The sequence below is a fragment of the Streptomyces sp. JLBJ103 genome (assembly GCF_058215575.1).
The window spans coordinates 2,511,950-2,624,331 of the sequence record NZ_CM177089.1 but is presented as its reverse complement, the minus strand read 5'-3'; the positions used below and the strand labels follow the sequence as shown (position 1 = coordinate 2,624,331).

101 protein-coding genes, 2 tRNA genes, 1 pseudogene and 2 riboswitches (2 of these 106 running past the window's edge) are annotated in these 112,382 nt (G+C 71.7%); of the genes and pseudogenes, 62 read left to right on the top strand and 42 right to left on the bottom strand.

Annotated features, from left to right (window positions below; all coding sequences use genetic code 11):
- From AC4BEG_RS11290 to moeZ, 5 genes are all read left to right on the top strand, one after another.
- A protein-coding gene (locus AC4BEG_RS11290; protein WP_490705749.1) for a DUF3492 domain-containing protein crosses the window boundary here: on the top strand, positions 1-1,227 show its 3' portion. Its footprint begins 612 nt before the window's first position; the window shows 1,227 of its 1,839 coding nt (coding positions 613-1,839); its start codon lies beyond the left edge, outside the window; the stop codon is at positions 1,225-1,227.
- Positions 1,224-2,768, top strand: coding sequence for a hypothetical protein (locus AC4BEG_RS11285; RefSeq protein ID WP_490705748.1), 1,545 nt, complete (start codon positions 1,224-1,226; stop codon positions 2,766-2,768). The genes AC4BEG_RS11290 and AC4BEG_RS11285 overlap by 4 nt, the downstream gene beginning before the upstream one ends.
- Before the next feature lie 108 nt (positions 2,769-2,876).
- Positions 2,877-3,908 (top strand): SDR family oxidoreductase, encoded by a 1,032-nt coding sequence (locus tag AC4BEG_RS11280; RefSeq protein ID WP_490705747.1) that lies wholly within the window; start codon positions 2,877-2,879, stop codon positions 3,906-3,908.
- A complete protein-coding gene (locus AC4BEG_RS11275; RefSeq protein ID WP_490705746.1) occupies positions 3,896-4,663 on the top strand; it encodes a spherulation-specific family 4 protein in 768 nt (255 codons plus the stop codon). Before AC4BEG_RS11280 ends, AC4BEG_RS11275 begins: the two co-directional genes overlap by 13 nt.
- 88 nt (positions 4,664-4,751) lie before the next feature.
- Complete coding sequence (gene moeZ / locus AC4BEG_RS11270) at positions 4,752-5,930, top strand: adenylyltransferase/sulfurtransferase MoeZ (RefSeq protein ID WP_490705745.1); 1,179 nt, start codon at positions 4,752-4,754, stop codon at positions 5,928-5,930.
- A 106-nt stretch (positions 5,931-6,036) separates the two neighbouring features.
- Here the strand turns inward: moeZ and AC4BEG_RS11265 are convergent, their stop codons facing one another.
- From AC4BEG_RS11265 to AC4BEG_RS11255, 3 genes are all read right to left on the bottom strand, one after another.
- Entirely contained in the window at positions 6,037-7,638 is a 1,602-nt protein-coding gene (locus tag AC4BEG_RS11265) for an alpha/beta hydrolase (RefSeq protein ID WP_490705744.1), read from the bottom strand.
- A gap of 94 nt (positions 7,639-7,732) precedes the next feature.
- Positions 7,733-9,259 (bottom strand): alpha/beta hydrolase, encoded by a 1,527-nt coding sequence (locus tag AC4BEG_RS11260; RefSeq protein WP_490705743.1) that lies wholly within the window; start codon positions 9,257-9,259, stop codon positions 7,733-7,735.
- Positions 9,260-9,515: 256 nt separating this feature from the next.
- Positions 9,516-12,275: a flippase-like domain-containing protein gene (locus AC4BEG_RS11255; RefSeq protein WP_490705742.1), complete on the bottom strand. Its 2,760-nt coding sequence runs from the start codon at positions 12,273-12,275 to the stop codon at positions 9,516-9,518.
- Positions 12,276-12,478: 203 nt separating this feature from the next.
- On the opposite strand from AC4BEG_RS11255, the gene AC4BEG_RS11250 reads away from it, so the two are divergent.
- From AC4BEG_RS11250 to nudC, 5 genes are all read left to right on the top strand, one after another.
- Positions 12,479-12,865, top strand: coding sequence for an MGMT family protein (locus AC4BEG_RS11250; RefSeq protein WP_490705741.1), 387 nt, complete (start codon positions 12,479-12,481; stop codon positions 12,863-12,865).
- A gap of 583 nt (positions 12,866-13,448) precedes the next feature.
- Entirely contained in the window at positions 13,449-16,802 is a 3,354-nt protein-coding gene (locus AC4BEG_RS11245) for an ATP-dependent helicase (RefSeq protein WP_490705740.1), read from the top strand.
- Positions 16,803-16,969: 167 nt separating this feature from the next.
- Complete coding sequence (locus tag AC4BEG_RS11240) at positions 16,970-20,707, top strand: ATP-dependent helicase (RefSeq protein ID WP_490705739.1); 3,738 nt, start codon at positions 16,970-16,972, stop codon at positions 20,705-20,707.
- Positions 20,708-20,761: 54 nt separating this feature from the next.
- Positions 20,762-22,165: a dipeptidase gene (locus AC4BEG_RS11235; protein ID WP_490705738.1), complete on the top strand. Its 1,404-nt coding sequence runs from the start codon at positions 20,762-20,764 to the stop codon at positions 22,163-22,165.
- Between the two features lie 51 nt (positions 22,166-22,216).
- A complete protein-coding gene (gene nudC, locus AC4BEG_RS11230; RefSeq protein WP_490705737.1) occupies positions 22,217-23,161 on the top strand; it encodes an NAD(+) diphosphatase in 945 nt (314 codons plus the stop codon).
- Between the two features lie 253 nt (positions 23,162-23,414).
- On the opposite strand, the gene AC4BEG_RS11225 is transcribed toward nudC, so the two are convergent.
- Positions 23,415-23,657 (bottom strand): mycoredoxin, encoded by a 243-nt coding sequence (locus AC4BEG_RS11225; protein ID WP_014054756.1) that lies wholly within the window; start codon positions 23,655-23,657, stop codon positions 23,415-23,417.
- A 263-nt stretch (positions 23,658-23,920) separates the two neighbouring features.
- Between AC4BEG_RS11225 and AC4BEG_RS11220 the strand changes: the two genes are divergently transcribed.
- The 5 genes from AC4BEG_RS11220 (at position 23,921) to AC4BEG_RS11200 (ending at position 27,742) form a co-directional block, all read left to right on the top strand.
- A complete protein-coding gene (locus AC4BEG_RS11220) occupies positions 23,921-26,188 on the top strand; it encodes an ATP-dependent DNA helicase UvrD2 (RefSeq protein WP_490705736.1) in 2,268 nt (755 codons plus the stop codon).
- A 170-nt stretch (positions 26,189-26,358) separates the two neighbouring features.
- Entirely contained in the window at positions 26,359-26,631 is a 273-nt protein-coding gene (locus AC4BEG_RS11215) for a hypothetical protein (RefSeq protein WP_490705735.1), read from the top strand.
- Between the two features lie 115 nt (positions 26,632-26,746).
- A complete protein-coding gene (locus tag AC4BEG_RS11210; protein ID WP_201871441.1) occupies positions 26,747-27,109 on the top strand; it encodes a WhiB family transcriptional regulator in 363 nt (120 codons plus the stop codon).
- Positions 27,106-27,417 (top strand): putative WhiB-interacting protein, encoded by a 312-nt coding sequence (locus AC4BEG_RS11205; RefSeq protein WP_490705734.1) that lies wholly within the window; start codon positions 27,106-27,108, stop codon positions 27,415-27,417. Before AC4BEG_RS11210 ends, AC4BEG_RS11205 begins: the two co-directional genes overlap by 4 nt.
- A gap of 127 nt (positions 27,418-27,544) precedes the next feature.
- A complete protein-coding gene (locus AC4BEG_RS11200; RefSeq protein WP_490705733.1) occupies positions 27,545-27,742 on the top strand; it encodes a hypothetical protein in 198 nt (65 codons plus the stop codon).
- Between the two features lie 18 nt (positions 27,743-27,760).
- Here the strand turns inward: AC4BEG_RS11200 and AC4BEG_RS11195 are convergent, their stop codons facing one another.
- Positions 27,761-29,248, bottom strand: coding sequence for an ABC1 kinase family protein (locus AC4BEG_RS11195; protein WP_490705732.1), 1,488 nt, complete (start codon positions 29,246-29,248; stop codon positions 27,761-27,763).
- Positions 29,249-29,322: 74 nt separating this feature from the next.
- Positions 29,323-30,426 (bottom strand): TOMM precursor leader peptide-binding protein, encoded by a 1,104-nt coding sequence (locus tag AC4BEG_RS11190; protein ID WP_490705731.1) that lies wholly within the window; start codon positions 30,424-30,426, stop codon positions 29,323-29,325.
- Positions 30,427-30,672: 246 nt separating this feature from the next.
- On the opposite strand from AC4BEG_RS11190, the gene AC4BEG_RS11185 reads away from it, so the two are divergent.
- From AC4BEG_RS11185 to AC4BEG_RS11170, 4 genes are all read left to right on the top strand, one after another.
- Positions 30,673-31,302, top strand: a complete 630-nt coding sequence (locus tag AC4BEG_RS11185; protein WP_490705730.1) for a M48 metallopeptidase family protein — start codon at positions 30,673-30,675, stop codon at positions 31,300-31,302.
- Between the two features lie 171 nt (positions 31,303-31,473).
- Positions 31,474-33,246, top strand: coding sequence for a TerD family protein (locus AC4BEG_RS11180; protein WP_490705729.1), 1,773 nt, complete (start codon positions 31,474-31,476; stop codon positions 33,244-33,246).
- Between the two features lie 11 nt (positions 33,247-33,257).
- The gene (locus AC4BEG_RS11175) at positions 33,258-33,941 is read left to right on the top strand and encodes an AIM24 family protein (RefSeq protein ID WP_490705728.1); all 684 of its coding nucleotides are present in this window, start codon (positions 33,258-33,260) and stop codon (positions 33,939-33,941) included.
- A gap of 16 nt (positions 33,942-33,957) precedes the next feature.
- Positions 33,958-34,713, top strand: a complete 756-nt coding sequence (locus tag AC4BEG_RS11170; RefSeq protein WP_490705727.1) for an AIM24 family protein — start codon at positions 33,958-33,960, stop codon at positions 34,711-34,713.
- A 100-nt stretch (positions 34,714-34,813) separates the two neighbouring features.
- Here the strand turns inward: AC4BEG_RS11170 and AC4BEG_RS11165 are convergent, their stop codons facing one another.
- The gene (locus AC4BEG_RS11165) at positions 34,814-35,341 is read right to left on the bottom strand and encodes an NUDIX hydrolase (protein WP_490705726.1); all 528 of its coding nucleotides are present in this window, start codon (positions 35,339-35,341) and stop codon (positions 34,814-34,816) included.
- On the bottom strand, positions 35,338-36,795 hold the full coding sequence (locus AC4BEG_RS11160) for a zinc-dependent metalloprotease (protein WP_490705725.1): 1,458 nt from the start codon (positions 36,793-36,795) through the stop codon (positions 35,338-35,340). The genes AC4BEG_RS11165 and AC4BEG_RS11160 overlap by 4 nt, the downstream gene beginning before the upstream one ends.
- 191 nt (positions 36,796-36,986) lie before the next feature.
- Here AC4BEG_RS11160 and AC4BEG_RS11155 point away from each other — a divergent pair, with 191 nt between their 5' ends.
- From AC4BEG_RS11155 to AC4BEG_RS11140, 4 genes are all read left to right on the top strand, one after another.
- Positions 36,987-38,096, top strand: a complete 1,110-nt coding sequence (locus tag AC4BEG_RS11155) for an SDR family oxidoreductase (protein ID WP_490705724.1) — start codon at positions 36,987-36,989, stop codon at positions 38,094-38,096.
- Between the two features lie 115 nt (positions 38,097-38,211).
- On the top strand, positions 38,212-38,673 hold the full coding sequence (locus AC4BEG_RS11150; RefSeq protein WP_490705723.1) for a molybdenum cofactor biosynthesis protein MoaE: 462 nt from the start codon (positions 38,212-38,214) through the stop codon (positions 38,671-38,673).
- Positions 38,674-38,892: 219 nt separating this feature from the next.
- Positions 38,893-39,072: a hypothetical protein gene (locus tag AC4BEG_RS11145; protein WP_490705722.1), complete on the top strand. Its 180-nt coding sequence runs from the start codon at positions 38,893-38,895 to the stop codon at positions 39,070-39,072.
- A 62-nt stretch (positions 39,073-39,134) separates the two neighbouring features.
- Positions 39,135-40,223: a YlbL family protein gene (locus AC4BEG_RS11140; RefSeq protein ID WP_490705721.1), complete on the top strand. Its 1,089-nt coding sequence runs from the start codon at positions 39,135-39,137 to the stop codon at positions 40,221-40,223.
- 84 nt (positions 40,224-40,307) lie between these two features.
- On the opposite strand, the gene AC4BEG_RS11135 is transcribed toward AC4BEG_RS11140, so the two are convergent.
- The gene (locus AC4BEG_RS11135) at positions 40,308-40,871 is read right to left on the bottom strand and encodes a PPA1309 family protein (protein ID WP_490705720.1); all 564 of its coding nucleotides are present in this window, start codon (positions 40,869-40,871) and stop codon (positions 40,308-40,310) included.
- A gap of 137 nt (positions 40,872-41,008) precedes the next feature.
- Here AC4BEG_RS11135 and AC4BEG_RS11130 point away from each other — a divergent pair, with 137 nt between their 5' ends.
- The 4 genes from AC4BEG_RS11130 to AC4BEG_RS11115 all read left to right on the top strand — a co-directional run bounded on the left by AC4BEG_RS11130 (position 41,009) and on the right by AC4BEG_RS11115 (position 46,319).
- On the top strand, positions 41,009-43,966 hold the full coding sequence (locus tag AC4BEG_RS11130; protein ID WP_490707057.1) for a UPF0182 family membrane protein: 2,958 nt from the start codon (positions 41,009-41,011) through the stop codon (positions 43,964-43,966).
- Positions 43,967-44,034: 68 nt separating this feature from the next.
- Positions 44,035-44,108, top strand: a tRNA-Met gene (locus AC4BEG_RS11125).
- Between the two features lie 181 nt (positions 44,109-44,289).
- Positions 44,290-46,128, top strand: a complete 1,839-nt coding sequence (locus AC4BEG_RS11120; RefSeq protein ID WP_490705719.1) for a tetratricopeptide repeat protein — start codon at positions 44,290-44,292, stop codon at positions 46,126-46,128.
- A 117-nt stretch (positions 46,129-46,245) separates the two neighbouring features.
- Positions 46,246-46,319, top strand: a tRNA-Met gene (locus AC4BEG_RS11115).
- 96 nt (positions 46,320-46,415) lie between these two features.
- Here the strand turns inward: AC4BEG_RS11115 and AC4BEG_RS11110 are convergent.
- Positions 46,416-46,832, bottom strand: a complete 417-nt coding sequence (locus tag AC4BEG_RS11110; RefSeq protein ID WP_490705718.1) for a Fur family transcriptional regulator — start codon at positions 46,830-46,832, stop codon at positions 46,416-46,418.
- A 161-nt stretch (positions 46,833-46,993) separates the two neighbouring features.
- On the opposite strand from AC4BEG_RS11110, the gene AC4BEG_RS11105 reads away from it, so the two are divergent.
- Positions 46,994-48,460, top strand: coding sequence for a catalase (locus AC4BEG_RS11105; protein WP_490705717.1), 1,467 nt, complete (start codon positions 46,994-46,996; stop codon positions 48,458-48,460).
- A gap of 92 nt (positions 48,461-48,552) precedes the next feature.
- Here AC4BEG_RS11105 and AC4BEG_RS11100 read toward each other — a convergent pair whose 3' ends face one another.
- Both AC4BEG_RS11100 and hisN read right to left on the bottom strand, forming a co-directional pair.
- A complete protein-coding gene (locus AC4BEG_RS11100; protein WP_490707056.1) occupies positions 48,553-48,945 on the bottom strand; it encodes a CBS domain-containing protein in 393 nt (130 codons plus the stop codon).
- A gap of 197 nt (positions 48,946-49,142) precedes the next feature.
- A complete protein-coding gene (hisN, locus tag AC4BEG_RS11095) occupies positions 49,143-49,937 on the bottom strand; it encodes a histidinol-phosphatase (RefSeq protein WP_490705716.1) in 795 nt (264 codons plus the stop codon).
- A gap of 136 nt (positions 49,938-50,073) precedes the next feature.
- On the opposite strand from hisN, the gene AC4BEG_RS11090 reads away from it, so the two are divergent.
- Positions 50,074-50,757, top strand: a complete 684-nt coding sequence (locus tag AC4BEG_RS11090) for a TetR/AcrR family transcriptional regulator (RefSeq protein WP_490705715.1) — start codon at positions 50,074-50,076, stop codon at positions 50,755-50,757.
- Here AC4BEG_RS11090 and AC4BEG_RS11085 read toward each other — a convergent pair.
- From AC4BEG_RS11085 to AC4BEG_RS11070, 4 genes are all read right to left on the bottom strand, one after another.
- On the bottom strand, positions 50,702-51,025 hold the full coding sequence (locus tag AC4BEG_RS11085) for a DMT family transporter (RefSeq protein ID WP_490705714.1): 324 nt from the start codon (positions 51,023-51,025) through the stop codon (positions 50,702-50,704). The two genes, AC4BEG_RS11090 and AC4BEG_RS11085, sit on opposite strands and share 56 nt — an antisense overlap.
- Positions 51,026-51,135: 110 nt before the next feature.
- Positions 51,136-52,143, bottom strand: coding sequence for a ribosome small subunit-dependent GTPase A (gene rsgA, locus AC4BEG_RS11080; protein WP_490705713.1), 1,008 nt, complete (start codon positions 52,141-52,143; stop codon positions 51,136-51,138).
- Positions 52,144-52,155: 12 nt separating this feature from the next.
- On the bottom strand, positions 52,156-53,508 hold the full coding sequence (aroA, locus tag AC4BEG_RS11075) for a 3-phosphoshikimate 1-carboxyvinyltransferase (RefSeq protein ID WP_490705712.1): 1,353 nt from the start codon (positions 53,506-53,508) through the stop codon (positions 52,156-52,158).
- A 116-nt stretch (positions 53,509-53,624) separates the two neighbouring features.
- Positions 53,625-54,338: a M50 family metallopeptidase gene (locus AC4BEG_RS11070; RefSeq protein ID WP_490705711.1), complete on the bottom strand. Its 714-nt coding sequence runs from the start codon at positions 54,336-54,338 to the stop codon at positions 53,625-53,627.
- Between the two features lie 110 nt (positions 54,339-54,448).
- On the opposite strand from AC4BEG_RS11070, the gene AC4BEG_RS11065 reads away from it, so the two are divergent.
- The 8 genes from AC4BEG_RS11065 (at position 54,449) to def (ending at position 62,482) form a co-directional block, all read left to right on the top strand.
- Entirely contained in the window at positions 54,449-55,279 is an 831-nt protein-coding gene (locus AC4BEG_RS11065) for an SOS response-associated peptidase (RefSeq protein WP_490705710.1), read from the top strand.
- A gap of 86 nt (positions 55,280-55,365) precedes the next feature.
- Positions 55,366-56,013, top strand: coding sequence for an alpha/beta hydrolase family protein (locus AC4BEG_RS11060; RefSeq protein WP_490705709.1), 648 nt, complete (start codon positions 55,366-55,368; stop codon positions 56,011-56,013).
- A 293-nt stretch (positions 56,014-56,306) separates the two neighbouring features.
- Entirely contained in the window at positions 56,307-56,996 is a 690-nt protein-coding gene (locus AC4BEG_RS11055; protein ID WP_490705708.1) for a sigma-70 family RNA polymerase sigma factor, read from the top strand.
- The gene (gene rsrA / locus AC4BEG_RS11050; protein WP_490705707.1) at positions 56,993-57,322 is read left to right on the top strand and encodes a mycothiol system anti-sigma-R factor; all 330 of its coding nucleotides are present in this window, start codon (positions 56,993-56,995) and stop codon (positions 57,320-57,322) included. The genes AC4BEG_RS11055 and rsrA overlap by 4 nt, the downstream gene beginning before the upstream one ends.
- Positions 57,323-57,499: 177 nt before the next feature.
- On the top strand, positions 57,500-58,897 hold the full coding sequence (locus AC4BEG_RS11045) for an HD-GYP domain-containing protein (protein WP_490705706.1): 1,398 nt from the start codon (positions 57,500-57,502) through the stop codon (positions 58,895-58,897).
- A gap of 305 nt (positions 58,898-59,202) precedes the next feature.
- Positions 59,203-60,516 (top strand): HD-GYP domain-containing protein, encoded by a 1,314-nt coding sequence (locus tag AC4BEG_RS11040; protein WP_490707055.1) that lies wholly within the window; start codon positions 59,203-59,205, stop codon positions 60,514-60,516.
- Between the two features lie 218 nt (positions 60,517-60,734).
- Positions 60,735-61,721, top strand: coding sequence for a tetratricopeptide repeat protein (locus AC4BEG_RS11035; protein WP_201871384.1), 987 nt, complete (start codon positions 60,735-60,737; stop codon positions 61,719-61,721).
- A 131-nt stretch (positions 61,722-61,852) separates the two neighbouring features.
- Complete coding sequence (gene def, locus AC4BEG_RS11030; protein WP_490705705.1) at positions 61,853-62,482, top strand: peptide deformylase; 630 nt, start codon at positions 61,853-61,855, stop codon at positions 62,480-62,482.
- Positions 62,483-62,730: 248 nt separating this feature from the next.
- On the opposite strand, the gene AC4BEG_RS11025 is transcribed toward def, so the two are convergent.
- A complete protein-coding gene (locus AC4BEG_RS11025; protein WP_490705704.1) occupies positions 62,731-63,759 on the bottom strand; it encodes a ribonucleotide-diphosphate reductase subunit beta in 1,029 nt (342 codons plus the stop codon).
- Complete coding sequence (locus AC4BEG_RS11020) at positions 63,750-66,149, bottom strand: ribonucleoside-diphosphate reductase subunit alpha (protein ID WP_490705703.1); 2,400 nt, start codon at positions 66,147-66,149, stop codon at positions 63,750-63,752. The genes AC4BEG_RS11025 and AC4BEG_RS11020 overlap by 10 nt, the downstream gene beginning before the upstream one ends.
- A gap of 142 nt (positions 66,150-66,291) precedes the next feature.
- A riboswitch (cobalamin riboswitch) is annotated at positions 66,292-66,429 on the bottom strand.
- 427 nt (positions 66,430-66,856) lie between these two features.
- Between AC4BEG_RS11020 and AC4BEG_RS11015 the strand changes: the two genes are divergently transcribed.
- Genes AC4BEG_RS11015 through AC4BEG_RS11005 form a run of 3 tightly spaced genes read left to right on the top strand, consistent with a single transcriptional unit; the run spans position 66,857 to position 69,794 of the window.
- A complete protein-coding gene (locus AC4BEG_RS11015) occupies positions 66,857-67,501 on the top strand; it encodes a histidine phosphatase family protein (RefSeq protein WP_490705702.1) in 645 nt (214 codons plus the stop codon).
- Complete coding sequence (locus AC4BEG_RS11010) at positions 67,498-68,298, top strand: DeoR/GlpR family DNA-binding transcription regulator (RefSeq protein WP_490705701.1); 801 nt, start codon at positions 67,498-67,500, stop codon at positions 68,296-68,298. Before AC4BEG_RS11015 ends, AC4BEG_RS11010 begins: the two co-directional genes overlap by 4 nt.
- A 38-nt stretch (positions 68,299-68,336) precedes the next feature.
- The gene (locus AC4BEG_RS11005; protein WP_490705700.1) at positions 68,337-69,794 is read left to right on the top strand and encodes an FGGY-family carbohydrate kinase; all 1,458 of its coding nucleotides are present in this window, start codon (positions 68,337-68,339) and stop codon (positions 69,792-69,794) included.
- Positions 69,795-69,821: 27 nt separating this feature from the next.
- Here AC4BEG_RS11005 and AC4BEG_RS11000 read toward each other — a convergent pair whose 3' ends face one another.
- A complete protein-coding gene (locus tag AC4BEG_RS11000) occupies positions 69,822-70,322 on the bottom strand; it encodes a GNAT family N-acetyltransferase (protein ID WP_490705699.1) in 501 nt (166 codons plus the stop codon).
- 56 nt (positions 70,323-70,378) lie between these two features.
- A riboswitch (guanidine-III (ykkC-III) riboswitch) is annotated at positions 70,379-70,443 on the top strand.
- Between the two features lie 31 nt (positions 70,444-70,474).
- On the opposite strand from AC4BEG_RS11000, the gene AC4BEG_RS10995 reads away from it, so the two are divergent.
- The gene (locus tag AC4BEG_RS10995) at positions 70,475-70,789 is read left to right on the top strand and encodes a DMT family transporter (RefSeq protein ID WP_490705698.1); all 315 of its coding nucleotides are present in this window, start codon (positions 70,475-70,477) and stop codon (positions 70,787-70,789) included.
- Between the two features lie 92 nt (positions 70,790-70,881).
- Here the strand turns inward: AC4BEG_RS10995 and mctP are convergent, their stop codons facing one another.
- The 3 genes from mctP to AC4BEG_RS10980 form a co-directional block, all read right to left on the bottom strand.
- Positions 70,882-72,525 carry a monocarboxylate uptake permease MctP gene (gene mctP / locus AC4BEG_RS10990; RefSeq protein WP_490705697.1) on the bottom strand — a complete coding sequence of 548 codons (1,644 nt, stop codon included), beginning with the start codon at positions 72,523-72,525 and terminating at the stop codon, positions 70,882-70,884.
- A complete protein-coding gene (locus AC4BEG_RS10985; protein WP_490705696.1) occupies positions 72,522-72,782 on the bottom strand; it encodes a DUF3311 domain-containing protein in 261 nt (86 codons plus the stop codon). The genes mctP and AC4BEG_RS10985 overlap by 4 nt, the downstream gene beginning before the upstream one ends.
- 254 nt (positions 72,783-73,036) lie before the next feature.
- Positions 73,037-73,825 (bottom strand): GntR family transcriptional regulator, encoded by a 789-nt coding sequence (locus tag AC4BEG_RS10980; RefSeq protein ID WP_490707054.1) that lies wholly within the window; start codon positions 73,823-73,825, stop codon positions 73,037-73,039.
- Between the two features lie 237 nt (positions 73,826-74,062).
- Between AC4BEG_RS10980 and AC4BEG_RS10975 the strand changes: the two genes are divergently transcribed.
- From AC4BEG_RS10975 to AC4BEG_RS10950, 6 genes are all read left to right on the top strand, one after another.
- The gene (locus AC4BEG_RS10975; RefSeq protein ID WP_490705695.1) at positions 74,063-75,331 is read left to right on the top strand and encodes an extracellular solute-binding protein; all 1,269 of its coding nucleotides are present in this window, start codon (positions 74,063-74,065) and stop codon (positions 75,329-75,331) included.
- Positions 75,332-75,335: 4 nt separating this feature from the next.
- The gene (locus AC4BEG_RS10970; protein WP_490705694.1) at positions 75,336-76,337 is read left to right on the top strand and encodes a carbohydrate ABC transporter permease; all 1,002 of its coding nucleotides are present in this window, start codon (positions 75,336-75,338) and stop codon (positions 76,335-76,337) included.
- A complete protein-coding gene (locus tag AC4BEG_RS10965) occupies positions 76,334-77,164 on the top strand; it encodes a carbohydrate ABC transporter permease (protein WP_490705693.1) in 831 nt (276 codons plus the stop codon). The genes AC4BEG_RS10970 and AC4BEG_RS10965 overlap by 4 nt, the downstream gene beginning before the upstream one ends.
- Before the next feature lie 9 nt (positions 77,165-77,173).
- Positions 77,174-78,721, top strand: coding sequence for a glycoside hydrolase family 3 protein (locus AC4BEG_RS10960; RefSeq protein ID WP_490705692.1), 1,548 nt, complete (start codon positions 77,174-77,176; stop codon positions 78,719-78,721).
- Between the two features lie 43 nt (positions 78,722-78,764).
- Positions 78,765-79,835, top strand: a complete 1,071-nt coding sequence (locus AC4BEG_RS10955) for an SIS domain-containing protein (protein ID WP_490705691.1) — start codon at positions 78,765-78,767, stop codon at positions 79,833-79,835.
- 339 nt (positions 79,836-80,174) lie between these two features.
- On the top strand, positions 80,175-81,644 hold the full coding sequence (locus AC4BEG_RS10950) for a sensor histidine kinase (RefSeq protein ID WP_490705690.1): 1,470 nt from the start codon (positions 80,175-80,177) through the stop codon (positions 81,642-81,644).
- A 146-nt stretch (positions 81,645-81,790) separates the two neighbouring features.
- Here AC4BEG_RS10950 and AC4BEG_RS10945 read toward each other — a convergent pair whose 3' ends face one another.
- Together AC4BEG_RS10945 and AC4BEG_RS10940 are read right to left on the bottom strand one after the other, a co-directional pair.
- On the bottom strand, positions 81,791-82,048 hold the full coding sequence (locus AC4BEG_RS10945) for a WhiB family transcriptional regulator (protein ID WP_003953983.1): 258 nt from the start codon (positions 82,046-82,048) through the stop codon (positions 81,791-81,793).
- A gap of 318 nt (positions 82,049-82,366) precedes the next feature.
- On the bottom strand, positions 82,367-83,335 hold the full coding sequence (locus AC4BEG_RS10940; RefSeq protein WP_490705689.1) for a diacylglycerol/lipid kinase family protein: 969 nt from the start codon (positions 83,333-83,335) through the stop codon (positions 82,367-82,369).
- Between the two features lie 83 nt (positions 83,336-83,418).
- Between AC4BEG_RS10940 and AC4BEG_RS10935 the strand changes: the two genes are divergently transcribed.
- On the top strand, positions 83,419-83,946 hold the full coding sequence (locus AC4BEG_RS10935; protein ID WP_490705688.1) for a hypothetical protein: 528 nt from the start codon (positions 83,419-83,421) through the stop codon (positions 83,944-83,946).
- Positions 83,947-83,983: 37 nt separating this feature from the next.
- Here AC4BEG_RS10935 and AC4BEG_RS10930 read toward each other — a convergent pair whose 3' ends face one another.
- The 4 genes from AC4BEG_RS10930 to AC4BEG_RS10915 form a co-directional block, all read right to left on the bottom strand.
- Positions 83,984-84,892 carry an RNA polymerase sigma factor SigF gene (locus tag AC4BEG_RS10930; protein WP_372444706.1) on the bottom strand — a complete coding sequence of 303 codons (909 nt, stop codon included), beginning with the start codon at positions 84,890-84,892 and terminating at the stop codon, positions 83,984-83,986.
- Between the two features lie 17 nt (positions 84,893-84,909).
- Positions 84,910-85,323, bottom strand: a complete 414-nt coding sequence (locus AC4BEG_RS10925) for an ATP-binding protein (RefSeq protein WP_201871347.1) — start codon at positions 85,321-85,323, stop codon at positions 84,910-84,912.
- A gap of 243 nt (positions 85,324-85,566) precedes the next feature.
- Positions 85,567-86,106: a GNAT family N-acetyltransferase gene (locus AC4BEG_RS10920; RefSeq protein WP_490705687.1), complete on the bottom strand. Its 540-nt coding sequence runs from the start codon at positions 86,104-86,106 to the stop codon at positions 85,567-85,569.
- A 47-nt stretch (positions 86,107-86,153) separates the two neighbouring features.
- Positions 86,154-86,414, bottom strand: a complete 261-nt coding sequence (locus tag AC4BEG_RS10915; RefSeq protein ID WP_490705686.1) for a UBP-type zinc finger domain-containing protein — start codon at positions 86,412-86,414, stop codon at positions 86,154-86,156.
- A gap of 44 nt (positions 86,415-86,458) precedes the next feature.
- Here AC4BEG_RS10915 and AC4BEG_RS10910 point away from each other — a divergent pair, with 44 nt between their 5' ends.
- On the top strand, positions 86,459-88,069 hold the full coding sequence (locus AC4BEG_RS10910; protein ID WP_490705685.1) for a Na+/H+ antiporter: 1,611 nt from the start codon (positions 86,459-86,461) through the stop codon (positions 88,067-88,069).
- Positions 88,070-88,109: 40 nt separating this feature from the next.
- Here the strand turns inward: AC4BEG_RS10910 and AC4BEG_RS10905 are convergent, their stop codons facing one another.
- Entirely contained in the window at positions 88,110-88,700 is a 591-nt protein-coding gene (locus tag AC4BEG_RS10905; RefSeq protein ID WP_490705684.1) for an N-acetylmuramoyl-L-alanine amidase, read from the bottom strand.
- Between the two features lie 165 nt (positions 88,701-88,865).
- On the opposite strand from AC4BEG_RS10905, the gene AC4BEG_RS10900 reads away from it, so the two are divergent.
- The 3 genes from AC4BEG_RS10900 to AC4BEG_RS10890 all read left to right on the top strand — a co-directional run bounded on the left by AC4BEG_RS10900 (position 88,866) and on the right by AC4BEG_RS10890 (position 90,840).
- Complete coding sequence (locus tag AC4BEG_RS10900) at positions 88,866-89,777, top strand: glutaminase (protein ID WP_490707053.1); 912 nt, start codon at positions 88,866-88,868, stop codon at positions 89,775-89,777.
- A gap of 86 nt (positions 89,778-89,863) precedes the next feature.
- Complete coding sequence (locus AC4BEG_RS10895) at positions 89,864-90,088, top strand: hypothetical protein (protein ID WP_201871342.1); 225 nt, start codon at positions 89,864-89,866, stop codon at positions 90,086-90,088.
- On the top strand, positions 90,085-90,840 hold the full coding sequence (locus tag AC4BEG_RS10890) for a helix-turn-helix domain-containing protein (protein WP_490705683.1): 756 nt from the start codon (positions 90,085-90,087) through the stop codon (positions 90,838-90,840). Before AC4BEG_RS10895 ends, AC4BEG_RS10890 begins: the two co-directional genes overlap by 4 nt.
- A gap of 73 nt (positions 90,841-90,913) precedes the next feature.
- On the opposite strand, the gene AC4BEG_RS10885 is transcribed toward AC4BEG_RS10890, so the two are convergent.
- Entirely contained in the window at positions 90,914-91,309 is a 396-nt protein-coding gene (locus AC4BEG_RS10885) for a VOC family protein (RefSeq protein ID WP_490705682.1), read from the bottom strand.
- A gap of 60 nt (positions 91,310-91,369) precedes the next feature.
- Complete coding sequence (locus AC4BEG_RS10880) at positions 91,370-92,332, bottom strand: beta-ketoacyl-ACP synthase III (RefSeq protein WP_490705681.1); 963 nt, start codon at positions 92,330-92,332, stop codon at positions 91,370-91,372.
- Positions 92,333-92,583: 251 nt separating this feature from the next.
- Between AC4BEG_RS10880 and AC4BEG_RS10875 the strand changes: the two genes are divergently transcribed.
- Positions 92,584-93,288: a DUF2330 domain-containing protein gene (locus AC4BEG_RS10875; RefSeq protein ID WP_490705680.1), complete on the top strand. Its 705-nt coding sequence runs from the start codon at positions 92,584-92,586 to the stop codon at positions 93,286-93,288.
- Here AC4BEG_RS10875 and AC4BEG_RS10870 read toward each other — a convergent pair.
- Together AC4BEG_RS10870 and AC4BEG_RS10865 are read right to left on the bottom strand one after the other, a co-directional pair.
- The gene (locus AC4BEG_RS10870) at positions 93,267-93,920 is read right to left on the bottom strand and encodes an HAD family acid phosphatase (protein ID WP_490705679.1); all 654 of its coding nucleotides are present in this window, start codon (positions 93,918-93,920) and stop codon (positions 93,267-93,269) included. The two genes, AC4BEG_RS10875 and AC4BEG_RS10870, sit on opposite strands and share 22 nt — an antisense overlap.
- Before the next feature lie 82 nt (positions 93,921-94,002).
- Positions 94,003-94,992, bottom strand: a complete 990-nt coding sequence (locus tag AC4BEG_RS10865; RefSeq protein WP_490705678.1) for a helix-turn-helix transcriptional regulator — start codon at positions 94,990-94,992, stop codon at positions 94,003-94,005.
- Between the two features lie 208 nt (positions 94,993-95,200).
- Here AC4BEG_RS10865 and AC4BEG_RS10860 point away from each other — a divergent pair, with 208 nt between their 5' ends.
- Positions 95,201-95,578 (top strand): STAS domain-containing protein, encoded by a 378-nt coding sequence (locus AC4BEG_RS10860; RefSeq protein WP_490705677.1) that lies wholly within the window; start codon positions 95,201-95,203, stop codon positions 95,576-95,578.
- A gap of 260 nt (positions 95,579-95,838) precedes the next feature.
- Entirely contained in the window at positions 95,839-96,420 is a 582-nt protein-coding gene (locus tag AC4BEG_RS10855) for an STAS domain-containing protein (protein ID WP_490705676.1), read from the top strand.
- Here AC4BEG_RS10855 and AC4BEG_RS10850 read toward each other — a convergent pair.
- Positions 96,392-96,610, bottom strand: a complete 219-nt coding sequence (locus AC4BEG_RS10850; protein ID WP_201871330.1) for a hypothetical protein — start codon at positions 96,608-96,610, stop codon at positions 96,392-96,394. The two genes, AC4BEG_RS10855 and AC4BEG_RS10850, sit on opposite strands and share 29 nt — an antisense overlap.
- 300 nt (positions 96,611-96,910) lie before the next feature.
- Positions 96,911-97,573 carry a snapalysin gene (gene snpA / locus AC4BEG_RS10845; protein WP_490705675.1) on the bottom strand — a complete coding sequence of 221 codons (663 nt, stop codon included), beginning with the start codon at positions 97,571-97,573 and terminating at the stop codon, positions 96,911-96,913.
- A 290-nt stretch (positions 97,574-97,863) separates the two neighbouring features.
- Here snpA and AC4BEG_RS10840 point away from each other — a divergent pair, with 290 nt between their 5' ends.
- Positions 97,864-98,967: a LysR family transcriptional regulator gene (locus AC4BEG_RS10840; RefSeq protein ID WP_490705674.1), complete on the top strand. Its 1,104-nt coding sequence runs from the start codon at positions 97,864-97,866 to the stop codon at positions 98,965-98,967.
- A 31-nt stretch (positions 98,968-98,998) separates the two neighbouring features.
- Here the strand turns inward: AC4BEG_RS10840 and AC4BEG_RS10835 are convergent, their stop codons facing one another.
- Positions 98,999-100,207: a serine hydrolase domain-containing protein gene (locus tag AC4BEG_RS10835; protein WP_490705673.1), complete on the bottom strand. Its 1,209-nt coding sequence runs from the start codon at positions 100,205-100,207 to the stop codon at positions 98,999-99,001.
- 166 nt (positions 100,208-100,373) lie between these two features.
- Here AC4BEG_RS10835 and AC4BEG_RS10830 point away from each other — a divergent pair, with 166 nt between their 5' ends.
- Positions 100,374-100,880 (top strand): pyridoxamine 5'-phosphate oxidase family protein, encoded by a 507-nt coding sequence (locus AC4BEG_RS10830; RefSeq protein ID WP_490705672.1) that lies wholly within the window; start codon positions 100,374-100,376, stop codon positions 100,878-100,880.
- 51 nt (positions 100,881-100,931) lie between these two features.
- Positions 100,932-101,789 carry an ATP-grasp domain-containing protein gene (locus AC4BEG_RS10825; RefSeq protein ID WP_490705671.1) on the top strand — a complete coding sequence of 286 codons (858 nt, stop codon included), beginning with the start codon at positions 100,932-100,934 and terminating at the stop codon, positions 101,787-101,789.
- Here the strand turns inward: AC4BEG_RS10825 and AC4BEG_RS10820 are convergent.
- Together AC4BEG_RS10820 and sodN are read right to left on the bottom strand one after the other, a co-directional pair.
- A complete protein-coding gene (locus AC4BEG_RS10820) occupies positions 101,773-102,699 on the bottom strand; it encodes a phosphotransferase (protein ID WP_490705670.1) in 927 nt (308 codons plus the stop codon). The two genes, AC4BEG_RS10825 and AC4BEG_RS10820, sit on opposite strands and share 17 nt — an antisense overlap.
- A gap of 242 nt (positions 102,700-102,941) precedes the next feature.
- Positions 102,942-103,337: a superoxide dismutase, Ni gene (gene sodN, locus AC4BEG_RS10815; protein WP_201871310.1), complete on the bottom strand. Its 396-nt coding sequence runs from the start codon at positions 103,335-103,337 to the stop codon at positions 102,942-102,944.
- A 113-nt stretch (positions 103,338-103,450) separates the two neighbouring features.
- Between sodN and AC4BEG_RS10810 the strand changes: the two are divergent.
- Positions 103,451-103,756 (top strand): annotated as a pseudogene (locus AC4BEG_RS10810) (S24 family peptidase); the annotation flags it as partial.
- 104 nt (positions 103,757-103,860) lie between these two features.
- Here the strand turns inward: AC4BEG_RS10810 and AC4BEG_RS10805 are convergent.
- The 4 genes from AC4BEG_RS10805 to AC4BEG_RS10790 form a co-directional block, all read right to left on the bottom strand.
- Positions 103,861-104,550: a CGNR zinc finger domain-containing protein gene (locus AC4BEG_RS10805; RefSeq protein ID WP_490705669.1), complete on the bottom strand. Its 690-nt coding sequence runs from the start codon at positions 104,548-104,550 to the stop codon at positions 103,861-103,863.
- 307 nt (positions 104,551-104,857) lie between these two features.
- On the bottom strand, positions 104,858-105,610 hold the full coding sequence (locus tag AC4BEG_RS10800; protein ID WP_201871674.1) for an amino acid ABC transporter ATP-binding protein: 753 nt from the start codon (positions 105,608-105,610) through the stop codon (positions 104,858-104,860).
- A 5-nt stretch (positions 105,611-105,615) separates the two neighbouring features.
- The gene (locus AC4BEG_RS10795) at positions 105,616-106,554 is read right to left on the bottom strand and encodes an amino acid ABC transporter permease (protein ID WP_490702801.1); all 939 of its coding nucleotides are present in this window, start codon (positions 106,552-106,554) and stop codon (positions 105,616-105,618) included.
- 47 nt (positions 106,555-106,601) lie between these two features.
- The gene (locus tag AC4BEG_RS10790; protein WP_490702802.1) at positions 106,602-107,555 is read right to left on the bottom strand and encodes an ABC transporter substrate-binding protein; all 954 of its coding nucleotides are present in this window, start codon (positions 107,553-107,555) and stop codon (positions 106,602-106,604) included.
- A gap of 517 nt (positions 107,556-108,072) precedes the next feature.
- On the opposite strand from AC4BEG_RS10790, the gene AC4BEG_RS10785 reads away from it, so the two are divergent.
- The 3 genes from AC4BEG_RS10785 to AC4BEG_RS10775 form a co-directional block, all read left to right on the top strand.
- Positions 108,073-109,299, top strand: coding sequence for an NAD(P)-dependent malic enzyme (locus AC4BEG_RS10785; protein ID WP_490705668.1), 1,227 nt, complete (start codon positions 108,073-108,075; stop codon positions 109,297-109,299).
- A 180-nt stretch (positions 109,300-109,479) separates the two neighbouring features.
- The gene (locus AC4BEG_RS10780; RefSeq protein ID WP_490705667.1) at positions 109,480-110,442 is read left to right on the top strand and encodes a zinc-binding dehydrogenase; all 963 of its coding nucleotides are present in this window, start codon (positions 109,480-109,482) and stop codon (positions 110,440-110,442) included.
- 136 nt (positions 110,443-110,578) lie between these two features.
- On the top strand, positions 110,579-112,382 hold the 5' portion of the coding sequence (locus tag AC4BEG_RS10775; protein ID WP_490705666.1) for a type 1 periplasmic-binding domain-containing protein. 980 nt of this gene lie beyond the right edge of the window; 1,804 of the gene's 2,784 nt are visible here — the first part of the coding sequence; its start codon is at positions 110,579-110,581; its stop codon lies off the right edge, out of view.

The following is a 112,382-nucleotide window of genomic DNA, read 5'->3' as shown; positions in this document are numbered from 1 at the left end:
GTGGCCAAGCGCTTCTTCGGCACCCCACTGCTGGTCACGGAGTACGGCGTACGGGTGCGCGAGCACTACCTCGAGGGCTGCCCGGCGGACCCGGCGCGGCCCGCCGCCGTCCGCTCCGCGCCCGTCCGCACCCTGCTCTCCGCGTTCCAGGGGTGCCTGGCCGCGGAGGTGTACACCCGGGCCGCGCTGATCACCCCCGGCAACACCCACGCCCGCCGCTGGCAGGAGCGGTGCGGCGCCGACCCGGAGCGGCTGCGCACCGTCTACCCCGGTATGGACGCCGCCCGCTTCGCGGAGGTCGGCGAAGGCGGCCAGGGCGGCCAGGGCGTCTCCGGCGGCGACGGCGGCACGGTCTCCGGTGGCGACGACCGGACGCTGGTGTGGGTGGGCCGTATCGAGCCGCCCAAGGACGTCGTCGCCCTGCTGCACGCGTTCGCGGAGGTGCGGCGCCGGAGACCGGACGCGCGGCTGCGCGTCATCGAGACCCGGCGCGCGGACGCTTCCACGGAACCGGTGGGAGGTGCGCCGGGCGAGGACTACCCGGCCCACTGCCGCGCCCTCGCTGCGCATCTCTTCCCCGACGAGGCCGTGGACGCCCACACCGTGGGCGACAACCCGGTCTCCTTCGAACGGCTCGGCGAGCCCGGTGTGCCGTCTCTCCCTCAGGCGTACGCGGCAGGCGGGGTCGTGGTGCTCTCCAGCGTGGTCGAGGGCTTCCCGGTGGGGCTGGTCGAGGCGATGTTCTGCGGGCGGGCCACGGTGTCGACGGATGTGGGCGCGGTGTGCGAGGCCATCGGCGGCACCGGGTTGGTGGTGCCCCCGCGCAACCCCCGGGCGCTCGCGGACGCCTGTCTCGCGCTGTTGGGCGACCCCGCCCGTCGCGCGCGCCTGGGCGCCGCGGCACGCGCCCGTGCGCTGGAGCTGTTCACGATCGAGCAGAACGTGGCGGCGTTCCGCGGTATCTACCTGGAGTTGATGTCGCACTGCCCGGTGCGGCGCGAGGAGGTCGGCGAGGGCGGTGCGCCGCTGCCGTTCGCCCTCCCGGCGGAGGCCCATATCCCGGGCCGCTGGACCGCGGGCCGGGACGGCGACCGCTTCGGCCACTGGCCCGCGGCGCCCGCGCCGTCCCGCGGCCCGCAGGACCACACCCCCACCTGGGCCGCCCCGCCGCCCCGTGAACCGCTGAGCGTGGGCCCGCAGGGCAGCGCCACCGAGGAGGGCGCATGACCACGCCCCACGAGCCGACCCCGGACGCCCTCACCCCGGACGCCCCCAGCACCCCCACCTCCCCCGGCGGCTGGAACCGCCCCTCCCGCGCCCTGATCGCCCCCGGGAGGGCCACACCGGGGGCCGCGGCCCGGACGCCGTACATGGGGGAGTCGGGCAGGGGCGGCGAACCGCCGTGGCCGGATGCCGTGGACCGTACGGGCGCGGGGCAGCCGGAGACGGCGCGTACCCCGGGAGCCCACGCCCCCGCGGGAGATCCGGCCGCGCCCGAGGACGGGGCCGCCGCGCCCGAGGACGACCACAGGGCCCGGCCGACCGGCGCGGCGGGGCGGCGGGGTCCCGCCGATCCGGTGCGCGAGCTGATGCACCGGCATCACGATCTCTGCGCTCGCGCCGTCGATCCGCTGGAGATCGCCGCCGGTCTTGAGGCCCACGGGGTGACGGACCGTACCGCCGCCCGCTTCCGGCACCGTGATGTCTTCGCCCTCGCCGAGGAGCTGTACGCCCGGGTGCCCCGTGCCGAGTACCGGGCCGACGAACCCGCCGACGAACCCGCCGACGAACCCGCCGACGCTCCCGTCCCGAGCCCCGAGCGCGGCTCCTGGGCGCTGTGGCCGCTGCCCGGGGCACTCTGCGCGATGACCGCCTGGGCGGTCCTCAGGCCGGACATCGCGCCGCCCGTCGTCCGGGCCGCCCTCGGCGTGACCGGCGCCGTCCTGGTGGGTGTCGCGCTGTGGCTCTGTCTGAGCCGGGGCCCGCTGCGGATCGCCGGACGCGGGCGCGCCGGGCGGTTCGCGGACCTCGCGGGACCGCTCTGCCTCGGCTGGCTCCTGGGCTACGCCGCCTGCGGGGACTGGCTGCTCACCGGGCTGGTGACCGGGGAGCGCGGCGCGTACGACACGGCGCGCGGCGCCGAGACCGCCGTGGTCCTCGCGCTGGCCACCGCGCCCGCGGCCGGGTGCGCCCGCTGGTTCGCGGTACGGGCGCGCCGGAGGCTGACCGGCAGCCGCGGGCTCGAGGAGTTCGCGGCCGGGGTCCGGCCGCTGTTCGTGCTCACCGCCCTCGGCTTCCTGGCCGCGTCGGCGCCCTTGGTGCTCGCGGCCCGGCTCGTCCTCCCCCTGTCGCCGTCCGGCACCGGCTCGGTCACCGCCACCGAGGCGGCCGCCGTCGCGCTGGCCGCGCTGCTGTTCGCGGCCCGGCTGCTCGCCGTCCATGGCTTCCGCGCGGCGGCGATCAGCGGGCTGGCCGCGGCCGGTGCGGCCGAGGCGGCGGTGGAGGTCACCGCGCTGGCCGCGCGGCTGCCCGGCGGAGCGCCGCTCGGCGAACCCGTGGCCCGGCTGATCGCCGCTCACGGCGCGGCCGTTGTGCCCGCGGCGGCCTGCGCCGCCGCCGCGCTCGGACTGCTCGGGTACGCCTGCGCCGTCCTCTCCCGCGCCTCGGCCCACGGCACCACCCCGGGCGCCTCCGACAGCCGCACCACCCGCCGTGGCCCGCACCGCGGCGACAGCACCCACCCCGCGCCCTGCGAGGCGCCCCAGTGAACCCGCCACCCCCCGCACGACCGCGTACCACCCTGCCACCCTTACGAGGAGCGACCACATGAGCGACGACCTGTCCCGTCCACGCGCCCGCGCGGGGAGGCGTGACCGATGAGAGTCCTGCTGCTCGGCTCCGGCGGATACCTCGGCCGCTATGTCGCGGAGCATCTGCTCGCCGACCCGGCCGTCCAGCTCACCGCGCTCGGCCGCGGCGACGACGCCGATGTGCGCTTCGACCTCTCCAGCGGCAGCCCCGGCGCGCTCACCCGCTTCCTCAACGCCGTCCACCCCGGTGTGGTGATCAACTGCGCGGGGGCCACCCGCGGCGGGGCCCGGGAGCTCACCCGGCACAACACGGTGGCCGTGGCGACGGTCTGCGAATCGCTGCGGCGCAGCGGCTGCGGCGCCCGGCTGGTGCAGATCGGCTGCTCCTCGGAGTACGGGCCCTCGCAGCCTGGTTCCTCGACCGCCGAGGACGCCGTGCCGCGCCCCGGAGGCCCGTACGGGGTGAGCAAGCTGGCCGCCACCGAGCTGGTGCTCGGCTCGGGCCTGGACGCGGTGGTGCTGCGGGTGTTCTCCCCGGTGGGGCCCGGCACCCCGGCCGGTTCGCCGCTGGGCCGGCTCGCCGAGGCGATGCGCCGGGCGATGCAGTCGGGGGAGAGTGAGCTGAAGCTGAGCGGGCTCGGCGTCCAGCGGGACTTCGTGGACGTCCGGGATGTGGCGCGCGCGGTGCACGCCGCCTCGTTGTCGGCGGCGCAGGGGGTGGTCAACATCGGCACCGGGCGCTCGGTGCGGCTGCGCGAGGCGGCCGCCGTGCTGGCCCGGGTGGCGGGCTACGGCGGCTCCCTGCACGAGATCGACGCCCCACCGGGGCGCGGGATGGTGCACTACGGGCCCGGCGCCGGGGCCCATGTCCCGGCTCCCGGCCACGGCCCGGGGCACGGCCTTGGCCATCACCCCCACCCGGCGGCGGAGGGGCACCCCACCGGTGGCGGCGCGGCCACCTTCCCCTACCCGGACGGCTGCGGCAGCTGGCAGCAGGCGGATGTGCGCACCGCCCGCGACCGGCTCGGCTGGCGCTCCAGGATCCCTCTGGAGGAGTCGCTCGCCGACATCTGGATGGAGGCGGCATGTCGCATCTGACCTCCCCGGGTCCGCTGCGCGACATCCCCGCCACCGATCATGCGCTCGGCCTGGGCGTCCCGGGGTACGCGCATCCGCTGGTGGCGCCCACCGAGTGGGCGGAGCTGGCCCGGCCGGGCACCCCGGTGGACTGGACGGTGCTCTCGGTGGGGCGCGGCCCCGGCGCGCGCCGGGATCCGCACTGGCTCACCGCGGTGGCCCGGCTGCGCGCCGCGGGCGTGCGGGTGCTGGGGCATCTGGACGCCCGCTGCGGCACTCGCCCGTTCGGGGAGCTGGTCTCCGACGCCGACCACTTCCTGGACTGGTACCGGGTCGACGGCTTCCTCCTGGACCGCTGCCCCGCCGACCGCCCCGGCCTCGCGGAGGTCCGCCGTACGGTCACCACGCTGCGCGCGCTGCTCGGCGGGGGACATATGGTGCTCGGCCAGGGCACCCATCCGTACCCGGAGTACATGGAGATCGCCGAGCAACTGGTGACCTTCCGCGGCGCCTGGCCGGACTACCGTTGGTCCCAGGTCGCGGAGTGGACGGCGGGATATCCGCCCGAACGCTTCTGCCATCTGGTGCACGGCGTCCCCCGGCCGCATCTGGAGGAGGCGCTGCGGATCGCCCGCTGGCAGGGCGCGGGGACGATTTATTTCACCGACCGTACGCACCATCCGGGGCAGCGGGTCTCCGCCTCCGCCCCCTGGGAAGCCCTGCCCGGCTACTGGGACGACATCGTCTCGCGCATCGGACCGCGTGTCATGGAATGAGATGGGGCGTGGCAGTGTTACGAGAAGAAAACCACCCCGCTCACGCGGGGGTGCATGTCCGTCTGCTCCCTCCCCTTACGGAGTCCCCGTGTCGCTGCCACCCCTGGTCGAGCCGGCTGCCGAGCTCACCGTCGACGAGGTCCGCAGGTACTCGCGCCATCTGATCATCCCCGATGTCGGGATGGACGGGCAGAAGCGGCTGAAGAACGCCAAGGTCCTCTGTGTGGGCGCGGGCGGCCTCGGCTCCCCGGCCCTGATGTACCTCGCGGCGGCCGGTGTCGGCACCCTCGGCATCGTGGAGTTCGACGAGGTCGACGAGTCCAACCTGCAGCGCCAGATCATCCACAGCCAGTCGGACATCGGCCGCTCCAAGGCCGCGTCGGCGCGTGACTCGGTGCTGGGCATCAACCCGTATGTGAACGTTGTCCTCCACGAGGAGCGCCTCGAGGCGGACAACGTCATGGAGATGTTCTCCCAGTACGACCTGATCGTGGACGGCACGGACAACTTCGCCACCCGCTATCTGGTCAACGACGCGTGCGTGCTGCTGAACAAGCCGTACGTCTGGGGTTCGATCTACCGCTTCGACGGCCAGGCGTCGGTCTTCTGGTCCGAGCACGGCCCGTGCTACCGCTGCCTGTACCCGGAGCCCCCGCCGCCCGGCATGGTGCCGTCCTGCGCCGAGGGCGGTGTGCTCGGCGTGCTGTGCGCCTCCATCGGCTCGATCCAGGTCACCGAGGCGATCAAGGTCCTCACCGGCACCGGCGATCCGCTGGTCGGCCGGTTGATGATCTACGACGCCCTGGAGATGACCTACCGCCAGGTCAAGGTCCGCAAGGACCCGGACTGCGCGGTCTGCGGTCCGAACGCGACGGTCACCGAGCTGATCGACTACGAGGCGTTCTGCGGTGTGGTCTCGGAGGAGGCCCAGGAGGCCGCCGCCGGGTCCACCATCACGCCCAAGCAGCTCAAGGAGTGGATCGACGACGGCGAGAACATCGACATCATCGATGTCCGCGAGCCGAACGAGTACGAGATCGTCTCCATCCCCGGCGCCCGGCTGATCCCGAAGAACGAGTTCCTGATGGGCGGCGCCCTCCAGGAGCTTCCGCAGGACAAGAAGATCGTCTTGCATTGCAAGACGGGCGTCCGGTCCGCGGAAGTCCTGGCCGTGCTGAAGTCCGCGGGCTTCGCGGACGCCGTGCACGTGGGCGGCGGTGTGATCGGCTGGGTCAACCAGATCGAGCCCGAGAAGCCCATCTACTGAGGCGCGCGTCCGCTGTCGGGACGCCCAACGCCCGCGGGGCCCGGACCGGTGACGGTCCGGGCCCCGCGGGCGTATCCGGTCAGGAAGGTCAGGAAGGCCAGGAAGGCTACGAACAGGTGGTGCCGCTCGAGGGCACCTTCCCGTTCAGCAGATAGGCGTTCACCGTCTTGGTCATACAGGTGTTGCCGCTGTTGTACGCGCCGTGGCCCTGGCCCTTGTAGGTGACCTCGACCCCCACGCGCGGGCCGAGTTCCCCGACCATCTTGCGCGCCCCGGCGTACGGGGTGGCCGGGTCGCCGGTGTTGCCGACCACGAGGATCGGCGCCGAGCCCTTGGCGCTCACCTCCGGGCCGTCCGCCATGCCGTCCACGGGCCAGTTGGTGCAGCCGAGCATGCCCCAGGCCAGGTACTCACCGAAGACCGGAGAAGCCTTGCGGAACCGGGGCAGCTGGGTCTTCACGTCGTCGACCGTGTAACGCTGTTTGTCGTCCACGCAGTTGATGGCCGTATTGGCGGCATTGATATTGCTGTAGCGGCCGTTTTCATCACGCCCGGCCATGGAATCCGACATCGCCAGCAGCATGTTGCCCTTGCCGAAGTGCATCGCTTCCTGAAGGGCGGTCGTCAGGATGTTCCAGCTTTCCTGGTCGTACAGGGCGGCGGCGATTCCGCTCAGCGCGCCGTCCTGGGTGAGCTTGCGGCCGCTCGCGGTGGCCAGCGGCTTTTTGTCCAGCTCTTTCAGAAACGCGGCGATCTTGGCGTCGCCCGCTTCGGCATCGCCACCGGTCGGGCAGAGGGCGCCCTTCTTGGCGCAGTCCTTCAGATAGTTGTCGAGGGCCAGTTGAAATCCCTTGGCCTGGCCGTAGGCGCTCCCTTCGGGGTCCTCGGTCGGGTCGACGACGGCGTCGAGCACCGCGCGTCCCACACGCCGGGGGAAGAGATGGGCGTAGACGCCGCCGAGTTCGGTGCCGTACGAGATACCGAAATACGAGAGTTTCTTGTCGCCGAGCACCTGGCGCATGAGATCCATGTCCCGGGCGGCGCTGACGGTATCCACATGAGGCAGCACCCGGCCGGACTTCTTCTTGCACGCGGCGCTGAATTTCCGGGCGTCCGCCAGTGCGGCCTTGAGCTCGTCCTCGTCGTCCGGTGTGCCGTCGACGGCGTCGGTCGCGTCCATCTCCTTGTCGCTCAGGCAGGTCACCCCCGCGCTCTCGCCGACCCCGCGGGGATCGAAGCTCACCAGGTCATAGCGGGTGCGCAGCTGCGCGTAGTCGTCGGCGAAGCTGGGCAGCGAGGAGACACCGGAACCGCCGGGGCCGCCGAAATTGAACACCAGGGAGCCGATCCGCCGGTCCTTGTCGGTGGCCTTGGCCCGGATCATGGCGAGATCGATCGTTTCGCCGTCCGGCTTTCCGTAGTCCAGCGGGGCCTTGAGCGTGGCGCATTCCCACTCGCTCCCCGGCGCCGTACCGGCGCCCTGGACCGGCGACGGCGGAGGGCAGGATTCCCACTTCGGCTTCTGGCCGGTGAGCGAATCCGGCAGGGCGCTGTCCGATGCGGCCGGAGCCTGGGCGGACGGACTGGACTGCCCGTTGCCCTGGTCGTTTCCGCCGTCGCCATCGCAGCCGGCGACAGCGGTGAGAGTGACCACGACGGCCGCGGAGACCAGTGCCCTGGTCCGTATGGTGCGTAGGGAGCTCGACATAACCGGTGATCCTAGGAGGTGGTGGAAGCGTGCGTGTTCGCGCCTGTTCTCAATACGTTCACGGTTGGTGCCGTGGTTGGTGCCACCGCATTCCCTACGTACAGACCTTGCCCTTTTCCGGCACTTTGCCCTGGAGGAGATAGGCGTTGGCGATCCGGCGGACACAGCCGCTGCCGCTGTCGTACGCGCCGTGGCCCTGTCCCTTGTAGGTGAGTTCGACGCCGACGCCGGGGCCGAGTTCCTGTGCCATCTTCCGCGCCCCGGAGTAGGGCGTGGCCGGGTCGCCGGTGTTTCCGACGACCAGGATGGGCGCGGAGCCGGGGGCGCTGACGTCCGGTGTCGTCCAGGTGCCGGGCACCGGCCAACCGGTGCACTGGGTGAGGCTCCAGGCCAGGAAGTCGCCGAAGACCGGAGACGCCTTGCGGAAGGCGGGCAGTTTCCGTGCGATGTCGCCGACCGTGTAGCGCTGTTTGTAGTCGGCGCAGGTGATGGCGGTCAGGGATGCCTGGAGGGTGCTGTAGTCGCCGTCCTGGTCCCGTCCGTTCATGGCGTCGCCCAGGGCGAGCAGGATCCTGCCGTCGCCCTGCCGGGCGGCGGCGAGCCCCTGGGTGAGGTACTGCCAGAACTGCTCCGAGTACAGGGACTGCGCGACACCGCCCGAGGCCAGCGACTCGGTCAGCTTCCGGCCCTGGCCGGTGGGCAGCGGACGGGTGTCGAGACGCTTGAGGAAGGCGCGGATCTGCGCCGCGGTGGGGCAGCTCGTGACGCCGCCCATCCCGCCGCTCCGGTCGCAGTCCTTCGCATAGTTGTTCAGTGCGAGCTGGAACCCCTTGGCCTGGCCGAGCGCCCCCTGTTCCGGCGTCTGCGTGGGGTCCACGACCCCGTCGAAGAGCGCGCGGCCCACCGTGCGTGGGTACAGGTGGGCGTAGACGCCGCCGAGTTCGGTGCCGTACGAGATGCCGAAGTAGTGCAGCTTGCGGTCGCCGAGAACACGGCGCATCAGGTCCATGTCGCGGGCGGCGTTGGCGGTGCCGACATAGGGCAGCACCTTTCCGGAGTTCTTCTCGCACGCGGCCGCGTACCCCTTGACCCGCCGGACCAGACCCTTGACCTCGGCGGGGGTGTCCGGGGTCGCGTCGGCGGCGTAGTAGGCGTCGAGCTGTTTCCCGTCCAGACAGCGCACCCCGCTGCTGCGACCGACTCCGCGCGGGTCGAAGCTCACCAGGTCGTAGCGGGCGCGCAGTTGGCGGTAGCTGTCGGCGAGGGCCGGGAGGGTGGCGACGCCGGAGCCGCCGGGGCCGCCGAAGTTGAAGATGAGCGAACCGATCCGGTGGCGGCGGTCGGTGGCCTTGGCGCGGATCATGGCGATGCCGATGGTGTCGCCGTCCGGCTTCCGGTAGTCCAGCGGCACATGGAGCGTCGCGCACTCCCACTCCTTGCCCGGGGCTTTGGCGGTGCTGCCGTCCTGGCTGTCCGAGGGGGCCGGGCAGGGCGCCCAGTCCAGCTTCTGCCCCGCGGAGGTGTCCGGCCGCTCCCCGCCGCCACCGCCGCATCCGGCCGTGAGGGCGGTCAGCAGCAGGACGGCGGCGGACAGCGCACCGGTGCGCAGGGGTCGGGACACGGCGGCTCTCCCGGGGTGGGCGGCGTACCGCCATCCTCGGGGGCCCGGCGCCGGGCCGCGCGCACTGGTCGGACGTACGGGTGAGGAGGGCCCGCCGGAGGGGCCGTACGGCGGCGTCCCGGGGCGCGGACCGCGGGCGTCGGTGGTACGGGCTGGAACAGCCCCCGGGGCATGAGCCGAGGGGCCTACGGGGGTATGGGCCGAGCGGCTCCCCGGGGGTATGGGCCGAACGACCCCCGGGGGTGCCCCTGCGCCCCTAGAGCGCCTCTTTGCGGGTGAGGTGGGTGAAGGCCAGCCAGCCGGGCAGCACCGGCAGCCAGAAGACCATCAGCCGGAAGAGCAGCACCGCGGGCGCGGCGGTCTCGTACGGCAGCCCGGCGAAGGTCAGACCGGCGATCAGCGCGGCCTCGACCGCACCGACACCGCCCGGGGTGGGGGCCGCCGACCCCAGGGCGTTGCCCGCGAGGAAGACGACCGCGATGCTCGCGTAGCTCAGCTCACCGCCGAACGCACGGATCGAGGCGTCGAGGCACAGCACGTTCGCGAGGGTCAGCAGCAGCATCCCGCCGATGCCCGCGACCAGCTTCCTGGGCCGCTGGAGGACGTCCAGCATGCGCGGCACGACACCCGCGAACAGGGAACGCACCCGAGTGGAAACGAACTTCCGCAGGACGGGAATCGCGGTCACTACCAGGACCAGCACCGCGGCCGTCAGCAGCCCGGCGATCACGGTCCGGGACGGTGAGAGGGTCGGGGTGCGCTCGGTCCCGGTGATGTAGCCGAAGGTCAGCAGCAGCACGATATGGCTGGCGAGGCCGAACAGCTGGGAGGCCCCGACACTGGCCACCGCGAGCCCCGGCCGCACCCCCGCACGCTGGAGGAAGCGGGTGTTGAGGGCGACGCCGCCGACCGCCGCGGGCGCCACCAGCTTCACGAACGAGGCGGCCACCTGCGCCAGCACCGTCCGCCCGAAGGGCACCTTCTCGGGGACGAAGCCCAGCAGGCTCATGGCCGCGGCCACATAGGTCAGCGCGGAGAACAGGACCGCGAAGACCACCCAGATCCAGTTGGCCTCGCCGACCACCGCGCCCAGCTTGATGTGGGTGAACTGGGAGAGCAGGAAGTACGCGGCGAAGGCGCCCGCGCAGAAGCTGACCAGGGTGCGCGGTTTGATGCGCTCCAGCCGGACCGGCTCTATGGGCGCCTGCGGTCGCACCAGCAGCACCTGCTGACGGATCTGGGCGAGCAGATCCTCCTCGCGCGCGCCCTCGAGGGCCTCCTCCATCGCCCGCTTCTCCGCCTGCTTCTCGGCCTTCTGCGCCTTGCGGTCGCTGATGGCCGTCTTGTCCTCACGGGCCTCCCGCGCCTCCTTGGCCTCCTTGGCCGCGCGCGACGCTTCCAGCACCGCTTCCCGCTGCCGCTGGGCCCGCTCCCGCGCCAGCTGGCGCAGGGTCGCGCGGGTGCCGCGGCCCAGCGCCAGCGGCTGGAGCAGCGGGAGACTGTCGGCGACCGCGTCCGGGCCGAGGACCTCGACCGCCGCCGCCACCGACCGCTCGGCGCCGACCCGCAGCCCGAGGGTGGTGAGCAGCTGGGCGATGTCCATCCGCAACACCACATCACCTGCCGCGATCTCGCCGCCCCGCAGATCGGTGAGGATCACCCGGCCGTCGCGGTCGACCAGCAGGGCGTCGCTGTCCAGCCGCCGGTGGGCGATCCGCCGCGACTGGAGCGCCTGCAACTGATGCCAGGCCCCGGCCAGCAGCTCATCGGTGAGCTCCTCGTCCGGCAGGGCGTGCAGCGGACGGCCGCCGATGTGCTCGTAGACCAGCATCACCGCGTCCGGGCCCAGCTCGGAGGTGGCGATCAGCTTGGGCGCGTTGGCCCCCGCGGCGATGGCCGCGTACGCGAGCAGCGCCTCCTGCTCCAGGGCCTGGCGCAGCGACTGGAGGCTGCGGGGCGGGGTGATGGTGCGCAGGGTCAGCCGCTGCCAGACGCTGTAGAAGAACCCCTGGGCCTGCTGTTCGCGGTCGACGACGGTGACGTCCAGGGGCGGGCCGTCCTCCAGGGTGACCAGATAACGGCGGCCCCGGTCCCCGTGGTTGGCCTGGTCGCCCTCCGCGGGCTCCTCCGCGCGCATCGCGCTGACCGGGTGGAAACCCACGCGGCGCAGCCCGGCGAGCAGGTTCTGCCCGGTGGGGCGGACGTTGGGGGAGCCGACGGCGTAGAGCGTGCCGTAGGCGACCGTCCAGCCGATCAGCACGGTGATGATGATCGAGAACGGGGTGGTGTAGCCCCCCACGAGCACCGCGAAGGCGTCGAGCAGCAGCACGCACCACATGGCGACCCGCCAGCGCGGGCGGCGGGCCATGCCGACGGCCGTCATATAGGCGATGACGGGGGCGAGATAGCCGTGGACGGGGTCGCTGAAGGTGCCGCCGGGGGCGGGCTGGGTGAGCGCCTCGCGGATCGACGCCGGGGCGCCGTCCGCGACCCACAGATCCGTGGTGAGCGACACCCCATGGGCGAGCACCGCCGCCAGGACGCCGTCGGCGATCCGCAGCCCGTCCCGTTTGATCAGCCGCTCGATGGCGAAGGCCACCGGGAGGACGAGGACGGCGACGCTGGCCGTCAGCCCGGCGAAGTCGATCAGCAGCGGGGGCGCCTGTTTGGTGCCGTGGCCGATGTCCTTCTCCAGGCCCGCGGTGGTGCCGTGCGCGAAGGCCGCGATGGCGAGCACGATGGCGATGCCCAGCACGCCGAGCAGCAGCCGCATGAGGTCGGAGGGGCGGTGGACCCGGGCGGGCAGCAGCGGCTCGTCCCCGGAGACCCGGTCGACATGCGGCTCGGGGCAGTCGTCGCCCTGGGGGTCGTCGGGGCCGGGGTCGGGGTGGCCGCCGTCGTGGCTGTCGGAGACGCCGGGCCGGGGGTCGGGACGCGACAACGCCTCAGAGGTGCGGGCCTCCTCCTCAGGAGGCTGCGCACCCTGCTTCGCTGTCTCTTCTTGATCTCGTATCACCAGTCACCGCCCGGAAGATGGTGGCATGCCCGGGAGGCGGATGAGGGCATCAGGGTGCATTTCGGGGGCGTGAACCTCGGATCGTACGCCGTGTAAAGGATTCCCGCACGCTGAGTGATCACACCGCGACGGGGGAGGTTCGGCCGGAAATGGGGGTGTGCGCGCCCCGGGGGCTGTCGGTGGTGTGCGGCAGGATGGGCCCGATGAGCCGGGAGAACGAGGGACCGGGGGCCGACGAGCTGCCCGAGTACGCGGAGCGGGTGCTGGAGGTCGCCGAGCTGATCCCGCCGGGCCGGGTGATGACCTACGGGGACATCGCCGAGTGGCTCGGGGAGGGCGGGCCCCGCCAGGTCGGCCGGGTGATGGCGCTCTACGGGGGCGCCGTGCCGTGGTGGCGGGTGGTCCGCGCGGACGGTGCGCTGCTGCCCGGCCACGAGCTGCGCGCGCTCGGCCACTACCGCGAGGAGGGCACCCCGCTGCGCCAGGCCCCGCGGTCGGCCGAGGACCACCTGCCCCGGCTCGACATGACCAGGGCCCGCTGGGAGGGCGATCACCCCGGGAGCGGAAGCGGGCCGCCGCGCCCGGCGTAGCGCGGGTGCGGTGAGCGCGGTGCCCGGGAGCCGGGCCCGGCCGGGTACGGGCCGTACGGGCGCGGTGCGCGAGGTTCCGGACGGCGCGGGGTGGCTCGGCGCGGTTCCGGGGTGCGTGCGTTCGCCCGCGGTGTCCCGGCCCGGAGCGGGCCATGGGCGCGCGGGCCGCGTTCGGGGCGGCGCCGAGTGGCCCGGCACGGCCCCGGCGGGTCCATGGCCGGGCCGTGCGCCTTCCGGTGCCGCGGACCGGCTCACCGCCCGGCCCTCGGCCGCCGTGTCCCGGCCCGGAGCGGGCCAAAGCTGTGCCCGTCCGCTCCGCTCGTGACCGGACCGTCCAGCTCCGGTACGCCGGGTTCCAGGAAGCCTGGGCCGGCCCACCGCGCGCCCGGACCGTACGCACCTCCGCGGCGCGCGCCCGGGTCCCGTAAACCCCCGCGCACACCCCCGCGCACCCCCCCGCACAGTGGCCGCCGCCGGTGTCGCGGCGGGGGCCGTGGAGATATCCACAGCCCTCCCGGTGACCTTCCGCGTCACATGAGAGGCTTTCCCGCACCCAGCCAACCCACCAGGACCGGCGATCCACGTGAGCTCCTCCTCCTCGTCCCTTCCGCGGCAGCGGCAGGCACGGCGGCCTTCCTCGCGGCCGCCGTCCCCGGGCAGGTACCGCCTGGTCCGTCCCCGGCCGGATCCTGTTGCCCCGCCTGTCCTGGACGCACGGCAGCGCGCTGTGGTTCGGCATCCCGGCGGCCCTTTGCTCGTGCTCGCCGGACCGGGCACCGGCAAGACCACGACACTCGTGGAAGCCGTCGCCCGCCGGACGCGGGACGGCGGGGACCCGGAGCGGATCCTCGTCCTCACCTTCAGCCGCAAGGCCGCCGTCGAGCTGCGCGACCGGATGGCCGCGCGCATGGGCGGTGCCACCGCTCCGCAGGCCACCACCTTCCACTCCTTCTGCTACGCCCTGGTCCGCGCCCATCAGGACGCCGATCTGTTCGCGGATCCGCTGCGGCTGCTCTCCGGACCCGAACAGGACGTCGCCGTCAGGGAGCTGCTCGCGGGCCAGGCCGAGCTGGCGCGGGAGGGGCGGGCGTTCGCCCGCTGGCCCGACGAGCTGCGCGCCTGCCTGACCACCCGCGGCTTCGCCGACGAGGTGCGCGCCGTGCTCGCCCGCAGCCGGGAGCTGGGCCTGGGGCCGCGCGCCCTGGGGGACTTCGCGGAGCGCACCGGCCGCCCCGACTGGGGCGCCGCGGCGGACTTCCTCGCCGAGTACCTGGACGTCCTGGACGCCCAGGGGGTGCTGGACTACGCGGAGCTGGTGCACCGCGCGGTGCTGCTGGCCGAACGGCCGGGCGTCGCGGCCGAACTGGCCGCGCGCTACGACGCGGTGTTCGTCGACGAGTACCAGGACACCGACGCCGCCCAGGGGCGGCTGCTGCGCGCGCTCGCGGGCGTCCACGGAGACGGGCGCACCGCGGCGTCCCGCGGCGGGCGCCGGATGGCGGCGGGGCGCACCCTGGTCGCCTTCGGCGACCCCGACCAGTCCATCTACGCCTTCCGGGGCGCCGATGTGGGCGGCATCCTCGGCTTCCCGGACGCCTTCCGGCGTTCCGACGGCAGACCCGCGGATGTGGCGGTACTCACCACCTCCCGCCGCTCCGGCGCCGCGCTCCTTGAAGCCACCCGGCGGATCACCCGCCGGATGCCGCTCACCCGGCTGCCCGCCGAGGCGGTGCGCGCCCACCGCGAGCTGACCGCCGCCCGCGACGGCGGCCGGGTCGAGGCGTTCACGTATCCCACCGCGGGCGCCGAGCTCGACAACGTGGCCGACATCCTGCGCCGCGCCCATCTCGAGGACGGTGTGCCCTGGAGCGAGATGGCCGTCCTGGTGCGCGCCGGGGGGCGCTCGATCCCCGGGGTGCGCCGTGCGCTCACCTCCGCCGGGGTCCCGGTCGAGGTGGACGGCGACGACATCCCGCTGCGCCACGAACCCGCGGTGACCCCGCTGCTGACGGCGCTGCGGGCCGCCGCCACGGCCGCGCTGCCGGACGCGGGCGGACTCACCGCGGCCCTCGACGTGGAGACCGCCCTCACCTTGCTGGCCTCGCCGCTCGGCGGCATGGACGCGGCGGACCTCCGCCGTCTGGGCCGGGCGCTGCGCGAGGAGGAGCGGGCGGCGGGCAAGGCCGTACCGCGCCCTTCGGACACCCTGCTGGCCGAGGCGCTCGCCGAGCCCGAGCGGCTGGCCGTCCACGACCCGGCGTATGCCCGCGGCGCCCAGCAGCTCGGGCGGCTGCTGCACACCGCGCGGGAGACGCTGGCCCGGGGCGGCACCGCCGAAGAGGCGCTGTGGCGGCTGTGGGACGGCACCTCCTGGCCCGGACGGCTCGAGCGTGCCGCCCAGCGCGGCGGGGCCGCCGGGCGCAACGCGGACCGCGATCTGGACGCGGTGTGCGCGCTGTTCGAGACCGCCGCGCGCGCGGAGGAGCGCACCGGCGGCCGCGGCGCGCTCAACTTCCTGGAAGAGATCGACGCCCAGGACATCGCCGCCGACACCCTCTCGCGCCGGATGGCCCGCCCCGACGCCGTACGGCTGATGACCGCCCATCGCTCCAAGGGCCTGGAATGGCGGCTGGTGGTCGTGGCGGGCGTGCAGGAGGGGCTGTGGCCCGATCTGCGGCGCCGCGGCTCGCTCCTGGAGGCGGACCGGATCGGCCGCGACGGGCTGGCCGAGCCGCTGCCGCCCGGCGCGCTGCTGACCGAGGAGCGGCGGCTGTTCTACGTGGCGGCCACCCGCGCCCGGGACCGGCTGGTGGTCACCGCCGTCAAGGCCGCCTCCGACGACGGCGACCAGCCCTCCCGCTTCCTGGCCGAGCTGGGCGTCACCCCGGTGGACATCACCCAGCGCCCGCGCCGTCCGCTGTCGGTGGCCGCGCTCGTCGCCGAGCTGCGCGCCGTCACCGTCGACCCGGACGCCTCCGAGGCGCTGCGGGACGCCGCCGCGCGGCGGCTGGCCCGGCTGGCGGCGCTGCGCGACGAGGAGGGCCAGCCGCTCGTTCCGGCGGCCCACCCCTACCGCTGGTGGGGGCTGTACGAGCCGACCCACAGCGAGGTCCCGCTGCGCGACCGCGACCGGCCCGTGGCACTGTCCGGCAGCGCGCTCGACCAACTCGTCAACACCTGCTCGCTCCAGTGGTTCCTGGGGCGCGAGGTCAAGGCGGACGCTCCCTCGACCGCCGCCCAGGGCTTCGGCAATGTCGTCCACGTCCTGGCCGACGAGGTGGCTTCCGGCCGTACCCCGGCCGATCTCGCCGTCCTGATGGAGCGGCTGGAGTCGGTGTGGGACGGGCTGTCCTTCGACGCCCCCTGGAAGTCACGGCAGGAGAAGGAGAACGCGCGGGCCGCGCTGGAGCGCTTCCTGCGCTGGCATGTGATGGAGCGCGGCGGCCGGGCGCCGGTCGCCTCGGAGCACGGCTTCGATGTGACCCTGGAGGCGGACGCCTACCAGGTGCGCATCCGCGGCAGCATGGACCGCGTCGAGGCGGACGCTGAGGGCCGGGCATACGTCGTCGACTTCAAGACCGGCAAACAGGCCGTGACGCGCGGCGCGGTCGAACGCCACCCCCAACTGGCGGTCTATCAGCTGGCGGTGCGCGAGGGCGCCGTCGACGGCCTGTTCGGCGGCGACCGACCGGAGCCGGGCGGCGCGGAGCTGGTACAGCTCCGTCAGGGCGCGGCCAAGAAGGACGGCGGCGAGAGCGTCCCCAAGGTCCAGGGGCAGGAGCCGCCGGACGGGGAGTGGGTGGGCGAGCTGCTCGCCACGGCGGCCGGGCGGGTCCTGGACGAGCGGTTCGCCCCGAGCGCGGGGGACCACTGCACCCGCTGTGCCTTCCGCGCCTCGTGCAGCGCCCGCGCGGAGGGCCGTCATGTGGTGGACTGAGCGCCCTCCCCGGTCCCGGGGCGCGTGCTGTCCGCGGTGTCGGTGCTTGGGTTCTTCCGTGACGGATACTCCGCTCCCGTACCGTCATGTCCGTTTCCGTCCTGGCTTGTTCAGGGTCGTCCCGGGTTGGTGTCCGGCTGTCGGAGGGGACCGATAGCCTCACTGGAGTGTCAGCCCGCATCACCGATCCCGAGGAGCTCAAGGAGCTGCTCGGGATTCCGTTCACCCCGGAGCAGACGGCGTGCATCACCGCGCCGCCCGCCCCGCAAGTGATCGTCGCCGGAGCGGGCTCCGGCAAGACCACGGTGATGGCGGCGCGGGTGGTCTGGCTGGTGGGCACCGGCCAGGTCGCGCCGGAGCGGGTGCTCGGCCTCACCTTCACCAACAAGGCCGCGCGCGAGCTGGCGGAGCGCGTGCGCACCGCGCTCGTCAAGGCGGGCGTGGTCGACCTCGACCCGGATCCGGCCGCCGTCGAGGAGGCCGCGGGCGAGCCCGCCATCTCCACGTACCACGCCTTCGCCGGACAGCTCCTCAAGGAACACGGGCTGCGCATCGGGCTGGAGCCGACCGCCCGGCTGCTCGCCGACGCCACCCGCTTCCAGCTCGCCGCGCGGGTGCTGCGTTCCGCCCCCGGTCCGTACCCGGCGCTCACCCGCCCCTTCGCCGACCTGGTCACCGATCTGCTCGCGCTCGATGCCGAGCTGGCCGAACACCTCGTCCCCGCCGAGCGGCTGCGCGCCCACGACACCGAGTTGCTGCGCACCCTGGACGGGGTGCGGCTGACCAACGAGGCCCTGCGCAAGGTGCCCGAGACCGCGCGCGCCCGGCTGGAGCTGCTGGGCCTGGTCGAGGCGTACCGCGCGGAGAAGGGCCGCCGCGATCTGCTGGACTTCGGCGACCAGATCGCCCACTCGGCCACCCTCGCCCGCACCCGCGCGGAGGTCGGCCGGATCCTGCGCGAGAGTTACGCGGTGGTGCTGCTCGACGAGTACCAGGACACCTCGGTCGCCCAGCGGCTGCTGCTCTCCGGGCTCTTCGGCGGCGGCACCGGCCATCCGGTCACCGCCGTCGGCGACCCCTGTCAGGCCATCTACGGCTGGCGCGGTGCCTCCGTGGCCAACCTCGACGACTTCCCCCGGCACTTCCCGCACGCCGACGGCCGCCCGGCCCGCCGGTTCGCGCTCAGCCAGAACCGGCGCAGCGGCGGCCGGCTGCTGGACCTCGCCAACGGGCTCGCGACGCCCCTGCGGGCGATGCACGAGGGCGTGGAGGCGCTGCGCCCCGCCCCCGGGGCCGAGCGGGACGGCGTGGTGCGCTGCGCCCTGCTGCCCACCCACGCCGAGGAGCTGCGCTGGCTCGCCGACTCACTCGCCCACCTGGTGCGCACCGGTACCCCGCCCGGTGAGATCGCGGTGCTCTGCCGTACGGCGGGGGACTTCGCCGAGATCCAGGGCGCGTTGGTGGAGCGGGACGTCCCGGTGGAGGTCGTGGGGCTGTCCGGGCTGCTGCATCTGCCGGAGATCGCCGACCTGGTGGCCCTCTGCGAGGTCCTTCAGGACCCGGGCGCCAATGCCGCCCTGGTCCGGCTGCTCACCGGTCCGCGCTGGCGGATCGGCCCCCGCGATCTGGCGCTGTTGGGGCGGCGGGCCCGTGCGCTGGTCGCCTCCGGCGCCCGGGGCGGCGCGGAGGACGACCCGGACCGCAGGCTCGCCGAGGCCGTCGAAGGCGTCGACCCCGCCGAGGTGATCTCGCTCGCCGATGCCCTCGACACCTTCCTGGAGCCCGGCTTCCCGGAATCCGGCGGCGAAAGGGAAGGACCGGACGGCGGACTGCCCTTCTCGGCCGAGGCCCGGGTCCGCTTCGCCCGCCTGGCCGCCGAACTCCGCGATCTGCGCCGTTCGCTGGGCGATCCGCTGATGGACGTCCTCCACCGGGTGCTGACCGTCACCGGCCTGGAGGTCGAGCTGTCCGCCTCGCCGCACGCCCTGGCCGCCCGCCGTCGCGAGACGCTGGGCAACTTCCTGGACATCGCCGCCTCCTTCGCCGGACGCCAGGGCGAGACGCCGGTGGAGGGCGAGGCCACCCTTCAGGGTTTCCTGGCCTTCCTGCGGACGGCCGCGCAGTACGAGAAGGGGCTCGACAACTCCCTCCCCGGCGGCGAGAACACCGTCAAGGTGCTCACCGCGCACAAGTCCAAGGGGCTGGAGTGGGATGTGGTGGCCGTGCCGGGACTGGTCACCAAGCAGTTCCCGAGCGAGCAGGCGCGTGAGTCCTGGACCTCCGCCGCGAAGGTCCTGCCGCATGAGCTGCGCGGCGACGCGGCCACCCTGCCGGATGTCACGGACTGGGACAGCAAGGGGCTGGCCGCCTTCAAGGAGGCCCTGAGGGAGCATCAGCGGACCGAGGAGCTGCGGCTCGGCTATGTGACCTTCACCCGGCCCCGCTCCCTGCTGCTCGGCTCGGGGCACTGGTGGGGCCCGAGCCAGAAGCGGCCGCGCGGTCCGTCCGCCTTCCTGGAGGTGCTGCGCGAGCACTGCGAATCCGGCCACGGCGAGGTGGAGGCGTGGGCCCCGGAGCCGGAGGAGGGCGCGGAGAACCCGGCCCTGAAGGAGGCCACGGCCGACCGCGCGTGGCCGCTTCCGCTCGACCCCGGCGCCCTGGACCGTCGCCGCCGCGCGGCGGACATCGTCCTCGGCCATCTGACGCGGATGGCGGCGGCGGGGGAGGAGCCGGGTCCCGGGGAGGGCGCGGGCGCGGAGGACCCGGCCGAGGACCCCGGGTTCTGGCCCGAGCCGCCGCCGGAGGACGCGTACGAGGAGTACGAGGAGGAGGCGTTCGGCGACCCGTACGAGGACGCCGGGGATGCCTCGGATCCGTACGCCGAGGCGCCCGAGGAGGCCGTGGATCCGTACGCCGAGGCGCCCGAGGGCGCCGTGGAGACCGGTGCGTACGACGAGGCCGGTGCGTACGACGAGGTGCCCGGTGAGCCGTACGACCACGACGCGTCGCCGGATCCGTACGCCGGGCGGTACGCCGACGCCGGCCCGCCCCCCGAGCCCGCCCCGGAGCCGGAGGGCCCGGCCCTGCCGCCCGAGGAGGCGCGGCTGATCGCCTCCTGGGACCGCGATCTCGACGCGCTCGCCGGGGAGCTGCGCCGGGCCCGTACGACCGTGCGCGAGGTGCCCGTACCGCTGTCGCTGAGCGCCACTCAGCTGATGCGGCTGGCCGCGGACCCGGACGGCTTCGCGCGGGAGCTGGCCCGCCCCATGCCGCGGCCGCCCCAGCCCGCCGCGCGCCGCGGCACCCGCTTCCACGCCTGGGTCGAGTCCCGCTTCGAGGAGCTGCCGCTGCCCTTCCTCGGCCCGGACGAGCTGCCGGGATCCGATGACGACCCGACCGAGGCGCGGGACGGGTCCGGGATCGTGGACGAACGAGATCTGGCCGAGCTCAAGGAGGCGTTCGCCCGCACGCCGTACGCCCGGCGCACCCCGCACCGCGTCGAGGTGCCGTTCCAGCTGACCCTGGCGGGCCGGACCATCCGCGGCCGGATCGACGCGGTGTACCGCGAGCCCGCGCGGGGCGGCGGATACGAGATCGTCGACTGGAAGACCGGCCGTTCCCAGGACGCCGATCCGCTCCAGCTCGCGATCTACCGGCTGGCCTGGGCCGAGCAGCGCGGGCTTCCGCTGTCGGCGGTCTCGGCGGCGTTCCTGTACGTCCGCAGTGGCGAGGTGGTGCGCCCGGCGGCCCTGCCCGGGCGGGCGGAGCTGGAACGGATCCTGCTGGGCGAGACCGACGACCCGGCCGCGGCCGACGACCCCGGCGGGCGCGGTGGCCCGGCCGGGGGCGTGATCGAAAGTGGCAGCGTCGGCGCCCGTTCCGTAACGGAGAGCGAGCACACGTGAGCGGCTCGGAGGCCGCGCGGTTTTCGTCCCGATGGGGCCGATAGGCTCATGGCCATGAGCGACACTCCGGACACGGACAACGCGGTCCGCGCCTTTGTGGACGGTCATGGCCCAGCCCTCCTCGACGATCTCTCCGAATGGCTGCGCATACCGTCCGTCTCCGCCGACCCCGCCCACGCCGATGACGTCCGCCGCAGCGCCCAGTGGCTCGTGGCGCACCTGACCGCGACGGGCTTCCCGGTGGCCGAGATCTGGGAGACCCCCGGCGCCCCCGCGGTGTTCGCGGAGTGGCCGTCCGGCGACCCGGACGCGCCCACCGTGCTCGTCTACGGTCATCACGACGTCCAGCCGGCGGCCCGTGCGGACGGCTGGCGCACCGACCCCTTCGACCCCGTCATCGCGGACGGCAGGCTGCACGCCCGGGGCGCCGCCGACGACAAGGGGCAGGTGCTGTTCCACACCCTGGGGGTCCGCGCCCATCTGGCGGCGACCGGCCGCGGCGCACCCGCCGTCAACCTCAAGCTGCTGATCGAGGGTGAGGAGGAGTCCGGCTCCCCGCACTTCCCCGAGCTGATCCAGGACCGTGCCGACCGGCTCGCCTGCGACACCGTGATCGTCTCCGACACCGGGATGTGGTCCGAGGACACCCCGACCGTCTGCACCGGTATGCGGGGGCTCACCGACTGCCAGATCGATCTCCGCGGCCCCGACCAGGACATCCACTCCGGCTCCTTCGGCGGCGCGGTGCCCAACCCGGCCACCGAGGCCGCCCGGCTGGCCGCCGCCCTGCACGACGCGGACCGCCGGGTGGCGATTCCCGGCTTCTACGACGGTGTCGTGGAGCTGACCGACCGCGAGCGCGAACTCTTCGCCGAGCTGCCCTTCGACGAGGCCGCCTGGCTGCGCACCGCGCATTCGCACGGCGCGCTGGGCGAGGCCGGATACTCCACCCTGGAGCGGATCTGGGCTCGTCCGACCGCCGAGGTCAACGGGATCGCCGGGGGCTACCAGGGTCCTGGCGGCAAGACCATCGTGCCGTCCACCGCCCAGCTGAAGCTGTCGTTCCGGCTGGTGGCCGGGCAGGACGGGGAGAAGGTCCAGGCGGCCGTGCGGGATTGGGTCGCGGCCCGGCTCCCGGCCGGGATCCGCCATGAGATCACCTTCTGGGGAGCCACCCGCCCCTGTCTGACCCCGCTGGACCACCCCGCACTCCAGTCGGTCGTCCGCGCCATGGGGCGGGCCTTCGGGCAGAAGATCCGCTTCACCCGCGAGGGCGGCTCCGGGCCCGCCGCCGACCTCCAGGACGTCCTGGGGGCGCCGGTGCTCTTCCTGGGCATCTCGGTGCCGTCCGACGGCTGGCACGCGCCGAACGAGAAGGTCGAGCTGGACCTGTTGATGAAGGGCGCCGAGACCGCCGCGTACCTCTGGGGCGATCTCGCGGAGAATGGACGGGCATAGCTCGCCGATGTTTGGAAACCACCCGTTGCGCAGGGGGAGTTGGAAGCAGCTGTGACCACCTGGACCGACCGCACCGCCATCCGGCCGATCACGCTCAGCGCCGCGAGCGGGATCGACCGCGCGGCGCATCACCGCCTGGACGAGGCGTGGCTGGCCGCGGCGTGGAGCCATCCGACGACGCGGGTCTTCGTGGTCTCCGGTGGCCAGGTGCTGGTCGACGACACCCCGGATGGCCGCACCGAGCTGGTCATGACGCCGTCCTTCGAGGCCCCGCCGACCGAGACGCACCGCTACTTCCTGGGTGTGGACGAGGACGGGGTGCGCTATTTCGCGCTCCAGAAGGACTCGCTGCCGGGGCGGATGGACCAGTCGGCACGGCCCGCGGGGCTGCGCGAGGCGGGCGCGTTGCTGTCCGACCGGGACGCGGGACTGCTGGTGCACGCCGTGGCGCTGGAGAACTGGCAGCGACTGCACCGCTTCTGCTCACGTTGCGGTGAGCGCACGGTGATCGCGGCGGCGGGCCATATCCGCCGCTGCCCGGCATGCGGCGCCGAGCACTATCCGCGCACCGACCCGGCCGTGATCATGCTGGTGACGGACGAGCTCGACCGGGCGCTGCTGGGCCGCCAGGTGCACTGGCCCGAGGGGCGCTTCTCGACACTGGCCGGGTTCGTCGAGCCGGGCGAGTCGATCGAGCAGGCGGTGGTCCGCGAGGTCGCGGAGGAGGTGGGGGTCCAGGTCGGCGAGGTGGAGTACCTGGCCAGCCAGCCGTGGCCGTTCCCCTCCAGCCTGATGCTGGGCTTCATGGCGCGGGCGACGTCCTCCCGGATCCGGGTGGACGGGGAGGAGATCCACGAGGCGCGCTGGTTCTCCCGGGACGATCTGCGGACCGCGATCGAGAGCGGAGAGGTGCTGCCCCCGTCCGGGATCTCGATCGCGGCCCGGCTGATCGAGCTCTGGTACGGCGAACCGCTGCCGCGGGGCCCGCGGGGCTGACCCCGGCGGCCCCGGGCCCAGGCCCTGTCCTGCCGATCTTCGCGGGCCCGCGACGCCTGGCAGCGCGCCTCGCCGCGTTGTCGGGATGGTCCGAGTACGCCCAGTGCGAGGACGACCCTCCTGCGATCCGCTACCGCTGGGAGGTGCCCCCTCACCAGACGCCGCGGCCTGATCCACGAAGACCGACAGGACAGGACCTAGCCGGCCCGGGGCACGGGGACGGGCTCGTCGGAGTCCGGAGCCGAGTCCGGGGTCAGCCCCCGACCTTCGCCTTGACCTGGGCGAGCGAGGGGTTGGTCAGCGTCGAGCCGTCCGGGAAGAGGACGGTGGGCACGGTCTGGTTGCCGCCGTTCGCCTTCTCGACGAAGGCCGCCGACTCCGGGTCCTGCTCGATGTTGATCTCGGTGTACGCGATGCCCTCGCGGTCCATCTGGCCCTTCAGGCGGCGGCAGTAGCCGCACCACGTGGTGCTGTACATCGTCACAGTGCCGGACATCGGTTTCGCTCTCCTCGACGGTCGGTGGGGTGGGCAGTGAGAGAACGTTCGACATCCTCGGGTCATTCCCGTGGACTCCTGGGATTCCTGGGACCCCGGGAATCCCCCGGGTAAGCCCCGGGACGCGTCCCCCGGGATAAACACGTCCCCCGGGATAAACACGTCCCCCGGGATAAACACGTCCCCCGGGATAAATACGACCGCGGCCCCACAGCTGTGGACAACCGGCACGGGGGTCCCAGGGGAACTGGCAGCATGGCGGGGTGACAGCAGCAACGTCCTCCACTCTCTTCCCGCAGGGCCCCACGCCGAGCGCCTACGCGGCCACACCGCGTGATGCCGACGCGGTGCTCGAGGGGCTCGACCCCGAGCAGCGCGAGGTGGCGACGGCCCTGCACGGCGCGGTGTGCGTGCTGGCCGGGGCCGGCACCGGCAAGACCCGGGCGATCACCCACCGGATCGCCTATGGGGTGCGGGCGGGCATCCTCCAGCCCGCCAGTGTGCTCGCCGTCACCTTCACCAACCGGGCGGCGGGGGAGATGCGCGGCCGACTGCGCCAGCTCGGCGCGGGCGGGGTGCAGGCGCGCACCTTCCACTCCGCGGCCCTGCGCCAGCTCCAGTACTTCTGGCCCAAGGCGGTGGGCGGTGAGGTGCCGCGGCTACTCGAGCGCAAGGTGCAGCTGGTCGCCGAGGCCGCCGCGCGTGGCCGGGTCCGGCTGGACCGCAATGAGCTGCGGGATGTGACCGGCGAGATCGAATGGTCCAAGGTCACCCAGACGGTGCCCGAGGACTATCCGGCCGCGGCTGCCAAGTCCGGCCGGGAGGCCCCGCGCGATCCCGCCGAGATCGCCCGGATCTACGCCGCCTATGAGCAGTTGAAGCGCGACCGCAGTGTGATCGACTTCGAGGATGTGCTGCTGCTCACGGTCGGGGTGCTCCAGGAGCGGCCGGACATCGCCGATCAGGTGCGCCGTCAGTACCAGCACTTCGTGGTCGACGAGTACCAGGACGTCAGCCCCTTGCAGGAGCGGCTGCTCGAGCTGTGGCTCGGCGACCGCCAGAGTCTGTGCGTGGTCGGCGACGCCAGCCAGACCATCTACTCCTTCACCGGCGCCTCCCCCGACCATCTGCTGAACTTCCGCGCCCGCCACCCCGGTGCCACCGTGGTCAAGCTGGTCCGTGACTACCGCTCCACCCCGCAGGTGGTCCATCTGGCCAATGGGCTGCTCACCCAGGCCCGCGGGCGGGCCGCCGAGCACCGGCTGGAGCTGGTCTCCCAGCGCGACCCCGGCCCCGAGCCGGTCTATGCCGCCCATACGGACGAGCCCGCCGAGGCCGAGGCCACCGCCCGCCGGATCCGTGAGCTGATGAAGCCGGTGGCGGAGGGCGGCGGTGGGGTCCCGGCGAGCGAGATCGCGGTGCTCTACCGGGTCAACGCCCAGTCCGAGCTGTATGAGCAGGCGCTGGCCGATGCCCAGGTGCCCTACCAGATGCGCGGCGCCGAGCGGTTCTTCGAGCGGCCCGAGGTGCGCGAGGCGGGGCTGTTGCTGCGTGGCGCCGCCCGCGCCGGAAGCGCCGACCCGGCCCTCACCGACGAGGATGTGCCGTCCCAGGTGCGCGCGGTGCTGAGCACCCGCGGCTGGAGCCCGGAGCCCCCGGCGGGCTCCGGCGCGGTGCGCGACCGCTGGGAGTCGCTGGCCGCCCTGGTCCGGCTCGCCGAGGACTTCGTCCGGGCCAGGCCCGGGGCCACACTGGCTGATCTGGTGGCGGAGTTGGACGAGCGGGCCGCCGCCCAGCACGCGCCCACCGTCGAGGGTGTGACTCTCGCCTCACTTCATGCGGCCAAGGGCCTGGAGTGGGACGCCGTGTTCCTGGTCGGTCTCACCGAGGGCATGGTGCCGATCACCTACGCCAAGACCGATGAGCAGATCGAGGAGGAGCGCCGGCTCCTCTATGTGGGCGTCACCCGGGCCCGCCGCCATCTGAGCCTGTCCTGGGCGCTCTCCCGCACTCCGGGAGGCCGCGCCTCCCGTCGCCCCACCCGTTTCCTGAACGGGCTGCGGCCGGGCTCCGGAGCCGCCTCCGGTCGGCTGCCGGGCGGAGGCGGCGGAGCCGAGCGCGGCGTGGGCGGCGCGGCCGTCGGCGGTGCGGCGCGCCGCCGACGTGGCCCGGTGCACTGCCGGGTCTGCGGCCGCACCCTCACCGACGCGGGCGAGATGAAGCTGATGCGCTGCGAGGGCTGCCCCTGTGAGCTGGACGAGGCGCTCTACGAGCGGCTGCGCGACTGGCGAGCCGAGCAGGCCGGGCTGCTGGGGCAGCCGGCCTATTGCGTCTTCACCGACAAGACACTGCTCGCGATTGCCGAGGCGGTTCCGGGAACCGAATCGGAGCTCTCCGGCATCTCTGGTGTCGGACGACGGAAGCTCGACAGGTTCGGTGCCGATGTTCTCGCGCTGTGCGCGGGCCAGGAACTCCCCTTGGCACGCGACGGCGAGGGGGACGACGGGGCCGTGGGAAACCCAACCGGGTGACCCACCACGGAACTCGACGGAAAAATAGTTTGCGCGCGCGGAGCAGGTACCCATAGCCTTCCGAGCACGGAGACAACGGCCCTTCCGGGAACCGAGGAATCCGTGTTGTACTGAATAAGCCCGGACTGGTCCAGACCGGTCCCTGAGACGCCGAGAGGAGGCGGAGACCAATGATCAGCTTCATGAACACCATCAAAATGACCGATCGCTCGGTCGTCGCCACCTGCCTGCTCGGCTCTGCCCTGCCTGGCGCCGGTCTGTCCGGGGCCAAGGCGGCGCGTCTCAGTGAGCGACCGATCGAGGCACCTGCGGTAGCGGCAGCGGCGAATGCCTATGCCATTGCGGCCGAAGCAGCCAACGGTGCCGGATCCCGGACGATGCAGCAGCACCAGCACAAGAAGTGGGCCCTCCGCAGGCTCGAACCCTGGAGTTATCCAGCCTGATCCAGGATCAGGTCGGCACCTTCCAGGGCCGCGGAACCCACACCGGGATCCGCGGCCCTTTTGATTTGCCAGAGCCCGGCCACCAGCCGGACCAAGAGACGAGGAACACACCACCGTGCAACTCAACGCGCACGCCCCGTCCGCAGCCACCGACCTGAACCGCCCGCCTGACTCTCCGGAGGACTCCTTGACCCCGCTCAGCGCCCTCACCGAACTCGATGAGGCCATCGAGAACCTGGGTGTCGCCGTACCGTGCCGCTCCTACGACCCGGAGGTCTTCTTCGCCGAGTCCCCGGCCGACGTCGAGTACGCGAAGTCCCTTTGCCAGACCTGCCCGCTGCGTGAGGCCTGCCTCGCCGGGGCGAAAGACCGCCGTGAGCCCTGGGGTGTCTGGGGCGGCGAGCTCTTCGTCCAGGGCGTAGTGGTAGCCCGCAAGCGGCCGCGTGGCCGTCCGCGTAAGAACCCGGTCACAGCATGAGCACCATCGGCACCATCGATCGCCCAGCGACGCACGACCCCAAGAATCAGGTCCCGACGATGACCCCACCGGTCTCCGAAACCCCCGCACCCCGTACTTCGGGCGCGCCCGAGTCGCGCCAGACAAGGAACCGAGAGATGCAACTCATCCCAGAAGCGCTGGCTCGTGCGCATATGCACGAGCGGCTGCACGAGGCTGAGTCCGAACGCAGGGCCCTCCGCCTCGTTGCCGCCCGCCGGATGCAGCGCAAGGCCGAGCGTGCCTCGCTCCGTGCCCGCCGTGCTCTGGCCATGGCGGTCATGTACTGAGGAACGCAACGCAGTGAAACGCCAGGGGCCGGTCCGATCGGACCGGCCCTTCGGCTTTCCCCCCCGGACGGGGGTGAGAGGGCGTGCTTGCCCGCCGCGCCGGGGGCGGCGGAGTTATCGTCGCCGGGTGGACCAGAAGACATCGGAACCGGTGCGATCGGACACCATGACTCTCGTCTGCGCCCGCTGCGGCGCTCATGCCGACGGTACGCCGCCGACCTGGACCTGCTCCGTCGAGAACGGCGCCCGCCGCTACTTCTGCGACGACTGTGCCCGCGCCAATCTCAGAGCGATCGAAGGACGGCTCGACTCCCCCTGGTGGTGACGGCCCGGGCCCGGAGTCTCAGGCCGAGGTCTCCGCGGCCTCGGTCTCCGCCGCCGTCCCGCTCCCGGCTTCGGCCTCCACCGTGTCCTCGGCCGCACCTTCGGCCACGTCCCCGGCCGTACTCTCGGCCACGTCCCCGGCCATGTCCTCGGCCGTGTCGTCCTCCGGGTCGGTGGCGAAGCCGGGCACCCATGCCTCCAGTTCATCCCGCAGCCGCACAGTGGCGCCCAGCTGGCAGAGCACCCCGATCGTGCTCAGCGTGACCCGGTGGATGAGCAGATAGGACGGCGGCAGATTGAGCTGATTGCCCAGCTCGTAGACAGGCGAACGGCGGTCGGCCACCCGCGCCGCCTGGCCGCGTATCCACGTCCGGTCGAAGAGGAAGCTGTCGGCCTGCGCCGGTTCGAGCATCGGCAGCAGGAACTCCAGCAGATCGTCCGGGTCGACATCGATGGTGGGCTTGAAGAACCCCTCCTCGCGCATCAGCGCATAGACGCCCTTGGCGTCACCCTCCAGCGCCATGCGCAGGGCGACACCGATGGGGGTGGGCAGCCCCTCCGGCAGCCGGTTCACCGAGCCGAAGTCCAGCACCCCCAGCTTCCACTCCTCCGGCGGCCCGTCCGGGGCGTCACCGGGCAGCAGCCGGAAGTTGCCCGGATGCGGATCGGCGTGCAGCAGCCCGGTACGGGACGCCCCCGAGAACAGGAAGCGCGCCAGCAACTGCCCGGCGCGGTCCCGCTGCTCGGGCTCGCCCTCGGAGATCACCTCGGAGAGCGGTATCCCCTCCATCCACTCGCTGATCAGCACCTGGTCGCATTGGTGCACCACCTCGGGCACCACGATCTCCGAGTCCTCCGTGTACTCGGCGGCATGGGCCCGCTGGGACTCGGCCTCCAGCTCGTAGTCCAGCTCCTCGGCCACCCGGTCCCGCAACTCCGCGATCAGCGGCTTGAGGTCGAGCCCCGGCACCAGAGGCCCCAGCACCCGGGCGAACCGGCTCAGTTGGTTGAGGTCCGACAGCAGCGCCTCGCCCGCCCCCGGGTACTGCACCTTGACCGCCACCGCACGCCCGTCGTGCCAGACCGCGCGGTGCACCTGGCCGATCGAGGCCGCGGCCGAGGGCTTGTCCTCGAACTCCTGGAACAGCTCCCGCCAGTCAGCCCCCAGCCGCTCCGCCAGCTGGGCGTGGATGGTGTGCGTGGGCATGGGCGGCGCCGCGTCCTGGAGCTTGGTCAGGGCTGCCCGGTACGGCCTGGCGATCTCCTCGGGAAGCGCCGATTCGAAGACCGACATCGCCTGCCCCAGCTTCATGGCCCCGCCCTTGAGCTCGCCGAGCACCTTGAACATCTGCTCGGCGGTTCGCTGCTGGACCTCACGCGCGACCCGCTCCGCCGGTCGCCCCCCTATTCGCTTCCCGAGCCCCCATGTGGCGCGCCCCGCGAATCCCAAAGGCAGCGCCGCGAGTTTGGCGGTTCGGGTGATCGCCTTGCGCGGCAGATCTGACATGCGCCCCTCCAACTACAGCTGAGCCATTCCGGGGGAGGTCCCCCAGACCCCCGTCGCCCACTCGTGGACGCCGGTCACCCGGACATTGTCGCGTGCGGTGCCTCTGTGGCCGAGACATATTCCGCATCCTGCCGTGCGGCCGCTCCGCACGCGCACCCGGGTTGCGCTTCGACCGCCCGCAGCTCCCCGGTGAGCGAGGGCAGCGCCAACTCCCAGCGGGCGCCCGCGACCGGGGAAGCCCGCCCGTCGAGAAACGCCAGCGCCTGCGCCGCCGCGACCCCGGCGACCATCACGGCCAGCGCCGTGTCACAGGCGGGCGCGGACCGGCGGCGGCCGGACCGCCACTGCGCGAGCATCCGGGGCCAGGCGGGCTCCCGCTCCGCGCGGCCCGCCGCGAGACACCCCGCACATGAGGTGGAGCCCGGCACCACCAGAGGCCCCACCACCCCCGTAGCCTCGAGCACCCCGGCATACAGATGGGGGATCCCCGCCGCTGACAGCGGCTCGGCGGGTGCCGGATCCGGGGCGTAGGCGGCGAGGCCGTCCCGCGGGGCGATCACCACCAGCGCCAGCCCCGGTTCACTCGACGGGACCGGGGGACGCCGCGGCCGGGGCCCTGGCGCACAGCGCCGTACCAGACGCCGGGCGGCCACCTCCCGCCGCTCTCCGATCTGCTCGGCCGACAGTCCGCCGGGTGCCACGTCCCAGGGCTCGACACAGCCGCCGTCCACCACGTCGACCAGCCCGACGCCCGAGGCGGACAGCGCGGCCGCGACCGCCGCACCGACCCGCCCCGCACCCCGCACCTGCACCCGGGTGGCGCGCCGCGCGGCGAGCAGCCGGGCCGCCGCCCCCGGCTGCCGGTGCAGCACCGACAGCGCCGCCGCGTCCGGCCGCAGCCGGTCCAGGGCCGCGGCCGGCTCCCCGCCGTCCCTCGGCTCGTCCAGCAGACCGGCCGCCGTCAGTCGCTCCACCAGTGCGTCGGCCCGCCCTTCCGGCAGTCCGAGGGTCTGGGCCTCCTGCCGCAGCAGGGGCAACCCCCGGGTGCCGTCGAGCAGATCAAGAAAGCTGCCCGTCGCGGTGTCCAGCGGGCCCAGCACCACCGCATGGGCCCGCGCCACCCCGAACTGCACCGTGTCCCGGCTCCGCCAGCCGCGCCGCAGTGCGGGCTTGAGCATCGGATGTGCGCAACGCATGGTCGTCCCCCCGTCGGTCCGTCGTTCATCCGCCGAGGGCCGTGCCGGTGCGCGGCCCTCGGACTGCCCCAGCATGCGACCGGTGCCACCCTCCACGCCGAGCGTTGTCCACAGGCGGCGGCAATAGTCGTACAAGCCGTGCACACGCTGGAGTGGTTCGTTCCGCCACCGGGTGAGGACCGGGTGAGGGGTGGGACTTCCCCGCACGCCAGCGGGTAACGTCGGGGCGTGCCCGCCGACCCTTCCCCTCGCTTCGCTGGGGAGCCCCCCGCGCACAGCGCCACCGGAGCCCCGCGCACCGCCCCGAGCCCGCAGGACCGCGGCTCGGGCGCGAGCGCGGTCGAGGTCCGCCGGAGCACCCGGCGGCGCAGGACGGTCTCCGCGTACCGCGAGGGCGACCGCACCGTCGTCCTCATCCCCGCCCGGATGTCGGAGGCGGAGGAGCGGCGCTGGGTGACGGTGATGCTCGACAAGCTGGCGGCGCAGGAGAGCAAGAGGATGCTGGGCGACGCCGAGCTGGCGGCCCGCGCCGAGTGGCTGTCCGAGCAGTACCTCGACGGCCGGGCCCGGCCCGCCACCGTCCGCTGGGTCACCAACCAGAACACCCGGTGGGGTTCGTGCACCCCGGCCGAGGGCAGCATCCGGCTCTCCCACCGGCTCCAGGGCATGCCCGAGTACGTCGTGGACTATGTCCTCCTCCACGAACTGGCCCACCTTCTGGTGCCCGGTCACGGGCCGCGCTTCTGGCGGCTGCTGGAGTCCTATCCGCGGACCGAGCGGGCGCGCGGCTACCTCGAGGGCGTGGTGGCCGCGGGACGGCTGCCGCATCTGTCCGGATCGGGCAACGAACGCACCTGAATCCGCCAACAGTCCGCGCCGGGGGCCGGCAACGGGCCGGACCCGGAACCGGGAATGATCAGCACAACGGAACCGGACCCCGCCTCCCCGGCGTCGCTCATAGTCGGCGGCAGCGGCTAGCCTGGCGCGCAATGCACTCACCGGTTTCGGGATGGGGGACGGTCGTTACGTATGGCCAGGGAATTCCAGCGCGGCCACAAGGCCAAGATCAGTGATCTGACGGCCGGGAGGGATCTGTACATCGGTGTGCAGGTCGCCGGGCCCGGCCTGACGTTCGACATCAGCTGCTTCGGCCTCGACGCGGACGAGCGGCTGTCGGACGACCGCTACTTCATCTTCTTCAACCAGCCCAAATCTCCTGAAGAAGCGATCCAGCAGCTCGGTGCCCAGGCTGGTGACACCGAGTCGTTCCGCGTCACCCTCGACTCCATCCCGTCCTCCATCCACAAGCTCTCCTTCACCGCGACCCTCGACGGCGCGGGCCAGATGTCGCAGATCGGACCCGGCTACATCCGGATCGTGGCGGGCGGCGAGGAGGTGGCCCGGTACGCCTTCTCCGGCGCGGAGTTCAGCACCGAGCGCGCGGTGATGCTGGGCGACTTCTATCTGAAGGACGTCTGGCGGTTCGCCGCCGTCGGCCAGGGCTTCGACGGCGGACTCGAGGCGCTGCTCAAGAACTTCGGCGGGGAGGTCGCCGAAGAGGAGCCCGCACCCGCGCCCGCCCAGGGCGGCGCGCCCGGTTTCGCGCCTCCCGGCCAGGCGGCCGCGGCCCCGGGCTTCTCGCCCCCGGCCGGTGGTCCGTCCGCCCCGCAGCAGCCGCAGCCCGCCCCCGCCTTCGGCGCACCCCAGGGAACACCGCCCCAGGGAACGCAGCCCCAGGGAATGCCGCCGCAGGCGATGCCCCCGCAGCCGGCGCCCCAGGCGCCGCCGCAGCACACTCCTCCGCAGCCCGCGCCCGCGGCACAGCACACCCCGCCGCAGCCCGCGCCCGCTTCGCCGCAGATGCACGGGGCGCCCACCATCGCCGCGCCGATCGCGCCGCCCGGCCAGGTGCCGCCGCCCGGCCAGACACCGCCTCCGGGCCAGGCGCCCCCGCCGGGTCCGCCGGGACAGTTCCCCGGCCAGCAGCCGCAGTTCGGCGGCCAGGCGCCCGGCCAGGCGCCGCACGCGCCCGCCCCGTACGGCCAGCCTCCCGCGCAGCCGTACCCCGGCCAGCCGGGCCCGTACGGCCAGCCGCAGGGCGCTCCACAGGGCGTTCCGCAGGGTCAGGGCCAGGGCGGCGCACCGGGTGTGCAGGCCGCGCTGGCCCAGTACCGCGAGGCGCCCACCGGGCCGCGCTGGACCCCGCAGAACCCGCGGCTGATGCGGGTCGACCTTGGCGTCGGCGGTCAGCCGGTGCTGGCCCGTCAGGGCACCATGGTGCTCTACCAGGGCAAGGTCGACTTCAGCTACAAGGGCGCCGGGTTCCGCGGCCGGATCGTCGGCAACGCGACCGGCCAGGAGATGCAGCTGATGCGCTGCACCGGCCAGGGGCAGGTCTTCCTCGCCGAGAACGCGGCCGAGCTCCACCCGATCGAGCTCCAGGGCGACGCGATCTGTGTCTCCGCCGAGAGCGTGCTCGCCTTCGACGAGTCGCTCCAGCACGAGGTCCGCCGGATCGAGGGCCACGGCATTCCCGGCGGCGCGCTGTTCACCATGCAGTTCCAGGGCACCGGCACCGTCATCGTGAAGACCGAGGGCACTCCGGTCGTCCTCCCGGTCACCCCGACGACGTTCGCCGACAGCAACGCCATCGTGGCGTGGTCCGCGGGTTCGCAGGTGATCATCTCCAGCCAGGTGCGGCTGCGTCGGGCCGCCTACCCCGGCCACAGCGGGGAGACCGTGAACCTCCAATTCCGCGGTGCGCCCGGCAACTTCATCGTCGTCCAGCCCTACGAGGTCTGAAGGCAACCGTCATGGACCAGCAACTGATCACGGGCTACGCGCCCGCGCCGGTCGCCGCCCGCATGGAGAACCACGGCGCCAGCATGCTCAAGGTCGCCATGCAGAGCGGCCAGGACCTCTTCGCCCGCACCGGCTCGATGGTGGCCTACGAGGGCTTCGTCCAGTACGAGCCGAACCCGCCCGCCGTGCGCCAGATGGCCTCCCAGTGGCTGACCGGCGAGGGTGCACCGCTCATGCGGTGCAGCGGCGACGGACTGCTCTACCTCGCCGACTACGGGGCCAACGTCGTCTGCATCAACCTGGGCGGCGACTCGCTCTCGGTCAACGGCACCAATCTGCTCGCCTTCGACGCACATCTCCAGTGGGGTGTCGAACGCGTCAAGGGCATCGCCAAGTTCGCCGGGCAGGGCCTGTTCAACGTGGGCGTCTCCGGTACCGGCTGGGTCGCCCTGACCTCCCGCGGCACACCCATCGTCGTCGACTGCGGACGCGGCGAGGACGAGACCTATGTGGACCCGGACGCGCTCGTCGCCTGGTCCACCGGTCTCAAGGTCAAGGGGAAGCGCAGCTTCAAGGCGTCCTCCCTGATCGGCCGGGGCAGCGGCGAGGCGTACCAGCTCGGCTTCTCCGGACAGGGCTTCGTCGTCGTCCAGCCCAGTGAGGACAGCACCGACCGGCTCCGGGCACGGGGCTGAGGGGGAGAGAGACACCATGCAGAGCCCGCTCTTCGCCTTCACCGAGGCCCAGACCCAGGACCGCTACGCGCTCCAGAACCCGCAGCTGCTGCGGGTCGCCCTGAGCGGCCATGAGGATGTGCTCGCCCGTAAGGGCAGCATGGTCGCCTACCAGGGGCTGATCGAGTTCGACGGCGAGTACCAGACGCCGGGACAGCGGCGCTCCCGTGCCGTCGGTGAGGGCCTGGACCTGATGCGCTGCTCCGGGCAGGGCACGGTCTACCTCGCCAACCTCGCCCAGTACGTCCATGTGGTGGACGTCGAGGGTGAGGGGCTGACCGTCGACAGCGCCTATGTCCTGGCGCTGGACTCCACCCTGCACTGGGAGACGATCGCGGTCGACAGCCAGTACGGGATCTCCGGCTCCGGCAAGTACAACCTGAACATCTCCGGGCGCGGCAAGGTCGCGCTGATGACCTCCGGCCAGCCGCTGATGCTCCAGGTCACGCCGGACAAGTATGTCAATGTCGACGCGGACGCCATCGTCGCCTGGTCCAGTTCGCTGCGCGTCCAGATGCAGGCGCAGACGCACTCCTCGGGGGTGTGGCGGCGGCGCGGCAACACGGGGGAGGGCTGGGAGCTCAGCTTCCTCGGCCAGGGTTACGCCCTCGTCCAGCCCAGCGAGCTGCTGCCGCCGCAGAACGCGGTGGTCGGCGGCGGTGTGGCCGCCCAGTTCGGGATGGGCCAGCAGGGCGCTCGGGGACAGAATCAGGGCAACATCTTCAGCAACTGACGGCGGTCACCGACGACGAAGCGGCCGCGGACACTCGGGTCCGCGGCCGCTTTCTCGTATGCCGCCTTCGTCTCGTATGCCGTCGTCGTACGCCCGGGGGTCAGACCAGCGCGCGGGCGCGGTCCACCAGCCGGCGCACCGACTCGTCGGCCACGTCCGCCACCTCGTCGTAGCCGAACCAGCGCAGATCCAGCGACTCATCGCTGATCGCCGCCGTGGCGCCCGGCGGGGCCAGCGCCGTGTACTGCACGTCCAGATGCCAGGCGCACGGGGTGTGGTGCCGGTCCAGCCGCACCGGCCCGCCCGGCAGCAGTGTCAGCCCGGCGATCCCGGACTCCTCCGTGGCCTCGCGCAGCGCCGCGTCCGCCAGGGTGGCGTCCTGCGGTTCGCAATGGCCGCCCATTTGCAGCCACATCCGCAACTTCCGGTGCAGGGTGAGGAGTACGCGCTCATGGGGCGGGTCGATCACCAGGGTGCTCGCGGTGATGTGCCCGTCCCGGCACGCCTTCCACATACCGTCGGGATGGGTGGCCAGATGATCGCCGTAGGTCAGCCGCAGCCGCTCCTGGGCGGCGTCCGGCGCGGACCACGCTTCGAGGACCCGCGCCGCGTCCTTGTGGAGATTCAACGGCCGCTGTCGTCCCGTCGCTCGTCCGGGCCCTCCTGAGGGCCCTCGTCCGGACCACGGTCACCGCTCGCGCCGCCGGGCCGCTCGCCGCCGCCCGCCGCCTCGCCGAGCATCTTGTCCAGCTCGGAGAAGTCCAGCTGCTCGCGGTGGACGAAGCCGTCGGGGTCGTCGAGGTCCTGGGCGGTCGGCAGCATGTCGGGGTGCTCCCACAGCCCGTCGCGCCCCTCCATACCGCGGGCGTCGGTGAGCGAGGCCCACAGCCGGGAGGCGTCCCGCAGCCGGCGCGGGCGCAGCTCCAGACCGATCAGGGTGGCGAAGGTCTGCTCGGCCGGCCCGCCGCTCGCCCGGCGCCGCCGCAGCGTCTCGCGCAGCGCGTCGGCCGACGGCAGATGGGGTGCGGCGGCGGCGTGCACCACCGCGTCCACCCAGCCCTCCACGAGCGCCAGAGCCGTCTCCAGACGGGCCAGGGCGGCCTTCTGCTCGGGGGTGTCCTCCGGCTGGAACATGCCCTGCTGGAGCGCCTCCTGGAGCTGCTCGGGGTGGGTCGGGTCGAGCTGGCCGACCGCGTCCTCCAGCTTGGCGGTGTCGACCTTGATGCCGCGGGCGTAGCCCTCGACGGCACCGAACAGATGCGAGCGCAGCCACGGCACATGCGAGAACAGCCGCTGATGGGCAGCCTCGCGCAGGGCCAGGTAGAGCCGCACTTCCTCCTTTGGGACGCCGAGGCCGGAGCCGAGCGCCGCGATGTTCACCGGGAGGAGCGCGGCCTTGCCCGCCGGGCCGAGCGGCAGCCCGACGTCGGTCGAGCCGACCACCTCACCGGCCAGCACGCCCAGCGCCTGGCCGATCTGGGTGCCGAACATGGCGCCGCCCATGGAGCGCATCATCCCCAGCAGCGGGCCGGCCATGGCCTGCATCTCCTCGGGGAGCACATCGCCCATCGCGGCGCCGACCCGCTCGGCGACCGGATCGACAAGATCGCGCCAAACTGGAAGGGTCGCCTCGACCCACTCCGCGCGGCTCCACGCCACGGCGGTGCCGGAGCCCGAGGGCAGCGAGGTGACGCCGTCCAGCCACAGGTCGGCCAGCCGCACCGCCTCCTGGACCGCCTCGCGGTCGGCCGGGCCCACACTCTCGTCCTTGGTGCCGTCGGCGGTGCCGCGGGCGACAGTCTGCCGCGCGATGTCCTTGGCCATGTCCCAGTTCACCGGGCCGCCCTCGTAGGAGAGCATCTGCCCGAGCTGCTGGAAGGCGGCGCCCAGGTCATTGGGGTTCAGCGAGCCGAACATCGCGGCGAACGGATTCTCCGCGCCGCCCGCTCCGCCCGTGCCGCCGCCGAACCCGAAGGGATTCGCGGGGCCCTGATCGCCGCCCTGGCCGCCCTTCTTCTTGCCGTCGTCGCCGTCCTCCGGCTCCTCCGGCGGAAGGCCGAATCCGAATGGGGTGTCACTCACGGGTTTCCTCGGCTCGTTGGGCCACCGGCCCCGGGCCGGCGGCGGATGCCCGACATCACCACCCAGCCTAGACACCTCGCCGGTTTGCGGGCTCGGTGCTTCGCTGATCGCCGCCCTGCGGCAGGATGGACGTCACCTGGTACGTACGCGTGACCGCGCTGCGTACTGAAGACAACCACTGGAGACGCCCGGTGAGTTCCCCAGACCGAGAAGTTCGCGCTGCGCGAAACGATACGGCCCGTACCGCACGACGCCCCGTCGTGGCGGTCACCGGAGCCGCGTCGGGCCCCGGCGCCCTGCTCACGCAGCGGCTCACGGAGTCCGACGAGATCAAGCAGGTGCTCGCCATCGACGAGCGCCGCGGAGAGGTGAGCGAGGCGCACTGGCATGTGCTGGACGTCCGCGATCCGGCCATCGCCGACAAACTGCGCGGCGCGGATGTCGTGGTCCACCTCGCGGTCGACCTCGATCTGGGCACCGACTCCGCCGCCCGCACCGCGTACAACGTGCGGGGCACCCAGACCGTGCTGACGGCCGCCGCGGCCGCCGGGGTGCACCGGGTGGTGCTGTGCACCTCCGCGATGGTCTACGGGGCCCTGGCCGACAACGACGTACCGCTGGCCGAGGACGCGGAACTGCGCGCCACCGCCGAGGCCACCGGCGTCGGCGACCTGCTGGAGATCGAACGGCTCGGGGAGCGCGCGCCCCGGGCGCACCCGGGGCTGAACGTCACCGTGGTGCGCCCCGCGATCCTGGTCGGTGGCACGGACACCGCGCTGACCCGCTACTTCGAGTCGCCACGGCTGCTGGTGGTCGCCGGATCCCGCCCGACCTGGCAGTTCTGTCATGTGGAGGACCTGGTCAGCGCGCTGGAGTACGCCGCCCTGGAGAAGGTCGAGGGCGAACTCGCGGTCGGCTGCGACGGCTGGCTGGAGCAGGAGGAGGTCGAGGAGCTGTCCGGCATCCGGCGCATGGAGCTGCCGTCGGCGGTCGCCCTGGGCGCCGCCTCCCGGCTCCACCGGCTGGGCCTGACCCCGTCCCCGGCCGGTGATCTCGCGTACACCATGCACCCCTGGGCGGTCAGCGGCAGCAGGCTGCACGCGGCGGGCTGGCGGCCGCGGTGGACCAACGAGGAGGTCCTCGCCGAGCTGCTGGAGGAGGTCGCCGGACGCCATACGGTCGCCGGGCGGCGGCTGGGCCGCAAGGACGCCACGACGCTCGGCGCCGCGGGCGCGACCGTGGCCCTGGTGGGTACCGCCGCGATCGTGCGCCGCGCCCGCAAGGCGCGCCGCCGGGCCTGACCGGAGGCGCATGAGCGAGTCCGACGAGCCCGGCATGCTCAGAGGGCGCGTTCGGAAAACGCTTTCCGCTATCCGGCATTCCGTGGCGACGGGACGGTGCGGCACGATGGACGGCATGGCACCTACGTACGATCACCCCGGCGAATGCGCGGCCGCCGACCCCATCCGTCTGCTCGCCGTCCGTGACACCCCGCTGTCGGTGGACGAGGTGTTCGGGGCCGTCGGCGACGCCGCCGCGGGCGGCACGGCCCTCTTCGTGGGCACCGTGCGCAACCACGACGGAGGTGCGGAGGTCGGTGCCCTGGGCTACTCCGCCCATCCGACCGCCGAGGCCGAGCTGCGCCGCGTGGCCGAGAAGGTCGTGGCCGACTTCCCGGTGCGCGCGCTGGCCGCCGTGCACCGGGTCGGCGATCTCGTGATCGGTGATCTGGCCGTGGTCGTGGCCGTCTCCTGCCCCCATCGCGCGGAGGCGTTCGCCGCCTGCCGCCGTCTGATCGACGACCTCAAGAGCGAGGTCCCGATCTGGAAGCACCAGACCTTCGCGGACGGCACCGAGGAGTGGGTCGGGGCCGAGTGACCCCACGGATCCGAACGCGGTGCCGCGGGGGTGTCCCGGCAGGGCATGAGGGGCGCACGAGCGGGCACACGCGTCTCTGATGCGCGATGGACACGGAAGGGTGTACTCCACTTGCGTAACCCCCACCCTGCCCCGAGCGTTGACGGAGCGGAGGATTAATCTGCTCATCTGTCAGTCGCGGTTCCGGTCGCGGGTCTTACGAGGGGACGGGAGGCCGCTGTGGGCGTGCTGCTCTGGTTGCTCATTCCGGTACTCGCGGCGATAGCCGCGGCGATATACGCCGGCATAGCCGCTCGCGCCGCGAAGCGGACAAGCGGGGGAGACGTCGAAGAACTGGCCGGGTACGCGAGGTTCCGCGAAGCCATGGAGCGGCAGCACTCCCATTCGGACGCCGCCTGAAGCCGCACTCGTACGGACGGCCCCAGGGGTGGACGGACGCACGCGTCCCGTACTGTCGTTCCATGCCACGCCGCACCGCGACGATGCTCGCCTCCCTCCTGATGCTGATCGCGCTGATGTGCACCGGTCTGCTGCTCCCGGTGCCCTACGCGGAGATGTCACCGGGACCCACGTACAACACCCTGGGTGAGCACAAAGGCGAGTGCGTGTTGCAGATCTCCGGCCACAAGGGCTGTGAGACCACCGGCGGCCACCTCAATATGACCACCGTCCGCGTGACCGGCTCCGAGTACAAGATGAACCTCGTGGAGGCCGTGTACGGCTGGCTGGCCCACGACGACGTGGTGGTCCCGCACGACACCCTCTACCCGGACGACAAGACGCCGGACGAGGTGAACCAGCAGAACGCCGAGGAGTTCACCCAGTCCCAGGAGGCCGCCAAGGTCGCCGCCCTCAGGGCGCTGAAGAAGCCCGTCTCCTCGCAGGTGATCGTCGGCACCGTCGGCAAGGGCAGCCCCGCCCAGGGCAGGCTGCACGCGGGCGATGTGATCAAGTCGGTGGACGGCACCGCGGTGCGCGGCCCCGAGGACATCGCCAAGCTGGTCACCAAGCACAAGCCCGGTCAGAAGGTCGTCTTCTCGGTGATTCCGGCCAAGGCGGTCGCCGCGGCGGAGAAGCGCGGCGAGAAGCCCTCCGGTGAGAAGCGCGTCACCGTGACCACCACGAAGGCCAAGGGCGGCCGGGCCATCGTGGGCATCACGGCCGGGAACGACTACACCTTCCCGTTCCGGATCGACATCAAGCTGGCAGACGTGGGCGGGCCGAGCGCGGGTCTGATGTTCGCGCTGGGCATCGTGGACCGGCTCTCGCCCGGCGATCTGACCGGCGGGAAGTTCATCGCGGGCACCGGCACCATCGACGAGAAGGGCGTGGTCGGCCCCATCGGCGGGATCCAGATGAAGACCATCGGCGCCCGCGAGGCCGGAGCGCGCTACTTCCTCACGCCCAAGGAGAACTGCGCGGCCGCGGCCAAGGACGTCCCCGGCGGTCTGCGGCTGGTGAAGGTGCACACCATCGATGACGCGCTGAAGGCCCTGAAGAAGATCCGCCAGGGCGACACCGCCGGTCTGCCGGCGTGCACGACGAGCTGACGGCGGCCGGACCGGGCCGGAGCGCGCCGGGAGCGAGCTGAGACGGCGCTCCGCGGGCGCCGCCCCGGCGCCGGGCGGGTCCCCTCAGTCGGTGGCGAAGGTGGCGCTCAGCGCCTCCGCGAGTCCCGGCACCAGACCGGCGCCGGTCAGCACCTCGGTGGGGGAGTCCTTCTCGCGCAGCCGTACGGCCGACTCGCGCTCCCCGTCCCGCAGTACCGCGACCGTCATCCGGACCTCCTGGCGGTCCGGGTGACCGGCGACCCACGAGGCCAGCTGAGCTTCGTTCATGCCCTCCGGGACGGCGTTCTCGGCGGACGGCGGCAGCATCAGCCGCTCCACGGTCATGGCGCAGCCGATCACCGCGTCGGGCCAGGCGATGGTGGCGAGGAACTCGTCGAGCGGGGTCTGCGCGGGCAGTTCGTCCTGCTCGATGGGGGTGAGCGAGGTGGTCTCCCCACCCTGCTCGTCAAGGCCGAGCTGGGCGGCCAGGCCGGGCTCCTGGGTGCGTAGCCGGGCGGTGTCGACGAGGGCGAAGAGCCGGGCGGGCTGGTCCCAGCCGAGCCCGGAGGCGTACTCGTCGATCTCGAGGACGGCTCGGGTCAGCGGATTGGCGGCCATCGGGGCGCTTCCGGGGGTTGCGTTGGACATGGTGCATATCGTGCCCTGATCGGACCCGGAAACGGGAACTGAGTAAAGCCTGAGTAAGTTGCATCAGGTGGGCCCTCCTGTATCCGGGCCCGTACATACCGACAGCGAACTTCGAGGTGCGCACCTTGGCTTTCCAGATGCCGGACCGCGGCGGGGGCCCGACGGGACCGCGGATCAGAGTCGGCCGACCGTCCCGGCGTGTCCGGACCCTGCTCATGACCCTGGGCGTACTGGCCGTGCTGGCCATGCTCTTTGTCATGTTTGCCGGGTTTTGGACGGATTGGCTCTGGTATCGCTCGCTTCATTACTCCTCCGTCTTCAGCACCACACTGAAGACCAAGATCGGGCTGTTCGCCGTCTTCGGCGTGCTGATGGCCGTGGCCGTGGGGCTCAACATCTGGCTGGCGCACCGGCTGCGGCCGCCGCTCAGCGCGATGTCCCTGGAGCAGCAGAGCCTCGACCGCTACCGGATGGGCATCGCCCCGTTCAAGAAGTGGGTGCTGCTGGCGGTCACCGCGCTGGTCGGTCTGATCGCGGGCGCCTCGGCGGCCGGTCAGTGGCGGATCTGGCTGCTGTGGGTCAATGGGGTGCCGTTCGGTCAGAAGGACCCGCAGTTCCACAAGGACGTCGCGTTCTACGCCTTCGATCTGCCCTGGTACCGCTTTCTGCTGAGCTTCGGCTTCGCGGCCACGGTGCTCTCCCTGATCGCCGCCGCCGTGGTGCACTACCTCTACGGGGGCCTGCGGATCACCAGCCCGGGCGCCCGCGCGACAGGTGCGGCCACCGGCCATCTCTCGGTGCTGATGGGGGTGTTCGTCGCCCTCAAGGCCGTCGCGTACTGGCTGGACCGGTACGCCCTGGCGGTGAAGTCCAGCGACTTCAAGGCGACGGACAACTGGACCGGGCTGCGCTATGTCGACGCCCAGGCGTATTTGCCCGCCAAGACCATCCTGTTCTGCATCGCGGCCATCTGCGCGGTGCTTTTCTTCGCCACCCTGTGGCGGCGCACCTGGCAGCTTCCGGTGATCGGCTTCGGGCTGATGGTGCTCTCGGCGGTCCTGATCGGCGGGCTCTACCCGGCGATCGTGCAGAAGTTCCAGGTCCAGCCGAACGAGCAGGCCAAGGAAGCGCCGTACATCAAGAAGAACATCGACGCCACGCGCAAGGCATACGGCATCGGTGACTCCGAGGTGGCGGACTACTCGGGGAAGACCGACGACAAGGGCGGCGCGAAGGGCGCCAAGCTGCGGCAGGTCGCGGACTCCACCGCCAGCTACCGGCTGATCGACCCGAGCGTCGTCTCGCCGACGTTCCAGCAGCTGGAACAGAAGCGCAAGTACTACCAGTTCCCCTCCACCCTGGACGTCGACCGCTACAAGGGTCCCGACGGCAAGGACCAGGACACCGTCGTGGGTGTGCGCGAGCTCAACCTCGACGGCATCCCCAAGCGGAACTGGATCAACGACCACTTCACCTACACCCATGGCTACGGTGTGGTGGCGGCCAAGGGCACCAACCCCGACCCCCAGGCGGACCAGGAGGGCGCCCCGGCGTTCACCGAGGCCGGACTGCCGACCAAGGGTCGGCTCCCCACCTATCGCCAGCAGGTCTACTACGGCGAGAAGACCGACCAGTACTCGATCGTCGGCGGGCCCCAGAAGGAGCTCGACTACGAGGACGACGGCGAGAAGACCACCAGCTACCGCGGCAAGAGCGGGGTGAGTCTCTCCAACCCGGTCAACCGCGCGGCCTACGCGGTGGCGTTCGGCGAGCCGCAGATCCTGTACTCGGGAGCCATCGGCGAGGGCTCGCGGATCCTGTACAACCGCACGCCCAAGGAGCGCGTCGAGAAGGTCGCGCCCTGGCTCACCATCGACGGTGACGCCTATCCGGCGGTGGTCAACGGCCGGATCAAGTGGATAGTGGACGCCTACACCACGACCAACGGCTATCCGTACGCCTCGCGCACGACTCTGGGTGACAGCACGGCCGACTCGCTGAGCGACGGCGACCGCTCGGTGGTCGCCCAGCAGAACAAGGTCAACTACATCCGGAACTCGGTGAAGGCGACCGTCGACGCCTACGACGGCTCGGTCGACCTCTACGAGTGGGACAGCAAGGACCCGGTGCTCAAGACCTGGGAGAAGGCGTTCCCGGGCACGGTCAAGCCGAAGAGCGAGATCAGCGGCGAGCTGATGGAGCATCTGCGGTATCCGCAGGACCTGTTCAAGGTCCAGCGCGAGCTGCTGACCCGCTATCACGTCACCGACCCCAAGCAGTTCTACAGCGGCAGTGACGCCTGGCAGGTCCCGGACGACCCGACCCAGCGCGAGGAGGGCAACGCGGTTCCGCCGTACTACCTGAGCATGAAGATGCCCGGTCAGCAGAACCAGACGTTCTCGCTGACCACCACCTTCACGCCCAGCGGCCGGCCCAACCTCGGTGCCTTCATGTCGGTCGACGCCGATGCCAACAGCAAGGACTACGGCACGATAAGACTGCTGAAGGTCACCAGCGATGTGCCGGGGCCGCAACAGGTGCAGAGCAAGCTCAACGGGCGTGCGGAAGTGGCCGAGTTCGTCCGTAACCTGCGGGGCACCGACTCCGACATCGAGTACGGCAATCTGCTCACGGTCCCGCTCAACGGCGGCTTCCTGTACATCGAGCCGGTGTACGCCCGGGGCGGCAGCGCCAACTACCCGCTGCTGAAGAAGGTGGGCGTCTCGTACAACGGCAAGGAGCCCGTCTTCAAGGACAGTCTGGGCGAGGCGCTGGACGCGGTGTTCGGAGCGTCGTCCGGCGACGGCGGTGAGAAACCGCCCTCCGGTGACGACGGCGGGGAGAAGCCGCCGTCGAGCTCCAACCCGACGCTCCAGCAGGCCCTGAAGGACGCCGACAAGGCGTGGGAAGCCGGTCAGAAGGCGCTCCAGGAGTCGCCGCAGGACTGGGAGGCCTACGGCCGGGCCCAGGACGATCTGAAGGACGCGCTGGACCGGGCCGCCAAGGCCCAGGAGAAGGCCGGGAAGAACCAGCAGCCGGACGACGGGAAGCAGAACGAGCCGAAGAGCCAGAGCGCCGGGAGCAAGGGCGGCTGACCCGCGCCGACCTGGGAGAACGGAGGAGCGGCCGATCCCCGCGCCGTGATACGGTAGCCGCACAACGGCGCGGGGTGGAGCAGCTCGGTAGCTCGCTGGGCTCATAACCCAGAGGTCGCAGGTTCAAATCCTGTCCCCGCTACTGACACACGAGGCCCGGATCCGCAAGGATCCGGGCCTTGTTGTGTGTTCGGTGAGTGTCCACTCGGGGAACACGGATACAAGCGTTTGGGTTGTCTCTCTGTGGGCAAGTCGACAAAACGCTGAAGTGACCTCCTCGGCTGCGGTATACCAGGTGTACGCCGGATACGAGTGATGTCACGATGGGATATATGGGGGACAGGGTCAGTCTGTTGGAGACAGGGCGTTTTGCGCACACGCATGACGATGCCGAGGAAGAGACCCGGCACCGCCGCGCCGCCGAAGCGGGCGACACCGCCGCGATGAGCGCACTGGGTGCGCTGCTGCTGCGCCGTGGCGATCTCGACGGCGCCGAGCCGTATCTGCGGGGTGCCACCGCCGAGGGCGACCGCGCGGCTGCCAACAATCTCGGCGTCCTCCTCCACCAGCGCGGCTACGCCGACGAGGCGGCCGGCTGGTGGCGGATCGCCGCCGTCGCCGGATCGGCGGCGGCCGCCCACGCCCTGGGCCGCCACCACCGCGAGCGGGGCGATGAGCCCGCCGCCGAGTACTGGCTGCGCCAGTCCGCCGAGTCCGGCCACACGCTGGGCGCGTACGCCCTCGCCGATCTGCTCGAGCACCGCAGCGACATCGGCGCCGAGCGCTGGTTCCGCACGGCCGCCGAGCGCGGCCACCGCGAGGCCGCCTACCGGCTCGCCCGCATCCTCGACCACCACCAGGACGAGGCGGCGGCCGAGGGCGAGCCGCGCCGGGGCGGCGCCGAGGCCGAACCGGAGGAGGCCGAGCAGTGGTACCGGCAGGCCGCCGCGCGCGGCCACCGGCGCGCCGCCCTGCACCTGGGCACGCTGCTGGAGAAGCGCGGTGAGGCCCAGGAGGCCGGGCGCTGGTATCTGACGGCGGCCAAGGACGGCGAGGCCCGTGCCGCCTGTGCGCTGGGCTTCCTGCTGCGGGACGCGGGTGACACCGACAGCGCCGCCGTCTGGTGGCACCGCGCCGCACAGGACGGCGACGGCAACGCGGCGAACGCCCTCGGCGCGCTGCACGCCGACCGCGGGGAGACCCAGACCGCCGAGCGCTGGTACCGCGCCGCCCTCGACGGGGGCGACATCAACGGCGCGTACAACCTCGGTCTGCTCTGCGCGGAGCAGGGCCGCACCGCCCAGGCCGAGCAGTGGTACCGCCGCGCCGCCTACGCCGGGCACCGCGAGGCCGCCAACGCGGTCGCCGTCCTGCTGCTGCAACGGGGCGACGCGGCGGGCGCCGAGCCGTGGTTCTCCAAGGCGGCCGAGTCGGGCAGCGTGGACGCCGCGTTCAACCTGGGCATCCTCCACACGGGCCGGGACGAGGAGCACGCGGCCCGGCAGTGGTACGAGCGGGCCGCCGCGGCCGGGCACACCGAGGCGGCGCTCCAGGTCGGCGTCGCGCTGCTGCGGGACGGCGACGGCCAGGCCGCCGAGCGCCATCTGCGTTGCGCCGCGGGCGGCGGCAGCGCCGAGGCCGCCTTCCAGCTGGCCGCGCTGCTCGACCGCTCGGCGGTCGGCGGTGACCCCACGGCCACCGGCACCGCTCTGGGCACCTCGTCCGGGACGCGGTTCCCGGCCCCGGCGGCCGACGACGGCACCGTCCCCGAGTACGAGGAGTGGTACGAGCGGGCGGCGCGCCAGGGCCACCGCCGCGCCCAGGTCCGGGTGGGCATGCTCGCCGCCGCCCGGGGCGATGTGGTCGAGGCCGCGCGCTGGTACCGGATGGCCGCCGAGGCGGGCAGCAGCAACGGCGCGTTCAACCTGGGGCTGCTGCTGGCCCGCGAGGGCAGCGAGCCGGAGGCCGCCCTGTGGTGGACGCGCGCGGCCGGGGCCGGACACGGCCGCGCCGCGCTGCGGCTGGCGCTGCTGGCGGCCCGTCGCGGTGCGCTGTCCGAGGGGCAGCGGTGGTGTGCGCGGGCGGTCGAGCTGGGGCCCGCGGAGGTCGCCGAGCGGGCGGCCCGGCTGCGGGACGCGCTGCAACAGGAGCTCACGGCGTAGGCGGGAGCCCGCCTGCGCCGTAGGGCAGGTCCGGGGCCATCCCGTTGCGTGCGGGTGGCGCCCGGGTAACCGGTTTGCTCCGGGAGTCGGCCGCGGGTTAAGGTTGGTCCACACCGACGCGGGGTGGAGCAGCTCGGTAGCTCGCTGGGCTCATAACCCAGAGGTCGCAGGTTCAAATCCTGTCCCCGCTACGAGAACGAAGGGCCCGGATCCTCAGGATCCGGGCCCTTCGTCATTTCAGGGCCTGGCTCGGGGGTGTCCGCGATGCCCGGGGCGCCCCCGGGGCGTCAGGCGGCCGCGCAGTCGGGGCAGAGCCCGCGGTAGGTCACCTCGGCCTCGGAGACCGCGAAGCCGAAGCGCTCCCGCGCGGGCAGGTCGGCCAGTGGGTCGCCGGTGGGGTGGACATCACGGATCGTGCCGCACCGCGCACACACCAGGTGCTGGTGGGCGTGGTGGGCGTTCGGGTCGTAGCGCTTGGCCCGGCCGTCGGTGCTGACCTCGATCACCTCGCCGAGCGAGACGAGCTCGCCGAGGGTGTTGTACACCGTGGCGCGCGAGATCTCGGGCAGGCGGCCGGTCGCCAGCGCATGAACCTCGTCGGCGGTGTAGTGCACATGGTCCCCGTCGAGCACCTCGGCGACGACACGTCGCTGCGCGGTCAGTCGCCAGCCGCGTCCTCGGAGCCGTTCCAGCAGGTCACTCATGCCGTTCACCTATCAGTCAGATAAGGACAAGGGTAGCAGCGGGTGAGTCCATGGCCAGATCTGTTATCAGTCTCCATGCGTTCTTGACTTAGACAAAGTCCAATGTAGGGTGGTGCTCACTCCAGACCGAGGGTCACCACACGAATTCGCGGGAGGCGCACGTGACGGTCCAGGGCAACATCAGCGAACCGCTGACCACGGAGTCCGGCGCTCCGGTGGCGGACAACCAGAACAGCGAGACGGCGGGGGCCGGCGGTCCGGGTCTGATCCAGGACCAGCACCTGATCGAGAAGCTGGCCCACTTCAACCGCGAGCGCATCCCGGAGCGGGTCGTCCACGCGCGCGGGGCTGGTGCCTACGGCACCTTCACGGTGACCGCGGATGTGACGCGTTACACCCGCGCGGCGTTCCTCTCCGAGGTCGGCAAGCAGACCGAGACGTTCCTGCGCTTCTCCACGGTGGCGGGCAGCCTCGGCTCGGCGGACGCGGTGCGCGACCCGCGCGGTTTCGCGCTGAAGTTCTACACCGAGGAGGGCAACTACGACCTCGTCGGAAACAACACCCCGGTGTTCTTCATCAAGGACGCCATCAAGTTCCCCGACTTCATCCACACCCAGAAGCGCGATCCGTACACCGGCTCCCAGGAGGCGGACAACGTCTGGGACTTCTGGGGTCTGTCGCCCGAGTCCACCCACCAGGTGACCTGGCTGTTCGGCGACCGCGGCATCCCCGCCTCGTACCGCCACATGAACGGCTACGGCTCGCACACCTTCCAGTGGAACAACGACGCCGGTGAGGTCTTCTGGGTCAAGTACCACTTCAAGACCGACCAGGGCATCAAGAACCTCACCTCGGAAGAGGCCGAGGTGGTCGCGGGCAAGGACCCCGACAGCCACCAGCGCGATCTGCGCGAGGCCATCGAGCGCGGGGACTTCCCGAGCTGGACCGTCCAGGTGCAGATCATGCCCGCGGCGGACGCGGCGGGCTACCGCTTCAACCCGTTCGACCTGACCAAGGTCTGGCCGCACGAGGACTACCCGCCGATCGAGATCGGAAAGCTCGAACTCAACCGCAACCCGCGGAACGTCTTCGCCGAGGTCGAGCAGTCGATCTTCTCGCCGGCCCATCTGGTGCCGGGTATCGGCCCGTCCCCGGACAAGATGCTCCAGGGGCGGCTGTTCGCCTACGGCGACGCCCACCGCTACCGCGTCGGCATCAACGCCGACCACCTGCCGGTGAACCGGCCGCACGCCACCGAGGCGCGCACCCACGGCCGGGACGGCTTCCTCTACGACGGCCGTCACGCGGGCGCCAGGAACTACGAGCCGAACAGCTTCGGCGGTCCGGCGCAGACCGGCCGGCCGCTGTGGCAGCCCGTCGCGGTCTCCGGCCACACCGGTGACCACGTGGCTCCCTCGCACGCCGAGGACGACGACTTCGTCCAGGCGGGCAACCTCTACCGGCTGATGTCGGACGAGGAGAAGGAGCGTCTGATCGCCAACCTGGCGGGCTTCATCGCGCAGGTGTCGCGCGATGACATCGCGCGGCGGGCGATCGAGAACTTCCGCATGGCGGATGCCGACTACGGCAAGCGGCTGGAGGCCGCGGTCCAGGCCCAGCGCGGCTGAGGGGCGCTTGCCGTACCGAACCGGAGAGGCCGGACGCCAGTGGGCTCCGGCCTCTCCGCGTGCCTCGGGCCGGTGTGTTCGGGCCGGGTGCCTCAGGCCATCGCGGGCTGCTGGGCCGGGGCCCAGCAGCGGATGATGTCGCGCACCGAGACCACTCCGACGGGGTCGCCCGCCTCGAGCACGATGAGATGGCGGAAACCGCCGTGCGCCATCGAGCGGGCGGCCTCGTCCAGCGTCCACCCGGGGGCGGCGAAGACGACGTCGGCGGTGGTGTGGGAGTGCGCGGTCTCGAGGTCCGGATCCTGGCCCTCGCCCAGGGAGTTGAGGATGTCGCGCTCGGTGAGAATGCCGAGTCCGCTGGTGTCGGGGTCGAGCACGACGGCCGATCCGACCCGGCGGGCCGACATCAGCCGGGCGGCCTGGCGGAGCGTATGCGCGGGGCCGATGGTGAGGACCACCGAGCTCATGGCGTCACGGACGTACATGGGCATGGATGGAGCCACCTCCTTGGTGAATCCGTTAGAGAACGGATTCACAAATTCACAAGGTCCTGGATTCTCATGTTCACATGCCGTGGCGGACTCAACAAGGGCGCGCGGAAGCGGAACTGCCACTTCCTGGCTCGTGCGCGCCGGTTGAGGGCCCGAGTGAGCCCCGAGCGAGCTCCGAGCGCCCCCGGAGGTCAGGACCGGAGGTGATCCAGCAGCGGTCCGTGGAGCAGTCCGTTGGACGCCGCCGCGTCACCGCTGTTCGGCCCCGGCACCCCGTCCAGACCGGTGAAGCGGCCGCCCGCCTCCTGGACGATCACCGCGTTCGCCGCCATGTCCCACAGCGACAGCTCCGGCTCGGCGCAGATGTCCACCGAACCCTCGGCGACCATCATGTACGGCCAGAAGTCGCCGTAGCCGCGGGTGCGCCAGCAGGCACGGGTCAACTCCAGGAAGCCGTCCAGCTTCCCGCGCTCCTCCCAGCCGCTGAGCGAGGAGTACGCGAACGAGGCGTCGGCGAGCCGGGACACCTGGGAGACCCGCAGCCGACTGGCGGACGACAGACTCCGTCCGGTGTACGCCCCGAGCCCCTCGGCGGCCCACCAGCGGCGGCCCAGCGCCGGAGCCGAGACCACACCGACCACCGGCCGGTCGCCGCCCTCGCCGCGCTCCATCAGCGCGATCAGGGTGGCCCAGACCGGGACTCCGCGGACGTAGTTCTTGGTGCCGTCGATCGGGTCGATCACCCAGCGGCGGGGGCCGCTGCCCTCGCTGCCGAACTCCTCGCCGAGCACCGCGTCGCGCGGCCGGGCACGTTGCAGCTGGCTGCGGATCAGCTCCTCGGCGGCCTTGTCGGCCTCGCTCACCGGGGTCATGTCGGGTTTGGTCTCGACCTGGAGGTCGAGGGCCTTGAACCGCTCCATGGTCGTGGCATCGGCGGCGTCGGCCAGGACATGGCCGAGACGCAGGTCATCGTGGTAGTCGGGCATGGCCGAACAGTATCGACAGGGAATGAGCCGAATCCACATGAGCGCGGGCGCGCCCCGGTGCGTCTGAGCACACGGGTTCCCTTGACAGTGTCTGGCGATCCGTCAATTCTGTCCGCACCCGGCCGGGGAGGTGGCGGTGCCCGCAGCACGCGAATCCTTGTTGGACGCGGCCTACACCGCGCTCGCGGGAGGCTCCTGGGCGGCGGTCCGGATGGTCGATGTGGCCACCGCGGCCGGGGTCTCGCGGCAGACCCTCTACAACGAGTTCGGCGGCAAGGACGGACTGGCCCGCGCCCTGGTACGGCGCGAGGCGGACGCGTATCTGAGCGGGGTGGAACAGGCCCTCACCCAGCCGCCCGGCCCCGCGGACCCCGGGGAGCGGCTGGCCGCCGCGGCAGTCTGGACGGTCCGTGCCGCGACCGAGAATCCGCTGGTCCGGGCGGTGCTCACGGGCTGCTGGGAAGACCGGCTGCCCACACCCTTACGGCTCGACCCGGCGCCCTCGCGGCCGTCGCGCTCCCTGCGGCCCCGGGCCGCGGAGCGGGCGGAGACCATGCCGCCGCTGCCCTCGCCGGTCGAGCTGCTGGTCCAGGTGCGGGAGCGGTCGGTGCGGCTGCTGGCGGATCAGTGGCCGCGGGGCGGGCCGGGGGAGCTGGTCCGCGCCTGCGACACGGCCGCGCGGCTGGCACTGGCCTATGTGGTCGCCCCCGCCCCGGCGGCGGACGTGGCGACGGTGGTGCGTGGCGCGCTGGCCTCGGCGCCGCTCAGTGACCCGAGCCGGAGAGCTGGAGCCCCATCACTCCGACGATCACCAGAGTGATGGAGACGATCTTGAGGGTGGAGACCAGATCGCCGAGGAAGACCATGCCGTAGATCGCGGTGCCGGCCGCCCCGATCCCCGTCCACACCGCGTACGCCGGTCCCACGTCCAGCTTTTTCAGCGACAGTGTCAGCAGCCCGAAGCTGCCCAGGGCGAACACGCAGAAGGCGATCGTGGGCCAGATGCGGGTGAAGCCGTGCGAGAGCTTGAGGCAGACGGCGAACCCGGTCTCGAGGAGCCCGGCGACCACGACCAGCAGCCACGCCATACAGATTCCTCCCGTACCGCTGACGGCCGCTTTCGCCGGAGGGCGCCTGCCTCGATGCGATTATCCATTTACCTCCCGTCGTGGGTGGCAAACGTGGCCGGGGGCCCGGGTCAGTCCCCCTCGCGCCGCTCCCGGGTGGCGAGCAGCCGCCGCAGCGAGTACAGCCGGGCGGGGCCGGCGTGGCCGTCGGCCACCCACTGGTCCAGCGCGCAGTCCGGCTCGTCATGGCTGCACGCGCGCGGACAGTCCGCCGTGCCCGGCTCGAGGTCCGGGAAGGCGTGGATGACCCGCGCCGGATCCACATGGTGCAGTCCGAAGGAGCGCACCCCCGGGGTGTCGATCACCCATCCCTTGTCGTCCGGCAGGGGGAGGGCGAGCGCCGAGGTGGTGGTGTGGCGGCCGCGGCCGGTGACCGCGTTCACCCGGCCGGTGGCCCGTTTACGGTCCGGCACCAGCGCGTTGACCAGGGTTGTCTTGCCCACGCCGGAGTGGCCGACAAAGACCGTGATCCGGTCCGCGAGCCGTTCCCGTACCCGCTCGGCGGCCTGGCCGTCGGTCAGTTCCTCCCGATTGGTGACGACATAGGGCACGCCGAGCGCCTCGTACGTCCCGAGCAGGGTGTCGGCCGGGGCCAGATCGGACTTGGTGAGGACGAGCAGTGGCTCCAGACCCGCGTCGAAGGCGGCCACCAGACAGCGGTCGATCAGCCGCGGCCGGGGCTCGGGGTCGGCGAGCGCGGTGACGATGGCCAGCTGCTCGGCGTTGGCGACCACCACCCGCTCGTACGGGTCGTCGTCATCGGCGGTCCGGCGCAGCACCGAGGACCGCTCCTCGACCCGGACGATCCGGGCCAGGGTGTCCTTGTCGCCGGACAGATCGCCGACGACCGCGACCCGGTCGCCCACCACCACACCCTTGCGGCCCAGTTCACGGGCCTTCATGGCGATGATGGTGCGGTCCTCGACCAGGACGGTGAGCCGTCCGCGGTCGATCGTCAGCACAAAGCCCTCGGCGGCGTCCTCGTGCTTGGGGCGGATGTTGGTGCGCGGGCGGTTGCCCTTGCGGTTGGGACGGACCCGTACGTCGTCCTCGTCGGTGTGCTTGCCGTAGCGGCGCATGGCGGCAGGCTCTCAGGCTCTCCGCGCCGAGGGTGTCGTCGCGTCGAGCATGCCGGTCCACAGGCCGGGGAAGTCGGGCAGGGTCTTGGCGGTGGTCGCCACGTTCTCGATCTGGACACCCTCGACGGCCAGACCGAGGACGGCGGCGGCGGTGGCCAGCCGGTGGTCCTCGTAGGTGTGGAAGATCCCGCCGCGCAGCGGCGCCGGCACGATGCGCAGACCGTCCTCGGTCTCGGTGACATCGCCGCCCAGACCGTTGATCTCCTTGACGAGGGCGGCGAGCCGGTCGGTCTCGTGCAGCCGCAGATGGCCGATGCCGCGCAGCACCGACTCGGAGTCGGCGAGCGCCGCGACCGCGGCGATCACCGGGGTGAGCTCGCCCACCTCGTGCAGATCGGCGTCGATACCGGTGATCCGGCCGGTGCCGGTGAAGGTCAGACCGGTCTCGGTCAGTGCGCAGGAGCCGCCCATCTCGGTGAAGATCCGGCGCAGCTCGTCCCCTGGCTGGGTGGTGTGCTCGGGCCAGTCGGGGATGGTCACCCGGCCCCCGGTGACCAGGGCCGCGGCCAGGAACGGCGCCGCGTTGGACAGATCCGGCTCGACGACCAGGTCGCGGCCGAGCAGCGCGCTCGGCGCCACCCGCCAGACGTCCCGCTCGCCGCCCGCCTCGGGGGTGTCCACCCGGGCGCCCGCGGCACGCAGCATGTCGACGGTCATCCGGATGTGCGGCAGGGAGGGCAGCGCGGCGCCGACATGGCGCACCTCGACCCCCTGGTTGAAGCGCGGCGCGGACAGCAGCAGCGCGCTGACGAACTGGGACGAGGACGAGGCGTCGATCCGCACCGCGCCGCCGTCCAGCGCTCCGCCGCCGTGGACGGTCATCGGCAGCGCCCCGCGGCCGTCGTCGTCGATCCGGGCGCCGAGCGCGCGCAGCGCGTCGATCACCCCGTGCAGCGGCCGCTCGTGGGAGCGCGGGTCGCCGTCGAACCGGACCGGGCCGTCGGCCAGGGCGGCGACCGGCGGCAGAAAGCGCATCACGGTGCCCGCGTTGCCGACGTCGACGGTGGCCGGGCCGTGCAGACCGGCCGGGATGACCCGCCACACCTCGCCGCCGCCGTCGGGACCCACGCCCTCCTCGATGCCCACGCCCATCGCCCGCAGCGCCTCGGCCATCAGCAGGGTGTCGCGGGAGCGGAGCGGGCGGCGCAGCCAGCCGGGTTCGGCGGCGAGCGCGGCGAGGATCAGACCGCGGTTGGTAACCGACTTGGATCCGGGCACGGTGACGGTCGCGTCAACCGCTCCGTCGGCGGTCGGAGCGGGCCAGAGGGCGGAGTGCGCGCCCGGGGAGGTCTCAATGCCGGTCATGGGTCTCACTTTAGTGGTTCGCTGAGAGTGCGAATCTTGATCAAAAGTGGCGAAACCCAGTCGAAACACAGCTCCGCGTCAGTTGGCGCACGGGGTGCGCCGGGGGCTTGTACGGCTCACATCCCCATCAGCCAGCGGCCGCCCGCGAGCAGCGAGCACAGCGAGACGGTGTGGAACATCAGCAGCCAGGCACCAGCCGGAATGCCGGTCAGCCGGGCCAGTTGGTCGGGGTCGGAGTCATACGCGCCCCCGCGGCGGCGCTTGCCCTGGAGCTCGAAGGGCGGGCGGACGCCACCCAGCAGCAGGAACCACACCACCGCGTAGGCGAAGGCCGCCTGCACCTCCGGTCCGGTCAGCCAGGAGACGAGGAGGAAGGCGCCCCCGGTGACCACGACGGTGAGCACCCCGTAGGCGTTGCGGATCATCACCAGCATCACGACGAGCAGCGCCGTGGCCCCCCAGAGCAGAGCGGTGATGTGGTTCGAGGCCAGCAGCCAGGCGCCGGCCACGCCGAGCAGCGAGGGGGCGGTGTACCCGGCGGCGGCGGTGAGGATCATGCCCAGGCCGGTGGGCTTGCCGCGGGAGACGGTCAGCCCCGAGGTGTCCGAGTGCAGACGTATGCCGTCCAGCCGCCGCCCGCTGAGCAGCGCGACCAGCCCGTGGCCGCCCTCGTGGGCGATGGTGATGGCGTTGCGCGAGATCCGCCAGGTGGTCCGGAAGACCACCACCGCCAGTGCGATGAGCCCGGTGGAGGCGACCAGCCAGCTGGTGGGGTCCGGCTGGGTCCCGACGACGCGGTCCCACAGCTCGGCGGCGTTCGTGGCGTCCATGGGCGGGCGACTCCTCGCGGCAGGTGGTGCGGTCGGCAGGCTGCCGGCCGTCGGGCTCGATTCCCGGCTCGGTGGTCACCGGGCGCGGGCGTCGTGGCAGTGTGGCACCTATGTGCGGTCGATACGCAGCGAGCCGGAGGCCGGAGGATCTCGCCGGGATCTTCGGAGTGGAGAAGTGGGAGCCGGAAGAGACCCTGGCGCCCGACTGGAACGTCGCGCCCACCAAGGACGTGTACGCGGTACTCGAACGCCCTCTGAAGGACGCCGCGGAGCCGCGTGCGGTGCGCCAGCTCAGGGCGCTGAAGTGGGGGCTGGTGCCGTCGTGGGCGAAGTCGCCCGAGGGCGGGGTGAAGATGATCAACGCCCGCGCGGAGACGGTGCACGAGAAGCCGTCGTACCGGCGGCCGTTCGCCTCGCGCCGGTGCATCCTGCCCGCCGACGGCTATTACGAGTGGGTGACCGGGTCCGCGGAGCGGCAGCTGGAGGAGAAGGGGAAGCGGAAGCGACCGCGCAAGCAGCCGTACTTCGTGACCCCGGTGGACGGCTCGGTAATGGCCATGGCCGGGCTGTACGAGTTCTGGCGGGACCGGACGCTGCCGGACGAGCATCCGCGGGCGTGGTGGGTGACCTGCACGGTGATCACCACGGAGGCGGAGCAGGAGCCGTTCGCCGAGGTGCCCGGCGGAGCGGGCGAGGGCACCGGACCGCGCTCGCTGGCCGATATCCACCCCCGGATGCCGCTGGTGCTCACCGAGGACCGCTGGGCGGAGTGGCTGGATCCTGCCCGTACCGATCCGGACGATCTGCGTCCGCTGCTGGCTCCGCCGCCCGCGGGTCTGCTGCGCGCCTATCCGGTCGGGACCGGGGTCAGTGATGTTCGCAACAATGGTCCGGAGCTGGTGACGGAGCTGGAGGCGCCGGAGGAGGCCACCCTCTTCTGATCGCGGGGCCGCCGCGGTGGCCGGGAAGAAGGCCGCGCCCGGGTCGTTCCCCGCCGTCCGGCCCCGTCGCAGGGCAGGATGGCCGGGTGAGTACCCAGACGACCGAAACCGTGCCGACCCCGGTCGGCGACGCCCGCATCACCTGGCATCGCGCCCCCGGCGCCCACGCGGTGCTCGCCGTGAGCCATGGCGCGGGCGGCGGGATCGAGGCGCGGGACCTGCGCGCCCTGGCCGCGGCGCTGCCCGGGCACGGGGTGAGCGTCGCCCTGGTCGAGCAGCCGTGGCGGGTGGCCGGGAAGAAGGTCGCACCCGCGCCCAAGACCCTCGACACCGGCTGGCGCGCCCTGTGGCCCGCGGTGGAGAAGGCCGGGCTGCCGGTCGTCGCCGGCGGCCGCAGCGCGGGCGCCCGGGTGGCCTGCCGGACCGCCCGTGAGCTGGGCGCCGCCGCCGTACTGGCGCTGTCCTTCCCGCTGCACCCGCCGGGCAAGCCGGAGAAGTCGCGGGCCGGGGAGCTGCTGGCGGCGGGGGTGCCGACACTGGTCGTCCAAGGGGGCCGGGATCCGTTCGGACGCCCTGAGGAGTTCCCGGAGCTGCCCGCCGGTACCGAACTGGTCGAGGTGCCGCACGGCGATCACGGCTTCGCGGTGCCGAAGTCGGCCGGGGTGGACGAATCCGAGACGCTCGCGATGATCACCGGGGCCGTCAGCGGATGGCTGCCCCGGGCCCTGGGCTGAGCCCGCCGGGTCCCGGGCCGCGCCGCCGGGCCCCGGAACGCCGCGGGAATGCCACGGCCGGGTCCGGTGTTGTAGCGGTCATCGGTATTCACCGCGCGATGGCACCACGAGGAAAGGGAGTTCCCCGCATGGGTTCGCTTGCTTGCCCCGCCCGTCCGCACGCCGCTGACCTGGAGTGGACGGAAGCGGAAGCGGCGCAGACCGCAAAAATTGAAGCGGCGGGCGGACCGGATCGTCGTCTATTCTCCGATTCGAGCGGGTCCGCATCCGGCCCCGCCCCGAAGCTGGAGGAGGTGGGTCAGGTCACTGGGACCGACGCAGAGACCGACGGCGTCAACGAGGGAGTGCCGGCCGAGCGGCCGCAGGAGACGGCTGCCGAGCGCAATGCGCGCTTCGAGCGGGACGCCCTCACCTTCCTCGACCAGATGTACTCCGCCGCGCTGCGCATGACGCGCAATCCGGCCGATGCCGAGGACCTCGTGCAGGAGACCTACGCCAAGGCGTACGGCTCCTTCCACCAGTTCCGTGAGGGAACCAACCTCAAGGCGTGGTTGTACCGCATCCTCACCAACACCTTCATCAACTCGTACCGCAAGAAGCAGCGCGAACCGCAGCGCAGCGCGGCCGAGGAGATCGAGGACTGGCAGCTCGCGCGCGCCGAGTCGCATATGTCGACCGGGCTGCGGTCAGCCGAGTCACAGGCCCTCGACCACCTGCCGGATTCAGATGTCAAGGAGGCCCTTCAGGCCATTCCCGAGGAGTTCCGTATCGCGGTGTACCTCGCGGATGTCGAAGGGTTTGCCTACAAGGAGATCGCCGACATCATGGGTACGCCCATCGGTACGGTGATGTCCCGTCTGCACCGGGGGCGCCGTCAGCTGCGTGGACTGCTGGAGGACTACGCCCGTGGGCGCGGGCTGGTCCCGGCGGGCGCGACCGCCGCGGCGGACGAGTCGCACGATCGGAAAGGCGCGGACTCATGAGCTGCGGAGACCCGCACGAGACGGATTGCTCCGAGGTCCTCGACCACCTCTACGAGTTCCTCGACCACGAGATGCCGGACGGCGACTGCGCCAAGTTCGAGGTGCACTTCGACGAGTGCTCCCCGTGCCTGGAGAAGTACGGCCTGGAGAAGGCCGTGAAGAAGCTGGTCAAGCGGTGCTGCGGCCATGACGACGTGCCCAGCGACCTCCGGTCGAAGGTCATGGGCCGGATCGAGCTGATCCGGGCCGGAGAGGCGGTCCCCGAGCGGGAGATCACCGCGGAGACCCCGGCCCCGGAGAGCGCCCCCAGCACCGCCCAGGAATGACCCGCGGCGGAGTGTGACCGCCGCGCGGCGTGCCCCAGCGGTCCGATCATCACCCGAAGGTGTGCAATAGGGCGGCTCGCCCCGTCGTCCCCGCCGTTCGCGGCTCTATTCTCCCGAGTCTGACCCGCCCCGCCCGTCAGGGGCGCCAGGGCGGACATGGACCGGGAGGAGGGCGCCGTGCGGGCACTTCCTCTCGGGGCGCGCGTCTATGTTCTGTGCGCCGCGCTCGCCGCCGTGCTGTGCGCCGCCCCGCTGCTCCGGGCCCAGGCCGCCGTCCCCTGGGCCACCGTCGTCCTCCTCGCCGCGGTCTACGCGGCGGGGGCCCGCGGGACCCGGGCCCCCTGGCCGGAGTGGTACAGCCCCGTGCTTCTGGCCGGGGCTTTTCTGCTGCCGCCCGCCGCCGCGTCACTGGTCGCCGTGCCCGGCGCGCTGCTCGCGCCCGTCGAACGGCGCCCGGCCGGGGTACGCCGGATCTGGCATGCGGCACAGCTCACCGTGGCCGTTTGGACCGCCGGACAGACCTTCGCCGCACTCGGCGGGCGGGCGGCGCTCGACTCCGTCCGGGCCCCCGGCGCACCCGGTTTCCCGTCCGCCCTGGCCGCCGCGACGGCCACCGCGCTCGTGCTCTGCCTGGCCGTGATCGCCCTGGAGTGCGGGGTGCTGGTCACCGCCGAGCGCCACTCCCCGCGCGCCGCCTGGCACGGCCGGGTTCTCGGCTCACTCGCCCCGCATCTGGTGCACGGGCCCGCGGGGCTGGCCATGGCGGTGCTCTGGCACAGCCCCTACGGACCGGCGGCGGCCCTGCTGGTGCTGCTGCCGATCTATGTCTCCGCGTGCGTCTTCGCGCTGTACCACCGGGAGCGCACCGCCCACCAGGCCACCATCCGCGCCCTGGTCCAGGCCGTCGACATCAAGGACCGCTACACCCGGGGCCACAGCGAACGGGTCGGTCGCGCCTCGGCGATGATCGCCCGCGAACTGGGCGTGAGCGGCGACCGGCTCGAGGCGCTGCGGATCGCGGGCATCCTCCACGACGTGGGCAAGCTGGGCGTCCCCACCCGGATCCTGCGCAAGAACGGGCCGCTGACCCCCGACGAGCGCCGGATCATCGAGCTGCACCCCGAGTACGGCCACGAAATGGTGCGCGGCATCGGCTTCCTGGGCGAGGCCCGCGCGGCCATCCTGCACCACCACGAGCGGCTGGACGGCACCGGCTATCCGTACGGCCTCGCCGGGACCCAGATCCCGGAGTTCGCCCGGGTGGTCGCGGTCGCCGACGCCTTCGACGCGATGACCTCGACACGTACGTACCGGCGGGCACGGCCGGTGCCCACCGCCGTCGAGGAGCTCAAGCGGTGCGCGGGCTCGCATTTCGACCCCCGGATGGTGCGGGCCCTGGCCCGCGCCCTGGACCGCCACGGCTGGCACGCGGCCGTCACTTCGGACGCCGCCGGTGAGGAACGAGGAAACGCTCCGGCAGACGCGCCGCGGGCCCTCCCCGAACCCGTCGCCGCGACGGCCCCGGGCCCGTCCGCCCCGGCGGCGCGTCAGGACTCGGCGGACGGTGCGCCGTGACGGGCGACCGCGACCCCGCCGACGAGTCCGGCGCGCGGGACGAGAGCGCCGCCGAACGTATCGCGCGCGGGCGGCCGAACCGCGCGGACAACCTGACGGGCCAGGCGGGACAGACGGGCCAGGTGGGACAGGCGGACGGGCGGCCCGGCCCGTCCAGCCCGTCCGGCCCGTCCGGAGCGGCGCCCTGGCTCACCGACCCCCTCGACCGGCTCGCCGGACGGCACGGCCGGGCGGTGAGCCGGGTGCGGCGGGGCCGGGGACGAGGCACGGCGGACCGGCGGACGGGGTCGCTCACCGTGGCCGGGGTGTACAGCGCCGCCGGGGCGCTCGCCGTTGTCGCGCTCGGCTGGACCGAGTGGCACGGGGTGCGCGAGCCGGAGGCGGCGCTGGCCTTCGGGGTGCTCATCGCCGTCGGGGAGGCCATCCGGTGCGCCGATGTTCCGCCCGCGCTCCCGCGTGCGAGCGGCGCGAGCGGGGCGCACGAACAGCGCGGTGAGCCCGCGCCCGTGGCCGCCGCGGGCGCCCTCGGCTACGCCCTGCTGGGGAACCTCGGCGGGGAGCCGGCCACTCATGGCGTCCTCCAGGTCGTCACCGTGGTCGTGGCCGCCTCCCTGGCGGGCATGGTGCCGCGGCTGGCGTTCGGCTGCCCGGCCGACCTCGAGCACACCGCCCGCCGGGTGCTCACCGTCGCGTTCGCCGCCACCTGTTTCCAACCGCTGCACCACACCGGCCGGTTGCCTTCCTGGTTCGGCCAGGGGCCGCAGGCGGTCGGCTACTTGCTCGCGGTGCCGGCCCTGACCGCGCTGTGCGACGCCGTGCTGGCCGCCGCGCTGGCCCGGGCCCGTACCGGCTGGCCGTACGTCCCGCTGCTGCGCGACGAACTGTGGGCGCTGCCCGGGGTGGGGTCGGCGATCTGCGCGACCGGGGTGGTGATGGCGCTCGCGGTCGCCGTCGCCGGACTGTGGGCGCTTCCGGTGCTGGCGGTGCCGCTGCTGCTGATCCAGTACGCGTTCCGCCGTTACGCGGGCATACGGGCCACCTACCGCCAGACCATCGCCTCGCTGGCCCGCTCGACCGAGATAGCCGGGTACACCCCCGCGGGCCACGCCCGCAAGGTCGCCGAACTCAGCCGGGCCGTCGGCCGTGAGCTGGGACTTTCCGAACCGGCGCTGACCGTGCTGGAGTACGCGGCGCTGATGCACGACATCGGACAGCTCTCGCTGCTGGACCCGGTGCCCGCGGGGGCCACCGAACCGCTGCCCGGGGCGGAACAGCGCAGAATCGCGCTGCTGGGAGGTGCTGTGGTACGCCAGACCGGGGTACCCGCGGAGGTGGCGGTGATCGTGGAGCGCCAGGCCGACCCGTACCGGGACCAGCCGCTCACCGCGCGTATCGTGCGCGCGGTGAACGCGTACACCGAGCTGGCGGCCGGACCGGCGGCCGGGCCGGCGGCAGGGGCAGCGGGCCCCGCGGGCACCGCGGGAGCGGCCCCGCTGCACGCCCTGGAGCGGCTGCGGCTGGCCACGGCCCGTGACTTCGACCCGGCGGTGGTCGAGGCGCTCGCCACGGTGCTGTCCCGCCCGGTGTACGGCCGGTCCCGGTCGAGAACTCGCGGGTAATGAGCGGGTCTCCCAAGAGGCATGGTTGGATGCGAGGAGAGGGGTGTCGGGCCGATGGCCGGTGGCAAGGAGGTGTGGTGGGCGTCGTGTCCCGGCCGAAGCGAGAGGGGCCGGGCTGAGATGTCCGCGGATGTGTGGCAGGTTGTCCTCCAGGGAGGGCGACGCTGTCCGCGAAGGCATCTGGTGCGGGACTACTTCGATACCGGCAGGCGGGAATCGTGAAGATCTTCGGCAAGGTACGGCACCGGCCGTCCGCCTCATGGCGGCAGGCCACGGACCGTGCGTTCACGCTCATCGGCGACGGCCGGTACGAGGACGCGGGCGCGCTGCTGACCCGCGCCGCCGACCTGGAGCCGTGGCTGTCGGAGTCCTGGTTCAACCTGGCCCTGCTGCACAAGTTCCGGCACGACTGGGAGCAGGCCCGCGCCGCCGGGCTGCGCGCGGTGGCGCTGCTGGACCGTGAGACCGGCGCCCCCGACTGGTGGAACGTGGGCATCGCCGCCACCGCCCTCCAGGACTGGCCGCTGGCCCGCCGCGCCTGGCAGGCGTACGGACTGAAGGTGCCCGGTGAGGCGTCCGCGTCCGGTGAGCCGCTGGGCATGGAGCTGGGCAGCGCGGCGGTGCGGCTGTCGCCGGAGGGCGAGGCCGAGGTGGTCTGGGGCCGCAGGCTGGACCCGGCCCGGATCGAGGTGCTGTCCATCCCGCTGCCGTCCTCCGGGCGGCGCTGGGGCGAGGTGGTGCTCCACGACGGCGTTCCGCACGGTGAGCGGGTGACCTCCGCGGGCCCGGCGTACCCCGTCTTCGACGAGATCGAGCTGTGGGCGCCGTCCCCGGTGCCGACCTGGGTGGTGCTGCTGGAGGCCGCCACCGAGGCCGACCGGGACGCCCTGGAGCGGCTCGCGGCGGACGCGGGCTTCGCCGCGGAGGACTGGTCGTCCTCGGTGCGGCTGCTGTGCCGCTCCTGCTCGGAGAGCCGGATGCCCAGTGACGAGGGCGAGGGCGAGCACCTGGACCCGCATGACCACAGTGAGCCGGGCCACCCCGGGCCGCTGGGGCACCGTACGGCGGGCTCGGGCTCGCTGTGGGTGGCCGAGCGCGAATGCGGGATCGCCGCCCCGAGCGGGCTGGTGCGGGGGCTGCTGGACGGCTGGGTCGCGGACAGCCCGGACACCCGTGAGTGGCGGGATCTGGAAGAGGTCTGCTGACCCCCGGGCGGCCCGAGACCGGTATGCCCCGACGATGGCCGGTATGGGCTCTGCTGACGTCCGTGTCACTCCGGGCGGGCCGTACTCTGTAGGGCGACGCATCAGGGTTCACGGAAGGCGTACGGCGGACGATGTCGCAGCAAGGCACTGAACAGCAGGTGGACGGCGAGTTCGTCGTGGACACGGAGAACTGCGAGGAGCGCGAGCGGGTCTACCGCGAGCGCGGCACCGCCCGCCCGATCACCGTCGTCGGCAATCCGGTGCTGCACCGCGAGTGCAAGGACGTGACCGAGTTCGGCGACGACCTGGCGCGGCTCGTCGACGACATGTTCGCCAGCCAGCGGGCGGCGGAGGGCGTGGGCCTGGCCGCCAACCAGATCGGCGTCGACCTGAAGGTCTTCGTCTACGACTGCATGGACGACGAGGGCGTCCGGCACGTGGGCGTGGTCTGCAACCCGGTGCTGGACGAGCTGCCCGCCGAGAGCCGGGTGCTGGACGACTCCAATGAGGGCTGTCTGTCCGTCCCCTCCGCCTACGCCGAGCTGCCCCGCCCGGACGTCGCCGTGGTGCGCGGTCAGGACGCCGAGGGCAAGCCGGTCGCGGTGCGCGGCACCGGCTACTTCGCGCGCTGCCTCCAGCATGAGACCGACCACCTCTACGGCCGCCTCTACATCGACCGGCTCTCCAAGCGCGACCGCAAGGACGTGCTGCGGCAGATGGCCGAGGGCACCCCGCGCTACGAGACGGTGCCCAACGACTAGGTCCTGTCCTGTCGGTCTTCGTGGATCAGCCCGCGGCGTCTGGTGCCGTGGATCGCAAGGCGGAGGGTCGTCCTCGTACTGGGCGTACTCGGAAGATCCCGACAACGCGGCGAGGCGCGGTGCCAGGCGTCGTGGGCCCGCAAGGATCGGCAGGACAGGGCCTAGCGCCCCTTCACCCGACACCGCGGGCCGGACCCCCTCAAGGGAGTCCGGCCCGCGGTGTGTTGGGCCGGTGAACGGCCGGGCGATCAGAAGTCGTCGTCGAAGGAGACCGAACCCTCGACGGCGACCTGGTACGCCGAGGCGCGCCGCTCGAAGAAGTTGGTCAGCTCCTGGACGTTCTGGAGCTCCATGAAGGAGAACGGGTTCTCCGAGCCGAAGACGGTGGGGAAGCCGAGGCGCATCAGGCGCTGGTCGGCCACGCACTGGAGGTACTCCTGCATCGAGGCGGTGTTCATGCCCGGCAGCCCGTCACCGCACAGATCGCGGGCGAACTGGAGCTCCGCCTCGACGGCCTCCTTCAGCATCTCGGTGACCTGGTGCTCGAGCTCGTCGTCGAAGAGGTCGGGCTCCTCTTGACGGACGGTGTCCACCACCGAGAACGCGAACTCCATGTGCATCGACTCGTCGCGGAGCACCCAGTTGGTGCCGGTCGCCAGGCCGTGCAGCAGCCCGCGGGAGCGGAACCAGTAGACGTAGGCGAAGGCGCCGTAGAAGAACAGCCCCTCGATGCACGCCGCGAAGCAGATCAGGTTGAGCAGGAAACGGCGCCGGTCGGCCTTGGTCTCCAACTGGTCCAGCTTCTCCACCGAGTCCATCCAGCGGAAGCAGAATTCCGCCTTCTCCCGGATGGAGGGGATGTTCTCCACGGCCGCGAACGCCGCCGCGCGGTCGTCCGGATCGGGGAGATAGGTGTCCAGCAGGGTCAGATAGAACTGGACGTGCACGGCCTCCTCGAAGAGCTGCCGCGACAGGTACAGCCGCGCCTCGGGGGAGTTGATGTGCTTGTAGAGCGTCAGCACCAGGTTGTTGGCCACGATCGAGTCGCCGGTCGCGAAGAAGGCGACCAGACGGCCAATCAGATGCTGCTCGCCCGGGGAGAGCTTGGCGAGGTCGGCCACGTCCGAGTGGAGATCGACCTCCTCCACGGTCCAGGTGTTCTTGATCGCGTCGCGGTAGCGGTCGTAGAACTCCGGGTACCGCATCGGCCGGAGGGTGAGCTCGAAGCCGGGGTCGAGCAGGTTCTTCACACGGTCGGGGGCGGTTGTCACTGGCATGCCTCGCAGGACTCGGGGTTCTCCAGGGAGCAGGCGATGGCGTCCTCGTCGGCGGGCGCCTGCTGGACGGGGATGGTGGCGGCGGCCGCGCCGCCGCCGCGCGCCGACTGAGCGATCCGGGTCGCCGGGCGCGAACGCAGGTAGTACGTGGTCTTGATGCCCTGCTTCCAGGCGTACGCGTACATCGAGCTGAGCTTGCCGATGGTCGGCGAGGCCATGAACAGGTTCAGTGACTGGCTCTGGTCGAGGTACGGCGTGCGGGCCGCGGCCATGTCGATCAGGGCGCGCTGCGGAACCTCCCACGCGGTGCGGTACAGCGCCCGGACCTCCGCGGGCACCCAGGAGAAGTCCTGGACCGAGCCGTTGGACTCGCGCAGCGCCTCGCGGGTCTGGGCGTCCCAGACGCCGAGCTTCTTCAGGTCGTCCACCAGGTAGGAGTTGACCTGGAGGAACTCACCGCTGAGGGTCTCGCGCTTGAAGAGGTTGGAGACCTGCGGCTCGATGCACTCGTAGACACCGGCGATCGAGGCGATGGTCGCGGTGGGCGCGATCGCCAAAAGCAGCGAGTTCCGCATCCCGGACTTCGCCATCCGCTGCCGCAGCGCCTCCCAGCGCTCCGGCCAGGTGGCCACCGCGTCCGTGTAGTGGTCCGGGTGCAGCACACCGCGTGCGGTGCGCGTCGCGGACCAGGCCGGATGCGGGCCGTGGCGCTCGGCGAGGTCACAGGACGCCTCGTACGCGGCCAGCATGATGCGCTCGGAGATCCGGGTGGAGAGCTCCTTCGCCTCGGGGGAGTCGAAGGGCAGCCGCAGCCGGAAGAAGACGTCCTGGAGGCCCATCAGCCCCAGACCCACCGGCCGCCAGCGGGAGTTGGAGGCACCGGCCTCTTCCGTGGGGTAGAAGTTGATGTCCACCACGCGGTCGAGGAAGGTCACGGCGGTACGGACGGTCGCGTCCAGGCGCTCCCAGTCCATGTGACCGTCCTCGCCCAGGTGCGCGGCGAGGTTGACCGACCCCAGGTTGCACACGGCGGTCTCGCCGTCGTCGGTGACCTCCAGGATCTCGGTGCAGAGGTTGGAGGAGTGGACGACCTTGCCGGGTTCGGCGGTCTGGTTGGCGGTGCGGTTGGCGGCGTCCTTGAACGTCATCCAGCCGTTGCCGGTCTGCGCCAGGGTGCGCATCATCCGGGCGTACAGCTGGCGTGCCGGGACCTGCTTGACCGCGCGGCCCTCGGCCTCGGCCGTGCGGTAGGCGGCGTCGAACTCCTCGCCCCACAGGTCCACCAGCTGCGGCGCGTCGGCCGGGGAGAACAGCGACCAGTCGGCATCCGCCTCGACCCGGCGCATGAACTCGTCCGGGATCCAGTGGGCGATGTTGAGGTTGTGGGTGCGGCGGGCTTCCTCACCGGTGTTGTCCCGCAGCTCCAGGAACTCCTCGATGTCCGCGTGCCAGGTCTCCAGGTAGACACAGGCCGCGCCCTTGCGCCGGCCGCCCTGGTTGACGGCGGCCACCGAGGCGTCCAGCGTGCGCAGGAACGGCACGATGCCGTTGGAGTGCCCGTTGGTGCCCCGGATCAGCGAACCGCGGGCGCGGATACGGGAGTACGAGAGCCCGATGCCGCCCGCGTGCTTCGACAGCCGCGCGACCTGGTGGTAGCGGTTGTAGATGGAGTCCAGCTCGTCCAGCGGGGAGTCCAGCAGATAGCACGAGGACATCTGCGGGTGCCGGGTGCCGGAGTTGAACAGCGTGGGGGAGCTGGGCAGGTACGACAGGGTGCTGGTGAGCCGGTACAGCTCGGCGACCTCGTCCACGGCCCGCTCGCTGAGGTCCTCGGCCAGTCCGCAGGCGACCCGGAGCAGGAAGTGCTGCGGGGTCTCGATCACCTGACGGGAGGTCGGGTGGCGCAGCAGATAGCGGCTGTGCAGGGTGCGCAGTCCGAAGTAGCCGAAGCGGTTGTCGGCGCCGTCCGCCAGCGCCCGGTCCACCAGCGCGTCCAGCCGCGCGGCGTGGGCGGTGACGAACTCGGCGGTGGAGTCGGCGATCAGGCCCTCGCGGTGGCCCACCGCGACCGAGGCCGAGAAGGAGACCGCGCCCTGCCCGGCCGCCTCCTGGGTGATCGCCAGGGCCAGCAGCCGCGCGGCGAGCCGGGAGTACTCCGGCTCCTCCGCGATCAGCCCGGCCGCCGCCTCGGTCGCCAGGGTGCGCAACTCCGCCTCGTCCGAGCCGGGATGGCGGCCGCGCAGGGCGGCGGCCGCGACCTTGCCGGGGTCGGTGGCGGGCAGATCGGCGGTGAGCCCGGTGAGGGTCCGCAGCAGCGCGGTCCCGGGCGCGTCGGCCTCTGCCGGGGAAGCCGCTGCCTCTGAAACCGGGTCGGCGGGCGCGATGGTCACTGAAGTGTTCTCCCTCGCTCGGCTGGGGGCCAGGAGGGAGGGGCGATGGCCGCGTACGGGCATGACGAATCCGCACTACCGTACGAACGCACCCCGCACAGCGTCCAACGGCCCAACCCGCGAGGCCCGGACGTGTATCAGACGGCCGTCGGCAGGTCATCGGACTCACGGGTACGCATATGCGCACACGTACACCGTTGCGGGACAGTTCCGGATTCCCACCGGATTCCCCTGCGTCGACAGCGAGGACGAGCATACATCTTGTGTTGACCGACGCACGCGCCCCCACATCTTGTGTCGCCAGCGGGGGAGTTTCCCACGTATGTGCTATTGCGGGACGGCCTCGGGCCCGCTGTTCCGGGGCCTTCTCCCGCCATCCGGCGCGGGCTCGGGCAAGCCGGGAACGGTAGTCGGCATAGCCGCGGTCGAAGGTCTCACGGCGGTCGGGATCCGGTACGACGGTCGGTCAGCCTGGCGTGCAGGCTCACCACCTCGCTGCGGTCGTGGAGTTCGTCCAGGCCGACCGGTTCGACGCCGTCCGCGCGGGTGGTCGCCGGGTCCGTTCAGGGGTCCGCGACCAGCACCCGGGTTCTCCGGCGGCGAGAACGTGCAGAAGGGGCTGCCTTCGGCGATACATCACATCGACGATGTTAGATTTAACATCCCAGACTTGATCAGACAATGGCCGATGCGTGGGAGGCGCCCGGATGACCACCCAACTGCTGCTGGTACGCCACGGCGAGACCGTCTGGCACGCGGAGAACCGCTATGCCGGGATCTCGGACGTGGCCCTCACCGGGCGGGGTCACCGCCAGGCCGAGGCGCTCGCCCGCTGGGCCGCGGAGCGCGGGGTGGACGCGGTGGCCTGCTCCCCGCTGAGCCGCGCCCGGCTCACCGCGGCCCCCGCGGCGCAGGCGCTGGGCCTGGTCCCCGAGGTCGTCGAGGAGCTGCGCGAGGTCGACTTCGGCTGGGGCGAGGGCCGCACCATCGCCGAGATGGAGGCCGAGGACCCGGCCGCGGTACGGGCGTTCCGGCAGGACGCCGAGACCGGCGCCTTCCCCGGCTCGGAACCACCCGGCGCGGCAGGGCGGCGCGCCGCCGCCGCGCTGCGCGCCCTCGCCGCCGCGCACCCGGGCCGCACGGTGCTCGTCGTCGCCCACAACACCCTGCTGCGCACCGCGCTGTGCGCGCTGCTCGGCATCCGCCCCGGCCGCTACCGCGAGGTCTTCCCCCGGCTGGACAACGCGGCGGTGACCGAGATCGAGCTGACCGGGGACCGTACGGCGCTGCGCTCCCTGAACGTCCCTACCGGGCACGGCCCCGGGGGCGGCACGGAAGAATCCCCGGCATGACCTCCACCGGCAACCCCGGCGGCTCCGCCCGCTCCCAGGACGCCCGCAGGCAGACCATCACCGAGTACGTGCTCGAACGCTCCACCGCCACCGCCGCGGAGCTGGCCGAGCTGACGGGCGTCAGTCTGATGACGGTTCACCGGGACCTCGACGAACTGGCCCGGCTCGGGGTGGTGCGGAAGTTCCGGGGCGGGGTCTCGGCGCTGCCCTCGTCGGTCTTCGAGTCCAGCCTGGACTACCGGATGGGCGTCAACCGGGCCGAGAAGGAGGCGGTCGCGGCCGCCGCCGTGGAGCTGGTCGAGCCCGGGATGTCGGTGATGCTGGACGACTCCACCACCGCCCTCGCGCTGGCCCGGCTGCTGGTGGCGTCCACTCCGCTGACCGTGGTGACCAACGCGCGGCGGGTGGTGGAGGTCTTCGCCGGGGTGCCGCAGACGCGGCTGATCGGGCTGGGCGGGGAGTACTCGCACACCCATGACTCCTTCCTCGGGGTGCCGTGCGCGGAGGCCATCGAGGCGCTGTCGGTGGACATGGTGCTGGTGTCCACCTCGGCCATGGACGCGCGCACCACCTACCACCAGGAGCAGGACGTGGTGATGGTCAAGCGGGCGATGCTGGCCGCCGGGCACCGCAAGGTGCTGCTGATGGACGCCTCCAAGACCAAGCGGACCGCGCTCCACCGGCTGTGCCCGGTGGACGACTTCGACCATCTGGTGGTGGACGACGCGGTGGAGCCGTCGCTGCTCACGGAGTTGCGGGAGCGCACCGATGTCCGGGTGGCGGGGACGGGCGCCTGACCCGACCGAGATCACATCGAGCATGTTAATTTCACGGCGTGCGTGATGTTCAGGGTGAGGTCGTTGCCGGGATCGATATCGCCACGGCGGCGGTACGGGTGCTGTGCGTCGACGCGGACGGCCGGGTGCGGGCCGAGGGCCGCGCCGACCTGCCGCGACCGCACCACGGCCCCGGCGGCCACAGCGAACAGCCGGCCGGGTCCTGGTGGCCCGCGGTCGCCGCGGCCCTGCGGCAGGCCACCGGAGCGCTCCCCGCGGGCGGCCGGGAAGTGGTGGCGGTCGCCACCTCCGCCACCTCCGGCACGATCGTCCCCGTGGACGGCGCGGGGGAGCCGACCGGTCCGGCCCTGATGTACGACGACCGCCGCGGGGCCGCGTTCAACGCCCGCGCCCAGGAGCTCGGCGCCGCCCGTTGGCGGGCCCTCGGCCTCTCCGTCGGCCCGACCGCCGCGCTCGGCCGGATCGCCTGGCTGGCCGGTGACTCCGGCCCGGGAACCGGCCCTGCGCGAGGGGTCCTTCACACCCCCGACCTCATCGGCCACCGGCTGACCGGCGCGCCCGTGGCCACCGACTGGAGCCATGCGCTCAAAAGCGGTTACGACCCGCGCGAGGGCGGCTGGCCGGACGAGGTCCTGGCCGCCCTCGGCGTTCCCGAGGACTGGCTGCCGCCGGTCCAGGCACCCGCCACCACCGTCGGCACCGTATGCCCCGAGGCCGCGGCGGAGACCGGACTGCCCACCGGATGCGCGGTCCGCCTCGGCATGACCGACGGCTGCGCCGGACAACTCGCCACCGGCGCGGTGCGGCCGGGCCGGTTCGCCGGGATCCTGGGCACCACCTACGTCCTCAAGGGCGTCACCCGCGAACTGGTCACCGACCCGTCCGGAGCGCTCTACAGCCACCGCCACCCCGACGGCTGGTGGCTGCCCGGCGGCGCCTCCAACACCGGCGGCGAGGCGCTCGCCGCCGTCCCGGCCGACCGGCTGCCCGCGCTCGACCGGGCCGCCGCCGACCGCGGACCGGCCTCCGTGATCGCCTATCCGCTGCGCCGCGAGGGCGAGCGCTTCCCGTTCGTCAGCGGCGCGGCCCGCGGCTTCACCGACGGCACCCCGGACGACGACGCCGACCGTCACCGCGCCGCGCTGGAAGGCGTCGCCTTTCTGGAGCGCCTGGCGCTGGACCGGGTGCGGGCGCTGGGCGTGGTGGTCGAGGGACCGCTGTGGGCGGCGGGCGGCGGCAGCCGCAGCCCGCTGTGGACCCGGATCCGTGCCACCGTCCTCGGCCGCCCGCTGCGGGTGGCCGACCACGCCGAGACCGCCTTCGGCGCCGCCCTGCTGGCCGCTTCCGGCACCCTCCATCCCGACCTCGCGACGGCCGCCGCCGCGATGGTCCGCACCGGGCGGGACATCGAGCCGGACGAGACCGAGCGCGCGGCTCTGGAGGACTCCTACGCCGCCTTCACCGCCGCCCTGCGCGACCGCGGCTGGCTGGGCTGACCCACGGGCCTACAGCGCCACACGGGCCTACAGGGCCACCGTGAACGCCCAGATCGCCATCCCCGGCACCGGCTCCCAGTCCCGCTCCGGGGCGCGGACGAAGCCCAGCCGTCCGTAGAGCCGGTGGGCGGTGGTCATCTTCGGATGGCTGGATATCACGATCCCCTGGAGACCCAGCTCCCGCGCCTTGTCCATACAGGCCCGCACCAGCGCCTCCGCCACTCCGCGCCGCCGGGCCTCGTGCCGCACCGCGAGCATCCGGAACTCGCCCTCACCGGGCCGGGCCCGCTGGGCGTACGGAGCGCCGTACGCGGCGAAGGCCAGCGTCCCCAGCACCTTGCCGCCGCGGGAGTCCGTGGCGACCAGCACCTCGGACTCCTCCGCCCGCCCCCGGGCGTCCCGCAGAGCGTTCAGATAGGGGTCCTCGGCCCCGAAGTCGAGCAGGTCGTCGCCGAGGTACACCGCCGCGGTCATCTCCCCGACCTCGTCCAGCTCTTCGTCCTGGGCCCGCCGCACCGTGATGTCCATGTCCGCAGTGTGCCCGACCTCACCGCCGCTCGGCGCCCCTGTCGTGTTCAATGGAAGGCGGCGGCCCTTGCGGGCGCCCCGGACGAGCGCGTCGTACCCGGTGAGGACAAGACGGCGCAGTCAGCGAAGTCTGCTACTGCGTGAGGTCTGTCATGGCATGGGTCGTTCTGGTGCTGTCCGGTCTTCTGGAGACCGTCTGGGCGGCGGCGCTCGCCGCGTCGCACGGATTCAGCCGTGCCCGCCCCAGTGCGCTGTTCGCGGTCGCCGCCGTGCTGAGCATGGCCGGTCTGGCGTACGCGATGCGCTCGGTGCCCCTCGGCACCGGCTATGCGGTGTGGGTCGCGATCGGGGCGGTGGGGACGGCCGGTTACGGCATGGCCGCGCTGGGCGACCCGGTGAGCGCGGCTCGTATCGTCTGTCTGTTGCTGATCGTCGCCGGTGTGGTGGGTCTGAAGCTGCTCCACTGACCCGTACCCGCGAAAGGACCGCTGCCTCCCGCGAAAGGGACCGCCGCCTCCCGCGAAGAGGAGGCGGCGGCCCGTGGGGACGGGGGCGAGGGTCAGTGTCCGCCGGGGGCGCCCGCCGTCGCCGGGGGCAGATCGGCCCGCACGCCCGGGTCGTCCGAGTCCGCGGTGTAGTCGGACGGGGAGGTCTCGTCCACGCCGTCCGGCGCCTTCACCGCCCGCAGGATCAGCGTCAGGGCCACGGTGACCACCACGTTGAGGGCGAACGCGGTGAGACCGATGTAGCCGATCTCGCCGATGCCCGGGATCTCGTCCGAGCTGCCGCCGAAGTGCTTCTGGCTCGGGTTGGTGGGGCTGGGCACGCCGTACGCCACGGCCGTGCCGTAGATCATGCCGACCGCCCAGCCCGCCAGCAGCGCCCAGCGGTGGAACCAGCGGGTGAACAGACCGCCCACCAGGGCCGGGAAGGTCTGGAGGATCCAGATGCCGCCCAGCAGCTGGAAGTTGATCGCGACCGTCTTGTCCATCGCCAGGACGAAGATCAGCGCACCGACCTTCACCAGCAGCGAGACCAGCTTGGAGACCTTGGTCTCCTGCGCGGGGGTGGCGTCCGGCTTGAGGAAGTCCTTGTAGATGTTGCGGGTGAACAGGTTCGCCGCGGCGATCGACATGATGGCCGCCGGGACCAGCGCGCCGATGCCGATGGCGGCGAAGGCCACACCCGTGAACCAGTCGGGGAACATGTCCTCGAACAGCTGCGGAATGGCCAGCTGGCCGTTGTCCACCTTCACCCCGGCCGCGATGGCCATGAAGCCCAGCAGTGCCAGCAGGCCGAGCATCAGCGAATACAGCGGCAGGATGGTGGTGTTGCGGCGGATCACCTCACGGCTGCGGCTGGAGAGCGTCGCGGTGATCGAGTGCGGATACATGAACAGCGCGAGGGCCGAGCCCAGCGCCAGTGTGGCGTACGCCCATTGCTGTTTCTCACCGCTGGCCAGCGCGCCGCGTGGCTGTCCGGTGGTCGGGCTCTTCTGCGAGAGAGCGTCGCCCGCCTTCGCGAAGATGTCGTCGAAACCGCCCAGTTTGATCGGGATGTAGATGATCGCCACCGCGATGACGAGGTAGATCAGGGCGTCCTTGACGAAGGCGATCAGCGCGGGGGCGCGCAGTCCGGAGGAGTAGGTGTACGCCGCGAGCACACCGAAGGCGATCAGCAGCGGCAGGTCCTTGATGAACCAGTTGGTGTTCTCGCCGCCGCCGATGCCCATCACGTCCAGCACCGCCTGGATGCCGACGAGTTGAAGGGCGATGTACGGCATGGTGGCGAGGATGCCGGTGACCGCGACGGCCAGCGACAGCCCCTTGGAGCCGAACCGGCCACGGACGAAGTCCGAGGTGGTGACGTACCCGTGCTTGTGCGACACCGACCACAGCCGGGGCAGGAAGGTGAAGATCAGCGGGTAGACGAGGATGGTGTACGGCACCGCGAAGAACCCGGAGGCGCCAGCCGCGTAGATCGCCGCCGGGACGGCCACGAAGGTGTACGCGGTGTAGAGGTCGCCGCCGAGCAGGAACCAGGTGATCCAGGTGCCGAAGCTGCGGCCGCCGAGGCCCCATTCGTCAAGGTTGTCCGCGTTCTCCGCGGCCCGCCAGCGCGCGGCCAGGAACCCCATGACCGTGACGGCCACGAAGAAGAAGAGGAAGACGGCGAGGGCGACGCCGTTCACACCGTCTTTCATGCCGATCCGCCTTCCTTGCGCGCCCGCTGCTCACGCCGCACGAGCACATAGGCCACCGCCGTCAGCGCGGTCGAGACCGGCACCCAGAGCATCTGGTACCAGTAGAAGAACGGGATGCCCATGACCTTGGGATCGACCTTGGCGTACGAATCGACCCAGAGCAGGGCCACAAAGGGCACGATCAGGCAGACGGCGACCACCACGCGGGTCGGCGTGACCACCGGTCTCCTGGCGGGTGAAGCGGACGTGTCGGACATGGTGGAAGGCTCCGTCCCCTCGGCTCATCACCTGCGTCCACGACGGATCGCTAACAGCTGATCTTGTACGTGATGATCGGAAATGTAAGCCGGCGGCCCCGCGGCAGTCACTACCCGGCCGTATATCGGTATGGAAACTTAGTGGATTCGTCCGTCGGATTCGTCCGTCGACCGGCCCGCCCGCCGTGGCGTCCGGGGCCGCCCCGTACGGCGCCCGGAGGCCGCCCCCGGACGTGCCGGGGACGCGGGACGGCTCAGCCGTGCGGGCGCTGGAGCCGGGCCACGAACTTGTAGCGGTCCCCGCGGTAAACCGACCGCACCCACTCCACCGGTTCGCCGGAGGCGTCCAGGGAGTGCCGCGAGAGCATCAGCATCGGCAGTCCGACATCGGTGCCCAGCAGCCCGGCCTCCCGCGGGGTGGCGAGCGAGGTCTCGATGGTCTCCTCGGCCTCCGCCAGGTGGACGTCGTAGACCTCGGCCAGGGCCGTGTACAGCGAGGTGTACTTCACCAGGCTGCGGCGCAGCGCCGGGAAGCGCTTGGCCGACAGATGGGTGGTCTCGATCGCCATCGGCTCACCGCTGGCCAGCCGCAGCCGCTCGATGCGCAGCACCCGGCCGCCGGTGGCGATGTCCAGCAGCCCGGCGAGCCGGTCGTCGGCGGTGACATAGCCGATGTCCAGCAGCTGGGAGGTGGGTTCGAGGCCCTGGGCCTTCATGTCCTCGGTGTAGGAGGTCAGTTGCAGGGCCTGGGAGACCTTGGGCTTGGCCACGAAGGTGCCCTTGCCCTGGATTCGCTCCAGCCGCCCTTCGACCACCAGTTCCTGGAGCGCCTGGCGCACGGTGGTGCGGGAGGTGTCGAACTCGGCGGCCAGGGTCCGTTCCGGGGGGACCGGGGTGCCCGGTGGCAGGGTCTCGGTCATCTCCAGGAGATGCCGCTTGAGCCGGTAGTACTTCGGGACCCGCGCGGTGCGGGTCCCCGCGGAGTTGTTGCCGCTCTCGGCCGCGGGTGTGGTGGCCGTGGCCGTAACTCCCTCGGTCTCCATGGCGCGCCCTTCCGACTCCTGGTCTGCTGCCGTCACCGGCTCCTCCGAATTCAGCGGCTCACATCGTGGCACGCCCGCACGCGGGCGGCGGCTCGGTCCGGATGCCGACAGATGTCGGTCCGGTAACGGAGCCGTTGGCGACCTTATCCACCCTTGACACCCCCAAAGGTCTAGGCCAAGCTGCGGGCGCTGGTCTAAACCATTAAACCTCTCATCCGGTCCTTTGAGGAGAGTGCTGTGAAGCGTGGGCTCATAGCGGCGACGGGCGTCGCGGCAATGCTGATGAGCGTCGCGGCCTGTGGGTCCGGCGACGACGACAAGGCCGGAGCGGACGGTTTCAAGGGCGAGACGCTGACCGTCTGGGCGATGGACGGATCCACCCCGGACGGCTGGACGAAGGACGTCAAGGCCGCTTTCGAGAAGAAGACCGGCGCCACGCTGAAGCTGGAGATCCAGCAGTGGAACGGCATCCAGCAGAAGGTGACCACCGCGCTGTCCGAGTCCGACCCGCCGGACGTGCTGGAGATCGGCAATACCCAGACCCCCTCCTACGCCCGCACCGGGGGCCTCGCCGAACTGGACGACCTCAAGAAGTCGATCGGCGCCGACTGGTCCCCGTCGCTCAACAAGTCCGCGGTGTACGACGGCAAGCAGTACGCCGCCCCCTGGTACGCGGCCAACCGCGTCGTCCTCTACAACAAGAAGATCTGGGCGCGGGCGGGGCTCAAGGGCACCCCGAAGACCCGCGCCGAATTCTTCCGGGACCTGGACACCATCCGCCGGAAGACCGATGCCGAACCGCTCTATCTCCCCGGCCAGAACTGGTACTTCTTCGACGGACTGACCATCGGCACCGGCGCCGACCTGGTGAAGAAGGAAGGCGGCCGCTGGGTCTCCAACCTCGCCGACGCCAAGGTCGCCAAGGCCATGGACATCTACAAGCAGTACCAGTCCTTCAGCAAGGCGCCCAAGAACAAGGACGAGGCCACCCCGCAGCAGGGCGAGGTGTTCGCCAAGGGCAGGACCGGCGCCTTCATCGGGATGGGCTGGGAGGCGGCCATCGCCGTCAAGGCCAACCCGAAGATCGAGAAGGACATCGGCTACTTCACCATCCCCGGTGAGACCGCGGACAAGCCGGAAGGTGTCTTCCTCGGCGGCTCCAACCTGGCCGTCGCCGCGGGCAGTGAGAAGCAGGAACTCGCCAGGGAATTCCTGAAGATCGCGCTGAACGACACCTTCGAGGGACAGCTCGCCAAGGAGGGCGGGGTGATCCCCAACAAGGAGTCCCTCCAGGACCGGCTGAAGGGCAACGCCGCCGCCCAGGCCGCCGCCCCCGCCGTCGCGACCGGCGGCACCACCCCGCTGATCCCCGAATGGGCCGCGGTGGAGAACGCCCCCAACCCGGTCAAGTCCTATATGACCGCCGTCCTCAAGGGGAAGGCGCCCGCGGAGGCCGCCGCGTCGGTCCAGGACGAGATGAACAAGCGCCTCGGCCAGGAGAGCTGAGCCTATGGCCGTCGCGACCGATCACAAGGGCCCCGGACCGGCCGCGGCCGGGGTCCCCCGGGGAGCGGCACCGCCGTTCCGGACCACCCCTCCGGCGGGGCGGTCCGGACGCGGGCGGCTCACCGCCGTCGCGCCCTATCTGCTGCTCCTGCCCGCGCTGGCCGCCACCGCGGCGCTGCTGGGCTGGCCGCTGGTGAAGAACGGCATGCTGTCGTTCCAGAACCTGAACATGCGGCAGCTGATCCAGCACCTCACCGAGTGGAACGGCGTCGACAACTACCGCGAGGCGCTGGGCAGCGAGGACTTCTGGCGGGTCACCGGGCGGTCGGTGGCCTTCACCGGCGTCAACGTCGTACTGATCATGGTGCTGGGCACCCTCATCGGGCTGCTGCTCGCCCGGCTCGGCACCCGGATGCGGCTGCTGCTCTCGGTCGGTCTGGTGCTCGCCTGGGCGACGCCGCCCATCGCCGCCACCACCGTCTTCCAGTGGCTCTTCGCGGCCCGCTTCGGAGTGGTCAACTGGGTGCTGGACCGGCTCGGTTGGCACTCCATGGCCGACTACAACTGGACCGACGGCCAGTTCTCCACCTTCTTCGTCATCACCGTGCTGATCGTCTGGCAGTCGATCCCGTTCGTGGCGCTCAACCTCTACGCGGCCACCACCACGATCCCCAGGGAGCTCTACGAGGCGGCGGCGCTCGACGGCGCGGGCGCCTGGCGCGGCTTCACCTCGGTGACCCTGCCCTTCCTCAAGCCTTTCCTGCTCGCCACGGTCTTCCTCGAAGTCATCTGGGTCTTCAAGGCGTTCCCGCAGGTGTTCGCCATCAACGAGGGCGGTCCCGACCGGCTCACCGAAACCCTTCCCGTATACGCCTTCGTCGAGGGCGTCGGCAATCAGCACTACGGGATGGGCGCCGCGATCTCGCTGCTCACCATCCTGATCCTGCTGGTCCTGACCTCCTCCTACCTCCGTATCGCCCTCAGGAAGGAGGAGGACGAGCTGTGAAGCGCTCGCCGCTGGCCCGGCTGTGGCCGAACGCGGCCGCCGTCGTGCTCTTCGCCGGCTTCGCGTTCCCCGTCTACTGGATGTTCTGCACGGCCCTCAAGCCGACATCGGACATCGTCTCCGAGGACCCGGTGTGGGTCCCGGCCTCCGCCACCCTCGAGCACGTCCGCACGGCCCTCGGCGCCGAGCACTTCTGGACGCTGGTGGGGAACTCCCTCACCGTCACCGTATCGGCGGTCGCGCTCTCCCTGGTGATCGCGCTGCTGGCGTCCTTCGCGCTGGCCCGGCTGCGGTTCCGGGGGCGGCGCGGCTTCCTGGTGACGTTCATGATCGCGCAGATGGCGCCCTGGGAAGTCCTGGTGATCGCCATCTATATGCTCGTCCGCGACGGCGACATGCTGAACAGCCTGCTTCCCCTCACCCTGTTCTACATGGTGATGGTGCTGCCGTTCACGGTGCTCACGCTCCGCTCCTACATCGCCGCCGTGCCCAGGGAGCTGGAGGAGTCGGCGATGGTCGACGGCTGCACCCGGCTCCAGGCGTTCCGCAAGGTGATCTTCCCGCTGCTGGCGCCCGGCCTGATGGCCACCTCGCTCTTCGGCTTCATCACCGCCTGGAACGAATTCCCGCTGGTGCTCATCCTCAACAAGGACGCCGAGGCCCAGACGCTGCCGCTGTGGCTGTCCAGCTTCCAGACCCAGTTCGGCGACGACTGGGGCGCCACCATGGCGGCCGCCTCGCTGTTCGCCGTTCCGATTCTGCTGCTCTTCCTGTTCCTGCAACGCAAGGCGGTCGGTGGGCTCACTTCCGGCGCTGTGAAGGGATGATTCCCGGCCATGACCACCCTCGCGCACACCCCGGCCACCCTCACCCGTGACGCCCTGACCGTCCTCCAGCCCGGCTTCACCGGCACCACCGCCCCCGACTGGCTGCTGCGCAGACTCGGCGAGGGGCTGGCCTCCGTCGGGCTGTTCGGCCGGAACATCACCTCGCCCGAACAGCTCGCCGCCCTCACCGCCCAACTCCGCGCCGAACGGGACGATGTGCTGGTGGCGATCGACGAGGAGGGCGGCGACGTCACCCGGCTGGAGGTGCGCGGCGGCTCCTCCTTCCCCGGCAATCTGGCCCTCGGCGCCGTCGATGACCCGGGACTGACCCGCGCGGTCGCCCGGGAGCTGGGCCGTCGGCTCGCCGCCTGCGGAGTCACCCTCAACTGGGCACCCTCCGCCGACGTCAACTCCAACCCGGACAACCCGGTCATCGGCGTCCGCTCCTTCGGCGCCGACCCCCGGCTCGTCGCCCGCCACACCACCGCCTGGATCGAGGGCCTCCAGAGCGCCGGTGTCGCCGCCTGCACCAAGCACTTCCCCGGCCACGGCGACACCGCCGTCGACTCCCACCACGCGCTGCCGCGGATCGACGCCGGACTCGACACCCTGGCGAGGCGCGAACTGGTGCCCTTCCGCGCCGCCGTGGCCGCCGGGACCAAGGCCGTGATGAGCGCCCACATCCTGTTGCCCGCGCTCGACGCGGAGCACCCCGCCACCCTCAGCCCCGCCGCGCTCCACGGACTGCTGCGCGGCCCCGTCGCCGACGGCGGCCTCGGCTTCGACGGCCTGATCGTCACCGACGGTATGGAGATGCGGGCCATCTCCACCGCCTACGGCATCGAGCGCGGCAGTGTGCTGGCCATCGCCGCGGGCGCCGACGCCATCTGTGTGGGCGGCGGCCTCGCCGACGAGGACACCGTGCTCCGGCTGCGTGACGCCCTGGTGGCCGCGGTACGCGAGGGGCGGCTGCCCGAAGCGCGGCTCGCCGAGGCTGCCACGCGGGTACGGGCGCTGGGGGAGTGGACCCGGCGGCACGGCGGGCCGGGCGCGGCGGAGGGGATCGCGCCCGCCCCTGAGGTCGGGCTCTCCGCGGCCCGGCGGGCGCTGCGGGTCACCCCCGGCGGTGCGGGGTACGCACCGCTGACCCGCCCCGCGCATGTCGCCGCCCTCACCCCGATGGCCAACATCGCCGTCGGCGACGAGACACCCTGGGGGGTGGCCGCCGAACTCACCCGGCTGCTGCCCGGTACCACCACCGCCGCCTACGGACGCCAGGACGCCGAGATGGGCGGTGTCCCCGCCCTGCTCGAGAACCTGCTCGACCAGGCGGCGGACCGTACGATCGTCGCAGTGGTCCGCGATGTCCACCGCCACCCCTGGATGGCAGACACCCTGGACGCCCTGCTCACCGCCCGGCCCGACACGGTCGTCGTCGAGATGGGGGTGCCCCAGGCGCCGCCGGCCGGGGCACTGCACATCGCGACCCATGGCGCCGCCCGGGTCTGCGGACGGGCGGCCGCGGACGTCATCACCGGCGGCGCGGCCGGGGTATGACATCAGCGAGAACCAGCGGCCCAGCCACCTGGAGGCACCCAGCATGTCCGCCACGACAACGGCCGAGCACGGCGAGCAGCCGGGCCGGATCATGTCCGGTGAGATGGCCGAGCAGCCCGCGGTGCTGCGCCGGATCCTGGACGAGGGCACGCCGAGGATCCGGGAGACCGCCGCGCGGATCGCCGCCCGCAATCCGCGCTTTGTGCTCCTGACCGCGCGGGGCACCTCCGACAACGCCGCGCTGTACGCCAAGTACCTGCTGGAAGTGCTGCTGGGGAAGCCCTGCGGTCTGACCTCCATGTCCACCACCACCGCGTACGGCGCCCGGCAGGACCTCACCGACGTCCTGGTGATCACGGTCAGCCAGTCGGGCGGCTCCCCGGACCTGGTCGCCTCCACCGAGGCCGCCCGCGCGGCCGGTGCCATCACCCTGGCGGTGACCAACAACGCCGACTCGGCCCTGGCCGCCGTCTCCGAGTTCCATATCGATGTGCTGGCCGGACCGGAGAAGGCGCTGCCCGCCACCAAGACCTACACCGCCGAACTGCTCGCGCTGTACCTGTTCGTCCAGGGGCTGCGCGGGGGCGACGGCTCGGCCGCCAAGGTGCTGCCCGACCTCGCCCAGCAGATCCTGGACCGGCGGGGTGAGATCAAGCAGCTGGCCGCCCGCTACCGGTTCGCCGAGCGCATGGTCCTCACCTCGCGCGGCTACGGCTACCCCACCGCCAAGGAAGCGGCGCTGAAGCTCATGGAGACCAGCTATATCCCGGCCCTCTCCTACTCCGGCGCCGATCTGCTGCACGGCCCGCTGGCCATGGTCGACAACATCTCTCCGGTGATCGCGATCGTCACCGAGGGAAAGGGCGGCGCGGCGCTCCAGCCGGTGCTGGAGCGGCTCCGCGGCCGCGGCGCGGACCTGGTGGTCATCGGCGCGCAGACGGAGGTGGACCGCGCCTCCGCCGGATTCGCCCTGCCCACCGGCGGGGTGGCCGAGGAGGTCCAGCCGATCCTGGAGATCCTGCCGCTCCAGATGCTGGCGTACGAGGTGACCATCGCCCGGGGCCAGGACCCGGACGCCCCCCGGGCGCTGGCGAAGGTGACCGAGACCCGCTGAGCGGGGGCCGCGCGGACCCGGCCGCGGCACACAAAAAGGCCCCCGTCGCCGTGTGGTGAGGCGCGGGAGCCGTGGTGTGCCACCCGCGGGCCGCGGCGCCAGAGCGGGACCCTCAACCCGCCCGGCACCGCAGCCCGGGTTGCGCCGGCCGAGCGGCCGGCCACGAGGCGCCCGGTGCGGTCAGGGCAGAGCGCGCCGGGTACCCGATCCGCCCTCCTGTGCGGGGAGTGCGGAAGATCGCAGTGCTCGATTATTCTGGACTAGACCACTAACGTCTGTCCATGCTCGTGCGCGGACAGGCTAATCCATCCAGGCGGGTAGGCTCACACCGTGCCCTCCATGAACGACCTCGTCCACCAGCACACCGCCCTCGGCGATGCCGATCTCGAATGGCTTCACCTGCTGGTATCGGAGTGGCAGCTGCTCTCCGACCTGTCCTTCGCGGATCTTGTGCTCTGGGTGCCGACCAGCGATGGCACGCGGTATGTCTCGGTGGCGCAGATGCGGCCCAACACCGGCCCCACCTCCTATCAGGACGACATGGTCGGTCATCTCGTACCCCGCGGCCGCCGCCCCATGCTCGACGCCGCCCTCGACGAGGGACGGATCGTCCGCGAGGGCGACCCCGAGTGGCGCGAGGAGGTTCCGGTCCGGGTGGAGTCCATCCCGGTCTGCCGGGAGGGCCGGGTGCTCGGCGTCATCGCCCGCAACACCAATCTGCTGACCGTGCGGACCCCCAGCCGGCTGGAGCTCACCTACCTCCAGAGCGCCTCCGACCTCGCCCAGATGATCTCCGACGGCGCCTTCCCCTTCCCTGGCCAGCAGGTCGACATGGATGCCTCGCCGCGCGCGGGCGACGGGCTGATCCGGATGGACGCCGACGGGGTGGTCCAGTACGCCAGCCCCAACGCGCTCTCCGCCTACCACCGGCTCGGCCTGGCCGCCGATCTGGTCGGCCACCACTTGGGCCAGACCACCGCCGAACTCGCGCCGGTGCGCGGTCCGGTGGACGAGGCGCTGGTCAAGCTGGCCAGTGGCTGGGCGCCCCGGGAGTTCGAAGTCGAGGGCGGCGACGGGGTGATCCAGCTCCGGGCCATTCCGCTCAAGCCCAAAGGCGCGCACATCGGTTCGCTGGTGCTGCTGCGGGATGTCACGGAACTGCGGCGGCGCGAACGTGAGTTGATCACCAAGGACGCCACCATCCGGGAGATCCACCACCGGGTGAAGAACAATCTCCAGACGGTGGCCGCGCTGCTGCGGCTCCAGGCCCGGCGGATGGACTCGGCGCAGGGCCGGGAGGCGCTGAACGAGGCGGTGCGCAGGGTCGGTTCGATCGCGATCGTCCATGAGACGCTGTCCCAGAACCTGGACGAGCGCGTCGAGTTCGACGACATAGCCGACCGGGTGCTGGCCATGGTGGCCGAGATCTCACCGGGCAAGGTGACCGGGCAGCGCGCCGGGCGCTTCGGCATTCTGGACGCGGAGGTCGCCACCCCGCTGTCCATGGTCCTCACCGAGGTGTTGCAGAACGCGCTGGAGCACGGCTTCGGACCGGGGGAGCACGGCACGGTCGAGGTCGCGGCGGTGCGCAGTGGCAGCGGCGAGGACAGCAGGCTGCGGGTCACCGTGCAGGACGACGGCCGCGGGCTGCCGGAGGGCTTCGATCCGCAGCGCGCCGGAAACCTCGGGCTCCAGATCGTCCGCACCCTGGTGGAGGGGGAGCTCGGCGGCAGCTTCGACATGTTGCCCGCTCCGGAGCGCGGCACCCGGGTGGTGCTGGACTTCCCGGTGCCCGCCGAGAAGCGCTGACCCCGCTCTTCCGTTCTCTTCCGGACAGCTTTCCTCCGGACAGCACTGAGCCCCCGGACCGGATGGTCCGGGGGCTCAAAGCTCACGTTGCTGTGCGCATCGGGGTTACTGCGCGCTGCGGCTCGGGGGCCACGGGGCGTTCAGGGTCAGGCGCTGGCGTTGCGCGCCCGGTTCCGAGCGGCACGGCGCTTCATCGCGCGGCGCTCGTCCTCGCTGAGTCCACCCCAGACGCCGGAGTCCTGGCCGGACTCAAGCGCCCACTGCAGGCACTGCTCCATGACGGGGCAGCGGCGGCAGACGGCCTTGGCTTCCTCGATCTGCAGCAGCGCAGGACCAGTGTTGCCGATGGGGAAGAACAGCTCGGGGTCTTCCTCGCGGCAAACGGCGTTATGACGCCAGTCCATGGCTGCTCCATCTCCTCGCGATTGCGGGTTCGTTGCTTGTGAATGTGAACGCTTTCACGAATCCCCCCACAAGGGTAGGGACGTCAACCAGTTGGGGCTGGTGCGGTCCCGTGGAATGAAGAGGGGGTTCGGGCTCTCAAGGGGGCCGTTTGTTGGCCGTCCCGATCGCCAAGAAGAGATTCGCAAACCTCGGCGGCGGATACAACCCCTTCCGGAAAGTTTTTTTTGATTCCTTGGTGTCGACTAGGTCACAGCCGTACTTCCGTTGGGTGGAGGCCAGGCTAAACGTTCGACTGGAAGGACTTTTGGGGGTCTCACTCACACAATCACACGCAGTGCACGGCGTACACCTGTGAACGTCACACTCGTACGCAGTCCCAGATGGTCACCGTCCATCTGGAACGGCAGTGGCGCCTGGGAATGCAAGGTGAAGTCGGTCTCGTCATGGAGTGAGATCGCGTGCTTGCCGTGGGGCCCCCGCTCGGGGGTCGACATCAGCAGCTGGGTGGCGTAGCGGGTCATCGCCGGGGCCGACAGCTTGGTGAGTCCCAGCACGTCAAGTGCGGTGTCGAAGGAGGCCCGGGGCGCCGCGTAGACCGGGCGGTTGCCCAGAAAGGTCCAGGGAGTGGTGTTGCAGACTATCGCCAGGGCCAGATCCTTGATCGTGTCCTGGTCGGGCCGGTCCAGGCCGATGGTGCCGTGGCGCCGGTGCGGTTCCCCGAGGAACTGCCGGAGCATCTGCCGTATGTAGAGGGCGTGGGTCGACCGCTTGCCGCGTTCGCGCTGCTGTTCGACCCGGCCGATCACGCTCGCGTCGAAGCCGAAGCCGGCGCAGAAGGTGAACCAGCGGGCGGGTACCGCCTCGTCCGGGGTGCCCGGGGTGCCGCCCGCGAGCCCGAGGCCCACGGTCCGCTCGGTGCCGTCCCGCAGCGCGTCCAGCAGGGCGCCGGTGGCCTCGACGGCGTCATTGGGCAGCCCCAGGGCGCGGGCGAAGACATTGGTGGAGCCACCGGGGACCACGGCGAGCCGGGGCAGCTCCTCCGGGGCGGGGCCGTCGTGCAGCAGCCCGTTGACCACCTCGTTGACGGTGCCGTCCCCGCCCAGTGCGACCACCAGCTCATGGGTGCCGCCGTCGACCGCGCGACGGGCCAGATCGCGTGCGTGCCCCCGGTACTCCGTGGTCGCCACGTCCAGCTTCAGATCGCTGGCGAGCGCATGGATCAGTACGTCACGGGTGCGGGCACTGGTGGTGGTTGCTGCCGGATTGACCACAAGGAGTGCGCGCATGCGCGAAAGCCTACCCATCCGCGGTGAACGCCCGTACCCCCCGGGTGCGCCCCAACGGCCCGTGCGGCGGCTAGGCTGCTGGGGTGAGCAGTAAGAAGTCCGCCCCCGCCAAGAAGGCCCGCGCCGCCGGGACGGCGCCGCAAGGGAAGAAGGCGCCGCAGGGGAAGCAGGCACAGCGGGCCGCCGCCGCGCCCGCCGCTGCCGACACCACCCCCGACGTGCCGCGCCCGGCGCGGATCACCGCTGCCGCGGTGCTCGCCGCCGTCGAGGGTGTGGTGCTCGTGGGCTTCGGTGTCTATGTACTGATCATGGGGCTGACCGGAGACCCCGAGAGCCCGCAGCAGGCGGAGATGCTCGGAGTCACCGTGCTGGCGCTGGCCGCGCTGCCGCTGGTGGCCGCCCGCGGGCTGCTGCTGCTCCGCCGCTGGAGCCGCGGCCCCGCGATGATCACCCAGCTGATGGCGCTGCCGGTGGCTTGGACCCTGGTGCAGAACGGTGGCGGGCTGATCGCCGCCGGAGCGGCGACCGGGGTCGCGGCCCTCGCCGTGCTCGCGCTGCTGATCAACCCCACCGCGACCGAGGCGCTGGGGATCGGGCCGCGCGACGCCTGACCGGTGCGTCGCCCGCGCCCTTCCGCGCCGCCGCCCGCTACTCCTCCACCAACAGCCGGTCCCGCAGCTGGGCGAGGGTGCGCGCCAGCAGCCGCGAGACATGCATCTGCGAGATGCCGACCTCCTGTGCGATCTGCGACTGGGTCATATTGCCGAAGAAGCGCAGCAGCAGGATCTTCTTCTCCCGCGGCGGCAGATCCTCCAGCAGTGGTTTGAGCGACTCGCGGTACTCCACGCCCTCCAGCGCCTCGTCCTCGGCGCCGAGGGTGTCGGCGACGGCCGGGGACTCGTCGTCGGTGTCCGGTACGTCCAGGGAGAGGGTGCTGTAGGCATTGGCCGACTCCAGCCCCTCCAGCACCTCTTCCTCGGAGATGGACAGATGCTGGGCCAACTCGTGGACGGTCGGGGCGCGGCCGTGCCGCTGGGAGAGCTCCGCGGTGGCCGTGGTCAGCGACAGCCGCAGCTCCTGGAGACGGCGCGGCACCCGCACCGCCCAGCCCTTGTCCCGGAAGTGCCGCTTGATCTCGCCGACGACCGTGGGGGTCGCATAGGTCGAGAACTCCACCCCGCGGTCCGGGTCGAAGCGGTCCACGGATTTGATCAGCCCGATGGTGGCGACCTGGGTGAGGTCGTCCAGTGGCTCTCCGCGGTTGCGGAAGCGCCGGGCCAGATGCTCCACCAGCGGGAGATGCATACGCACGAGGTGGTTGCGCAGCTCGGCCCGCTCGGAGGAGCCCTCCGGGAGCTGACGCAGCTCGATGAACATCGCCCGCGCGCCGCTCCGGTCATGCGGATCGTGGTGATGCGTCTGCTCGTGGTCGTGCTGATCCATGTGGTCCGCCCGCTCTGGTCGGTCTCCCGCCGCCTCCGAGTCCGCGGGATGCGGCCGGGCCGGCGGGTGCGGGATGGCCGGGGTACCCACTCCCCGCGATGATGCAGTGTTCACGGAGCCCCCTCGTTCCGTCACGGCTGTCCGGGGCCGGCGCCGCGCTCCTTGTACAGGCTGATGGTGACCGTACGGTCCTCGGCCACGGTCGAGTCCACCTTGCCCGCCAGTGCGGAGAGCACCGTCCAGGCGAAGGTGTCGCGCTCGGGCGCGCGGCCGTCGGTGGTGGGAGCCGAAACGGTCACCTGCAATGCGTCGTCGATCAAGCGGAAGACGCAGCTCAGCACACTGCCGGGGACGGCTTGCTGAAGCAGGATCGCGCAGGCCTCGTCAACGGCGATACGCAGATCCTCGATCTCGTCAAGGGTGAAGTCCAACCGGGCTGCGAGGCCGGCCGTGGCCGTACGCAGCACCGACAGATACGCCCCCGCAGCGGGCAGCCGGACTTCGACGAAGTCCTGGGTCCCGGGCTCGCCTGCGATCTGGGACACCCTCACCTCCAAGGTGACACAAGCTGGTTGAGCTGAGCTGATTGGAGCGCCGCCCGTATGCCCCTATGGTGGAGGGAGGACAGTCGGCGCGATGTGTGGTTCGGCTGCGACGCTATCGCGATCTGCGGTTCGGTGTCGCCCGGACGAAGCACGGCCCCCGTCATGGGTGAACCCGACCCGAAGGTTCGCGATATCACTCATAGTAAGCACATGAGTACGCAGCGTGGCTAGGGGTCTGCGGTCTCAATTCGAAAGAGATATCGCCCCACCCAACGAATCGCTGGTCGAAGAGGTGCCCGGGGCCTGGGCGGCCAATGCGCGCAGCGGCTCCCCGGTCAGTCGGCGGACCGTCCACTCGTCCATCGGCTCGGCGCCCAGGGACTCGTAGAAGCCGATGGCCGGAGCGTTCCAGTCGAGCACCGACCACTCGAAGCGGGAGTAGCCCCGCTCCACGCAGATCCGCGCGAGCTCGGCGAGCAGCGCCTTGCCGTGGCCGCCGCCGCGCGCTCGCGAAGTGACGTACAGATCCTCCAGGTACACCCCGTGGGTGCCGGTCCAGGTGGAGAAGGAGCGGAACCACAGGGCGAACCCCACCGTCTCCGCGCCCTCTCCGGTGGCCTCCTCGGCGATCAGTGCGAAGACCGCCGGGTCCGGCCCGAAGAGCGCCTCACGCAGCTGCTCCTCGGTGGCCTTCGCCTCCTGCGGCGCCTTCTCGTACTCCGCCAGTTCCCGGATCATCGCGAGGATGGCCGGGACGTCAGACGGCTTCGCTGGCCTGATCATGTGATGAAGGCTAACCGGAGGCACCGGTGCCGCGGCAGTCGTCCGCACTAGACGATCAGCAGATCCACATAGCACCAGCGCCACTCCTCGCCTGGTTCGAAGCTGCGCATCACCGGATGGCCGGTCTCCTCGAAGTGCCGGGTGGCGTGGCGGTAGGGGGAGGAGTCGCAGCAGCCCACATGGCCGCACTCCAGACACATCCGCAGCTGCACCGGATGGCTTCCGGCGGCCAGGCACTCCGGGCAGGTGTCGGCCAGCGGCCGGGGATCGGGGCGCGGCAGGTCGGGAACATGAGTGCACTCGCTCATGATTGCCAGGTTAGACGCCACACGATGGGGACGGGCCGGGGCCGATGGATGTATTGCCGTTGTTGATGCTGGTCGCGGGCAGCGCCGCGATCGCGGGAGCGGCCCGGCGCACGCCTGTGCCCGCGCCGCTGCTGCTGGTGGCGGTCGGGCTGGTGCTCTCCTTCGTGCCGGGGGTGCCGGACTACACCCTGGACCCGGACGTGGTGCTGCCGCTGGTGCTGCCGCCGCTGCTGCACACCGCCGCGCTGGACAGTTCCTATCTGGATCTGCGGGCCAATCTGCGCCCGATCGGGCTGCTGTCGGTCGGATATGTGCTGTTCGCGACCGTCTCGGTCGGCGGGATCGCCTATCTGCTGGTGCCCGAACTGTCGCTGGCCGCCGCCCTGGTGCTGGGCGCGGTGATCGCACCGCCGGACGCGGTGGCGGCCACCGCCATCGCCCGCCGGCTCGGACTGCCGGCCCGGATGACCACGATCCTCCAGGGTGAATCCCTGGTGAACGACGCCACGGCGATCACCGCCTACCGGGTGGCGGTCGCCGCCGTGGTGGGGGAGGGGGTCTCCTTCGTGCACGGCGCGGGTGAGTTCCTGCTCGCGGCCGTCGGCGGGGTCGGAGTCGGTCTGGTGCTGATGGTGCCGCTGCACTGGCTGCGCCGACGGCTGCGCGATCCGCTGCTCCAGAACACCCTCTCGCTGCTCATCCCGTTCGTCGCCTACGCCGCCGCCGAGCAGGTCGAGGCGTCCGGGGTGCTGGCCGTGGTGGTCGTCGGCCTCTACCTCGGACACCACGCCTGGCAGGTCGACTTCGCCACCCGGCTCCAGGAGGCGGCGGTGTGGCGGATGATCGCCTTCATCCTGGAGTCGGCGGTGTTCGCGCTGATCGGGCTGCAACTGCGGGTGGTGCTCCAGGGCCTGGGGCCGTACGGCTCGGGCGAGGCCGCCGGGTATGCGCTCGTCGTCTTCCTGGCTGTGGTCCTCATGCGCTTCGCCTGGGTCTTCCCAGCGACCTTCCTCCCCCGGGCGCTCTCTCCCCGGATCCGCGAACGCGAACCGGGCGTCACCTGGAAGACCCCCCTCATCGTCGGCTGGGCCGGGATGCGCGGAGTGGTCTCGCTGGCCATCGCCTTCTCGATCCCGCCGACCGTGCACGGCGGGGAGGGTTTCCCGGCCCGCAATCTGATCCTCTTCCTGACCTTCACCACCGTGATCGGCACCCTGGTCGTCCAGGGGCTCACCCTGCCCGCCCTGATCCGGCGGCTGGGGGTGTCCGGCCGCGATCCCCAGGCCGAGACGCTGATGGAGGCACAGGCGCAGGCCGAGGCGTCCCGGGCCGCCGAGGCCCGCCTGGAGGAACTCCTCGCCGATGAGCGCAACGCGCTGCCGCCGCCCCTGGTCGACCGGCTGCGCCATGTGCTGGAACGGCGGCGCAACGCGGTGTGGGAACGGCTCGGCGCGGTCAACGAGGTGACCGGCGAGTCGGTGGACGACACCTACCGCAGACTCACCCGCGAGATCATCGAGGTCGAGCGGAGCGTCTTCGTCGAACTGCGCAACCAGCGCCGGATCGACGACGAGATGCTGCGCCGGCTGCTGCGCCGACTGGATCTGGAGGAGGCCGCCGCCTTCCGCGAGGAGGCCGCGGAGGGCGGGCTCTGAGCCGCCCGCCCCCGGGCCCCCGCACGGAACGAACGCGCGGTCAGGCCAGCCGCTCGCGGATCCGCGCCCGCATCGCGTCCATGGTGAAACCGCGCGGATCCACCTTGCCCGGCTGCCATTCCAGGTGGCCTATCACCGAGCGCTGAGTCCAGCCGTGATGGCGGCAGATCGCGGCCGAGGCCCGCTCGATCGCCTCCAACTGGGCCTCGGGCCACGGATCTTCGCCGTCCCCGAGGTTTTCGCATTCAAAGCCGTAGAAATGGCGATTGCCGTCCGTATTCGCCTCGTTGTCCGGGGGCAGCACCCGCTCGGCGATCACCGCCCGCAGCACATCGTCATCACCGAGACCGGCGTGGTTGGCCCGGCCGTAGCCGACCAGATGCACGGTGCCGTCCTTGGCGATCACGCCATGGCACAGCGGACCGGGCAAGGACTCATAGCCGTCCCGGCAGATCTCCACGGTCTGTGCGGTGCCGGAGGTGACGGTGTGGTGGATCATCACTCCATGCACAGGCCCCCAGGGGCCCTTGTGGTTTCTGTTGTGATTGCGCCAGTCCCCGACCTGCACCACGCGCAGGCCCTCGCGTTGTAACGCCGACAGGAAGTCCCCAGCGGACATGGGTGAGGCCATGACCGCCTCCGTTCTGCTCATGCGGCGGGCGCGCCGGCCGCGGCCCGCTCGTTCACCAGCTTGCTTACCCAATGCGGTCTCATAAACACATGGGGTGATTGGTTGGTGCGGGTGGCTATCGTGCGTTCTGATCCGCCCGACGACGCGCAGGAGAACCACGGCACCATGGACTACCAGGCAGTACTCGACGAGGTCGCGGCCCATGTGGAGCCACAGATCGGCCGGGGGCAGGTGGCCCAGTACATCCCCGCGCTCGCCGAAGTGGACGCCCATCGCTTCGGAATGGCCGTCGCCGACGTCGACGGCCGGGTCACCGGAGTCGGCGACTGGGAGGTGCCGTTCTCCGTCCAGAGCATCTCCAAGGCGTTCGGACTCGCGCTCGTCCTCGCCCAGGACGGCGAGAAGATCTGGCGACGGGTCGGCCGGGAGCCGTCGGGCAACCCCTTCAACTCCCTGGTGCAGCTGGAGTACGAGAACGGCATTCCGCGCAATCCGTTCATCAACGCCGGTGCCCTCGTCGTCACCGACCGGCTGCACAGCCTGACCGGAGACGCCAGCACCACCATGCTGGACTTCCTGCGCGCCGAGAGCGGCAACTCCGAGCTGGCCTTCGATCCGGCCGTGGCCGCCTCCGAATCCGACCACGGCGACCGCAACGCCGCCCTCGCGCACTTCATGGCCGGCTACGGCAACCTCGACAACCCCGTCCCGACCGTCCTGGAGCACTACTTCTGGCAGTGCTCGATCGAGATGAGCTGCCGCGATCTGGCGCTCGCGGGCACCTTCCTGGCCCGTCACGGACTGCGCGCGGACGGCTCCCGGCTGCTGTCGCGGCGCGAGGCGAAGCGGGTCAACGCGGTCATGCTCACCTGCGGTACGTACGACGCGGCGGGCGACTTCGCCTACCGGGTCGGGCTGCCCGGCAAGAGCGGTGTCGGCGGCGGCATCATCGCGGTGATCCCGGGCCGCTGCACCCTGTGCGTCTGGAGCCCCGGCCTGGACGCGCGCGGCAATTCGGTGGCCGGGGTCGCCGCGCTGGACCACTTCACGACGCTGACCGGCTGGTCGGTGTTCTGAGCGGTATGCGGCGGACTCAAGGGTGGCGTCCGGCCGGGCCGGGCGGGAGCATGGAGGGAGTGGTGGTGAGCAGGAGGTGTACCGCCATGCAGCACGAGATGCGCGCCGAGTACGAGGAGGGCAGCTCCGGACGGGTGGCCGGTGCGCCGGTCAAGATCTGGCACATGGTCCGGGCCAATGGCACCACCGCCATGTGCGGCCGTGAGCTGGCCGCGGACGCGGAGACCCAGGCGGCCGATCTGTGGGCCACAGGCGACAGCGGTCCGTTCTGCCACTCCTGCGGTGCGATGTATCTGCGCGAGGTGCCGTGAGCGCATACCGCGAGCGGGGGTCGCGGCTCGGCGGCGGCGCAGTGGTGTGGACCCGTACGACAGGAGACGGGCCGCAGCGGGTGCTGCCCGACGGCTGTACCGATCTGATCTGGACCGACGCGGGCGGTGACGCCCCGGACGGGGAACTCTTCGTGGCCGGTCCTGACACCCGGGCCCAGCTGGCCGCCGCCCCGCGCGGCACCCGCTACGTCGGTCTGCGGTTCGCGCCGGGCACTGGTCCGGCCGTACTCGGTGTGCCCGCGCATGAACTGCGGGATCTGCGGGTGCCGTTGGCCGCGCTGTGGCCCGGGGCGCAGATGCGGCGGCTGACCGGTCTGGTGGCCGGGCGGGCGGCGGCCGGGGGTACGGAACCCGAGGCCGTGGCGGCCGTCGTGGGCCGCGCGCTGGAGGACGCCGCCCTCGGACGGCTGCGCGAGGCGCCGCCCCCCGATCCGGCCATGGCGGCCGTGGTCGCCGGGCTCGCGCGCGGGCACAGCGTGGCCGAGGTGGCCCGGGGGGCCGGGCTCGGGGAGCGGCGGCTCCACCGGCGCTCGCTGGCGGCCTTCGGCTACGGCCCCAAGACCCTGGGGCGGGTGCTGCGGCTGAACCGGGCGCTCGACCTGGCGCGCGGCGGTGTGCCGTTCGCGGAGGTCGCGGTGGTGGCCGGGTACGCCGACCAGGCCCATCTGGCCCGGGAGGTACGGGCGATGGCGGGGGTACCGCTGGGGCGGCTGCTGACGGAGTCCGGCTGAGCCGGGTACCAGCGGGCGGCGCCCGGTCTTCCCGCACCCGCGCCCACGCCCTCGCCCTCGTAGCGCCGTTTCGTCAGCCGGGCAGCGGTGCGAAGAGGTCCACGCCGTTGCCGTCCGGGTCCAGCACCACGGCGTAGCGCTGCCCCCAGAAGGCGTCCCAGGGCTCCTTGTGCCCCGGCACGCCCGATCGCACCAGCTCCGCGTAGACGGTGTCCACCTCGGCCGGGCCGTCGCAGAGGAAGGCCAGCGAGTGCCGGCTGGAACCGCTCGGTGCCGTCCAGTCCGGGTCGAAGGAGCGGACCGTCTCGACGGTGTCCCAGAGCAGCCGTGTTCCGCCGGGCAGGGTTGCCTCGGCGTGCGGCTGGGTGTCGGCCTCGGCGGGGATGTCCAGGCCGAGCCGGCGGTAGAAGGCGAGGGACGCCGCCATGTCCGCGACGACCATGCTGATCGCGTCGAATCGTGGTGTCATGCGGGCAGCGTAGGCAGTCGGCGGACGGCCGGTCTTGAACGAATCGGACGGGTTCCGGCCTCAGGGGCAGCGGATGACCTGGCCCGCGTAGGAGAGGTTGCCGCCGAAGCCGAAGAGCAGCACCGGATCGCCCGAGCCGACCTCGCCGCGTTCGACCAGTTTGGACAGGGCGAGCGGGATGCTGGCCGCCGAGGTGTTGCCGGACTCCACGACATCGCGGGCGATCACCGCGTTCACCGCGCCCAGCTTCCGGGCCACCGGCTCGATGATCCGCAGATTGGCCTGGTGCAGCACCACCCCGGCGAGGTCCTCGGGGCGGATCCCGGCCCGTTCGCACACCTCCCGCGCGATGGGCGGCAGCTGGGTGGTGGCCCAGCGGTAGACGGACTGGCCCTCCTGGGAGAAGCGGATCGGGGTGCCCTCGATCCGGACCGCGCCGCCCATCGTGGGCACCGAGCCCCATACCACCGGGCCGATCCCCGGGACCGTCTGCGGTCCGGTGTCCGGCTGGTCGTCGGGCACCACCACGGCCGCCCCCGCGCCGTCGCCGAGCAGCACACAGGTGGAGCGGTCGGTCCAGTCCGCGGCCTCGGTGAACTTGTCCGCGCCGATGACCAGCGCGGCGGTGGCCGCCCCGGCGCGCAGCGTGTGGTCGGCGGTGGCCAGGGCGTGGGTGAACCCGGCGCACACCACGTTCACGTCCATGGTGGCCGGGCGGTCGAGACCGATGCGCTCGGCGACCCGGGCCGCCATGTTGGGGCTGCGGTCGATGGCGGTGGACGTGGCCACCAGGACCAGATCGATGTCGGAGGGCGACAGTCCGCTGTGCGCCAGGGCCTTGGCGGCCGCCGCCGCGGCCATCTCGTCCACCGTCTCGTCGGGGCGTGCGATGCGCCGGGTGCGGATGCCCACGCGGCTGCGGATCCACTCATCGCTGGTGTCGACCATGGCCGCGAGGTCGTCGTTGGTGAGGATCTTCGCGGGCTGGTAGTGGCCGAGCGCCAGTATGTGTGATCCGGTCATCGGGCATCCCTTCGCGCGGGTGGCGGGCGGTGAGGACTCCGTGTCCTTTGCGGGGGTGTGGACGCACCGTCCGCGTGTGTCCAGTCTTGGTGCCCACCGGGCGCGCGGGCGCGGGGGTACCCACCAATCTTGCGCGCCGAGATCTGGAGCTTCCGGCCTTTCCAGAAGTGGAACCATAACCCCCGCCCGCCCCGTCTGAGGCCGTGTCCGCGACAACAACGGGCGTGGAAACACGCATAAAAGCGTGAATAGTGCGAAAACGGGGATTCAGGGGAACGGCGGAGATCGGGGGATTCGGGGGACGGCTGTCGCCGGGGCGGCGGCGGGCCCTGGTCGTGGTGCGGCTGGACCCGTTCGACGTCGCCCGGCTGACCGCGGCCTACCCGGACGCGCTGCGCGACTGGCTGGAGCGCAACGGCTTCGAACTGCCCGACCGGCCGGCGGACGGACTGAAGCCCTCTGTGCGGGCGAAGGGGGAGTACGTGGCCGTCCGGCCGGCACCCACCGAGGACGCCTCGGACGACACCGGGGACACCGGCGGTACGGGCAGCACCGGCGGCAGCGCCACGGGCGGCCGGGCGTTCCTGGGCGGCAACTCTGGAACCGCTGCGGCTGCGCTTCGCCTCCGAGCGCCTGGCGCGCCGCGGGGCGAGCTGGAGAAGCCGGCGGGGCGGCGGATGTTCCTCACCGCGTTCCGGCAGGAGTTCCCCCGGCCGGAACTGATCTCAGGCGACCGCGAGTTGCGGCGCGCCGTCCGCGACAGCGCGTACCAGCGGGTCGTCTACCACGACACCCTGCTGACCGCGGGCGGTCTTCCGGTGTGGCTGCTCACCGTGGGCGGCGGCCTGCTGGTCACGGCCGGTGTGCTCGTGGCCGTGCTCCGCGGGCGCCGCCGCCGGACGGTGCGCTGGGGGCCGGGCTGCCCGGCCCCGGCTCAGGACAACTGGCCGTCGTAGTCCGGGAGCTTGAAGTGCCGCTCGGCGTGGCCACCGACCAGGTCGGTCGGGGTGTTGCCGATGTTCGCGATGATCGTGTAGCCCTTCTCCTCGATCTTCGCGCGCTGGGCGGCCTTGTACTCGCCCACGTCCTTGAAGAGGTCCGGGAGGAAGCGGACGTACAGGTCCTTCACCGCGTAGCCGACGTGCTCCAGGTTGCACTTGGTGATGGGGTAGATGATCCCGGGCCGGGCGGTGACGAAGAAGATGTCCACACCGCGCTGGTGGGCGTACTGGGTGAGCTTCAGCACCGGGTCGACGGCGTGCTGGGGGAGGGTGAAGCCGAGGTCCGTCTCGAGCGAGGTGTTGTCGATGTCGAGGACGATGGCCTGCTTCTGGCCGCCGGGGTTCGCGGTGCGCTCCTCGACATAGGGCCGGGCCTGGTTGTCGACGATCTCCGTCACATCGCGCTGCCAGGTTTCGTAGTCGACCTTCCCGGCGCTCGCGGCGGTTGTGGCACTGGCGGCAGCCGGTGCGGCGGCCGGGGCCGCCGCGTTCGCCGTCGTGGCGGTTCCGCCGACGCCGAAGGCGAGGGCCACCGCCACCGCCGTCGTCGCGCCGAACCGTCGCGAACGCGTACGTGCTGCTGTCATCGGTCACATCCTCAGTCGTTGGGTCTCCCCCCTGGATGGCATGTTCACGGCTTCTGGTGGACGAAAGGAGGCTATTGCATTACTACTCAGTAACGGACTGCCGTGCGACCCCAGTTGGGGGTTCGGTCGCCCGCAGCACCCGGGCGCCCAGGGTGCGCAGATACGTGATCAGCTCGGGCGGCTCATGGACCTCGAACTCGGCGTCGAGCAGCACCAGCCGGAAGGCCAGCCACTCCAGGGACTCGGTGCCGGTGCGCACCCGGCACGAGTGCTCGTCGAGGGGCTCCAGTTCGGCGCCCGGCATCAGTCGGGCCACGGCCTCGTGGGGAAGCCGCACGGTGGCCACCGCCCGGTGGCCGGGCGCGAGGCCCTGGAGAGAGCGGGTGACGAAGGCCGCCGCGTCCTCGGCGGGCAGCGTGCGCGGTGGGGTGCGTACCCCGGTGGGGCGGGGGTCGTGGACCCGGTCCACCCGGAAGGTGCGCCAGTCCGCACGGTCGTTGTCGTACGCCACCAGATACCAGCGGCGGCCCGCGGCCACCAGGCGGTGCGGCTCCACCAGCCGCCGGGTCTCGGTGCCGTCGCCCGCGCGGTAGTCGAAGCGCAGCCGCTCGTGCGCGGCCACCGCCGCGGCCAGCGCGGTCAGCCGGCCGGGGTCCACGGTGGGCACGGCCACGGCGGGCGGCAGCGGGACGGTGGCGGAGCCGAGGGCGCCGACCCGGTGGCGGAGTCGGGACGGCAGCACCTGTTCCAGTTTGGCCAGCGCTCGGACCGATGCCTCTTCGATGCCCTCGACGGTGTGGCCCGCGGCCGTGCGCAACCCCACCGTGATGGCCACCGCCTCGTCGTCGTCCAGCAGCAGCGGGGGCATGGCGGTGCCCGCCACCAGGCGGTAGCCACCGGTGGCGCCCTTGCTCGCGGCCACCGGATAGCCCAGGTCGCGCAGCCGCTCGACATCGCGCCGGATGGTGCGGTGGCTGACGCCGAGCCGCCCGGCCAGCTCACTGCCGGGCCACTCGCGCGGGGTCTGGAGGAGCGACAGCAGGGTCAGCAGTCGGGCGGGGGTGTCGGTCATGGCGTCAGCCTAAATAGGCCAACGTCACGTGCCGTGGCGTGCGTTGACTGGTCAGCCGGTAGATGGGTATGTCATGTACTGAAGGGCCGGCCTGGGCCCCGGTGGTGACCGGAGCGGCGGTGTGTGGTGTCCGCGCACCCCTGACGGACGCTGTGTCATCTCCGGGTGCTGCGGTGTCGCGCGCCTCCACCATGCAGAGGAGGCTTGCATGTTCGATGATCGGCCCGCCTTCGGAGTCCGTGTGCGTGTGCTCGGTGGCGTCACGGTGGCCGAAGTGGCGGGAGAGCTGGACATCTTCGCCGCGGGGCGGATCGCGGCGCGGCTGGAGTCGCTCGCCCAGGTCAGGTGCCCGGATCTGGTGCTGGACCTCCGCCCGGTCACCTTCCTGGACTGCGCCGGGCTGTCCCTGATGTGCCGACTGCGCAATCGTGTGCTGGAGCGCGAGGGCCGGCTGCGGCTGGTCATCGACGATCCGCGGTTTCTGCGGCTGCTGCGTATGGTCCGGCTCGATGACGCCTTCGAGGTGCTGGAGGATCTGACTCCGGCGGTCGCGGGGGCGGCGGCTCCGGCTTCTGAGCATGCCTGAGTGTCTGACGTGCCCGAGGGTCTGAGGGTCTGAGTTCGATCTGACCAGGCGTCAATAGTAAGAGTGGAAATTCACCCGGAAGAACGCTTTTTGGTGGCGGAATTTCGCGCCTCGCCCCCTGTAACCGGCGGTCACCCCCTTACGCTCGCCGCACGCCACACCAGGGACCGGCGGATCTGCACCAGATGCCCGAGGTGCCCGCGCGCGGGACCCTGGCGGGGGTGAGAGGGGGCAGTATGCCGTTCCGAGGGGATATCGCGATGACGCAGCCAGGCGCTTTCCGCCGCGCGCCGGTGTCGTCGGACGCCGGGGTGCGCCCCGATCCCTTCCCCGATACCGCCGCCGGTGGCTTATGCCCCTTGCCGGAGCGCCCCGCGGCACCGGAGCCGGAGCCGTGCGCCGTGACCTACCGGGTCGGCCGGTGCACCGTGGTCGAGCTCCACGGCGAGATCGATATCGCGGGGCTGGCGAGTGTGGGTCCCCAGCTGGACGCCGCCACGGCCACTCCCGCCGTGGTGATCGATCTGACGTGCACCACCTTCTTCGACTGCTCCGGTCTTGGGCTGCTGTGCCGGGCCCGGCGCCGGGTCGTGGAGCGCGGCGGCCGGATGCGCCTGGTCTGTGCCCATCCGCTGATCCTCCGCACCCTGCGGGTGGGTGGTCTGTCCGAGGTGTTCCAGCCGGTGCCCACGCTGGAGGAGGCGCTCCGGGAGGAGGAGACCGCGTGCGGCGGCGGTACGGGGTCCGCGTCCGGCGGTACGGGGCCTGCGTCCGGCGGTACGGGGTCGCCTACGCCCGACCGTACGGCGTCGTCTAAGCCCGGCGGTCCCGCGGAGGGGTGACTCCGTGCTCGGGGTGTGTCCGTCCCCGGCCCGGACCGCGGTGGCGGTGGTGATGGCGGCGACCGCCGCGGATGTCGTCGTGACGCTCGGCGGAGATGTGGTAGCCCTGCTGGACATTGAGCCGGTGGATCAGCAGAACGCCGATGGCGATCAGCCCGAGGATCACGACCACGGTGACGACGGTCTGCATGGTGCTCACTCCCTGGGGCCGGGCCCCAGCCTGGAGGGAATCCGGCCGGTTTGTGCGACATGCTCGGTGTCTACACGGTACCTCCGACCGGGGATGGCGTCTCCCGCCGAGCACCCGCCGACCGACCCCGCCGACCTCCCCCGTCGACCACCCGCACCCGGCATCGGGTGGCCGGGTGCGGGCGGGCGGGGGCCCTGGTCCATGGGCCCTGAAACCATGGAGCGAGGGGATCGGCGTCACCGGTGGGGCCGACCGGGACTGTTGGGATCACCGGCCGGGCCGGTCGGCCCCGGTGCCGGATCAGCGGGTGCCGGCGAGCTTCTTCTCGAGGGAGGCCCAGCCGTTCGCCCACAGCTCGTTGACCTTGGCGGTCTCGTTCTCGTCGGGCTGCGAGTTGGTGCAGGACGGGCCGGGGCCGCCGCCGGACATCAGCTCGCTGCACGGTCCCTCGTAGTGGTCCGGCAGACCGAGCGCGTGGCCGGTCTCGTGGGCGGTGACGCGGGTCGAGTCGTACTTCTCGTTCTGCGCGTAGTCCAGGAAGATGTAGCCCTTGCCGTGCCCGTCGGTGTCCGCGTACGAACCCCGGGCGTCGTCGCCCTCGCGGTAGCTGAGGTCGGCGTTGTCACCTTCCTTGAGCTGCACATTGCTCACCGAGGAGTTCCAGATCTCGGCGCTGCGGGCTATCTGGTCCTTGAACTTGGGGGCCTCGCTGGCGTCGTAGGTGACCGTGACGGCCGCCGACTTGTTGTGCGCCTTCGCCTTCTTGGCCAGCGCGGACTTCATGACCGCCTTGATGAAGGCGTCGGTGTCGCCGTGCTTCTCGCCGCTCGCGGTGTACCCGGCGGCCGCGGAGCTCCGCTGGGCCGGGCTGTGGTCGATGGTGGCCGCGGACGCCGGCAGGGCCAGGGCGGCCGCCAGGCCGATCCCGAGGGTCGCGGTCAGCGTCAACTTGGGCAGTGTCATGTGGGGGGCTCCTCATCGTCCTCGGGCCCACGGCCGCCTGAAGTGGGGTGGCGGCCTTGAGCCGTGGGATGAACTCTTGGTTCCGCAGAGTCTTGAGGAGAATGGGCCTGCCGTAGAGATATCAAAGGGTGATAGCGCGAACGCATCACCGCGCTCCGACCGGCAGGTGCGCCAGGGCCGATTCACTCCAGATTGATCGGCGTTTGGCCACCAATTGGCCAAACATGAGGCAAATTTGGTGGGGATTTCGAGACTGGTGTGACACCCGAGAGCGCCGTTATGCTCCCGTTATGGAGCTCGAGGTGAGGCACCTCCGCGCACTATGCGCCATAGCCGACACCGGCAGCCTGCGAAAGGCGGCACGTCAACTGGGCATGACCCAGCCCTCGTTAACGACCCAGCTCCGGCGGATCGAGGACACCATCGGCGGCCGGCTGTTCTCACGGGAGGTCACCGGCAGCCGGCCGACCCCGCTGGGGCGGTCCGTGCTGTGCCGCGCCCGGCCGATCGTGGCCGAGATGAGCGCCCTGCTCACCGAGGTCCGGCTGGAGGCCGGGCAGGCCGCGGGCGCCCAGTTGCGTATCGGCAGTACCGGAAGCCGGGCCGTGGCCGGCTGGCTGCGCAGGCTCCGCGTCCGTTACCCCGACACGGACACCACGATCCACATCGATGTGTCCGCGAACGCGCTGTTACAGATGGTCGCGGCCAACCAGCTGGACGTCGCCTTCGTCCACGAGGTCGAGGGCGTCCCGCTGCGGGTCCCCGAAAATGTCCGGCGCCGCGTCCTGGTGGCGCGCGAACCGCAGTTCGTCGCCCTGGCCGACACCCATCCGGCGGCCGCCCGGCACACGGTGCACCTGGCCGACCTCGCCACCGACCAGTGGATGGTCGACCCCAGCGTGGACGGCGAGGGTCCTGGGCTGCGGCGGGTGCTGGCCGCGGCCGGACTGAGTCCCCGGGTGGTCTACGGCGACTACCTCACCGCCGCCGACCTGGTGGCCTCCGGCGAAGTGGTCACCCCCTGCCAGCCCACCGCCCGCTCCCGCCAGGGCATGGCCGTCCGCCCCCTGAGCGGGGACCCGCTGACCGTCCGGCTGTTCCTGGCCTCGCGGGCGGTGACGGCGGCGGGCGCGGGGAGCTCCGGGGCCGGTCCGTCTGAGGGATCCCTCGATGTCGACGCACTCTTCGGCGACCTCGCGGACGCCTACTTCGAGATCGCGTGGGCCAGCGACGCGTACCGCAAGTGGCTGGTGCGCAACGAGAGTCCCCTGTTGCGCCTCCATGACGCCCGGCTGCTCGATCCTCGGCCCGATCCACTGTCCGATGCGCTGCCCGAGCCGCTGTCCGATCCGCTGCTCGGTGTCGGGCTCGCGGGTCCCGCCGACGGCTCGTAGCCCACCGTACGAGGGCCGCTCAGTCCTCGATTCAGTCGTCGATCGCCTGGTAGACCAGCGTCCAGAAGTCGAGGTGGACGGGCGAGAACCGGGGGAACTGCGCCCGCTGCGTCATCAGCACGGCGACCAGCTCCTCGGCCGGGTCCGAGGCCCATGACGTCCCCAGCCCGCCGTCCCAGCCGAACCGTCCGGGCACCGCCTCGATCGCGTCCCGCCCGGTCACCACCTGGACGCCGAAGCCCCAGCCGCGGTGGTCCCAGGACCCGGGCGCCGCCCCGGAGGCGGCCTTCTGGGCGGGGGTGAGTTGATCGGTCGTCATCAGCTCGACCGCGGGACGGGACAGCAGCCGCTCACCGGCGCCGTACCGCCCCTTGGCGAGCAGCATCCGGCCGAAGGCGAGGTAGTCGTCGGCCGTGGAGACCAGGCCCGCGCCGCCGTCGGGGAACACTGGCGGGCGGCTCCACTGCCCGTCCTCGGCCGCGTCGTACAACTCCGGCCTCCCGGTGGTGACATCGGCCAGATAGGACGCGGCGAACCGGTCCCGTTCGGCGGGCGGCACATGGAAGCCGGTGTCCCTCATGCCCAGCGGTTCGAAGATCCGCGTCCGCAGGAAGTCCTCCAGCGGACGCCCCGAAGCGCGGGCGATCAGCACCCCAAGCACCTGTGACCCGGTGTGGTACAGCCATGCCTCGCCCGGCTGGCGCATCAGCGGCAGGGTGCCGAACCGCCGCAGCCACTCGTCGGGGCCGTGCGGGGTGGCGGGCTTCGGCGGCCCCATGGCCAGCCCCAGTTCCTCCGCGCGGGCCAGCGCCGGATGGCCGCCGGGCGAGCCGGGCACCAGGCCGAACCCCATCCGGAAGGTCAGCAGATCGCGTACGGTGATGGGCCGTTCGGCCGGAACGGTCTCCTCCAGCGGCCCGTTCGGGCGTCTCAGCACTCTGCGGCCGGCCAGTTCGGGCAGCAGCTCGTCCACCGGGTCGTCCAGTCGCAGCGCGCACTCCTCCACCAGGATCATCGTGGCCACCGCGATCACCGGCTTGGTCATCGAGGAGATCCGGAAGATGGTGTCCCGGCGCATCGGCGCACCGTCGAACGCCTGCGCCCCGATCACCTCGGCATGGGTCTCACCGCCTCTGCTGACCAGCGCCACCAGGCCCGGCGCCGCTCCCTCCGCGACATGGCGGGCCAGGACATCACGCATCCGGTCCAGCCGAGCGGTGGACCATCCTCCGGAACCCATCGCGTGTCCCTTTCATCCGGTACGGGGTGTTCGTCAAGACTCCTTCCGGAGCCGCGGCGGTGAGCGATGAGTTCCGGTCCGCCGCGCGGTCCCAGACGACAGAGGCGACGGGAGCGCGCCGACCGGACCGCCCTGCCGCCACGGCATCGCAGTGAGGAGCGAGCACATGACGGAGAACGAGCCGCGGACCGCCCTGGACACCCGCTTCAGCAGCCCCGATGCCACCGCCACCCCCTGGCCCGAAGGACGGGAGCGGCTGGCGGCGGCCGAGCTCTACTGGCTGTCGACCGTCCGCCGCGACGGCCGCCCCCATGTCACCCCGCTGCTCTCGGTCTGGCTCGACGGCGCCCTCTACTTCTGCACCGGCGCCGGCGAACAGAAGGCCAGGAACCTGGCGCACAACCCCCACTGCGCTCTCACCACCGGCGCCAACACCCTGCGCGAGGGCCTGGACCTGGTGGTCGAGGGCGAGGCCGCCGCGGTCCGTGACGACGCCGTGCTGCGGCGGGTGGCCGAGGCGTATGTGACCAAGTACGGCGAGGAGTGGACCTTCGAGGTGCGCGACGGCTCCTTCCACCACGAAGGCGGTGAGGCCCTGGTCTACGCGGTCGCTCCGGCCACGGCGTTCGGCTTCCGCAAGGGCGTCTACGGCCAGACGCGCTGGGGCTTCTGACCCCGAAATGGTGTGGCCTGATGCCCCTGGCCGATGGCATCGTCGGCGCCCATGACCGAGCGAGGCTTTCTGGCGGTGGCACCGGGCCGCAGCCCCACCCGCGATCTGCTCGCGGCCGCCGCCCGGCGGCGCGGTATGGACGTGGTGGAACTCTCCACCCCGGCCGCGGCGCGTGCTCTGTGCGGGCGGCCGGGCGGACACTACTACGGCGGCCCCGCCTTCGCCGCGCGGACCGCCGGTGATCTCGACATAGCCCTGCTGGAGCCCACCGACGACTGGCTGCCCGCCCTGCCCCGGACGTACACCGGGCGGCGCATCACCACCCGGACCCTGGCCGAGGCCCGCCGCCTGACCCACCCGGCGTTCATCAAACCGCCGAGCGACAAGAGCTTTCCCGCCGCCGTCTACCCCGACGGCACCCGACTGCCCACCGGACCGGGGCTGCCGCCCCACACCCCGGCGCAAATCAGCGAGGTGGTGACCTGGGCGGCGGAGTTCCGGCTGTTCCTGCTGGACGGAGAGGTGCGCACCGGCGCGCAGTACGCCACCTTCGGCCACCTCGACGCGGCCCCGCTGGACCACCACCCGCGCCGGAACGCCCTTCTGTCGTTCACCGAACGCTTCCTCACCGACCAGGCCCACACCCTGCCCAGCGCCGTCGTACTGGACGTCGGACTGCTGTCCACTCCCGAGCGCGGCACCACGGGGGAGTGGGCGGTGGTCGAGGCCAACATGGCCTGGTTCAGCACCTGTTACGCCGCCGACCCCGACCGCGCCCTGGACGTCGTCCTCCGCGCGGCGGGCCCCCGCGAACGGCTGGCCGAGCGCGACCGGCCGTTCAGCGCCGGGCCCTCACCGGAACGTCCAACGTCCGGCGTCAGCCCGGCGTGGGCTACGCGGAGGTGGTGAGGGCGCTCCGCACCGCGTCGCGGGCGCCGGTCCACCACTCCAACAGCCGTTCACCCGCGACCCACAGGGCATCCGGTCCGTGATCGTTCCTGTCGTAGTGCCACTGGAGCTGCCAGTAGTCGGTCATCCGCTTCCACCACAGCCGCTCCTCGGCGTCCGCGAGATCGGCGTCCGTCATCGGCACCACGGACCGGTACCCGGAGACGAACGCCGCCACGCGATCGAGGTCCAGACGGCCGTCGCCGACACCGAACTGGACCTGAGCCGTCCGCACGACTTCCTCCCCGTAGGGGCGGATACCGAGCCGGTCCCAGTCCAGCACCGCAGAGACCGCTGAGCCGTCCCACAGGACGTTCAGGGGCTGGAAGTCCCCGTGCGTCCAGCCCACCGGCCCCAGGGGCGCATCACTCCCGGGACGGTGCGCGGCGAACTCCCCGATCAGCTCTTTCCGTCGGCGCAGCGCGGCTGCCGCATCGCGGTCGAAGGCGCCGGGGTGGGCCAGCTCCGCGATCGTGCCGAGGAACCGGTCGGCCTCCGCCAGCGCGTCGGCCGGCACCGTCACCTTCGCTCGCGGCGTCTCCACAACGGCGGGCAGGCCCACGCCGGAAGAGGCCAGGCGGTGATGGATCGTACCCAGCAGCTCCCCGAGACGGCTCGCCTCGTCGATCTCCAAGGCGGCCCCCGCGCGGTGCTCACCGGCGGCCCACGGCAGCAGGCAGTAGGTGTTCTCACCCACGCTCACCACCGGCTCCCCGGACCGACCGAGGCGCGGAGCACCTACCGGAAGTCCGAGACCGGCCAGGGACTCCAGCACCTTAAGGCTCCGGCGGGCCCTCGGCACCGGGACGTCCACCAGCTGCTTCACGGCGAACACGCCCGCGCCGGTCTCGATGCGCCAGTTGCGGTTCATCAGCCCGTTCGTCAGATACCGGGCCGCACGGATCGTGCCAGTCCGAACCCCTCCGCCACCGCGGCAAGATCAGCCGTGGCTTCACCCGACGCAGCGGCCTCCGCACCCTGAACACCCACCCCGGCACCGTATCGGCGCCCCGCACAGTCCGGGTCCTTCGCCCGCTACCGGACCGAGACGACCGCACCCGGACCACCAGAGGCGGTCCGGGTGCGGTCGGGCGATGCTGGTGAAGGGCCGGGTCAGCCCTTCTTGGTCTCCCAGAAGATCTTGTCGATCTGGGCGATGTAGTCCAGCGCCTTCTGGCCCGTGGCCGGGTCGGTCGAGCCCTTGGCGGCGCTCAGGGCCTTGAGGGTGTCGTTGACCAGCTGGTGCAGCTCCGGGTACTTCTCGAAGTGCGGGGGCTTGAAGTAGTCGCTCCACAGCACCGAGACATGGTGCTTGGCCAGCTCCGCGCGCTCCTCCTTGATAACGGTGGCGCGGGCGCGGAAGTGGGGGTCCTCATTGGCCTGGTACTTCTCCTGTACGGCCTTGACGGACTCCGCCTCGATACGGGCCTGGGCCGGGTCGTACACACCGCACGGCAGGTCGCAGTGGGCGCTGACCTGGACCTTGGATGCGAACAGGCGGGAGAGCATAGAGCTGTCCTTCCATTCGTGATCGTCTTCTCAGGTGCGACATTACTCCGTGCGGGAAGGCTTTTCTCGGGCGCCCCGGGGGGCTTAGGTCAAAAGTCCGGTGGCAATCTGGGATGCCTGCGATGGTGATGGGTGGCGTACAGACCGGAGGTGCCGTGATGCGGGAGGAGCTGCACGATCGCGGGCAGGAGCGCGATCGGGATCAGCACGGACTGCTGCGGATCGGGCTCGCCGAGGTCTACAACCCGTCGATGCAGCCGACGCTGTACCCCGGTGACCAGCTGGTGGTGCGGTACGGGGCGCCGGTGCGGCCGGGGGACGTGGTGGTGCTGCGGCATCCGTTCCGGCAGGATCTGCTGATCGTCAAGCGCGCGGTGGAGCGGCGCGAGGGCGGCTGGTGGGTGCGGGGCGACAATCCGTACGTGGAGAACGACAGCCGGGAGTTCGGTGTGGTGCCGGACGAGCTGGTGGTCGCTCGGGCATGGGTGCGGCTGCGGCCGCGGCCCGGGGCGGGGCCTGGGGGTCAGCGCTCCATCGCGGGGCTGCTGTCGTGGGCGGCGTCCGCGGTGCGGCCGGTGCGGTCGCGGTCCTTGCGGTCTTCCCGGTCCTCGCGGGGGGCGCGCGGGCCGGGTTCGGCGGCGGCCGACCGCTCGGCGTCGAGGCGCTTGCGGGCGCGGTAGGCGGCCACATTGGCGCGGGTGGCGCAGCGGTCGGAGCAGTAGCGCCGGGATCGATTTGTCGATGTATCGAGATAGGCGTTGCGGCAGGGCGACGCCTCGCAGATGCCCAGCCGGTCGGCGCCCAGCTCGGTGAGGTGGAAGGCGAGCCCCATCGAGGCGGTGGCGGCGAATCCGGCGCCCGCGTTGGCCGCGTAGTCCGCGATGTGCATATGCCAGTAGGGGCGGCTGTCCTTGTCGCGGGTCTCGTGCCCGGTGATCTGCGGGCTCACCGGGAACTCGATCAGCAGCGCGTTGAGCAGGTCCACGGCCCGTACCTCGTCCCCCTCCGCCGCAGCCTCGAAGACCGCCCGCAGCCGTGCCCGTACCGACCTGAGCCGGGTGACATCGGCGTCGGTGGCGCGCCGGGCCGCCTGTTTGCTCTCGCCGAAGAGTGTGCGCACGGCTTCCACGGAGGTCAGGGCGTCGGTACCGCGGACGGGCTCCTCGCTGTTGACCAGGCGTACCGCGAGATCCGAGTAATAAGCCAGTTCCACTTGTGGTCCTTATGGAGGTGTTGTGAGGTCGGGCGGTCGGTAATGGGCGCCTTGCAAACCAGGGTATTACGGACCGTGGGAGGGAGTGGCGCGATGACAAAGAGAGTGCTACCTCCGCGATCGTGAAGAGCGGTTCCGGGCGATGCTCGACGCGGTCGAGGCGCTCGCCGGCCAGGCGGCCTTGGACGCGATCGGTCCTGGGGCTGAAGTAGCTCAGGGGAGCGCTGAGGAGGCGCGTGGAGAACGCGCGAGGGCGGTACGGCCTGTCAATGGCCGTACCGCCCTGGTGTTGTCGCATGGGTTCTGGTCAGAGGACCTTGGACAGGAAGGACTTGGTCCGCTCGTGCTGTGGGTTGGTCAGCACTTCGCGCGGGTGTCCGGATTCCACGACGACTCCGTCGTCCATGAAGACGACCGAGTCGCCGACCTCGCGGGCGAAGCCCATTTCATGGGTGACGACGATCATCGTCATTCCGTCCTCGGCCAGTCCGCGCATGACGTCGAGGACATCGCCGACCAGTTCGGGGTCGAGGGCTGAGGTGGGCTCGTCGAAGAGCATCAGCTTGGGTTCCATCGCCAGCGCGCGGGCGATGGCGACGCGCTGCTGCTGGCCGCCGGAGAGCTGGGAGGGGTAGTTGCCCGCCTTGTCGGCCAGGCCCACCCGGTCCAGCAGCTTCAGCGCGCGTTCCCGCGCGACCGCCTTGGTCTCCTTTTTGACCTGGACCGGCGCCTCGATGACGTTTTCCAGCGCGGTCATGTGCGGGAAGAGGTTGAAGCGCTGGAAGACCATGCCGATGTCGCGCCGCTTCTCGGCGACCTCGCGGTCCCTGAGCTCGTAGAGCTTGTCGCCCTTCTGCCGGTAGCCGACCAGGTCGCCGTCGACGTACAGCCGCCCGGAGTTGATCTTCTCCAGGTGGTTGATGCAGCGCAGGAAGGTGGACTTCCCGGAGCCGGACGGGCCGATGAGGCAGAACACCTCGCGGGGGGCGACCTCGAGGTCGATGCCCTTGAGGACCTGGACCGCGCCGAAGGACTTGTGCACACCTTCGGCCTTCACCATGGCGGTCATGCGCGGACACCTCCGGATCGGTTGCTGAAGGAGAGCAGGTTGGCCCGGATCCGCTGGAGCGGGGTCATCGGGAGGGAGCGGCTGGAGCCGCGGGCGTAGTACCGCTCCAGGTAGTACTGGCCCACGCTCAGTACCGAGGTGAGGATCAGATACCAGGCGGCGGCCAGGAAGAGCATCTCGGCGGTGGCGCCGGTGTTCTGGCCGACGTTGGTGGTGGCCTGCAACAGATCCCAGTACTGCACGGCGATCACCAGTGAGGTGGTTTTGAGCATGTTGATGAATTCGTTGCCCGTTGGCGGCACGATCACCCGCATCGCCTGCGGCAGGACCACCCGGCGCAGCGTTTTGGCGTGGCTCATGCCCAGTGCCTGGGCGGCTTCGGTCTGGCCCTCGTCGACCGCCTGGAGACCGGCGCGGCAGATCTCGGCCATGTACGCGGCCTCGTTCAGGCCCAGGCCCAGCAGGGCGGCCAGGAACGGGGTCATGAAGTCCGACCACTCGTCCTTGTAGATCGGGCCGAGGTTGATGTAGTTGAAGACCAGGCCGAGATTGAACCAGACCAGCAGCTGGACGTAGACCGGGGTGCCGCGGAAGAACCAGATGTAGCCCCAGGCGATGGAGGAGGTCACCGGGTTCTTCGACAGTCGCATCACCGCGAGGATGATGCCGAGGACCACACCGAGCGCCATCGACAGGATGGTGATCCAGACGGTGTTGCGGACACCGCGGAGCACTTCCTTGTCGAAGAAGTAGTCCGGGATGGCGCCCCAGTTGACATCGCCGCGGGCGAAGGCCATGACGAGTGTCACGATGAGGGCGATGGCGACGACCGCGGTGATCCAGCGGCCGTAGTGCCGCACCGGGATGGCTTTGATGTTCTCCGGCGCGGGCGGCGGGGCGTCGACCGGGTCCGCCTTGTCGATCTTAGTTGTCACGGATTGTGCCTTTCAGCGCGAGCGCGCGAGGAAGGAAACGGGCCGGGTCACTTGCCGCCGTTGATGATGGCCTTGGTGACGGCGCCGTCCTTGACGCCCCACTTCGCGATGATCTTGTCGTACTCGCCGTTGGCGACGATGAAGGCCAGGGCCTGCTTGAGGGCGTCACGCAGCTCGGTGTTGTCCTTGCTGACGGCGATGCCGTACGGCGCGGCCTCCTCCTGCTCACCGGTGATCTCGAAGTCGTTGCCGCCGCCGGAGGTCTTCACGGCGTAGGCCGCCACGGGGAAGTCGCTGGAGGCAGCGTCGGCGCCACCACCGCGCAGCCGGGTCTGGGCCTCGGTGTCGTTGGCGAACGCCTCGATCTTGATCTTGCCGTCCTTGCCGCACTTCTTGGACTCGGCCTTGGCGAGATCGTGCGAGACGGTGCCGCGCTGGAGGACGACCTTCTTCCCGCACAGATCCTTCCAGCTGGTGATTCCCTCAGTCTCGCCCTTCTTGGTGTAGATCGAGACACCGGCGGTGAAGTAGTCGACGAAGTCGACGCCCTCGCCCGCCTTCTTACCGGTGTCCGGGTCCACACCCTCCTGGCGACCCTTGTTGTCGGTCATGGCCGACATCGCGATGTCGTAGCGCTTGGAGCGCAGACCGGAGAGCAGGGTGTCGAACGTGGCGTTGTTGAACTCGAACTTCACACCGAGCGCCTTGCCCAGGGCATCGGCGATATCCGGGTCCAGGCCCATGACCTGGCCGTTCTTCTTGAACTCGACCGGCGGATAGTTGATGTCCGAGCCGACCTTGATCACGCCGGCGTCCTGGATCCGCTTCGGCAGCGCGCTGAAGAGCGGACCCTTGCCCGCGGCGCTGGAGGAGCCGCCCGTGGCCTTGTCGGTCTGGTCGCCACAGCCCGTCAGGAGCAGGGCGCCCACGACCGCTACCGCGCCGGCTGTGGCCATCCGGGACTTCGTGGTGGCCCGACGGCGCGTGAAGCTGGCGGTCATGCTGGTTCCTCCCGCAGGATGAAGGGGATGTCCGAGATGGCGGGAACACGTTTTTGAGTGTCGCGACCTCGTGTGATTGGGGCATCTTGCCATCTGGACCCGCTCGATCGGGCGGCTATCCATGTCAAAATCGGATAACGGGCGAACCCCGTGGTGCACAAATGGAACGCCGGGCCTGATGGCGATGGCCGGGAAAGTGGGACGGACTCATGATCACGCGGCGCTTGCTGAGCGACGGTGACATGTACATTCATGTCCGATTCGATCATTTTCGGTAATAACGCGGACTTTCTGAACGCCACCGTGACAGAAGTCGCTCGTTTTCCGGAGCGCGCATCCGGTAGAACAGATCGTTACACCCCTCACCCGGGGCTCAGGGCGTGTGTGCGACGCGCCCGGCGTCCGTATCGCCCCCCAGAGCACGGCTATCTGCTCCATGGGGGCCCGGACGCGGTGCCCGCCCGCTCCCAACCTGGGGCGGCTACCCTCGACAGAAAACGACAAAGGGGTCAAAAAAGTGGCAGCGGAGATTGCCCATCCTCGCAGCGACAGCAGCAACGGCGAAGGAGCCGAAGACGTGACCGACGGAGAGCCGTTCGATCCGGCCTTCGCACTCCACCGGGGCGGCAAGATGGCCGTCCAGGCGACCGTGCCCGTGCGCGACCGGGACGATCTGTCCCTCGCGTACACACCGGGTGTCGCCAAGGTGTGCAGCGCGATCGCCGAGCAGCCGGAGCTCGTCCATGACTACACCTGGAAGTCCCAGGTGGTCGCCGTGGTGACGGACGGCAGCGCGGTGCTCGGACTCGGGGACATCGGTCCGGAGGCGTCCTTGCCGGTGATGGAGGGGAAGGCGATCCTCTTCAAGCAGTTCGGCGGAGTCGACGCGGTGCCGATCGCCCTCGACTGCCGGGAGGTGGACGAGATCGTGGAGACCGTGGCCCGGCTCGCGCCCTCCTTCGGTGGCGTCAACCTGGAAGACATCTCGGCGCCCCGCTGCTTCGAGATCGAGCGCAAGCTCCAGGAGCGCGTCGACATCCCGATCTTCCACGACGACCAGCACGGTACGGCGGTCGTCACCCTCGCGGCGCTGCGCAATGCGGCCAAGCTGACCGACCGTTCCCTCGGTTCGCTGCGCGCCGTCATCTCCGGGGCCGGTGCCGCCGGAGTGGCCATCGCCCGGATCCTGGTGGAAGCGGGTATCGGCGATGTGGCGGTCTGCGACCGCAAGGGCATCGTCTCCCAGGACCGCGAGGACCTCACCGACGTCAAGCGTGAGCTGGCCGGGTTCACCAACAAGGGCGGGCTGACCGGTTCGCTGGAGACGGCCATGGCCGGAGCCGACGTCTTCATCGGCGTCAGCGGCGGCACGGTGGCACCGGAGGCGGTGGCCACCATGGCGCCCGGCGCCTTCATCTTCGCGATGGCCAACCCCAACCCGGAGATCCACCCGGACGTCGCGCACCAGTACGCGGCGGTGGTCGCCACCGGCCGCAGCGACTTCCCGAACCAGATCAACAACGTGCTCGCCTTCCCCGGCATCTTCGCCGGGGCCCTCCAGGTCCGGGCCTCCCGGATCACCGAGGGCATGAAGCTCGCCGCCGCCGAGGCGCTGGCCGCCGTGGTGGCCGACGAGCTGAGCGCGGACAAGGTCATCCCCTCGCCGTTCGACGAGCGGGTCGCCCCGGCCGTGAGCGCGGCCGTCGCGGCCGCCGCGCGCGCCGAGGGTGTGGCGCGCCGCTGACCGACGCTGACGCGTCATCGGCTTCAGTGACGGGCCGGGCCGCCCCTCCTCCGTCGAGGGGGAGCGGCCCGGCCCGTATCGCTGTCCGCGCCCGCCCGCGCCCCGGGGCGGACAGGCGCGGTGCGTGTCACACCCCGGTGTGGTTCCGCCGCGTCCCCGCCGCGGCCTATGGTCAGGATCATGTTCGCTGCCTACGCCGCACGTATCGATCGTGACCAGCCGCTGAGCGGTCTTGAACTGGGTGAGCGCCCCGAGCCGGAGGTACGGCCGGGCTGGAGCACCGTCCGCGTCAAGGCCGCCTCGCTCAACCACCACGACCTGTGGTCGCTGCGCGGCGTAGGGCTCGGCGAGGAGTCCCTTCCGATGATCCTCGGCTGTGACGCGGCCGGGATCGACGAGGACGGCAACGAGGTCGTGCTCCACTCGGTCATCGGCCAGAGCGGCCACGGCGTCGGCCCGAACGAGCCCCGCTCCATCCTCACCGAGCGCTACCAGGGCACCTTCGCGGAGAAGGTCACCGTCCCCAGCTGGAATCTGCTGCCCAAGCCGAAGGAGCTGTCCTTCGAGGAGGCGGCCTGTCTGCCGACGGCCTGGCTGACCGCGTACCGCATGCTCTTCACCAACGCGGGAGTGCGCCCCGGCGACAGTGTGCTGGTACAGGGCGCGGGCGGCGGGGTGGCCACCGCCGCGATCGTGTTGGGCGCCGCGGCGGGGCTGCGGATCTTCGCGACCAGCCGGGACGAGGCCAAGCGCAAGCGCGCTGTGGAGCTGGGCGCCGAGGCGGTGTTCGAGCCGGGGGAGCGGCTGCCGCACCGGGTGGACGCGGTCATGGAGACGGTGGGCGCGGCGACCTGGTCGCATTCGGTCAAGTCGCTCAAACCGGGCGGGACTCTGGTCATCTCGGGCGCCACCAGCGGCCCCAACCCCAAGGCCGCCGAACTCAACCGGATCTTCTTCCTGGAGTTGAAGGTCGTCGGCTCCACGATGGGCAGCAAGGACGAGCTGGAGGATCTGCTCAGCTTCTGCGCGGCGCACGGGGTGCGGCCGGTGATCGACTCGGTGCTGCCGCTGGACCGGGCCCGCGAGGGGTTCGAGAAGATGGCGGGCGGCGATCTGTTCGGCAAGGTCGTACTGACGGTCTGACATCGTGGCGCCCCGGCGGCCACCTTCGGTTTCCCTCTGTCCTCCATGCGGCCAACTCCGGAAAATGTCGGTCGCTCTGCGTGAGAGGGCTGGTGCTCTCCGGAGTGGGCGGGGATGATGGGCCGGGGGGATGTCTATGACTGCCGCGGTGCCATCGCTGCCCAAAATCGAATTACTGATCGAATCGCTCGAACAGCTCGTGCTGCTGCCGCCCGGACAGCGGGGCCCGGCTCCGCAGATCCTGCTCACGCAGCTCGCCGAGGCCGTCGGCACGGCCGATGGCCACGACGCCACCGACACCGCCGACACCGCACATCCCGCCGGTACCACGAGGCGGACCGAGGCGGAGCGGATCGCCGACGGCCTGTGTGCGCGCTTCAGCGCGGGCGGCAGGGCCCGGCTTCCGTTCGCGCAGGTGGCGGGGAAGACCAAGGGCCCGCCACGGGAGCGGGTGGGGAAGACCTTCCAGAAGATCGAGGAAGAGCTGGTGCGCAACCGGCCGGGGGGCTTCGGCAAGCTGCGGCTTTCCCAGTTCCGGCTGATGTGCGCCGTCGTCGAGGCCGACCTCACCAGGCCCCAGGCGGACGCCCAGCCCGAGGAGTTACGGAACCAGATCTACGAGGCGCGCTGTTCGAGCTCCGCCGTGCTGCGGACGCTGGAGACCCTGAGCGGTGGCGAGGAACCACCGCCCGGAATCCCGGGCACCGCCTGGTACTGGCTGCGCCGACCGGTGTTCGGGATGCTGCCGCGCTGGTGGTACGGGCGCCGCCACCGCCGCCGGATGGCCCGTCCGGGCGGCTGGTACGCCAAATGGGCCGAGCTGCCGGAGAAGGGCGCGGATTTCTACGCCGACGCCGTACGGCTGACCGCCGGGTCCGAGGCCGCCGCGGGCCCCGAGGGGCGCGCGCTGATCGTCGATGCGCTGTTGCGGGCCCTGCTCGCCGATGTGGAGCGGGCCTTCCGCCACCCGCGGCTCTCTCCCTGGGGCAGACGCCGCAGACATCGTGTCGTCCTTGTCCTGCCCCAGTTCCCGGGCGGCGGATCCGACGCCGGGCTGCTGGTGGAGCGGTTCCCCAGCGCGGTGGAGCACACCGGCTGCACCGGGGCGATGCTGGTGGCCGTGGTGCAGCCGGACGAGCAGCGCACCGAGAGCTTCGCCGAGGCCGCCATCACGCTCAAGTCCTGGATCGGGAGCACGGGGGCGGGCGGTGCCCGGGTGGTCCGGGTGGCCGTGGCGTCGCACCCTGATGACCCGGACGCCGCGCGATGGCTCGTCCGCTATCCGGAGACGCCCGTGGGGAAGGCCCGCTCCGATGCGGCACCGCGGGCCGAAGCGGTCTTGGCGGGGGTGGCGGGCCTCACCGCGCTGGCCCTGCTGGGCGGTTACGGGGCGGCCTGGGTGACGGAGGGGAGCGACACCGCATGTCTCGGCGAAGGCGGTGGGTCCGCGTCCGCCTCCGCGCCCGGGTCCGGCGGGCCGACGCCCCGGCCGCCGAACCGCAGCCCCCAGGAGGTCTACGACAACATCCGGGCCGGTATCGACAAGGAGAACGAGAAGGCGGACCGGGCCGCCCGCGAGGGCGCGGTCGTGCGGACGGTCGTCCATCTGGGCCTGCCGGTGACCGCCGACGACTGGGAAGAGGCCAAGTACAGCGGTGCCATTCCGGAGTTGCGCGGAATCGCGCTGGCCCAGAGGGAGATCAACCGTCAGGCGGCCCAGCAGGAGAAGAGCGAGGTGTGGCTGAAGGTCCGTCCGGTGGACGCCGGGCAGGGCTTCGCCAAGGCGCCCGCGGCCGCCGAGCGGCTGGTGCGGGAGGTCGGCCGCGCCGGGAGCGCGGCGGGCGGGGAGCGGATCCTGGGTGTGGTCGGCCTCGGCCAGAGCCGCAAGGACACCCTGCGTGCCCGGGACATCCTGGCCGACGGCGGGCTGCCGATGATCG

What these genes read in the sequence shown, in the direction of transcription:
- AC4BEG_RS11285 (WP_490705748.1), top strand. Translation starts at nt 1,224, where the DNA reads ATGACCACGCCCCACGAGCCGACCCCGGACGCCCTCACCCCGGACGCC.
- AC4BEG_RS11280 (WP_490705747.1), top strand. Translation starts at nt 2,877, where the DNA reads ATGAGAGTCCTGCTGCTCGGCTCCGGCGGATACCTCGGCCGCTATGTC.
- AC4BEG_RS11275 (WP_490705746.1), top strand. Translation starts at nt 3,896, where the DNA reads ATGTCGCATCTGACCTCCCCGGGTCCGCTGCGCGACATCCCCGCCACC.
- AC4BEG_RS11265 (WP_490705744.1), bottom strand. Translation starts at nt 7,638, where the DNA reads ATGTCGAGCTCCCTACGCACCATACGGACCAGGGCACTGGTCTCCGCG.
- AC4BEG_RS11250 (WP_490705741.1), top strand. Translation starts at nt 12,479, where the DNA reads ATGAGCCGGGAGAACGAGGGACCGGGGGCCGACGAGCTGCCCGAGTAC.
- AC4BEG_RS11235 (WP_490705738.1), top strand. Translation starts at nt 20,762, where the DNA reads ATGAGCGACACTCCGGACACGGACAACGCGGTCCGCGCCTTTGTGGAC.
- AC4BEG_RS11225 (WP_014054756.1), bottom strand. Translation starts at nt 23,657, where the DNA reads ATGTCCGGCACTGTGACGATGTACAGCACCACGTGGTGCGGCTACTGC.
- AC4BEG_RS11215 (WP_490705735.1), top strand. Translation starts at nt 26,359, where the DNA reads ATGATCAGCTTCATGAACACCATCAAAATGACCGATCGCTCGGTCGTC.
- AC4BEG_RS11205 (WP_490705734.1), top strand. Translation starts at nt 27,106, where the DNA reads ATGAGCACCATCGGCACCATCGATCGCCCAGCGACGCACGACCCCAAG.
- AC4BEG_RS11195 (WP_490705732.1), bottom strand. Translation starts at nt 29,248, where the DNA reads ATGTCAGATCTGCCGCGCAAGGCGATCACCCGAACCGCCAAACTCGCG.
- AC4BEG_RS11190 (WP_490705731.1), bottom strand. Translation starts at nt 30,426, where the DNA reads ATGCTCAAGCCCGCACTGCGGCGCGGCTGGCGGAGCCGGGACACGGTG.
- AC4BEG_RS11180 (WP_490705729.1), top strand. Translation starts at nt 31,474, where the DNA reads ATGGCCAGGGAATTCCAGCGCGGCCACAAGGCCAAGATCAGTGATCTG.
- AC4BEG_RS11175 (WP_490705728.1), top strand. Translation starts at nt 33,258, where the DNA reads ATGGACCAGCAACTGATCACGGGCTACGCGCCCGCGCCGGTCGCCGCC.
- AC4BEG_RS11170 (WP_490705727.1), top strand. Translation starts at nt 33,958, where the DNA reads ATGCAGAGCCCGCTCTTCGCCTTCACCGAGGCCCAGACCCAGGACCGC.
- AC4BEG_RS11150 (WP_490705723.1), top strand. Translation starts at nt 38,212, where the DNA reads ATGGCACCTACGTACGATCACCCCGGCGAATGCGCGGCCGCCGACCCC.
- AC4BEG_RS11140 (WP_490705721.1), top strand. Translation starts at nt 39,135, where the DNA reads ATGCCACGCCGCACCGCGACGATGCTCGCCTCCCTCCTGATGCTGATC.
- AC4BEG_RS11135 (WP_490705720.1), bottom strand. Translation starts at nt 40,871, where the DNA reads ATGTCCAACGCAACCCCCGGAAGCGCCCCGATGGCCGCCAATCCGCTG.
- AC4BEG_RS11130 (WP_490707057.1), top strand. Translation starts at nt 41,009, where the DNA reads ATGCCGGACCGCGGCGGGGGCCCGACGGGACCGCGGATCAGAGTCGGC.
- AC4BEG_RS11120 (WP_490705719.1), top strand. Translation starts at nt 44,290, where the DNA reads ATGGGATATATGGGGGACAGGGTCAGTCTGTTGGAGACAGGGCGTTTT.
- AC4BEG_RS11110 (WP_490705718.1), bottom strand. Translation starts at nt 46,832, where the DNA reads ATGAGTGACCTGCTGGAACGGCTCCGAGGACGCGGCTGGCGACTGACC.
- AC4BEG_RS11100 (WP_490707056.1), bottom strand. Translation starts at nt 48,945, where the DNA reads ATGTACGTCCGTGACGCCATGAGCTCGGTGGTCCTCACCATCGGCCCC.
- hisN (WP_490705716.1), bottom strand. Translation starts at nt 49,937, where the DNA reads ATGCCCGACTACCACGATGACCTGCGTCTCGGCCATGTCCTGGCCGAC.
- AC4BEG_RS11085 (WP_490705714.1), bottom strand. Translation starts at nt 51,025, where the DNA reads ATGGCGTGGCTGCTGGTCGTGGTCGCCGGGCTCCTCGAGACCGGGTTC.
- rsgA (WP_490705713.1), bottom strand. Translation starts at nt 52,143, where the DNA reads ATGCGCCGCTACGGCAAGCACACCGACGAGGACGACGTACGGGTCCGT.
- aroA (WP_490705712.1), bottom strand. Translation starts at nt 53,508, where the DNA reads ATGACCGGCATTGAGACCTCCCCGGGCGCGCACTCCGCCCTCTGGCCC.
- AC4BEG_RS11070 (WP_490705711.1), bottom strand. Translation starts at nt 54,338, where the DNA reads ATGGACGCCACGAACGCCGCCGAGCTGTGGGACCGCGTCGTCGGGACC.
- AC4BEG_RS11065 (WP_490705710.1), top strand. Translation starts at nt 54,449, where the DNA reads ATGTGCGGTCGATACGCAGCGAGCCGGAGGCCGGAGGATCTCGCCGGG.
- rsrA (WP_490705707.1), top strand. Translation starts at nt 56,993, where the DNA reads ATGAGCTGCGGAGACCCGCACGAGACGGATTGCTCCGAGGTCCTCGAC.
- def (WP_490705705.1), top strand. Translation starts at nt 61,853, where the DNA reads ATGTCGCAGCAAGGCACTGAACAGCAGGTGGACGGCGAGTTCGTCGTG.
- AC4BEG_RS11025 (WP_490705704.1), bottom strand. Translation starts at nt 63,759, where the DNA reads ATGCCAGTGACAACCGCCCCCGACCGTGTGAAGAACCTGCTCGACCCC.
- AC4BEG_RS11015 (WP_490705702.1), top strand. Translation starts at nt 66,857, where the DNA reads ATGACCACCCAACTGCTGCTGGTACGCCACGGCGAGACCGTCTGGCAC.
- AC4BEG_RS11010 (WP_490705701.1), top strand. Translation starts at nt 67,498, where the DNA reads ATGACCTCCACCGGCAACCCCGGCGGCTCCGCCCGCTCCCAGGACGCC.
- AC4BEG_RS11000 (WP_490705699.1), bottom strand. Translation starts at nt 70,322, where the DNA reads ATGGACATCACGGTGCGGCGGGCCCAGGACGAAGAGCTGGACGAGGTC.
- AC4BEG_RS10995 (WP_490705698.1), top strand. Translation starts at nt 70,475, where the DNA reads ATGGCATGGGTCGTTCTGGTGCTGTCCGGTCTTCTGGAGACCGTCTGG.
- mctP (WP_490705697.1), bottom strand. Translation starts at nt 72,525, where the DNA reads ATGAAAGACGGTGTGAACGGCGTCGCCCTCGCCGTCTTCCTCTTCTTC.
- AC4BEG_RS10985 (WP_490705696.1), bottom strand. Translation starts at nt 72,782, where the DNA reads ATGTCCGACACGTCCGCTTCACCCGCCAGGAGACCGGTGGTCACGCCG.
- AC4BEG_RS10980 (WP_490707054.1), bottom strand. Translation starts at nt 73,825, where the DNA reads ATGGAGACCGAGGGAGTTACGGCCACGGCCACCACACCCGCGGCCGAG.
- AC4BEG_RS10970 (WP_490705694.1), top strand. Translation starts at nt 75,336, where the DNA reads ATGGCCGTCGCGACCGATCACAAGGGCCCCGGACCGGCCGCGGCCGGG.
- AC4BEG_RS10960 (WP_490705692.1), top strand. Translation starts at nt 77,174, where the DNA reads ATGACCACCCTCGCGCACACCCCGGCCACCCTCACCCGTGACGCCCTG.
- AC4BEG_RS10955 (WP_490705691.1), top strand. Translation starts at nt 78,765, where the DNA reads ATGTCCGCCACGACAACGGCCGAGCACGGCGAGCAGCCGGGCCGGATC.
- AC4BEG_RS10950 (WP_490705690.1), top strand. Translation starts at nt 80,175, where the DNA reads ATGAACGACCTCGTCCACCAGCACACCGCCCTCGGCGATGCCGATCTC.
- AC4BEG_RS10945 (WP_003953983.1), bottom strand. Translation starts at nt 82,048, where the DNA reads ATGGACTGGCGTCATAACGCCGTTTGCCGCGAGGAAGACCCCGAGCTG.
- AC4BEG_RS10940 (WP_490705689.1), bottom strand. Translation starts at nt 83,335, where the DNA reads ATGCGCGCACTCCTTGTGGTCAATCCGGCAGCAACCACCACCAGTGCC.
- AC4BEG_RS10920 (WP_490705687.1), bottom strand. Translation starts at nt 86,106, where the DNA reads ATGATCAGGCCAGCGAAGCCGTCTGACGTCCCGGCCATCCTCGCGATG.
- AC4BEG_RS10915 (WP_490705686.1), bottom strand. Translation starts at nt 86,414, where the DNA reads ATGAGCGAGTGCACTCATGTTCCCGACCTGCCGCGCCCCGATCCCCGG.
- AC4BEG_RS10910 (WP_490705685.1), top strand. Translation starts at nt 86,459, where the DNA reads ATGGATGTATTGCCGTTGTTGATGCTGGTCGCGGGCAGCGCCGCGATC.
- AC4BEG_RS10905 (WP_490705684.1), bottom strand. Translation starts at nt 88,700, where the DNA reads ATGGCCTCACCCATGTCCGCTGGGGACTTCCTGTCGGCGTTACAACGC.
- AC4BEG_RS10900 (WP_490707053.1), top strand. Translation starts at nt 88,866, where the DNA reads ATGGACTACCAGGCAGTACTCGACGAGGTCGCGGCCCATGTGGAGCCA.
- AC4BEG_RS10895 (WP_201871342.1), top strand. Translation starts at nt 89,864, where the DNA reads ATGCAGCACGAGATGCGCGCCGAGTACGAGGAGGGCAGCTCCGGACGG.
- AC4BEG_RS10885 (WP_490705682.1), bottom strand. Translation starts at nt 91,309, where the DNA reads ATGACACCACGATTCGACGCGATCAGCATGGTCGTCGCGGACATGGCG.
- AC4BEG_RS10880 (WP_490705681.1), bottom strand. Translation starts at nt 92,332, where the DNA reads ATGACCGGATCACACATACTGGCGCTCGGCCACTACCAGCCCGCGAAG.
- AC4BEG_RS10870 (WP_490705679.1), bottom strand. Translation starts at nt 93,920, where the DNA reads ATGACAGCAGCACGTACGCGTTCGCGACGGTTCGGCGCGACGACGGCG.
- AC4BEG_RS10865 (WP_490705678.1), bottom strand. Translation starts at nt 94,992, where the DNA reads ATGACCGACACCCCCGCCCGACTGCTGACCCTGCTGTCGCTCCTCCAG.
- AC4BEG_RS10860 (WP_490705677.1), top strand. Translation starts at nt 95,201, where the DNA reads ATGTTCGATGATCGGCCCGCCTTCGGAGTCCGTGTGCGTGTGCTCGGT.
- AC4BEG_RS10855 (WP_490705676.1), top strand. Translation starts at nt 95,839, where the DNA reads ATGACGCAGCCAGGCGCTTTCCGCCGCGCGCCGGTGTCGTCGGACGCC.
- AC4BEG_RS10850 (WP_201871330.1), bottom strand. Translation starts at nt 96,610, where the DNA reads ATGCAGACCGTCGTCACCGTGGTCGTGATCCTCGGGCTGATCGCCATC.
- snpA (WP_490705675.1), bottom strand. Translation starts at nt 97,573, where the DNA reads ATGACACTGCCCAAGTTGACGCTGACCGCGACCCTCGGGATCGGCCTG.
- AC4BEG_RS10840 (WP_490705674.1), top strand. Translation starts at nt 97,864, where the DNA reads ATGGAGCTCGAGGTGAGGCACCTCCGCGCACTATGCGCCATAGCCGAC.
- AC4BEG_RS10835 (WP_490705673.1), bottom strand. Translation starts at nt 100,207, where the DNA reads ATGGGTTCCGGAGGATGGTCCACCGCTCGGCTGGACCGGATGCGTGAT.
- AC4BEG_RS10830 (WP_490705672.1), top strand. Translation starts at nt 100,374, where the DNA reads ATGACGGAGAACGAGCCGCGGACCGCCCTGGACACCCGCTTCAGCAGC.
- AC4BEG_RS10825 (WP_490705671.1), top strand. Translation starts at nt 100,932, where the DNA reads ATGACCGAGCGAGGCTTTCTGGCGGTGGCACCGGGCCGCAGCCCCACC.
- AC4BEG_RS10820 (WP_490705670.1), bottom strand. Translation starts at nt 102,699, where the DNA reads ATGAACCGCAACTGGCGCATCGAGACCGGCGCGGGCGTGTTCGCCGTG.
- sodN (WP_201871310.1), bottom strand. Translation starts at nt 103,337, where the DNA reads ATGCTCTCCCGCCTGTTCGCATCCAAGGTCCAGGTCAGCGCCCACTGC.
- AC4BEG_RS10800 (WP_201871674.1), bottom strand. Translation starts at nt 105,610, where the DNA reads ATGGTGAAGGCCGAAGGTGTGCACAAGTCCTTCGGCGCGGTCCAGGTC.
- AC4BEG_RS10790 (WP_490702802.1), bottom strand. Translation starts at nt 107,555, where the DNA reads ATGACCGCCAGCTTCACGCGCCGTCGGGCCACCACGAAGTCCCGGATG.
- AC4BEG_RS10780 (WP_490705667.1), top strand. Translation starts at nt 109,480, where the DNA reads ATGTTCGCTGCCTACGCCGCACGTATCGATCGTGACCAGCCGCTGAGC.